The sequence below is a fragment of the Methanosphaerula palustris E1-9c genome, assembly GCF_000021965.1.
In the GTDB taxonomy this organism is placed as follows: Archaea; Halobacteriota; Methanomicrobia; order Methanomicrobiales; family Methanospirillaceae; genus Methanosphaerula; species Methanosphaerula palustris.
Window position 1 is genome coordinate 1,946,644 of record NC_011832.1, and the last position, 115,343, is coordinate 2,061,986.

Genomic DNA, 115,343 nt, shown 5'->3' on the forward strand with positions numbered 1-115,343 from the left:
GTGAGCGTATCATCCCCAAGGAGCGCTATCCCGCCCTTGTTGTTGACCAGGGTATTTCCACTCATCGTGTTTCCTGAGGAGCAGGAGAGCCAGATACCATAATCGGTGTTGCCGGTCGCGGTGTTGCCGGAGATGATACAACCCCGTGCATCATAGAGCACCACACCACTCTGTCCACAACCCGAAATGCTGTTCCTGATCATCGAGGTGCCGCTTGCATAGTCGGCGAAGATTCCATAATCAGAATTATCGCTCATCGAATTGTCAGTGAAAGTGTTCCCATTCGAGAAGACAACATAGACACCCTGATAATTTCCATTCAGGGTGTTTCCATTGATCTGGTTACCAGTGGTATCGTAGACCGTCGACGACGTGGACGCCACATAGACACCGGAGTCGGAATTGTTGCTTGCGGTGTTGCCGCTCACCGTATTGTAACTGCTGGCGAACGAGATCAGAATACCCTGTTCGTTGCCAGTGGAGGTACAACCAGTTACCTGATTGTTGCTCGAGTATGCCAGACATATCCCGGCATTATTATTATTTGATGCAGTGACCCCGCTGATCTGTCCATTGCTGACACCCTTAAAATAGAGGCCATAGTGCCAGTTGGTTAACTTCACATTTTTGACTGTGACACGAGAGAGTCCCGACCCACCGTTCACAAGTATGCCAAACGATCCTGAGGTTCCGGTCCCATCGATTGTGTGACCATTACCATCAAAGATCACATCAGAAGACTGGATCCAGATGGCGGGTGACCCACCACCTGAAATGTCCTTGGTAAGGACATACGTTCCAGGCGATGAAATGACAGTCGGACCATTGACACTGATCGATCCTGCAGCGAGTGCCGACGGCACAAGGGTGACGAGCACCAGCATGATCAACAGTGCCTTGAAAAAATGGCTGTGCTTCATAGCAATTGATACTTTGAAGTCACCCCATAAAACTGTTTCTAAATTCTCAAAGGTAATAATATGGCAGATTATTTGTTGAAAAAATTCTATAACTTCATATACCAGTTCAGGATTTTATCTAATCTCCTCTCTAGAGACCCTATTTTACGTCCAGATATCCATCTTTTGTAAATAAAATTGTGGTGGATAATAGAATGCATAGGGTGAATATTTGTCCAGAAACCAGTTGCGGCGACTCGAAATGAAATTTCTTTGGTACCACAAAAACACTAAAATAGAAGGCAATGAGGTGCGCCCTTATCTGACGGAAAAAATGATGCTTATATTGCGGTGCCCGCGTTCAGGTTCCGATCAATCACTTTATTAAGAAGAAAGGCGTGCGCACATTCACCAAAAAAACCACCAGATTGGAAAAAAACCGTCTCTTCTCAAGGATCGATCAAGAACTTAATCAAATATTGTGCTGACCTTAACACTGGAATTGTATGGAACCAGTTGAACATATGGAGTACCAGGAAGCCTGTGAGAAATTCAGGATCACCGTCCCTGAAAATTTTAATTTCGGTTTTGACGTGATCGATGCCTGGGCAACAAAGGATCGGAATCAGCTTGCGATGATCTGGACGAACGAACACGGTGACGAGAAGAAGTTCACCTACAGAGATCTTAAAAATCTCTCCAACCAGGCCGCAAACATTCTCCTGAAGTATGGAATCAAGAAAGGTGATCGCGTGATCCTCCTCCTCCCACGGGTCCCGGAGTGGTGGATCTTTGCCATCGCCCTGATCAAGCTCGGTGCGGTATTCTGCCCCTGCCCCACGCTTCTCACCCCAAAAGACCTCAAGTACAGGATCAATGCCGGCAAGTTCAAGATGATCATCACGAACCTGGAGAACGCATCTAAGATCGAGGAGATCTCAGATCAGTGTCCGCCGCTCTCGACCCGGTTCCTGGTCGACGGTGAAAAGAAAGGGTGGGCGTCGTTCCAGTATGAACTGCTCTATCCCGCCCCGGTTTCGCACAGAACGGTCTCCCTCCCGATCACAAGGAAGACCCGGGCCAGCGATCCGATGCTGATCTACTTCACCTCAGGCACCACCGGCGAGCCCAAGATGGCCCTTCATAACCAGGCATATGCTCTCGGTCACGAGGTCACCGCAGCCCTCTGGCAGGACATCAGACCCACCGATCTCCACTGCACACTCTCTGATACCGGCTGGGCAAAGAATGCATGGGGAAATATCTTCGGACAGTGGATCCAGGGAGCATGCCTGCTGATCTTCGATATCAGAGGAAAATTCAATGCAACTGAGATTCTGCCGCTTCTGGAAAAGTATGAAGTGACCACCTTCTGTGCACCCCCAACAATCTATAGAATGCTCATCCTCGCAGACCTCGATAAGTTTGATCTCAAGGATCTCAGAAGATGTGTATCCGCAGGTGAACCACTCAACCCCGAGGTGATCAGGGTTTGGAAAGAGGGGACCGGCCTTCCCATCTGCGAAGGATACGGGCAGAGCGAAACCGTCTGCTGTATCGGAAACTTCCCGGGCATTTCACCACGACCCGGTTCAATGGGAAAACCGGCACCAGGATGGAAGATCGAACTCCACGACGACGAAGGACAGCCGGTGCCGATCCATGAAGAGGGACGGATCGCCATTAACCTTGACCCATGGCCAGTCGGTCTGATCATCGAGTACCTTGAAAATCCGGAGGCCAATAAAGACTCGTTCAAAAATGGCTGGTATTATACTGGAGACAAGGCATACATGGATGAGGATGGGTATTACTGGTTCATCGGAAGGGATGACGACGTCATCAAGAGTGCCGGTTACCGGATTGGACCCTTCGAGGTCGAGAGTGCCCTGCTCGAGCACCCATCAGTCCAGGAGTGTGCGGTTGTGGGTTCGCCCGACATGATCAGAGGGTTGATCGTCAAGGCATTCGTCATCTTGAACCAGGGATTCGAACCATCTGAGGCACTGGTCAAGGATCTCCAGAACCACGTGAAACGGACCACTGCACCGTATAAATATCCACGTGCCATCGAGTTTGTCAGTGAACTGCCCAAGACCATATCAGGAAAGATCCGCAGAAATGAACTGCGAAGACTGGAACAGGAACGATCGGATAGCAGTTAATACACTCAAATGACCGGTGATCTTATGAGAACACAGAGAACATACAGCGAGGCAGGGGGGGAGAATTCCGCCTTTGTCCCGAATATGACCGACTACGATGAAGCACGAGCCAACTTCCGGATCGATGTCCCCGAGTATTTCAACTTCGGGTTCGATGTGATCGATGCCTGGGCAAAGGAAGATCGAAACAGACTGGCCATGATCTGGGTGGACCAGAAGGGGAACGAGAAGACCTTCACGTTCCGGCAGTTTATGAACCTCTCCAATCAGGTCGCCAATATGCTCCTCAAGTACGGGATCAACAAGGGCGACCGGGTGCTGATCATGCTCCCCCGTGTACCCGAATGGTGGATCTTTTCGATCGCCCTGATCAAGATTGGAGCCGTCTTCTGCCCGTGCCCGACGATGCTGACACAGAAGGATCTCAAATACCGGATCAATGCGGCAAAGTTCCGGATGGTGATCACAAACCAGGAGAACGCCGAAAAGATCGATGAGATCTGGGATGCCTGCCCGTCGCTCACCTCCCGGTTCCTGACCGACGGAGAACGGCCGGAATGGATCAATTATAAGAGCGAACTCACGTATCCTGCGCCGGCATCGCACCGGCTCGTGAATCTGCCGGGGATGAAGAAGACCCGGTCCACCGATCCGATGGTGATCTACTTCACCTCAGGGACCACCGGCGAACCGAAGATGGCCCTCCACAACCAGGCTTACCCACTCGGTCACCTGGTGACCGGCGGCCTCTGGCTCGACATCCATCCCAACGATCTCCACCTGACCCTGGCGGATACCGGCTGGGCCAAGTCGGCATGGGGGAAGTTCTTTGGACCATGGATGAAAGGGGCGGCCACGCTCATCTATGATTTCAGGTCCAAGTTCAACTCCACCGAGATCCTCCCGATCCTCTCCAAGTATGAGGTGACCACCTTCTGTGCGCCCCCGACGATCTATCGGATGCTGATCCTCGCCGACCTCGAGACCTTCGATCTCTCTCAGCTTCGTCACTGTGTCTCTGCCGGCGAGCCCCTGAATCCAGAAGTGATCAGGGCGTGGAAGGAAGGAACAGGACAGACGATCTATGAAGGCTACGGACAGACCGAACTGGTCCTCTGCATCGGAACCTTCCCCTGCATGAAGGCAAAGCCCGGGTCCATGGGGAAACCCTCTCCTGGATGGGACGTGGCCCTCCTCGATGAAGAGGGAAATCCGGTCCCGACAGGCCTGGAAGGGAAGATCGCCATCAGGGTGAGTGAACGGCACCCGGTCGGGATGTTCATGGGCTACCTGGAAGGAGAACATCTGAACGAGGATGTCTTCGCAGACGGCTGGTATTATACCGGGGACAAGGCATATCAGGACGAGGACGGTTACTTCTGGTTTGTCGGCAGGAATGACGATGTGATCAAGAGTTCCGGCTACCGGATCGGTCCCTTCGAGGTCGAGAGCGCACTGCTCGAACACCCGGCTGTGCAGGAGTCTGCCGTGGTGGGATCCCCGGATGTGATCAGGGGTATGGTCGTGAAGGCATTCGTCGTCCTGAATCCAGGGTTTGCCCCGTCAGAGTCCCTGGTCAAGGAGATCCAGAAGTACGTGAAGCGGACCACCGCACCGTACAAGTATCCACGGATCATCGAGTTCGTCGATTCGCTCCCAAAGACGCTCTCAGGCAAGATCCGACGGAACGAACTCCGGGCTCTTGAACTGAAGAAGAGTGAATAAAAATTCAATCCCGTCTTTTTTCCCATTACCCTCACAAAAGGTGACAGGCATTCTGAGATCTAAAAAAAGGAATCAGGATGAATGCAGTGAACTGCAATCATCCGATCCTGATCGATCCGCGTTATTCTGACGGAGGGATGTCGCAGGCATCCGCTTCGTGAGCATGGGCGTGGGGATCGGGAATCGGTTCAAGCCCCTGCTTGACCCGGTAATCATTGATGGCCTTGTGGATTCCCTCTTCTGCAAGCACAGAGCAGTGCATCTTGATCGGAGGCAGCCCGCCGAGCGCTTCAGCCACCGCCTTGTTGGTGGTCTCCCACGCCTCGTCAAGGGTCTTTCCCTTGATCAGTTCGGTTGCGATGCTGCTCGACGCCACTGCCGCGCCGCATCCGAAGGTCTGGAACTTGACATCCTCGATCCGATTCTCCCTGATCTTCAGGTAGATCTTCATGATGTCACCGCACTTTGGGTTTCCAACCTCACCAATACCATCCGCATCTTCAATCTCACCCACATTCCGCGGGTTCATGAAGTGGTCCATCACCTTTTCACTATACATTGCACGACCTCTTGTAATCTGCATAGAGGGGAGACATGGTCCGGAGTCTCTCCACAATTCCAGGGAGAACGCCGAGCAGATAGTCGACCTCCTCTTCTGTATTCTCCTCGCCGAGGGTCATCCGGAGCGACCCGTGGGCCAGTTCATGGGGAAGCCCGATCGCGAGCATCACGTGTGAGGGCTCGAGCGAGCCGGAGGTGCAGGCACTCCCGGTGGATGCACTGATCCCTGCATGATCGAGGAAGAGCAGGATCGATTCGCCCTCGATGAACTCAAACGAGATATTCATGTTACCGGGCAACCGCTCGGTCGGGTGACCGTTCAGACGGGCATGGGGGATCTTCTCCAGGATCCCATCCCGGAGGCGGTCCCGAAGGACGATCAGACGTTTGGCCTCCTGCTCCATCGATGCAGTCACCCGCTCGATGGCGACACCTATCCCGACGATTGCGGCCAGATTCTCGGTACCTGCCCGCCGCTTTCTCTCCTGTCCCCCGCCATGCATGAAATTATCGATCTTCACACCCTTCCTGATATACAGTGCCCCGATCCCCTTGGGGCCGTTGAATTTATGACCTGACAGGGAGAGGAGATCGATCTGCATCGCTCCGACATCGATCGGAACATGACCGATGGCCTGCACGGCATCGGTATGGAAGTAGATCCCTTTCTTACGGGCCAGTGCGCCGATGGCTGCAATCGGCTCGATCGTTCCGATCTCATTGTTCGCAAACATGATTGAGATCAGGATTGTCTTGTCGGTGATGGCCGCCTCGACGGCTGCCGGGTCGACTCTTCCGTACTCGTCGACCGGGAGATAGGTCACCTCGAATCCCATCTTCTCCAGATACTGGCAGGTATGAAGGACTGCATGGTGTTCGATCGCCGATGTGATGATATGATTACCTTTCTGTTTATTGGCAAAGGCGATCCCTTTAATGGCCCAGTTATCAGCCTCGGTCCCACCAGAGGTGAAGTAGATCTCCTCCGGTTTTGCAGAGAGCGCTCTGGCCATCTTCTCCCGAGCCTCATCGACGGCCGCTTTCGCTTCCCGTGCGATTTTATAGACTGAGGATGGATTGCCAAAGTGGTCAGTGAAGTAAGGTAGCATCGCCTCCACCACTGCTGGTGCAGTGGCGGTTGTCGCCGCGTGATCCATGTAGACCAGTCTTCTCCCTTCCATTGTACTTGTTCTCCGCATCAAGATGGGTGAACCACATATATCAAGTTCGGGGTGACGGCATCTCCTGAACCGATAGAATCGGAAAAAACCTTAAAGAAAGCACCATGCCCTGGCTGGAAAGATTCAAAAAAAGAGATTGATCGGTCCTGTCGGACCGGTTGGTTCACTCAGACGCGGTGGTGTTGTTCTTCACCGCTGTTGCAGAGGTTGTCTTGACCACTGTTGGTGTGGTGGTCAGAGCCATCTCGGCATGCGGACCTGAGGGGAAGTCGATGTAATCGATGTTCTGCTTGCTTCCGGTGAAGGACAGTTTCAGCACATGCGAACCTGCCGGGAGATTCAGGTTCATCGGGACATCTACAAAGATGGTAGAGTCGCCGGTGTTCGGAACCTGCACCGTGCCAACTGGAGTGTTGTCGACACTAACGGTGATCGATCGTCCGTCCGCCCAGCTGGCCACATTGAAGAAGGCCGTGTACCAACCAGCTGACGGAATATCAACGGTATAGGTCAGCCATTCGCCATCGGCGACGTAGCCGACATCATATCCTGAGGCACCAGCCTCGATATCGACGTCCTGATCCAGACGGTAGGCCTTTCCAAGGTTGCCTGCTGTCGTATCATAGTACGCAGCACCTGCACCGCCGTTGTCATAGTCCTCGGCTTCGATGCGGACCGGGAGGCTGTGAGGCTTGTAGGCCCCGACAGTCTGGGACGGGGTGGTGGTCGTTGTGGGCGTCACCGTTATGGTGGTGATCGGAACAACGGTGTTGGTCGGAGCCGCCGCTGTTCCGAAGTCGACGTAGTCGATGTTCTGGTGGTTACCACCAAAGGTGAGCTTCAGCACGTGCGTGCCTGCACCGAGGTTCAGCGTCAGTGGGACCGACTGGTAGGTATGATCATTCCCGGTGTTCGGGACATTGACGGTGCCCACAGCCGTGTCATCGACACTGACCGCAATTGTCCGGCCGGCTTCCCAGGACCCGACATTGAAGTTAGCAGTGTAGGTGCCCGCAGTAGCGACATTGACGGTGTACTTCAGGTACTCGCCGTCGGTGATGTAGCCGACGTTATACCCGGTGGCACCGGCTTCGACGTCCACGCCCTCAGTCAGGCGGTAGGCGTTTCCGAGGTTCTGGGCAGTCGAGTCATGGTAGGCGACACCTTCGCCGCCGTTGTCATAGTCCTCGGCCTCGACACGGGCCGGGAGGTTGTATGCCTTATATGGAGTCTCGTTCCCCGGGGTGACGGTCGTTGTCACGGTTGGGGTCACGGTGACCGTGGTGGTCGGCACTGTGGTGGCGGTGGTGGTCGGTGTTACTGAGGTACTGAAGTCAATGTAGTCGATGTTCTGGTGGTTGCCGTTGAAGGTCAGTTTCAGCACGTGGGTGCCTGCACCGAGGTTCAGCGTCACTGGGACCGACTGGTAGGTGTGATCATTCCCGGTGTTCGGGACGTTGACCGTGCCGACGGCATCTCCGTCATTATCACTGATTGTGATCGTCCGTCCGGCTTCCCAGGACCCGACATTGAAGGTCGCGGTGTAGGTGCCGGCGGTCGCGACATTGACGGTGTACTTCAGGTACTCGCCGTCGGTGATGTAGCCGACGTTATACCCGGTGGCACCGGCCTCGACGTCCACACCCTCAGTCAGGCGGTAGGCGTTTCCGAGGTTCTGGGCGGTCGAGTCATGGTAGGCGACACCCTCGCCGCCGTTGTCGTAGTCCTCAGCCTCGACACGGGCCGGGAGGTTGTGAGGCGTGTAAGGAGTCTCATTACCCGGGGTGACGGTCGTTGTCACGGTTGGGGTCACGGTGACCGTGGTGGTCGGCACTGTGGTGGCGGTGGTGGTCGGTGTTACTGAGGTACTGAAGTCGATGTAGTCGATGTTCTGGTGGTTGCCGTTGAAGGTCAGTTTCAGCACGTGGGTGCCTGCGTTAAGGTTCAGCGTCAGCGGAACAGAGACAAAGGTGCTCGAACTCCCGGTGTTCGGGACGTTGACCGTGCCGGCGATATCTCCATCATCATCACTGACGGTGATCGTCCGTCCGGCTTCCCAGGACCCGACATTGAAGGTCGCGGTGTAGGTGCCCGCAGTCGTAACATTGATGGTGTACTTCAGGTACTCGCCGTCGGTGATGTAGCCGACATCATACCCGCTTCCTCCGGCTTCGACATCCACGCCTTCAGTCAGGCGGTAGGCGTTACCGAGGTTCTGGGGAGTGGAATCGGAGTAACCAACACCCTGACCGCCGTTGTCGTAGTCTTCAGCCTCGACACGGGCCGGGAGGTTATGATCCTTGTAGGGAGACTCAACACCCGGGGTTGTGGTGGCCGTCGGGGTCACCGTCGGTGTGACGGCGGACGGAGTGTGCAACGGGAGGTTGTCGGTGTTTCCGGTCGTGATCACGAGGGGCTGATCGCAGAACCCATCGCCATTGGAGTCGGCGGTGGTCTGTGAGTACCCGGATCCATCTGGATTGCCCCAGAAGTTACCGCCGATCGAAGGACCGCCCACGATGTTGGTGCCGGTGGCCTGGTTGGTGTTCCACGAGTTGGAGCCAATGGTTCCCCCGAAGAGAGCATTGTAGAGGTTGCTGAAGTTGTTGTTATATACTGAGTTTGCCGAGGCGCTGTAGATGAACAGCCCTGCATTGGTGTTATTGGTGATGGTGTTCCCGTTCACCGTGTTGCCGTTCGAATCAAAGATGTAGATACCCTGATTACTGTTGCCGGTGAGGGTGTTGCCGCTGATGGTGTTCGAACCACTGGAGGTGGAGAGGATGATACCACGTCCGTTGCCGGTGAGCGTGCTGCCGGAGATGGTATTCCCTGTGCTTCCAGAGTAGAGCACCATCCCTGCGTTGGCATTCCCGGTCGTGGTGACATCCTGGATTGCACTGTTCTGTGCATTCAGGAGATAGACCCCATAGAACCAGTTGTTCAGACGAACATTCTTGATGGTGACCCCGGTGACCGGGGTGCTGGCATCCTTCGAAACGAAGATACCGGCTGATCCCTCATTGTTCACACCACTGATCTGATGGCCCTGACCGTCGAAGACGACGTTGGAGGCCTTGATCTCTATACATACGATCTGGCTGCTGCTGGTGATATCCTGTGTGAGCACATAGGTGCCGGGCTCGGTGATGACCACCGGACCGTTGACAGGGATACTTGCCGCGGTTGCTGGAAGTACCAGCAGTGCGGATGACAGTACCAGGAGGATGGCAAGCGCCATCACGTTTCTCAATTGCATATTCCAGTTCATGTAGTACACCTTGAAAACCTTCTCCTAAAATGAGAACCAGACGCCACATTCTCTGTCACATCTAGGGCGAGGTTGACATTATCGGCTCTAGCAAATTTCAATGAGGTACAATTCACCGATATTCCATATATTCCTTTAGGTTGTATCAGACCGGTTTGCGGTTACTTAATAGAAAAAACGATTATTAACGGAATTTTCCGGATCAGTCCCTGCATATGGGATTCAGAGGAGTCCAACCTGCTGCCGATCCGATCCGGATTGAAAAGAGCAGCGCAGGTGAGATATCCGGTCGATCACAGATTTCAGCCGAATTCGTTCCTGATTCGGAGATGGTCGTTGAGGAAGACCGGACCTGAAGGATTGTCCCCCCAGCACTCCTCCGGGATCATTACGGTCGACCGGACCGTTTCCTCTTCCGCGATCCTTACGCATCATTGCGGCATCCCGTCATCTACGAACAATATATACAGGAATCCATTCTGCGCTCCAACCGGAGATGGGAATGGATCGAACTGAACGATATCGACTGATCTGGGGTTAAAACAGAAATTGGGTACAATTCTTTCGATAATTCTGTACTCATTCAATTTGTTTTCAACGCGCTTATGGAGGGAGACCATGTCGACATCGTTCCAGGTGCCTTCACCCCCCCCTGCCCCATCGATAGATCCGTCCCGGCCCTCCGTTCCGTGCGAGCCGGGTTCCCTGATCCACATGCCCCGGCGCGTGCTCCGGGAGGAGACACCTGCAGGTGAAATCAGCATTTCCTCTGATATTTGGTGACAGGTGACAGGTGACAGGTGACAGGTGGTGACACCTTTTTCGGACAACTTCTCTAAGGGCACTCCTGTGGAGAACATATACAAAACACGTGTCACCACCTGTCACCTGTCACCTTTTGAAGACGCCCGTCATGAGACCACCCGCTCGTGGATTCGGTCTGATACGGGTAACGGGTGAACCCTCTGTCACCAGGGGCAGCAGCACCTCGATCGACACAGCCGGCACGGTTTCGATCGCCGCCGGCACCGCGACCGGCGTTATCACGTGGAAGAGTGATAACGTCTGGAACAACGACGGCGACACGGCCTGTGTCTCGGATGGCCCGGGCCGGCTCGTCAGTCAGAGGAGGGGATGAGCATGAACGTGACCGTCGACAGATTTGAGGGAGCGGCCGCGGTCCTCCTAGTTCATCTCGACGAAGATCAATAGATTCTCTTTCCCCAGGAACTGCTGCCCGGTGTAGAAGAAGGGGATATCCTTGAGATCACAGCGACCCGTGAGATACGCGAGACCGAAGAGGCTCGACAACGGGTCTCATCATTGATTGAAAAGTTAAGACAGAAATGAGTTTGATTGAGAGAGATCTAAAGGGTTGGTTTTTCTATTTTATAGAAATAGAACCTAATTTAGGCTCTGTTGAAACCCTCTGGTATCATTGCAAATATCTAATAAGAATCGTTGCTCCTTGGGTTAATGGTCAAACAAACAACAAGGAGCGGAGATAATGTCAGCGAACCGGTATATCAAACTTATCAGATACATCTGTTCAGTACTAGGATCTTCTCATTTACCTCTTTATTCCTGCAAATATTCCAAGAAAACGTATACTCAACATCAACTCATGGCTATCCTTCTCTTTCGTGAAGCCCACTGTATTGACTATCGCGATGTGGTTGAACTCATCAATCTGATGGGCAGGATCAAAAGTATCTTCCAGCTGGACCAGGCTCCCCATTATTCAACCATCCATAAATTCATGGCCCGAACTCCTTCGATATTTTTTTCGAGATTCCTGAATAAGACCCTGAAACTGTTTTATTCATGGGGTGAAATTGTTCCAATAACAGCCATTGATTCTTCAGGATTCACCAGTTCGTACGCCAGTCATTACTACTCCTGGCGTACAGGAAAGACCCGAAAAAACTTCGTGAAAACGTCGATTGCAGTAGATACCTGCAAGCAGGTGATCCTCTTCTCCAAGATCTCGCTGAAACCAGTACACGACACTCAACACGCTGAACCACTTCTCAGGCAGTGCCAGAGGACCAGAAAAACCGGGTGTTATGTGATGGATAAAGGATACGATTCCGAGAACCTTCATCGACAGATCAGGGAAGAGATGGGTGCCGATTCAGTGATACCTGTCAGAACTTGGAAAGGGAAGATCTATTCAGGGAAATACAGAGAGGAGATGTATAACAACTTCGATTCTGAACGTTATCGTGAGAGGAACAAAGTTGAAACAACGTTTTCAGTCATCAAAAGAAGATTCGGAGAGGACCTCAAGGCACGAAAATATTGGTACCAGATCAAGGAGATCAAGGTCAAAATGATCCTCCATAACCTCACAAAGGCGGTTCACAACAGAGCCAATAAATTAATGTTTCACAATTAGAAGGAATACATTTTTTTGATTATCTAGACCCTGTTTGAACTCGGCTTCGTCTCGGATGTTACCAAGATCATAGATGAGAAATGCCAGCATTGCATAACTCTGACTATAAGCATGGATATCTGCACTGATTTCGTCGATTAGATCACTACGCCGTGAACTTGTTTTATAGAGTTTTATTTCAAGCGCGAGCCCTAATCTTGGGAAAATGAAGTCGGGAATATATTCTTTCGCAGATGCTTTGAAACGCCCAACCTCTCGATCATAATCATGTCCTTTTGTAAGTCCTCGTCCAATCAGGAGTTGTTCTACAACATCTTGAATATCTTTTTCTTTTTTTGGCTCCTCTAGAATTGCGGAACGTACTTTTGTTTGAAGAAAATCAATAATTTCACGATATTCGGGAGTTTTTTCATCCAGCTCACGGATCTGCAACTTTACTTTTATAGCGGATAATATTTCTTGTTGAGCTATGAAATCATTTATGACGCTATCGAGAATGTTTTGTTTTTTTACGTGTCCAATAAATTCGTTCTCTAATTTTATTGTATGAAGTATCCCATCCTGTGACGGAGATTTTTCACAATATTTTTTAAACTCTTCTTCTCTTTGCGGTGCAAATTCATGAACGAGATCGAACGCTTGATTGTACCATTTTAGGTAACTTTGGATCAAAATTCGATGTTGATCCCTTAAACTCGCAGCTAAAGGTAGCCACTGATTTATTGCCGGTTGAGAACTGAAGGCGTGTTTATTCCGAATCATCCCATCTAGTGTTGGTATTTCGTCAGGACCAAATGATATTTGAATTCTTTTTGGAGGATTATTTTCTACACTTGCGTGGTTAATAAGCGTTTGAATATCAGTTTCGATCTTTTTTGCATCGACTTCAAGGCAATCGATCTGTCTGATTATTTTATCAACAGACATGCAATAATATACTTCAATTCAAGTTAATAACGTGATGCTCCTGTTTTTTTCTGTTTTCCAAAATTTCGCATAAATCTTCTGATGAATTGCCGCAATACGTTGGGCGCCCGTTACGCTCGCTATGGTGGGGACCCGGAACCGGATTCAGTACCAGACCCGCGGTGCTTCTCCGGTACCGAGGGCACTGAGGAACGTTAGCGTTGTGGAGGGGCCGGGCCGCTCATTCGCTGAGGGGGTACCCACCTCGCACTAAGTGGGGGCGGGGCCGGGCTTGGTACTGATTGGGCGGACCTGGACCAGAGGAGATGAAGGCCGTCGTCAAGTGCCGGTACTGAGGCTATGAGGATACTGGTCTTGGACTGGGCGAAACCTAGACAAAAAATCTTCGATAGAGAAAGATATCAGAGGATGTCAACAGAGCCGATTTTAGGAGAATTAGTATTTTTTTAAATAAGACACAGTGAAACCCCCTACAGACACCCGCCGGCAGCCGGCAACCCAGACGGGATGCCGGGAATCCTGATTGCTCGCAGCCAGTTCCATAAATAACCAAGTCAGACTGAGTCAGCAGGGTAATGAGGCCGGCAACCAGAAGACGACGATCACCCCTTACAGACTTTCGCCTTCGTTGGAGAATACGGGAAGGTATTCAGCACTACGGGGTACCAGTGGAGTTTTTTGTACTGCCGTGCCTGTTTTGCGAGAGGCATCATCAGGCATTTTCCATCAAGCATATACACGGCAGGCTTTCCTGCCAGGAGAGTCCTGGTTGGATGAAAATACAGGCGGTTTGAGTTCACAAGGTTAACGAAGAGACCCCCCCCTCTCCTGTGAAACCCGTCCACAGAATGATAGTTTCCAGACCTGGCAGCGAAATACACTGCATCCCGCCGAAGTACTGGGGGAACTCCCGTTCCAATTGAACAAACGATACATGCATTTTTTCCGCTACATATTCTACAATCTCATCTCCATTCATGCTTGAAACCTCGGTTTGATTGATTTCCACCTTCAGAAAAAGGGGAGTCGTGGCTGCTCGCAGTCTGCTCCGTGAATACCTGAGTCAGTCCGGGCCGGCCGGCTGCTTCGCGGATGGTTTCCACCCGCAGATTGATACCCATTGTTGCAGGTCCCGTATATTTCATACGGAGATCGTCAAGGAAGACCTGCACCGCGTCGACACCGGCAGCGGTGAGCGGGATGTACCGCTCGGGGGATCGTGCTTTCAATTTCCCAGACCGGATCCAGACCGACCGGTCCGATTCGTTGAAACATTCCGGGCATGACTTCAGACGCTTGATCTCTTCGTACCGGCAGCCGGTGAGCATGAGCACCCGGACGAGCCGGACCAGGCTGTCCTTCTGCAATCTGATCGACCAGGCGCTCGTACTCGCGAGGTGTCAGGATCCGGACTCCGTGAAGCTGATGCATATCAGTAAGTGAGCGCTGAAGATATTGAAACGATACAGTTTTGGTGTGAAACCATATAGTGAAGAACGAGAAAGGGGAATGAATCAGGCTGATCCTAGATACAGTTGTTGCTACCATGTGGCATTATGATACAGATTCGTTATACCGAGTAGTCCCAGATGAGATCTTCAATACTGGGATCATTTGTATCCTTGTCGGAGGAGAGCATCCCTACTGCTCTTGGCCTTGGCGGAATTTCCTAGATCATAGTAGATTGAGCGGTTGAATGCCCAGAGCGCGTTACTGTAATCCTTATTAGCGACGTAGACGGTCCCAAGATTGTACAAGGTTTCGGAATTTTCTGTGTCTAACTGGTACGCCCGGGAGAAGCATATAGACGCTTGCTGGATGTTTCCCTTCTCGTAGTAGGCTACCCCCTTTTGGTTCCATTGATCTGCTTCGGACATAGCTATGCAGCCAGTTATCAAAATCCCACTCATTAAGAGGCAGACAAGAACCAGGGATGTTTGCATAGATACTACGTTTTCTCATATAATGCCATCAAGGCTTCGTTTTGCCTCAGGGTAGCCATCAGCAAGGATATCGTGGCAGCCACCTAGGTTGTAGTGGATCAACTGTAATGGGCCTCGAAATTCGCATTGTTATAGCGTCTGATCGCTCTATCGTATTCTCCCAGTCCACTGATACTCACAGTGAATCATGAAAAAGCGTTTCGTAAAATTCTTAGTGATATTCACCAATATCTTAATCCAAGATGATATTTCGATGAAACAATGCCCAAATTGTGGTTCACATGCACAAGACGGGTGGATCTTGTGTCCCTCGTGTGGGATGGATATGAAAAAGGCTGCAAAAATCATCGGTCGTGATTATTACATATATCCTGAAGCAGAACCAGTGTTAACCAACCAGGTGCCATCTCCACAGCAGGGGAAAACAACCCAGTCACGAACTGCAGAGGTACCTTCCCGTCCAATTCCTGATGTTACCTACTCCTCAAATGGGTTGTTGATAATTCTCCTGATCGTAACGCTTCCAGCGGTATTTACTTGGTTGCCGCTGGGATGGATCTGTGTGATCGCCAGTGCTATTGTGGTTTATATTGACGTGAAGGGATTCCATGGAGGTAACAATCAGAAAGAGCACACCTTTAATTCGTCGACTTGGAGCCCACTCTCTTGGGCGCTCATGGTCCTTTTATTCTGGGTCATAGGTATGCCATTTTACCTCTACCGGCGACGGCAGATCTGGGAACGGTCTGTAGCGTCCCCTGTCACATAAAACAAGGAGAGGCTAATCAACAAGGCCTTCGTCCAAATCGGCAAGCAGTTAGACCCCTTTAAAAGTTTGGGTAATAAGACCACTCTGAGTCAAAAGAACTATGGGGGGAATGACACCCAGAACACCTGCTCGAACTAGAGGAGGTATCCCCCTACAACCCTGCACACCCGATCGTAGCAACGGTACCGGTTGCACAAAAAGGTTCGTTTATGTTATGTATGGTGAAAAGTTCTGAAAATTTTACTATCCCCGCCCCGTTCCTCAATCCAGTGACATAGGAGAGGTTAACCAAACCGTCGATCATCCGGTACAGAGTAGATATGGCAGCTGCTATGGGCTCAGATTCAGTAAAATCTGACCTCGGGGGATGGTTATTTTGGGTGGGGAATGGTGTGATAGCGTGAAAAATTGTGGTACTAAATAGCCGGCGATGCGATCGACGGGACCGGTACTCACACGCGAGCAAAGGCACGTCCTCGACTTTTTCCAATCTTCACACTGACCAGAAGAGACCTCAAGTGGGGACTAGAAGTCCCGATATGAGGTCTTTCGGGGGTGTTACCTCGATGACCAGGACCAGGAACCGATCGTCTACGATCTCAAGCAGAACACGGAACCCCCCCGCATGAATGGAGGAGACGGGCGCCTCGGGCGCTGAGGTCTTCAACTTCTTGATAGAGCCTCGGGGATCCTCCTTTACTCGTCCGAGCGCTCGGATAATGCGCTGTGCATCCGCTCTCTCGATCTTCTGGAGGTCCTTCTTTGCCCGGTCTGTATATTCGATCCTACAGGGTCATTCGACCCCGAAGGCCGCCTTGATATCGGCTTCGGAGTGGATTCGGCCGGCCTTGATGTCTGCGAGGGCATCCTCGAGGCCGGCGATCTCTTCGCTTGAAAGCGGCTCGGAATCATAAGCCCGGCAGACGACACGGCCGATCACGTCGCTGTACGACTCGCGTGGATGCACCTTGAGGCCGTCGAGCATTGCTTTGATCTCCGGCTTCACCTTGATCGTGGCACCAGCGCTCATACACCCAGGTAGCCATTCGTGGTCATAAGGCTGCCTGTTCCGGCAGCCCCAGGGGGAGGGGCGAGGCGGATCTTGCTTCAGCAGAATTCTGCCAAAGCAATCGAGACCAGGAAGGAGATCGCGAAACTCGCGGACGCGGGAGGCGGCCGGCTTCGTTGCAGTGGATCATCTCCGGTGGTTCGTGGGATCACAGGGAATGGGAAGCATTTCACAAGATTATTAGAACCATCAACCAATATCCCTCATCTATGATGCTCGTATGAAGCAGTGCCCGAATTGTGGGGCCGAGGTCCAGGACGGGTGGGTGGCCTGTCCCAAGTGCACAATTAACCTGAATGACGCCGAGCGTGTTCTCGGTCGCAGTTATTACGTCACTCCCAGTTCATCGATCGCAATCGATCCCCCGTCTCCCCTCTGTATCTATTGTGCAAGCCCAATCGATACCAAAAATGGCTATTGCTCCAACTGCCAAAGAACGTTGGAACCCGACGAAATCGTCGAAATGCAAAGGGTAGCCGATCTAAACACGCAGCCTGTAGGAAAGGCAACCGATCCCGATCGATCGATACTACGCTGCCCTCACTGCGGAGTCGAGTCCAGTGGCCGACATTCACTCTGTCCTGTTTGCGGGCGGAATATGCACCAGCCCGAAGCAGCGCCCATCTTCCAACCAAATGCTCCTCCCTCGGGGTACACCCCGCCCTCGACCGTTGGAGGAGACTCCCCTCCTCCACAAAAAAAGTCTGGATATGCTGCTCTCTTAATTTTTCTATTGGTGGTTGGAGGCATCGTATGGGCTGTTACCTGGGGTCCATTCTCGGCAAATGCTGGGCTTCAGTCTCAGATGGATCATGTGCTCAACGAAGATTCTCGAAACGCGGTCGTGCATATGAACTCGTACTACCGCAGCCCCGACGTGATCGTGGTGGATATGCAAGGCTTGACAGGCGCGGGCAGCCGGGCCGATGTGTTCAGGGTTGTTCTCCAGTTTGCTGAACAGGTGCGCCCGAAAGAATTCCGGCGTGTTGAGTTTGCATTCAAGGGAGAAACAAAGTTCTTCGTCACGGGATCATATTTTGCCCAGCTTGGAGACGAATATTCATACCAAAATCCGGTATACACAATGCGGACGTTCCCATCGAATGTGTACAACATGGACGGATCTCATGCATATTCTACATGGACGGGAGGGATCCTCGGTGTGCTCAAGGAGGAGACTGAAGATTTTGTCGATTTCCACGATAGGTGGTACTGGAATCAGATGCTGATCGAGCAAACCTGATCCTTCAAAAAATCACTTTTTTGCCTCCCATCGGTAGAATATATCCAAAGGAATAACGGCTTGTGAGAATCACAGCCGCATATGGCATGACGTCGAAAGATCCTCAGTCCCAGTGCGGGTAAAGAAAGATATACGAAGGTGCCTGTAAACCGTAGTCGACACGCCCAAGAGAGGTACCAAAAACAACTCTGAAAAGAAGACCAACTGAACTTTTTGAAATTTTGATTGGACATACCACCCAATCCCAATACGCCCCGGCCGGGACTCGAACCCGGGTCAAAAGCTCCGGAAGCTTCTAGGATATCCACTACCCTACCGAGGCAGGCGTCTCCTCTAATATTGGCGGTGATCGTATAAAAAAAGACGCGGCGATCAATGCCGCTGATGATAGGTCTGCCAGATCTTGCAGGCCCCCTCGTGGCTGACCATGCAGGGGCCGACCGGCGTCCGGGGCGTACAGACCTTCCCGAAGAGGGCGCAGTCCGAGGGCTGGGCCACCCCCCGGAGCACACGGTCGCAGATACAGGCCGAGGGCTTGGTCACCTTCTTGTAGACTAGATCGAACTTCCGCTGGGCATCGTAGCCGGCGAACTCCTCCCGCAGTGTAAGCCCGGACTGCGGAATCACCGGGAACCCGCGCCACTCGACATCGCAGGCCTCGAAGACCTCGTACATCAGGTGCTGAGCCTTGACATTCCCCTCCCGGCTCACGGCACGGGGATAGGCATTCTCGACATCGGCCCGCCCCTCCTTCACCTGCCGGACGAGCATCAGCAGACCGAGCAGCACATCCTCGGCCTCGAAGCCGGCGACCACCTGCGGCACCGGGAACTGCTCGTACTCCTGGTAGCCCATCACCACGCAGACATGCCCCGGAAGGAGAAAACCGTCGATCTTCCCCTCACCCTGCGCGAGAAGCCATTTCATCGCCGGCGGCACCAGCCGGTGACAGGAGAGGATACTGAAGTTCTCCGGCGGTTTCGCCAGCAGGGTCGCGGCCACCGTCGGAGCCGTCGTCTCGAACCCCACCGAGATGAAGACCACCTCACGATCGGTCTGTTCGGCGATCTCCACCGCCTTGTGAACCCCCTGAACGATCCTGACATCCCCGCCCGACGACTCCAGGGTCCCCTTCGACCCGGGCACCCGGATCAGGTCCCCGTAGGTGGCCACAATGCAGCCGCGTTCAGCCAGTTCCACCGCAGCATCGATCTCCCCCTGGGGAGTGATACAGACCGGACAGCCGGGTCCCATCACGATCTTCAACCTCTCCGGAAGCACACTCCGGATCCCATGCCGGGCGATAGCAGCCTCATGCGTCCCGCAGATATGCATCAGCGAAATATCCCTGTCCACTGTCTGCCGCAGTGTTTCGACGATCTCCTTTCCAACAGCCATGCGTACTCATAAGTTTATACCTCCATCCCCAAAAGAGTACACGTTATGCAGGACCAGATCATCCTCGCCATCGCCGTCGTTCTGGCCGGACTCTGTGCTGCCGTTATCATCTACGAACTCGGGATTCGACTGCAACGCCGGCTCGCAACACTGCAGCACCCCTTCTTCTCCTTCAGCGACTCGATCCTGATCGCCCTCGGGAGACCGCTGATCGTGGCCGTCATCACCGTGACGATCTACGTGGCGCTCAAATACTTCACGCCCCTCCCCGACACCTACCTCTGGCTCCTCGACAGCCGGTATCTGATCGCCGTCTATGTGCTCATCGGAGCCTGGATCGTCTCGAACTTCTCGCTCACCATCATCAAGAACTATGCGGCCTGGCAGGAAGCCCGTCCAGACCGGCAGGTCGACATGCGGTTTCTGGACCTGCTCAGACTCTCTGCACAGTACCTGATCTGGTTCATCGCCCTCCTCTTCATCCTCTCCTACCTCGACATCAACATCACTCCCCTGCTGGCCGGGGCCGGAATCGCCGGACTGGCCGTCGCCCTGGCCGCCCAGGACCTCCTCTCGAACATGCTCGGGGGGGCCATCATCATGGTCGACCGCCCCTTCACCCTCAACGACAAGGTGAAGATCGAACCATATACCGGCACCGTGATCAGAGTAGGAATCCGGTCGACACGGCTCAAGACCATAGAACATCAGATCGTGACCATCCCCAATGCGAAGATCTCAGGGAATATCGTGGTCAACTACTCGGTCCCTGACGTCATGCAGAAGGTCAGGGTCAGGGTCCCGGTCCGGTATGGATCATCGATCGAGCAGACCAGAGAACACGTCAAAACAGTCGCCACCAGGGTTGCTGAAAAGGTGGCCGGCAACCGCACCGACCTTTCCCCCCCGGAGGTCTATCTGACCAACTTTATGAAGGATTACCTGATCTTTGAACTGGTCGTCTGCGGGCCCGACGAGATCGATCAGGGTGCTATCAAGGACCTGGTCTATTGTGAGATCGCAAAAGAAGGGGAGGGACTCCTGATCCCATTCCCGCCAGAACCAAGAGATCAGCCCTGATCAGAAGTTCGCACGCTGAGGATCAGCGATCGCCTCTCTGCCCTGAACATTCCCCGAGATCTGTTCTGCAGAACGGAATGCATCCTTGATACCATAGATCAGGTACCGTCCGACCTGTTCCAAGAGCGAACCCTGAGACTGGGTCGGAACCATGGTCAGCGATGGCACTGTTGTACCCCGATCACTGACAGTAATTCCAGGAACCGGTACGATCGGCAGTGGAGAGAGAGAGGGAGTAGGCACCGTGGTCACCGTCGTCGGCGGCGCAAATGCCAGATGGTTATTTAAGGTACTATCAGGGTCCACATATCCCACATACCCGTTCGTCGTAAACCAGCACCTGCCTTCTGCGTCCATAAAGATCCGCTGCACATAGGAATCATCTCCGATTCCCTCACTCTTCTGATACCTGACCACGGCACGACCGTCCTGCCAGCCCACAAGCCCCCCGGGGGTTCCAATCCAGAGCATCCCGTCGGGTGAAGCCGCAACATCCGTGATCTCATGAATATCAGAGGCAAGGTCAGCAGGAGTGAGGATAGTCTGGTAGTGGCCGTCGGCAGAATAGTGGGCAATCATGCTCTGGTTGAATGCATACACACCGCCCAGCGGATCATACCTGACATGGTTCAGCCCGGTATACTTCTGCTCTGGATCGGAGACCCGTATGAACTGGACCGGGTCGGAATGATCGGGCACTTCCCAGAGTCCACCGTCAGCGGACGCCAGAATCAGAGCCCCGTTCTTCTCGTCCACCGCCATACTGTCCACCTCGTAACACCCGGGGCCATAATTTTTGAATGGTTGGAACCAGGTCCAGGCCCCATAGGCATAGCGGTACAGACCGGATGTCCCCACAGAAACCCACATCTCCTGATCCCACCGCTGGATATCATGGACACTCAGCGAGACGAAAGCCTGCGGATCATCGAAGACCCTGTAGGTGACACCATCAAATCGCTGCATCCCATCAGGGTACCCCATCCAGAACCCTCCCTTATAATCATAGGCAAGGGCAACGACCATATCGTCGAGGAGACCCTGAGTCCGGTTCACCCGGTTGGCATGATAGATCGTCCAGGTGCTGCCGTCAAAGGTAGAAATCCCATTATCTGTCGCCAGGATCACCTGACCGTTCGGTCCGTCGACCATATCATAAACACGGTCTGAAGAGACCGAACCTGCACCTGGGGCGAAGAGATGCACTGCTCCAGAAACAGGTACGACCAAAAAAATAAAGATGATCAGAAGAAGTATCAGACCTCTTGACACGTCCCATCCGCCTGCTTGATGTTGACCTTTCCATGTCCAGAGGGGTTGTACATCACCGACCGCCCCACATTTCCACCGATCACTTCCCCGGTGATGCGGATCTTCCTCACCTGAAGACCCTCCTTGATCGCCTTGATATTCCGCTCCCCGATATTGAGGTTATTTCCAAAGAAGGCAAACATACTCGCCCCACCAACGAGTTTTGCAGTGATGTTCTGTGGCCGGCTTCCCTTTGCACAGAGCCCATCGAACAGCAGCGGAACTGCCGAATCTGCATATTTACCAGGACGGTCGGACCGACCATTACTCTCAGGGAGCATCACATGCGCCATAGCACCGATTCCACGGGTTTCATCGTGCAGAATGACCGCCACGCAGGAACCGAGCCCGATCGTCGCCTTCGGTTCCGTTCCGATATGGTACTCCCCGATCCCAATGATGATTGCAGACTCTTCAAAGAAATTCGATGCTCTCACCATGGTTCACCTCCCCCCTGTTCACTGGACCGATCCCACAAGTTCCTGCAGGAGACGGAGGATGTCATTCAATGTCCGTGTATCAGGCATGAACAGAATATCAGATTTTATCCGATGCTCTTCACTATGCAGTTCGGTCTTAAATAGGATTACCTCGTTGACATCCGCATCCATCTGGGAGAGGATCGACTCGATCCCGGCATGAGCCATATCGATGGCCAGTGCAGGCGGTGACGGCATCATCACAATCCCAAGCAACTCTGCAGTCCCGTCGAGGAAGGCGGAGATCATGATATTGCCAATCTCCAGCAGTGCACTCCGGTCCATCTCATCGATCTCCCGCTCCATATCAGTCATACCAAGCATCGTATTGGTCAGACGGAGGGCCGACTCCCGTGGAACCAGGAGGACGATATATCCCCCGGGTTCAAGCTCGCCCTGCAGGGAGAAGACCACCATGGCTACATATTCATCCCCGATATGATCACAGATATTTCCAATATCAACAACCTTGATCTCGGGCACACTCATCTCAATCTGAGACATCAGCATCTGAGAGAGTGTCGTGGCTGCATGTGCAGCACCGATGTTGCCAAGCTCTCTGATGGCATCCAGTTGTATATCTGTCAATAGCATCTTATCATCTCCACTTATACCATAGTATTTACATCGAGTACCGGCACGACGTCGCCATCACCGAGTATGGTGATCCCACTGACACCACGTGAACTTCCGATCAATCTGCTGAGTGGTTTGACCACAACCTCCTGCTGACCTTCGACGGTATCGAGCGGAATTCCGCATTTTTTCTCCAGATACTGAATTACAAGGACGATATCACTGTTCCCTGGCTTGCCGAACATCTCATCGAGCCAGTAGATGGGAAGAACCTCGTCCCGAAGGAGGATCGCCTCTCCACTCCCGATCTGATGGACAGACTTCATATCAAGGGTCGCAACCTCGACAATGCTGTTGATCGGAATCGCACATCGTCTGCCATTGATCCTGACAATCATCACCTGCACAATCGCCATCGTGGGCGGAAGAACCAGTTCAAATCGTGTCATCTTTCCAAGGACGGTCTTGACATTGACCGAACCCTTCAATGACTCGATCGCACTCTTCACCACATCGAGACCGACACCTCGCCCACTGATATCGGTGATCTTCTCAGCAGTACTGAACCCTGGCTGGAAGAGGATATTGATCACCTCATCCTCGGTCAGAGCATCAGCGGCATCCCGGGTCATCAGCCCCTTCTGGACGGCCTTGCTGCGCACACGCTCCACATCAATCCCTGCCCCGTCATCGGTCAGTTCAATGATCACATTATCCCGGTCACGCCGGGCAGAGAGCCGGACCGTTCCGACCCGTTCCTTGCCCAGACGTTCCCTGGTCTCCGGGGACTCCAGGCCATGGTTGATCGCATTCCGTATCAGGTGAAGGAGCGGATCGCTCAATCCATCCATCACACTCCGGTCGAGTTCAGTCTCACCGCCCTCCATCAGGAACTCCACCTCTTTGCCGTCATATTTGGCAACATCCCGAACGACCCGGGGAAACCGGTTGAAGATCTGCTGGAGCGGGATCATTCTGATGTTCATCATCAGATTCTGCAGTTCAGAGACCGAACGCTCAACCACGCTGATCGCCTCGTCCATCTCCTTGATCTTGTACTGCTCGGCGATCTGTTTCATCCGCCCGCGGTTGATCACCAGATCTTCGACGAGGTTCATCATGTGATCGAGCTGCTGAATATCCACGCGGAGGTTTTTTATCTCCCGGTTCTTCTCATGGGTCTTGGGTTCCTCCTCTTCACGACCCTTTTTGACGGTGGAATCGGAAGTATCCGAGGAGGCTGGCACCGCCAGAGGGATCTCCTGCTCGACCACCTGAACAGACTGAACATCAGGTCCTTCAGCTGCGACCTTCAGAGAATCAGAGCCGGCGTCACTCTGAACCACCACCATGAGATCCACCCCGCAGTCCCCATCGTCGATAGCCGCCCGGGACGGTGTTGTCTCGATGATCGTCCCGAATGCCTCCAGACTCTGGATGACCAGAAGGGCCCTGATATCCTTCATCAGGCACTCTTCCTTCAGCGTCACCTGCACGGAATACACAGGAACGCCTTCCAAGATTTCCGGGGAATCCTCCGGTTCGCCGGAAGATCCTGCCTCAAGAATAGTGGCAGGAGCAGATGCCGCACCCTGAGAGGACGATGGTTTCAAACTGGCCCATCTCTTAAGAGAAGTGATCAATGGTGCAGCTTCAGCGTTTGCACCATCACCCCCGCCCTCGATATCATCGATCATATTTTCGATGACATCTGCGGCAGAGAGGAGAAGATCTGTCAGATCACTGCTGATCTGCAACGAACCATTCCTGATGTTCTGGAAGATATCCTCCATGGAGTGGCAGAGGTGTTCAGGTTCATCAAATCCCATCGAAGCTGATGCTCCCTTGAGCGTGTGAACTGCCCGGAAGATCTCATCGATCGCATTGTCATCCACACCCTGTTCAAGGACCAGCAGCCCCTTTACCATATTCTCATGGTTTTCGCGAGACTCTGCGACGAAGAGTCCCCGATATGCTTCAAATTCTGACAAGCAATCCTCCCTATCCATCCATCTGTGATACAACCCGGACGATCTCTTTCGCCATTCTCTTGAGCGGTACAACCTGATCGACTGCATTATGCTCGATAGCTGATCTGGCCATACCATAGACCAGGCAGTCTTCCTCTCTACAGATCAGCGATGTCCCGCCGGCTTTCTTGATCGCGGCAGCCCCTTCCCCGGCATCATTGCCCATTCCAGAGAGGATCACAGAGACTGCATTCTTCCCAAAGACCGGAGCACCGGATATAAAGATCTTATCAATAGCCGGACGGACACCATGGAGCGGTGGTGCACTCGAATGGACCAGTCGACCGGTCCGTCTCCCATCACTGCTGATATTTCCCGTGATCACCGAATGATACCCCGACTTGGAGACAAGAACCCGTCCCCGTTCTAGGGGATCGCCGGACTGTGACTCCCTGACCGGGATGGGGCAGATCCGATTGAACCGCTCGGCAAGAGCTGCAGTGAACCCGGGAGGCATATGCTGGGTTACCACCACCGCCGCAGGGAGATCGGCCGGCAGGTCGATCAACAGTTGATCGAGTTGCTGGGGGCCACCTGCCGATGAACCGATCATCACGATCCTGGTCGCCAGCTCATTTCCCGTTCCACCCCTTGCAATCCTTTTGATCGGCGAAAAACGAAAAGTGAACATATGTTTGACCTTTTCGATCAGATCGTCGCCGATCCCTCTGACATGGGTGATATCCTTGGGCTTGAGCATGAAGTCATCAGCCCCGAGTTGTATCGCGAGCCTGGTCATCTCAGCATCCTGTGACGTGAGCGAGGAGAGCATCAATGTTTTGGGCCGTTTCTCCCAGGTTCCGAGTTCCTTGAGCACCTCAAGCCCATTCATCCTCGGCATCTCGATGTCGAGTGTGATCAGATCCGGATCAAGAGCCTTGATCTTTGCAAGAGCATCCACACCATCGACGGCTGTCCCTACAACCTCTATGGTAGAATCCTTTGTCAGAATATCTCTGATGACCGTGCGCATGAACACAGAGTCATCAACAACCAGAACACGCATTCAGATCATGACGCCAGGACGTTCTTCACTTCTTCAAGTACCTTTGGGGCCTGGAACGGTTTGACAATATACCCTTTCGCCCCTGTCTTGATTGCGAGTTTCACCATCTGTTCCTGCCCAACTGCAGTACACATGACCACCCTGGCTGCCGGATCGAACTGTTTGATACCTTTCAGTGACTCGATACCATTCAACTTTGGCATCACCACATCCATGGTGACGAGGTCAGGTTTCAGCTCCTTATACTTCGCAATCCCCTCTTCCCCATCGGCCGCCTCGCCCACGATAGTATGGCCGCCTGAGAAGAGGATATTCTTGAGAAGCGTCCGCATGAACATTGTATCATCGACAATTAATATGCGTCCCATTGAACACCAGGATAATACTTTGTTATAAGCACTATATAGAAGTACTGAAAAAAAAAACCCTCAATAGTAAAAGATTTATTGTTTTGTCGCGTCAGAGATGTAGCGTATCCCCTTTGTGGTCAGTTTAACCTCTCTTCTGACCTCCACAACTTCAGCAATATTCAGATTGATCAGTTTGTCATAGATCAAATCCAGTTTTTTATTGTTGATCGAGAGCATGTTGATGATCGCGGACGAATCCATGCCACTGTATACCAGCATCGCCACCTGTTGATCATACTCGTCCAGTTCATCACCACGCATATCCATCGACTTGGTGGCATCGGTCAGGAAGTTGAAGAGGGTCTGGAGGGTTGAGACCGGACAGAGCACAAAACTGGTCACCACCTCACCGGCATCGACATGATCGATCTTGATCACATCAGTCTGTTTACCCTGGACATCGCGCTTGGTCAACTGAATATCAGCAACATCATTGAGGGGGATACTGACCTGTTTCTGGGCGCTATCGAACCAGATACCAGTCTTTACAACGATGATTGAGCCCTTCTCCCACTGTGCATCCTTGACCATCACCCCGCCCCTGATTGCAGGAGAGAGAAAGTATGCTGCAAGACGGTAGGCACTGCAACTACTCAGAATGAGCCGTTTCATTACCCGGAGAACCTTATCGACAGAGAGGATCGGAAGTGTCACATCAGGCGTATCACTGGTGCTGATGAGGAGCAGATTCTTCCTTTCTTCAAGGTTTATGATATTTTTATAGAGCACTTCCCTATTCACCGGTTTGGGGATCACCAGGCGGTCCTCACCGATACCAATCTTTACGACCAACCACGTTCCATTATACTCAATCTTAACAGGTACTTCCTTCATAAACCCTCATTTTTTTAGATTATTAATCCCCTCTGCGATAAAAAGGACCGCCATTGACCGTGACTATGGCTTCGAAATCCCATGTCTTTTCTTCTCCGGTTTCACTTCAGGCATACCAATCATCTGCATCAACCCTTCGAGATCTGTGACCAGATCTTCAGAGCTGACCTTCACATCACGCAGGTCCCGGAGGATCGACATGTCAGCCTCAACCTTCACAGACTTGACATCCGAAGCGAGCAGACTGAGCATTTCGTTATCCCCACCCATTCCTCCTGCAAAAGCAGCCAGATCTGGTTCATCCTTTGGAGGTTCATCCGGAAGGGCATCCTGCGGAAGCGGAAATTGAGGAATATCCGGGGTCGCTGTAGTTGAACTGGCGGCCGCATCTGGAGATTCATCCGGCACGTCAGGGACACTCAGGTCTGCTTCATCCAATCCGTCAAGCCCTGATAGCTGAATCTCATCCAGATCCACCTCATCAAGACTTGCCAGTTCATTATCGATCTGGTCGATCCCTTCAAGATCAGTGAACTCCTCGAGATCAGAGGCATTTTCACTGAGGATCGCATCGGCACCCTGCAGTTCTGGCTCTGCAGGAGGGGTGACAGCCTCCATATCCAGTGAGAGATCCTCGGCCTTTTCCGGTTTCTCTTCAGGGACATCGAGGCTATCAAGGTCATCGAGGAGATCGGTCTGCAGTTCGTCATCTGATAAAGACAGGAACGGATCCTCTGGCTTCCCACCACCACCACGAGAAGGTGCCGGGGCTGAAATAGATGATTTGTCTACCGATCTTCCCTTCACTACCTCCTCTTTCTTCCCTCGGGAGAAGAGACCCCCCATCTTCTCCTCTTTCTTACGAGGAACCCGTTCTGGGATCAGTTCCTTCAGAGATGAACGCATCCGTGCGAAGAGACCAGAACCACCCTTATCCTTGGTCTTCGAAGGAGCCACCTCAGTCGACCCCTTCTTTCCTTTTTCAGGCTTTACAGACTTCTTCTTTCCACCCTTTTTGAACCGCTCTCCAAACCGAATGAAGTCCTCTGCTGTCAGCGCTCCGGTTACAAAGAGGAGGATCACACCAATCAGGATCAGCACGGGGAGGAGTTGCATCAGGGGCAGGTCGACCCCAATCATCAGTAACCCGATGACAAGGGTTACTACAAAAAGAAGAAGCCTCCGAACGTCCTCTCTCATGTCGTATTCGCCGCCGTCGCAGAGTTAGCGATATTGGTCAGCACATCAACACTGAAGAACATCCCTACCAGGGTCGGTAGGACCAGGAAGATCAATCCCGATAGGGTGAAGAAGATTGCAATATACAGATAATACATATACCGGTCCCCACCCCACACAATCTTTGCAGCTAAAACATTGGATATCGACAGGATCACCATGATGATCACGACATAGTTGGTCATCACGTCCTTTGGAAAGTTGACAAACATATTGAGAGAGCCTGCGAGAAAAGCGTTTCCCCCCATACCAGTATCACCCCCAGAAGCAGCAGCAGCATCAGCAAACTTATTCATCATCGAGGTGATGGCCGTCGTCAGGGTCAGCATGATATCGAAGAGGGCTACCAGAATCCCGACCATCATCACGTGCATCGGGATCAACAGAATGATAAAACTCTTGGCCAGCATATCCCGCTTCTGCCGGAGGAGCACCATGTTCTGCATCGAATTGCCGACCACCTTTCCAATCTCACCAGCCGGCCCCCCGGTCGCGACCGTATCACGAAAGATATTCAGATACTTATAGATCAGGTTCGATCCACTCTCACCGATGAACCGTTCCCAGATCTGCTCCTCATCAAGGCCGAGGTTCATCTTGGAGTGAACTGACCGAACCAGCGGTTCGAGCGCGATCAGCGATTTCTTGTCCACCTGGTCCAGCGCAATCGGCAGAGTGGCCCCCTGCCCCTCCATCACAGACCCGAGCGACCGGATAAAGATTGAAAAATCGTCATCACGCTGGGAGATATTGGTGTCGTCGATATACCCGATGATCCCCAAAGGACCCATCATCAACCCGATGAAGAGACAGACAAAACCGGCATTCACCCCGAATGCCACCATGATCAGAGAGATGACAGCGACCAGCGGAACCATAATCCGCTCAATCTTCCTGATCGAGATCTGCTCCTTGGAACGCCAGGTATCAAGTCCATGTGTCTTCGGATCATCGGGGACGGATTTATACATCAACACAATCCCAAAGATACTGATCCCGAGCGTCAGCGCGTACGACATATTCAGGGTCATATCGATGCCGGTCGGCGCATAGATCGCCACCGAGATCATCATGGTGACAGCGACCACAGCACTTGAGAGAAGCATCGCGATGTAGGCATCCCCCCACTTCTTCAGCAGTTCAAATCCCTGTTCAATGTTGCTGACATAGACCATTCTGGTCGTGACCAGTTCATTGCTGAGAAACTCCTCATCCGGCACCCCAGAATCGATCGAGTTGGAGAAACGGTTGAAGAGACTCTGGATCAGGGGATTTTTCACCCGATCGGCGGTGATCTCCAGGGACTCCTTATAACTGAACCCCCACCCCATCGTGAGGATATTGACCTTTTTGATGTATTTTGAGGAGGCATACTCGCTCCGCTCGCTTGCACTGGCAAAGAGTTCCGGCCGCGACGCGCGGGCGAGGGCAAGGGAGGTCATATAGGTGATCATATACAGAAGGTCTGCGGGCATCTGCTTGTTCTCAATGATCCCCGCATAATAATCCTGAAATGATTTGACGATCCCGGCAAAGGCACTCTCTTTTGGCTTATCCTCCTCGGATATCGCCCCGCTTATCGCCACCTCTGCCATCGTCAGACCCCTATCGCCAGCAACCCCTGCTTCTTGATCTTGGTGATCATATGGAACAGATCCCAGAACTGGGTATACCCTGCCTGATGGAGTCTCTCAAGGATCTTTGCCCGTTTTTCGACCTCCAGATAGATCTCTGCACGTCGATTCTCGGGCAACCCGAGCATCGTTGCGATCTTCTCTTCCAGCAGGTACGAAGAACCCTTTCCTGACCAGGTGAATGTATCAGTGACCGGTTCCCAGCCGAACATCTGCACAAATGAGAAACCCTGCGTCTCCGGATTAAAGCCGACCAGTTCATTGATACTGAGGACCCGCCTGACGGTTTCGCCGGTCGGACGCCTCACCGCACTCTGGATGATCACCAGGTTCAGGTTGTCCACATGCGACTTGGGGATGTTGATCGGGTCACTGCAGAGCCGCTGGATCAACTTCTCGACGCTGGCCGCGTGAAAGGTGGACATCACCGGGTGACCGGTCTGCATCGCACCAAACGCGACTGACCCCTCCGAACCTCTGATCTCACCGACCAGGATCTGGTTCGGACGCTGACGGAGGGCGGCCTTGAGGAGATCGAACATGGTGACCGAACCATCGTCACTCTCCCCTCCCTTGGCTTTAGCAACCTCGCGGGTCCAGTTCCTGTGCGGGACCGTCAGTTCTGGCGTGTCCTCGATCGTCACGATCTTGTTCTCCGGAGGAATAAACGTCGTGATCGCATTCAGGGTCGTGGTCTTCCCACTGGCAGTCTCGCCACTGACGAAGAGGGACATTCCATACTCGATGCAGATCCAGAGATAAGCCGCCATATTATAGTCACAGGCATTCGAAGCTATCACATCCATGATAGAAAGCGGCACTTCATTCACCTTACGAATCGTGAAGTTCGAACCGTGCCGGCTCACTGCAGTTCCATAGACGATGTTGATACGGGAACCATCCAACAGGGTAGCATCTACAATCGGGTTCCGATAGGTGATCGGATGCTTGATCTTCTCTGCCATCTTGATCACAAACTGGTCGAGTTCATCAGAACGGGTGAACTCAATCACTGACTTCAAACCCTTGAAGACCTTGTGCTCGATGAAGATCGGACCGACCCCGTTACAGGTGATATCTTCGATATTCGAGTCTGAAAGGAACGGTTGGAGCACCCCCATATCGATCTTATCCCGTGCCATCAGGTACTCCACCGCCTTGTACTCGATGGGGGTCAGGATCACCCTTCCATCCGGGGTCTGAGGCACCTTGACCTGCGACATCCGATCGATCATCTTCTTCTTCGCAGTGAAATCGGTGTTCAGAAAGTCCTTGACCTTCTCAAGACCCCCCTTCTGAACATCCTCCCCGCTCGACTCTTCGAGTATCTCACCGGGACGCCGGATCGCCGTCACCTTGGTGAGCAGATTCTTGAGGACAATCCGACGCTCCTCCTGAGAGGAGGGGTCGTTCTCAAGGGCATCGATCAGATCGATCAGCCTGAGTTCGATGGGTGGAACAAATTTGTTCACATTGTGCAGGAACGACGGCTCGATGGGGATATAGAAGTTTCGGACATCATTCGGATCCTGTAGAATATGGACAAAGGTGGTTTCATTGACAGGATAGATGATGTTCGGGTTCTTCATCGATCGAAGGTCCTTCTTCAACTCGGAGAAGAAGAGAGGAATCCCATAGGTGTTCACCGGCAGGATATGCAGGTACTCGAGCAGGTGTGGAGCTCCTTGCACGTATTCCCGGGCATTCGCAGGGAGCATCCGATAGAGCGCACTGGACTCGAGATTGGTGGACCAATCAATTCCTTCATCGACAACTTCAGGCTTGAATGGCAGCTTCGCTGCCATTGTCATGGTTGCCATGCCTACACCTTCGCGAAACTCATCGGAATGATCTTCATACCATATCCTGGATGGACCTCGAACGAGACCAGGTTCCCCGTCGTCTTCCGTGCACCCCGAACCTTGTTCACCTCGAGGACCATCACATATTTTGTCCCAAGGAGGGACTTCTTCATGAACAGGTGCGCATCAGAGATGGACCTGATCCGTACCAGCGACTCCTCCTCAAAGGCATAGGTGTGGAGGGTGATCAGGATCGTCTTGCCATGGTCGACCAGGTTCTTGCAATTGGTGAAGAAGGTCAAAATCGTACCGGTATCGGCGTACTCACTGAAGAGGGTCAGGGAGTCGATGATGATCACATCTGCCCTGCTGTTCTTGATGAACAGGATCAGATTGCTCAGGAGCCCCGACATCTCCGTCTCCTTCCATTCAAATCCTACCACATTTAAGGGGAAGACTCGCAGGTATCCCCAGGCATAATATTCAGAGATGTCCAGACTCATCGATTCCATCTGTTTGAGGAAACTCTTGGTGGTATTCTCTGTCGTGAAGAGATCGACACACTTCGACTGTTTCAGAGCGCCCCAGATGATCTGCTGAGTCAGTACGCTCTTGCCGGTATCGTTCTCACCCTCGATCAGAGTCAGGGACTCCAGCGGAAGACCGTCTGCGATCTTCTTATCAAGTTCGTTGTTCCCCGTGGAGAGGATCTTATTATCTTCCCCTCCCAGAATATCTCCGATTCCACCACCCATAGTTTTCCCCCAATTACACTAACACGGTTGAATAGACACCGTTCGGCGTGATCACCTGTGCCCAGACAGGTCTGTACGTGTCGGTGACCGACAGGGTCAGCACCTCTCCCGGGTCGAGTTGTCCGGGATGGACGTAATCCGGGACGATCTGTATATTCTGCCAGGTCTGACTTGAGAGAGCGCCGGTAGTGAAATGATGATACAGCGGTTCCCCAACACCATCCGATGTTATCACATCCATATGAGTAAAATCGCTGATGGGTTCCCCCCCGGTGTTGGTCACGTTCAGATAGACCGTGTTGTCGACCACCTGGTCTATTGAAAGGTTGATCATCGTTCTCATACGCGCCTCCTGCAACTGCCCCATATCACCCTGGGCGGAGGTGACGGTCTCTGCAGTCATAATCACGGATCCCACCAGTACATAAGCGACATACACAAGAAGCATCACACCTACTACCGCACCAATCAGTTCACCTACTGCCACCACATCACCCCGCGGAGAACTGCTCTGTCCTGGAAACCCCGTCAGGCAGAACAAACTGGAAGTACATCATATCCCCTTTGCTGACCGGGCCATAGTTTATGTCGACTCTGAGGGTCTCACCAGGATCCCAGTACTCGTTCGTGTTATCCTCAACCTGATAATTCCAGGGTTTCGGAGCCGTAAGCGTTGCATTATAGGTCATCCGTGAGAAATCTCCGACCTCTCCAAAGAAGAGATCAGACTTTGCAATATCCGAGTCGGGTAGGTTTGAAGACCCGATGTTCTTCATCCAGATCGTCGCTTCTCCATCGGTGTTGCAGTAGGTCGTCACCACCCGAAAGTCAGTCCTCATCCGTTGATCAGAGTCATGGGAAGAAGAAGCGAAGGTACCGGCCATCGTATAGATCACCGGAAAGATTGCGTTGATCAGAACACCGGCCGCAATGATTGAGGTGATCAGGAACATCGCGGTGGTGAAGGTCTCACTTGACATAAATTATATCCTGTCAAGCAGGTTTACCCACTCATCGCCCTTTATCCGGTCCCTGGCTCCCGGTTCATCACTTGCAAGCCCCTGCCGCTGTTCCATCAGCACCTCAATCATATCACGATCAAGGGTTATATCATTCGGCGAAAGAATCCTGTTTAAAACATAGAGCTCGGCCACATATTCGCCGGGATCGATCTCATGCACCTCACCGAGGACAGCCGGCATCAACCGGGCGATCTCGATGACCTCGGCACAGGACTCCTGTGAAATGTACCCCATCGATCGGTACGACTGGAGCATACTCTCAAGCCGGTCATGGCCGTACTTCTTCACCGACCGGTTGGTCCACTTGAAGAGGCGATATGCCTTCTGGAGGCGCAGTTTTTCAGGAAGTGACGAAGAGTCCGGGATTGGAGGCACGGCCGGCATCGCCGGGAGTTGTAGTGGGGGCGCAGCAGCCGACTCCTGTGCCAGTTGCGAACGCAAAGCAGCGAGTAAACGCTCATCAGCCGCAGAGAACTCACCTTTCTTCTCCTTGCGGCGTGATCTGGTCGGACGCTCCTCCTCGAAATCATCTTCCTCGTCCTCCTCGTCTTCATCGTCCCGCTTCCGCCGTCCCTTCCTCTCTTTGGTCTTCTCTGATGATGAATCTAAAGTAGACTCGCGAGCTTTCAGCGCACTCTCGCGAGCGTCCAGAGCAGACTCATGGGCGTCATTGGCCTCTTCCTTGAGATTCTGAGAATTATCCTGACTGTTGGCGGTACCGCCGACCAGTGTGAATGGATTATCGATATCATTCATACGTTCCCGTATATCGATAAGGAGCCGTTTGATCGAGGTCTTGATCAGATCAACCTCTCGCTCCAGGCTCTGCAGTTTTACCTCTGGATCATCCTCGGAAGCTGCTGTGAGTATCTGGTCAACCTGCGCCTGATTAACCACCATGCAAGTTACTATATATGGGTTACAGTTAATAAATACATTCATTCAGGAAAACAGACAATTCCCAATTTATATCCTATTTTGGTTGCAGAATAACGAGAGATCGGCATTCTACCGGGTACCGGATCTTTGAAGTACCGGCCCACCGATCAAAAATTTTATCGAATGCGAATCTTTCCACCCTCCTGTTCGCCTGATCGCGCAGTGACCAGGTGTGATTCTGAACAAAAAAACACTCATTTTATCCATCCAACCACCATCATCGAACATACCACCACAGAAAGAAACAGTGTGCATACCCCGGTGCACTCATCCACCTTCTGGTTCAGGATACACCGGATAATAATCCAGGGCCCATTTTTTGACTGGAGATCTCCGATCTGATTATTCTTGTGATCTCGCAGTACCCCCAATAAAGACATCCCTACCACCATCTCCCAGTAGGAGAGGTGCTGGCATCAGGTGAGAGACCATTATATATACCAGTGCCACCGATCGACAGACTGGATGGTACACCAGTTTTGAAAGTTGAAGAGCGTGAAGAGGCTGACAAAGGAGAGGAGAAGAAAGCCGGTAGGACCAGGCGTCTACCCATGAATAAGACAAAGATCGTCTGTACAATCGGTCCCTCATCCTCATCACCACAGGTGCTTGCTGACATGATCCGAAGCGGAATGAATGTGGCCCGGGTGAACTTCTCCCACGGAACGAGCGATGAGCACAGGAAAATGATACGAAGTATCAGAGCAGTCGCCACTCGCCTCGGGAGGACGGTGGCAATTCTTGTTGACCTCCCAGGCCCAAAGATCAGGATCGGCAGGTTGAGACTGGAACCAACGATCCTGAAGAGGGGGGAGACGATCACATTAACCACGGACCCGGCCTCTTCGAACCTGACCGCGATCCCGGTGGATTACCCCGACCTCCCCTCACTCGTCACCGAAGGGACCACGATCTATCTGAACGACGGGTTTCTGCAGGTGAAGGTAGTCCGAACCAGCGAACAGGAGGTGGATGCAAAGGTCGTGATCGGTGGACCGCTCCTCTCACATAAGGGACTGAATCTGCCAGGGGTCGCCCTGTCGATCGCCGCAGTGACCCCGGAGGATCTCGCCCATGTCGATATTGGACTGGATGAAGGAGTCGACACCTTCACCATCTCATTCCTTGAGCGCCCGGAAGATATCAGGATACTCCGGGAGTATGCACAGAAGCGGGGCATAAAGATCCATATCGTCGCAAAGATCGAACGGGCTGGAGCGGTCAGGGAGATCGACGCCATTCTTGCCGAAGCAGATGCCATCATGATCGCACGTGGCGACCTGGGCGTTCAGATTCCGATCGAGGATGTGCCTGGAGTTCAGAAACAATGTATCCTGAAGGCAAACCGGCTCGGGGTGCCGGTGATCACCGCCACCCAGATGCTCGAATCGATGACAGAAAATATCCTCCCGACAAGAGCCGAAGTGACCGATGTAGCCAACGCAATTCTGGATGGGTCCGATGCCGTGATGCTCTCCGCTGAGACAGCCACCGGCAGGTACCCGGTTGAGACGGTGCGCATGATGGCAAAGATCGCACGATCGATAGAAGCCCAGCGGACAATGTTGAAGGGCCGTTCCCAGCTTGAGGAGGTGCTGCTGCTTACCGGGATCAACAGGCGCGAACTGACGGTCGACGATGTGGTCTCCCTGAACGTGATCCAGGCGATGCACGCCCTCTCACCCCGGTATATCCTGACCCCCACCAGGAGCGGGAGGGCGCCGAGACGGATATCCCGTTTCAAACCGGACTGCTGGATCCTTTCGTTCTGCAGGGATCAGAAGGTTGCCGAGTTCCTCGCCTTCTCCTACGGCGTGGTGCCGTTCTTTGTTAAAACCGATGAGGCATCCTGGCACGACAGAATCTTTGATCTGATCAGTGATGCCGGACTTGCGAAGACCGGAGATCTCGTGATCCTGACAGAAGGGTCGGAACCGGATCTGGCAGGAGCGACCAACTCCCTGCGGATCATCAAATTCCCCTGATTATGAAGGGACCGCAGAGTCCCGGATCACCCGCCATCGTTGCACCTTCTGATGAAAGGATTCGCGAGCGTTGGCAGGACTGGTTGAGGGGAGGGAGATGACGGTCACACCGGCAGGCGGTCCCGCCTTCCCCAGCGACCGTTTCAGAAACCGTTCGGCGGTCCTCCCATTGGCTGCGACCAGGCGGATGGTCGGATGGGTTGTCAAAAATCCACGAATATCGTTCAGAGCCGGCTCATATATCGTACTGTCCATCGAACCCTCCTGATAACAGGAGTCGACCATATCCCAGAGCGCCACCTGCTGATCAGCGAGCAGACGGACTCTCTCGGAATACGAGAGTGACCGGGAGATCCCAAAGAGTTCCTCGATGATCGGCCAGAAATGGTTCAGAGGATTCGCATAATATTCTCCTACAGTCCGTGCCCGGGCACTTGGAAATGAACCGAGGACTAGCACGACCGGGGCCGAGCCGATTATTGGAAGGATACCCTGCTTTGGATCGGAGTCTTTTATACTGCTGGTTCTCTTCATCAGATCAGGCTTTCCTTCTATCATCTGCTTCCCTGTCATCAGGAGAAATCATCTCCGTATATTCCTATAACAACCCAATTCAGCGCTGATCACCCGGGGATCAGATCATCAAGGCCCTGATATTCATGGTGGTCGCCCCTATGAAGAGAGAACGATTGCCCGAATTTCATGAGAGTATCATTCTTAGGATAACCCTTCATTATACTATCTAATTATTGGGCCAGACATGGGAGAGCACGTCGGGATATCATCAAAAACCTGATCGGTTTCCCCCCCACTTAAGGGGGAAGAAGAGGTTCTCGTAGGAGGATCCGGTCGGCTATTTCCATAAATGACTGCAACAATCATTGTATAATAGTATCAGGAACTAATACGCCCCTGCAGAAGATGAACTCCGGAGGGAAAAAGTGAAAATCTGGCGGGCGGTAGGAGCATCAGTTCAGGGAACCTATCACCAGCAAATTGGGCTACCCAACCAGGACGCATTTGGATCTTCTGCTGTGGAAGGCGGAGTTGCCGTGGCGGTGGCCGACGGACACGGATCTGCCCGCTGTTTCAGAAGCGATAGGGGTTCGGCGTTTGCTGTTGAGGCAGCACTTTCAGTTTCCAGACTGTTCGCCGCCAGAACGGACCCGATTGTTCTTCTATCCTGCGATCAGGAGTATCTGAGAGCCGGCATCTGCACAGCGATCGTCGACAGGTGGAGAGAACTGGTGGATCAGGACCTCATCAGCAGAGGTGAAACCGGCATCTCTCCCTCTTCCAGATATGACGAACTCGCGGATCAATTACTCCCCTACGGGTCAACCCTGATGACCGTCATCGCCACACAGGATTATCTGCTGTATCTGCAGCTTGGCGACGGGGATATCCTCACCATCTCACAGGAAAGAACAGTAGAACGTCCACTGGAGCGGGATCCCCGCCTCTTTGGAAACCAGACCACTTCACTCTGTCTACCCGAGGCAGCCAATGATTTTTATACTGCTGTTGCCAGCGTACACGACAGGATACCCGCAGCAGTCCTGCTCGCAACCGACGGGCTGGTCAACTCATACCAGAGTGAAACCGATTTTCATACAGCAGCCCTCAGACTCTTCACTGAAGATCAGCACCTATCAGAACTACTCTCCTGGATATCCTCGACCGGAAGCGGGGACGATATCACCGTCGGGATGCTGCTTCACAATTCTGAATAAAGAAAAAAGATATGTTATTTTGGTTGATACCTGACTGCCAGTCTCACGTTCAATCGGAGATAAAAAATGAACCTGGAACACCTTTTTTTGCTCAAAAGGGTGTGATATTCTGAATTTCATTCAACTGTTTGTGGCGTTCACCCCCAGATGATGTCTGCCTGTTGATCCGTTACCAAGCACGGAGGTCCCATTGACTGCGAAGTCAGGGGCATGATCCGGACCGGCAGTTGTGTTACGGTCAAAGTCCGGAGGAGCAGTCTCGTTTCCGGCAGAGCCATGTGCATGACCGTGGCCAGCAGTTGCGTTAGTTGCGTTGCCAGCAAAGTCCGGAGGGGCGGTCTCGTTACCTGCGAAGTCGGGGGCATGATCTGGACAGGCAGTTGTGTTACCGCCAAAGTCCGGAGGAGGAGTCTCGTTTCCGGCAGAGCCATGTGCATGACCGTGGCCGGCAGTTGCGTTCGTGGCGTTACCAGCAAAGTCTGGAGAAGCGGTCTCGTTTCTGGCAGGACCATGTGCAGGACCCGGACCGGGGCCGAAACTATTTTCATTCAGACCTGCAGCAGAGAGCGACTCGTTGATACTCTGTTTCAGAGCAGTCTTGGTACCATTATACGTCTTTACAGCGACCTGTGTCTGGTTGAAGAACAGACGCTCGACCGTTCCAAGGTTCTTCTCCGCAGTTCGAAGTTCAGTACCGTTCTGTATGGACGATAGTGATGCAGCGGCGGAGACATAGTTATCTCTGGTCGTAGTCATGGCAGTGGCGCCAGAACTGTTGCTGATCTGATCGATGTATTGAATTGAACCCTGCATCATCACTTCAGTGATATGACTGGTGTTCACAATCCGATCCCTGATTTCAGTGATATGCGTCTGGTTTATAGAGTTTGTGACCCCCCCTGCGCTGACAGCAGGGACGAGCATCAGCATCAATCCGAGCATGCATATACTGACTGATACGATTGATTTAGTGGATATTTTTTCACCTCAAGTAGTCCGGCAACCCGCGTCCCCCGCAGGTCGCCATAGTCAACCTCTTGAAGAAGGGACGATATATATTTCAGGGATGGGAGTGGGCAAAGATCTCTGTTCAGGTATCCATTTCCGGGTCCGGCAGGTCAAGGAAATGGACTGTTCTGTCCAGCCGATCCTTCTATTTGACCAATCCTGCAACCAAAATTCCCGATCGATCGCAGGAGAAGATCCTGATAAGAGAGTTATAGCGGACAGATCACATCCCGGGTTCGGATCGGTTTTTTCCCTCTGATTCGGTGAAATTCTTAAATATCTCTGCAAATTAAGAGGGATTTCATCTATCAGGGGAACCTGGATCTGAACCAGATGGCCCTATCTCTGAACCAGACAGACCCGGATGAGGATAAACATTTATCCCCTCACGGTGAACGAAGATAGAGGACTGGTGGCTGTGGACAGGACTGAAGGTACTGAGACTTGTATCGTCTCGATCGATACCGACTTTTATGAGGATCTATCGCAGTATCTTGAGGTGCTCTCCAACAGCACACGATTGCGGATTCTAAAACTGATCGAGAAGACACCAAAGGATCGTCGCCAGATAGCAGCCGAGATCAATACCAGTTATGACAATACCAAGAAGCACCTCGATAAACTGGTGAATGTAGGTCTTGTCAAGAAGGAGGCCGGCGTAGGTCAGCAGACATCTAAAGGGGTACACCCGGTCTGGGAATATTCGGTGGTCTCCGGGGGTCTCGAACAGGTGATCCGAAATCTGGGGGTCTTCAGCACCGCGGGAATTCAGAAGAACCCCGACCTCTCCAGTCGGCTGGCCGATGTGCGGGGTCAGATAGCCGATGAGTTCACCGGCGACCATCTGTATCTGGTTTTGCTGACAGGAGTGGACGAGGGGAGGGTCACTATCATGGAAGATGAACAACTCTGTATCGGCAGGGCAGACGTTGAAGTTGAAACAGTCCCAGGATCCCTTATCCTCCCAGATTGGTATAGAACGGTCACCCGCATCTCCAAACCCCATGTACGGATCCTCATGGAGCCCATCGGATACATGGTAGAGGACTGCGATTCCACCGCAGGAACCATGTTGAACGGTCAGCCACTGACCCCGCACCAGCGGATGGTACTCCATGACGGGGACCTGCTGGACCTTGCAAATGATCCCTATGGTGCACGGTTTGTCGTGATGTTACCAAAGAAGAGAGGGGCGGATCCTGCTGGATGAAGCCGGCTCAATTCCTGCTGGTTCTGCTGCTTTTAGGTGTGCTTCTGGTGTGTGCTCTCCCGGCAGAAGCCGCCCCGATAGCACTGCCATCCCCTCCCCAGTTTCATCTGACGCATAACAATACCACCCCGGGAATCACCGAGATCCCACCTCCAGTAGATAGGGTGATGGATAGAACCATCTCCGGGGTGGCTCTGTTTCTGCTCTATGTCGGGATTTCATTATTACTGTTGATCATCCTGATGATACGAGCCGGGCGGAGGATGGACCCGCATCTCACCATCCCAATCAACGAAGAACAACCGATGTTTGACCTCGCCTATCTGGTCCTGGCCATGGTCTCTGCTGTCGGGGTTCTCTGGTTGTTGACCGTGAACAGTGAATTATTGATTCGAATCGATCTCTACGGGATCATCGGACTGATCTGCTGCTTCCCGAGCGTCTTCTTCTCGCTCTTCTCAATCCGGATTGCAATCGGAACAAAGCGGTTACAGGTGCAGCAGAGCATGCTTCTGATCCACCTGCTCGTGGCCATCATCGCTGCGATCCTGCTCAGTCTCCTCCTGCTCCTGATCCCGGCATCATGGGAACTCCCGTCACTGGCACTCACGTACATCTCCCTGATCGCCGGAGCGGTACTCTCAGCTGGACAATTCCTCCATCATCGAGAACGACACATGTTTGCCACCATCGCACCGATGCAGGCGCTCCAGTCTGGTGCTGATGATCAGAAGACTCTCATTCCATCTGCAAATGAGGAAGGGCTCCTCACAGAGAAGGGTATTCCCGAGGCGATCACCTCCCAGTACACCGACCTGAAGCCGGCAGCAACCGGAGGGGTGGCAAGTGTCTTCTCTGCAACCCGGCGAAGCGACGGAATGAAGGTCGCCCTGAAACTCCCACTCAGGCATGATCTCGCAACTGGTGCGGGATTCTTAAAAGAGATCCGGATCTGGGAGCATCTGAACCATCCCAACATCGTCCGGCTCACCCATGTGTACCTGCTCCCAACCCTCTGCCTGGAGATGGAGTATGTTCCTTATCGACTCACCGAACAGATAGGGTCTATCACCCCAGCACGGGCCATCCTGATTGCAAAAGGAATCCTGAACGGACTTGAATATGCGCACCTGCACGGATACAGCCACTGCGATATCAAGCCGGAAAATATCCTGCTCACCGAAGAGGGGATGGAAGGGATCCCAAAGATCACCGACTGGGGACTCTCCGAACATGCCGGCGAGAAGACCGGGATTGCGTGCACCGCCTTTACCCCATGGTATGCAGCTCCAGAACAGATCGCTCCCGAACTGTACGGTCTTCCTGGGCCGGCCACCGATCTCTATCAGGTCGGAGTGCTGCTGTATCTGATGCTGACCAGTGCCCATCCCTTTGCAGGGAAAGACACCGACAGCACCTGCAGAATGATCCTGAACGATAGTCCACTTCCCCTGTCTGCTCATCAGCCCGACCTGGCCCCCCTTGATGAGGTGCTCTTCAAATGTCTGGCCCGGAATCCAAAGGACCGGTACAGTTCCGCAGCCGAACTCTCCGCAGACCTTGTGAGAATTCATCAGCAGAACGAAGGTAGAGCACAGTAACTCTCCTCCATGATCCAGGAGGACACCGTTAGACTGTTGAACTATCAGGTGACACGAGCCGGTTATGTACAGATGAGGATATAAAGGGCAGGAGCGCCCATCAGGTAAGGAGAAGAGATGCGACTGTTAATCCGCCTGAAGGCCGAACAGGATGGCCCTGTCCAGAACCGTGCACTGCACACGTTTGTTACCCAGGCTATGATGTGGGCGGGATCCCTGGGCCCGGCCCTGGCCCGGGATGTCCCGATATCCTACTCCCGCCTCTTTCCGTTCAAAGAGGTCAAGACCGGAGATCTGCAACAGTTGATCATTGCGTCCCCTGCGCCAGAGGTGGCACAGGGGATCGCTCGCTATCTTTCACAGAAGAGGGGATCCCGAATCAACATCGGAGATGCACAGTTCACGCTGCTCGGGCATCAGACCTTCTCGATCACCTTGCAGAAGAACAGACTGATCCTTCGGAATGCAACCCCTCTGATCGTCCGGCTCTCCCCCAAGTGCATCAATCAGTTTCAGATCCAGGAATCGTCAAAGGGGCCTGTCTTCTGGGGGGAGGGGATGCCCACGGAAGCGCTGACTTTTGCCCTCACAGAATCGTTGCTTTCCCGGTACAACCGTTGGAACGGGACAAAAATTAAAGTGGAGACGCTCTTTGCCGAAGCCACCCTCTTTAGAAGTCTGCCTGCAAAACCATCAGGACAGAAGAAGAGCGGGACGGCACCCAGCAGCCTCTGGGAGTTCCGCTGGATTAAGATGAACCAGGCACAGCGAAAGGTGCTTGCATTCGGGATCGAAGCAGGATTCGGGGAGCGGACCGGGTCAGGGTACGGTTTTATGAATGTGATCAGAAAGGAAGAGACAACAGCTTCCAACACCGAGGGCTCAGAACCAGACCAGCACCCTGGGACTGAACACCGGGAAGAGTGAGAAATAAATATATAATAGAATAACATAAGGGCAATTTGCCTCTAGAGAGGAGCATGCTGAGAAGGCTTTGCACTGATGCAATCAAACAGCAGGCGTTTATAACAGCAGCCTGTACCAATAGATAGACTGCATCAGAGGCCAGATACCATCATGATGGTATCTAAACAAAGGGCAGCGGGATCACAGGCTAATAAATAACAATGCCTGTGATGTGAAAGACGCTGGCTCACATGACCGGCATTGCTTTTAAAGAGGGGAATCCTCTCAGGGGCGTCCTTTCTAAAACCTGTTACTTCCTCTCCTATCTGGAACGCATCTGCCAAAGCCCTTGCCGAAACTCCTCAACATACTCCTCCATCGAGAGGGATCCTTCCGGGAACGGACAGTCGATATCATACATCCTGGTGATCATCGGGTTCGAAGGGAGGAGAAGGTCGAGTTCTACGCCGCTCTCCTCCACCGCCTGGACCATGGCCTCACGGAAGATACCGATACAGTATGCGATCCTCTTCGTATACGTATGCTCGGTCTTCTTCAGATAACCGGCGATCCTTCGTGTCTCTATCCTGAGAAAGTCTTCCTTGACCTTTGGATCGGTGACTTTACCGAGCATATAGTGATAATGGGCATAGGGGTACATCAGTTCAAGTTCGGCCGGCACGGTCCCGCAGGTACCGAAGATCACCACATGGTATTCGCTCTGATCGAGGGTGTTATCGATCACCTTATGAAAGAGCCGATGGCTCGGGCTTGTGCTGTACGGCTTCTTCACGGCACAGGGAATGAAGATCCCGATCGGTTTTGGCTCGACCTGGTACTGATCGATGATGAACCGGTACGCCTCCTCAAAGACCGGGAAGTAGAAGGGCGGGGCGGTCAGATGGTCATCCTCGCTGAAACGGGCAGGGGCCTCTAGTCTCATCCAGTACCTGTAGGATGACGATCCTGATGTCTGCTCTGATCGGGAACTGGGAAGACAGTATCACCTATAAATAGGAACTGTACAAATACTCTCAAACGCCCATGAACAGCGCAGAATTATCTCTCGTGTTCCTCTGGGATCAGGATGACACACATGAGTGAAGAGAACGGACATTTTGATGGGGGACGATGGGTCGTCGGAGCGCCGGAAGAAGAAAAGACAGAAGGGGCACCGGTCGCTCCCGAACCTCCTGTTGATGCAGATACTGATACCACGCAGGAGATTCCGGTCCAGGAAGGACCTGAGTCTGCACAGGGCGAACCCGACCCGGCGGTCATCAGTCAGAAGATCGACGAAGCCTCGGCATCGGTCGCAAAGGCGATCAACGATGTCATCGGGCTTGCCCATGGAGTCATCACCACTGACGATGGGCACCGATATGTTGAGAAGACAGTGAAAGATGCCGGCACAGCACTTCAAAGCGGAATCAACGATGTCCTTGCACGGATGCAGGAGACGCTGAAGAGAAAGCGTCAGAACAGCGATGAGCCAGATACTAATAAACCTGAGAATGATAAGCCGGAATAATTCCAGTTTTCATAATCTTTTTGCCCGGGCCGTCTGAATCAGAGTTCCTGAACGACATCTCTGATCGTGCTGAGCACCAGTTCCGGCCCGACCCGTTCCATCATCGAGCGGAAGCGCTCGCCGGGTTCTCCGTACTGCAAAAAGACAACGAGCACGGCTTCCACCAGAGCGGGACATGCTGAGAGCGGAATCCTCATGCCAAGGGGAAGGCCGGCCATCACCCGCCGGCCGGCGGTCCCCCCGATGAAGAGCGTGACGCCTTCGGCCAGCAGACGAACAGCATTGTGAGGGCAGCGATCTATGCAGGTACCACAGTTCAGGCAGAGGCTCTGTCGGAACAGAAGGGTACCGTCCTCATCGAGCAGGAGCGCCCGGGCCTTACAGGCGACCACACAGGCCCCGCAGCCGGTGCAGTTCGACGCCTCGAACTGAGGTACGCGCTGACCCATGATCCCGATGTCGTTGAACTGCGCCTTTGTACAGTTGTTTGGACAACCCGCGATCCCGATCTTGAACTTGGCCGGCAATGGTTTGCCGTAGTATATCCGGTCCAGCTCCCGACAGGTCTCCTGGGTATCATAGAGGCCATGCGGGCAGACCGTTCCCTTGCAACAGACAATTGCACGGACATTCCGGCCGGTGGACCCGGTGGAGAGGCCGGCCTCATCCAGGGCAGCACAGACCACCGGGACGTCGGCGATCTTCACCCAGGGAATCTCAAGGTTGAGCCGGGTGGTCAGCGAGATGTATCCCCGCCCGTACCGGGTCGCCAGCTCCCCGATCAGGGCGAGCTGCGGGGCGGTGCAGTTCCCTGCAACGGCCTTCACCCGGACTGAATAATACCCCTTCTCCTTCTGCCGGAGAAGGCCGAACCTCTGTGGTGTAGAGTGTGAATCATTCCGATCATCAACAGCAGACATGCGTATACCCTACGGGGTGGCGAGAAAAATAGATTACTGCCCTCTTTAGGTCAGAGGGGAACCGGGATCAGAGATCCCTGTTGTTGCCACCACGCCGGCGGTTGGGCTTGCGTGGGCGGGTGAGGCCGACGATCAGCAGGATGATCGCAATCGCAACGATGGTATAGGTCAGGTATAACGGTCCAGAGGAGGTGTTCTCCTGCTGGGCCGAGGAATTATTGACTGCTACATGCGTAGCGGCCCCGTTCACCATGCTCATGTTCTGTGTTATCGTTCCAGAGAGGTTCCCGGCAGGAGATGTTGTATTGGTGAGATTCACCCCGTTGGTCCCGATGGTCAGGATGACCGGCACCGATACCGCCATACCAAGTGAATAACTGCCATCACTCTGCAGATAACTCTCCTTGATGTTGTTCACGTTCGTCTCTGCCCAGATCTGGTACTGACCGGCTGTATAATTCAGATCCCCGGTGTTCCAGAGGGACCCATAGGAACCTGCCCCCTTCACCGAGAAGGGGTTGGTGGTGACGCTAATATTGTTCAGCCAGTTCACCATGCCGTGGTCGTCGATCAAACCCCGATAGATCTGCCCGGCAGGATTTTGCACACGGATCGTCACCTGCGCAGAAGCTCCTCGCTGCGTGAAGGATTCTAGATTTGTATCCAGGATGAACCCGACCGGGGTCGAAGCGTTGATCGTCTGCCCGGTGATATCGACATTGCGCTGGAGATCGATGACCCTGACCCCCACTGACGGATCCCTGACTGTAAAGGCCGGAACCATCCGGGTCATATCATACCAGATGCCGTTCTTTGTACCAGCCGGCACCGTGAAACTGATCGGGTTGTCGACGACTAGCGAATCGTCTGGAGTGATGTTGGACGGACGGACTCCGGGCTTAAACCACCCGAGGGTGGTTCCTGCGGCAACACCGGTAGCTGATATGTTCAGGCTCTGCTCACCGGCATAAATGGTAGCACCTGCAAAGGGGATCACCGCCGGGTTCCCGGATGAAGTGGTCACAGTAACCTGGGTTTCGATCGTTGTAACGGGCGTAGGAGCCAGGGTAGAGGAGGGTAAGAGGGGAACCAGGGCATTATACCAGCGCTGTGCTATCTTCCGCTCGCCACTCTCATTGGGCAGGATACTGCCCGCCTGATTATCGGTGGTACCATCGTACCCGGTCGTGAGATCCACCAGCGTAACCGGAGAGCTGGATGTATTCTGGGCAGCGGCCACTACAGCAAGACCATCATTGATCGTCTGGACACTCTGACGGTACACGGTCGATGGTGGAACAGTGCCGACCAGAATCTTAACCGACGGGTTCCGGGTCCTGAGCTGGTTGACGATCAGGGCAACATTCTGCAGGGTCTGGTTCAGCGGAACCCCTGCCACCTGATCTTCACTACCGAGTGAGAGCAGGACGATATCAGGTGAGTATGACGAGAGCCAGGTGGTCAGGTTTCCACTCGCCGAGTCAGAACGGTTCCCGTTCAAAATCATATCAGTGGTATACCCGGCATGTCCCTCATGATCCTGGTCAAACTGATAGGTAAAGTTTGAACGGGCACTTCCGACATAATCGATCTGATAACCTGCAGAGACCAGCCCGTTCCAGAGCCAGTACCGATAGGTCGGATGAGATGCCTGGTCTGGGGTCAGATTTGACCCCTGCGTCAACGAATCACCGAGCGGCATGATCTTTACAGGCGTACCTGCACCTGCCGCCCCTACGAGCATCATGCAGAGGATCAACCCTGCAATGAGACATACAAGAGAGTGTCTGTGGTTCATATCATTCTCTTCCCTTGAATTAGGCATACAGATGTTGACCCGAGAGGTAAAGAGGTTGCCCGGAGAGATCCCGATTTGGTGAGGTCGCTCGGAAGGGGCAGAATTAACAAAATAATTGAACTGGGCCCGGATTTCATATTTAACTATAATTATTAGGTATTTACATAAAATCGGGCTATGCGCGGGTGCAGAGAGACTATTCCGGTGCGCAGATAGGAAAAGAAAGAAGTTCACCCTACTCCGTCAGTTCAATGATCAGGGACCTGCGTCGACAACCGGAGTTGAACTCCATCTCTCAGGTGCCTCTACCAGGGATAATACATGGTTCTGTTATCGTGATCTCTCCAGATTTCTGACAGTCAGAGAGCCAAAAAAAAGGGGGTATGAATGAAAAAATCGAGGTATCACTGAAAAACTGCGACTGCGATGACGGTTGTCCAGAGCCCGTTCTTCTCACCCTGAGCGGTCTGGCAGATCTGTTTGGTCTCGATGATCTTGCCGGACGCTTTATAGATCTGTTCCCGCTCCTGCCAGGCCCGGTTTGGATCGAACTCGATCCCAAGGGTGGTGGCCAGCATCGTTGCAGCCAGATCCTCGGCATATTCCCCGGAGATCGCTGCAGACTCTCCGAAGGCATGATGTTCGGAGAGGTACCCGTATTCGTCGGCGTCCTTGGGGAGAGCCAGACCGATCGCGGCAGAGACCAGTCTATTCGGCTCGTTGGTCTCGTTCCTGGCCATCACGCAGTAGACGATTTCACCTGCCTGCAGCATTTCAAGCCCTTCTCCACAGGGGATCTCCGTACAGTACGGTGGGAAGATACTCGAGACATAGACCAGATTACACCGCTCGATCCCGGCCTTCCGGAGGGCCAGTTCAAAGGACGCAAGTCGATCTTTGTGCACCCCCACCCCTTTGGTGAAGAAGATCTTTGTTGGAACAACCATGCAATTTTATCTGCATTCTGGCGGTTTAATTATTGCCTTTAAGGGAACCCATAAACCCCCCACGAAGCCTTCAAGATCATCTCATTTAAGTGGTAAAGGATACACCACCGTATATGGATGTTGAAGAATTTGTCAGACGCAGAGTAGATCAGGGTCTTGATAGAGCAGCAATCACTGCTGCTCTTCAGCGTCATATCATGGAGATCAAAGGGGTGGACCAGCCCTATGCAGAAGCCTTTGCAAAAGCCGTCGTGACCGAAGTGGAGCAGACCTGCGGCCTTCAGGGCGATCTCTTCACCTTCGCCCCTGCCGGCGTCACCATGGGAGAGTTCGGTGTCGGGTCGCGGGGGTCAGGCGACTTCTTTGCACATAGACAGCTGGCGCGGATCATCGGCAGTACCTCGGCATCGGTCGGTGTCGACGAGATGGACGACGCCGGGGCGGTCACGGCCGATGGAAAGTATATCATCTGCACCGTCGATGGCATGCACTCGCGCCTTTCTGACTTTCCGTTCCTGGCCGGGTTTCACGTGACCAGGGCCACACTTCGGGATGTCTACGTGATGGGGGCCCGACCGGTCGCCCTCTTCTCAGACATCCATGTGGCCGATGACGGGGATGTGGCAAAGATCTTCGACTACACCGCAGGCATCACCTCGGTCGGTGAAGCGATGGACGTTCCGCTGGTCACCGGTTCGACGCTCCGGATTGGGGGTGACATGGTCCTCGGATCCAGGATGACCGGTTGCGTCGGCGCTGTCGGGGTCGCTGAACACCTGACCGCACGAAAGGCGACGGCACCAGGGGATCTGCTGTTGATGACCGAAGGAGCGGGTGGAGGTACGATCGCCACCGCCGCCCTCTATTCCGGCTTCCCCGAGGTGGTCGAGGAGACGATCAACCTCAACTTCCTGCAGGCTTCGGAGGCCATGATCAGATCCCCGGTCCTGCAGAGTGTGCACGCGATGACCGATGTCACCAATGGCGGACTCCGTGGGGATGTCTACGAGATTGCAGAGACCGCCGGTTGCCGGATCGTCGTCGACGGAGATAAAACCAAAGATCTGGTCGAACCGCATGTCAGGGGGATGCTCGATGCACTCCAGATCGACTACCTCGGTGTCTCCCTCGATGCACTGCTGATCATCGCCCCGCCCGAGGCCGCCCCTGAGATCAGCCGGGTGATCCGGAACGCCGGCGTCAGAATTGCAGAAATCGGTCATGTCGAGAAAGGACCGGCCTCATCGGTGCTGATGATCGATGGAAAAGAGCATGGTTTTGATCCGATGTTCAGGGAATCTGCATACACACCCTTGAAGAAGGTCGTCGACCGCCCGGGACGGGATGTCGAAGAGATGCAGGAGGCGGTGCGGCAGGCAGCCACCGCAGCAATGGAGAAGAAGGAACGGGTGCTCGGACGGTTGCTCAAACCATCCGCCCCCTAATGGATCACTCTTTTTTCCCTTTTACACAGATATTATAGGCAAAACACGGGAGTCTGCGCTCAACGAACGGCTCGATCTTCTTGGCGATATCGAAGACCGGTTCGACGAGGTTCAGATGTGCAAAGGAGCACCGCTTCACCTGCACACCGGTGAATCCAGCCTCTGAAAAGAGCTTCCGCATCTCCTTCTCGTTATAATAGTGTTCACCGAAATCGCCCATGCCGACCTGCTGGATCTTCATGGCCTCGCCGATATGGTGGATCGCCGGGAGGCCGGCAGTCAGCAGGTTTTTACCGAGGGTGCAGACCGAGATGGTACCCCCGGGCTTGAGGACACGGTATGCCTCCGACAACATTCTGCCGGGCTCTGTGAGATAACTGAAGGCGAGCAGGCTTGCAACCGCATCAAAGGTGCTGTCCTTGAACGGAAGTACGTCCCCGTCGCCAACGGTGAAGTCACTGTCAGGGCAGCGCTCTACCGCTTTCTCGATCATCCCGCTGCTGATGTCGAGCCCGACGGCTGTCCCGCCTTTTTCGGTGTAACGATTGACAAACAGCCCGGTCCCGCAGCCAATGTCGAGAAGGTACCCCCCCTGAACCAGCCCATTCATCACATGTTGAGAGATATGCGCATGGTAGCATCTCCCCCGCCGGTAATCATACCTGCGGTCATATACCTCGGCCATCTCATCATAATGGCGCTGTACCTTGATCTCATCTCCAATCATGCAAAACCTTCCTGTGCAATTCTCATCAGCAACGCATTGAGCTGAACGAACTCGTTGTTGCAGTGACCGAGTCGGTGATCTGTATCAGCGAGTGCACGCACGATCGCCGGTGCATTGTACTCCCGGTGGACGACCTCGCTCAGCGCCGAGATGACCTCCTTTCCTGATAAACCATAATCGATCAGCAGCGATTCCACCATCCGGATCGCCTGGGCCGTCTCCTGGGCCTGCAGGGCATTGAAGACAGCCAGCGCAACGGTCGAGGTCTCCGACCGGGCCGCAGCAATCTCGCTCACCGACTGATCAGTGGTGACGGCGACCTGCAACATCATGATCGCCCGCCGCAGGTCGCCCCGTGCGGCCTGTATGATCAGGTCCAGATCCTCGTCAGTCACTGGAGGCCGATCTCCTGCCACCCCTGCCAGGACTTCACGTAACCGGTCTTCGATCACCTGATTCGCAATCGGGCCGAAGAAAAGGGGCAGACAGCGGGACGCTATCGCCGGGATGATCGCGCTCTGGTTCTGCGCACAGAGGATGAACCGGCAGGTCCCCGAGAACTGCTCCATGATCCTGCGGAGGGCCTGCTGTGCTTCCCGCGTCAGGGCGCCGGCATCCTCAAAGACCATCAGTTTGAACGGGGCATCGAGCGGCCGTATCGACGCATACCACCTGACGATGTACTTGAAGTTCGCAATCAGCGAGAGATCCTTCTGGTAGATGTGCGCATACCGCTCGTCAGCCTCCAGGTATGCCTTCCCCTGTTCGAAGAGGTCGCCGGTCTGAAAGATACTGGTGTTCTCCTCCCAGTGATCGTGATAGAGCACCTTCGCGAACGCTTCGATGGCGGCCGTCTTCCCGGTGCCATGCGGGCCGGAGATGAGCAGATGGGGGACATTCCCCGATGCTGCAAAAGAGGAGAGGGATGCTACCACCGAATCCTGCCCCAGTATCTCCCCAAGCACCGCCGGCCGGTATGTTTCAATCCAGAGCATGTATCAGCCTCGTCGCTATCTCAGATATTGCGGTTTGTAAAAGATAATGGTTATCGAGGTGCCTGATCAGCCCGGCTGCTTCGTCATCGGTCAGATCGGAGAGGGCGGCCGTCACCGCCGGCAATGCCCGGGTCACCTCGTCCACGATCGTCAGGGTCGCAGTCCGAGCTGTACGGGAGAGCGGGTTTAAGTCGACGGTGATCACCTGCTTCCCCATCGCGATCAGCGCCTCGCACCGGTCCCCGTCCTCAAGGGGCACCAGCACGAGATCGGCGCTGCCGATCCCCTCGTTCAGAGACCAGGCCCGGTCATGGGAGAGAGGGATCAACCGTTCCGCGGTGCCGGTCAGCACATCCACATCGTGTTCCAAAAGGAGTGCCGTGATCTTCTTCATCCGCTCCTCGGTCCGGTGGAAGAGGTTCACCTCGACCTGCGCATGGCTCGCCTGCTGAAGGGCGGCAATCTCGTCGGCTGCCAGCGCAGCCGTGTTCCCGTTCACCGAGATCACCGGATGGCGGGCAGCCCGTATCATCGCGGCGGCAGTCCGCTCAGCAGTTCTGGCGCTGGGCATGGTCACCTCCCCGATCAGGTAGTCGAACGCTTCACCTCTGCCGTGGGAGGTGAGCCCCTCGAGGGAGACGACACCGTCCCTGGCGGCCTCAGCCAGCCTCTCGCGAACGACGAGAGAGCGGTACCGTGGATGGTCTTGTGGAATCATGATACATGCTCCTGGATTGAAAATCCACCTGATGCGATCTCCAGGTGAAATGGTTCGCCGACTGCCGATAGAACCTCGACCGCCGAATCCCCGAGGGCAAAGACACCGTTGCCGAGCATCGTCATCGACGCAGGGACCCCGGCGCGATCGCAGAGCGAGAGGGCATGCCTGACCTCAGGGGTGATCAGCCCGGAGTGCTCGGCAAACTGGCGGGAGAGGTGAAAGAAATCGACGAGCGAGTCCGGACACCGGGCGGGAAAGGCGGCCTCCACGGCGGCCATTGCCGGCCCTGACTTAAGGACGGCCGGGGTCGGCAGGGGGCCGAACGTGACTGCACAGAGCGAGCCGGCCATCAGATCCTGGAGGCGGGTTATCGTTCCATCCGGCCCCGGCCCTTCCCTGCAGACCAGGCCTCCACCCTGACAGGCGGCGACATCCCCAAGCCCGGTCTGGTGGACGATCTCGGCTTCATGGGCAAGAGCCGTAACCTGATGGGTTGAGAGGCCGAGGTCATAGAGGACGTTCAGTGCCGCCGTGGCCGAGAGAAGAGCCGCGGCTGAAAGACCAAAACCGGCGCCAATTGGGAAGGTGCAGACCGTTGTGACAGCGGCGGTGACCTCGAGACGGTCCATCACATAGGCAATGGGCGGCGACGCGGTCAGAACCGTGCTGCATGAACCTGCCCGGTCCACCTCCCTGACCTGCACCTGTGGTTGATCAGCGGGTACTACCGTTGCTTCGACCCCGGCACTGATCACAATCCCTGCACCGATAGAGCCGGTGGTCTGAACGCTCGTCCCCTTCACACGCCGGAAGTAGCCCGAGATATGTCCAGGACAGAAGGCTACGGCACGGTCGACCATATGGCCGCTGCCACCTCCTCCTTGCTCCCCGAAACGGTCCTTGTCTGATCCAGGGAGACCAGTCCGAAGGTACCTGACCCGGTTCCCATCTCGTCGGGAGTGTTGGTCACCACCAGCGAAGCCCCTGCCTCAAGCAGGGCCGAGGCGGCGGCCCCGGTCTCCCAGCCTAGTTTGAAGGCGACCACCGACGGCCTGGCCGGATGGGCGAGCACGGCATCGATCACCTTACCGAGCGGGGCGAGCTCGATCCGGCAGGGGGTTCCGCTCGGAATCTTTCCCGACTGCCGGACCGGCTGGAAGTCTGACACCGCCGCGGCACTCAAATAATAGTCCGCACCCTCCTCATCGAGCACCTGCATCACCTGCTCCCGCATCGAAGCGGCAGTATCGCTGTACAGGTTCCGAACACACGGGAACCGGTCCAGGTGCACCACGGTCACCTCAGCCCCACGCCGGAACGCCTCAAGGGCCAGGGCCCTGCCCATCTGCCCGGTCGACCGGGTGGTCAGCACCCGGACATCGTCGACCGGTTCTCTGCAGGGTCCGCTCGTGATCAGTACTCGTCGGCCGGCGAGCGATCCTCCCCAGAGCGCCCGTTCAACATAGAGGACGATCTCCTCGATACCAGCGATCTTCGCCTTCCCTTCCTCAATGCGTGGCGGGACGACATCGATACCCCAGGAACGGAGGGTCTCGAGGTTCGCAAGGACGGCTGCATGGCGGTACATGCTCTGGTGCATCGCGGGAACCACAACGACCGGCATCCCGCTTCCAAGGGCCGTCGTGGCGCAGGTGGTGACCGGAGTGTCGTCGATACCTACCGCGATCTTGCTGATCGTGTTGGCCGTGCAGGGAGCGATCAGCAGCAGGTCGGCGGTCCGGTCGTCCCCGCAGTAGGTCACATGCTCGACGAGCCCGGTCAGCCGCGTCAGCGTCGGCCGGCCAGTCGCATAGGTCAGGGCATCGGGATGAATGATCTGCTGCGCTGCAGCAGACATCACCGCCTGCACCCCGGCTCCTGCCCGACGGAGGGCGTGAACCAATCTGACCGTCTCGACGGCGGCGATCGAACCGGTCACCGCGATTAGAATCTCCTTTCCCAGAAGGGGCTGCCAGGTCATCCGAGCACCACGTCCTGCACCAGATGCACTCGACAGGGCCCGTACTTCTTGACGACCCGCACACTGACCTCGGCAGAAAATCCTGCCTCCGCGGCCAGAGTCAGTACCTGATCCGACTGATCCTCCAGGGCATGGAGGTGGATGACACTCCCTGTTCTGGCATGAGCCAGCGCAGCTCCAAACATGGTTATCCCTTCAAAATGGCCGATCAGCAGCCGGTCATAGACCCCGCTGATCAGAGTCCGGCAATCCCCCAGGAACCCGCGAACGCTCCCTTCAAGCCGGTTTTCACGGATATTTCTGAGCAGGTACCGGTACGAGACCGGGTTCAGTTCAAACGCGTCGACCGTCGCCCCGGCCCGCCCGAGCGGCACACTGAAGTATCCGATCCCAGCACACATATCGGCGACCCGTTCTCCGGGGCTGACGGCAGCGGAGAGCCGGGCCTTCTCAGCACGGTTTCCCTGCGAGAACATCACCTGCTGCGGGTCGAGCCAGTACCGGGATCCGTTCTCCCGGTGAAGCACCTCGCCGGCCTCGCCATAGAGCAGGGTCGTCTCCGGGATTCGCATCACCCCCAGATGGGTGCGGGTCCAGAGCACCCCCCGGGGATGACACCGCCGGATCGCCCCGTCCACTTCAGCCTCTGACGGCCGGTCACCGTGAAAGATCAGCAGGTCGCCGAGGCGCTGGTACCCCCGCGGGTCGCCGGCTCGTTCCGGCAGGTCCTCGTCCCAGGCGCAACCATCCCTGACCGGCACCCAGGCATACCCGTCCTGCACATACGGACGACGGGTCTGATCGACCCATGACTCCACCGCGATGCTACCCAGTTCTGAACTGCTGACCTTCCTCGCTTTCATCGTCTCACCCGAGGAGGACGAGCTGGTCGTGGTCACGGAGAACCCTGACCTGATCCCCGGTCTCGATCCGCTGCCTCCGCCAGTCCACCAGCGGAACCTCGTGAGTCGTGCAGGTGTCCGGGTCCATCAGTCCGATGACACCACCATCAGCATAGACTACCAGCGCTTCGATGGCAGTACTGGTGTTGCCGATCTCGCGGTTGATCTCATCCTCCCGGATCGTCCGGACCTTACCGTTCAGCAGGTCAGTGACCTGCACCCGTTTTCCCTCAGAACTCTGCACCTGGAAGTACTGGCCGGCAACGTCGATCACATCGCCATGTCGATAGCGGGGAAGCCTGACCAGGTACGTGATCCGGTATAGAGCCCGGCCGGCCTTCTCTCCGACCAGCTTTGGGTGGGTCGTATACCGACCGCCGAACTGATTTATCAGCGCCTGTACGATCAGGATCCCGATATGCTGCGATCCGACGATCACATCGACACCGTCACGGGTCTCTTCGAGCTGCGAGATGTAGGAGAGACGGTCGCCGGATTCCAGCTGTTCATCCTCAATAGAGGTGGCCAGCCGGACCGCGGCCTCCTGTTCGTACGGCGTCAGGTGCCGGCCCTGGGCCCGGATCTGAACGATCCCCTCATAGTAACTGCCGCTGATCCGGTTGCACCGGTCGCACTGCTCCTTATGCCAGCTGATCCCCACCCTGCACTCGCCCTGGACCGGGTACCCGTACAGCGTGCCGGTGATCCCGATCACCGCCAGAGAGCGGTTCACCGAGATCTCCCTGACCCGGAGATCGAAACTTCCATCCTGAAAGTCAGGGTGAAGATGAACGGCCTTCATGGCGAGTTCACGATCGACCTCTTCGCGTTCACGTTCGCTGTCACTCCAGACCTTGCCGTTGCTCTTCACGGCTCCGCAGGATGGGCAGAAGGTATGAATGACCCGCTCGTCGCAGGTGAACGGTTCGGTCTCTTTCATCCTGCACCTGCGGCAGAGGCCGTTTTCGGTCGGCTCTCCACAGCGGGGGCAGAACTGTTCTCGTATATCAATTTCCATGTTAGACTCTACAGATCAGGGCATGCGGTACGCTGCCGATTTCTATACAGGCAGACCGTTCCAGCAGTCCCATCTCGATTGCAAGGGCAACCGCTCGCTCACCCATCAGATTGATGTTGCATGCACCATCCAGTGCCGCCCGCACCTCTTCCTCATCGACGAGCCGGTTCCCATAGAACGATTCGTGGATCCACACCTTTCGTCCCTCATCGGTCAACACCTGATTGTGCAGTTCACGATCACAGACCGCCACTACATCTCCACCACCAGGATTCCGATGGATCTTCAAATACATTGTACTCACGTATCTTCAGGGAGAGGTTAAAAAGATGAGCGTGGAGACCCGTGACTGATCCCAGGACAGAGGTCCCGGGTCAGAGGACGATCTCGACGCCGTAGACTCGTGACGGGGTTTCGGTGTGGATCCGAAAGACATCCTCAGGGGTGATCTGACCGTCTGTTAACAGCCGAGTGGTGTACCGGGGGACCGATCGAGGACCGATCACCGCCCCGGGGCGGGTCGGATCGTCCATGTAGTCGCTCTCCATCGTAAAGGCCCTCTTCTCCCTGCAGAGTGCAGGGATGGCCTCGTGTCGGGCGATGAACGAGGGGGCCAGCAGGGTCTCAGGGGTAGCGAAGTGCTTGACGACCCGACCGGGGTCCATGCCGGCCTTCTCCGCCATACCGATCACATCGGTACAGGGACCGGTCTCTGCATGGATCTGGACCGCACACCCACACACCCTTCCAAGCTCCAGGGCATGGAAGAGAACTTCGTTTGAGAGATCCCAGCACCCGGGACTGACCGGGTAATGGGGCCGCCCGCTCTTGAGGGCCACGGCCTGTCCGTCGGCTACATACCGGGCAGCCAGACTGAGCCCCTCCTGCATGATTGCGGCCATCTCCCCCTCGGTCCGGGCCTCGGAGAAGTAGGTGATCTCGGCCGGGTGAATCCCCAGTATCGGGAAGACCACCAGCCCGAGTTCCCGGATCGCAGCGGCGGTCTTCAGCGTCGCTTCGAAGACAGGACGATAATCCTCGCCCTTCCCCGGCACAATCCCGTACGACCAGGAGGGGAGGGAGACCAGAAAGATGTGAGTCCCACCGCTCTTCTGGAAGTCCTTCGCGGCCTCCAGTCCACGCCCGGTGCCGGGATGGATATGGATATGGTCGTCAGTGATCGGATAGGGGCTCTTCTTCATCACAGCTCACGATCCTCATCAACGGATACCCGTTCTCCGGTCTCAAGGCCGCAACACAGGTGGTGGCGCCGACCTTCGTCCTGATCGTCACATCGAACATCAGGCCGGAGAGTTCGGCGTACCCGAACGCATTCGCATTCATCAGCGATCGGTCGAGGGTGACATCGATCTCTTCCACAAAGGGCTGGAGTCCGACGCTCTGCTCGATCACCGCTTCGACGCCTGAAGCGGTCTGCACTGATATCGGGGTACCGACCCACTGGTGATAGAGCGCCCCGAGTTTGATCCCTGCCTCAAAGGCAGCCTGTTCACGATCAGTACTCATACCTGTACTGGGGAGTGATCCGCATTAAAGGGTGATCAGATCCCCCATGGGGACCATCTGACAAAGGTCGGTGCTGAGGGTACAGAGAGATCGGACGCCGTCGACACAGGGGTTGTCCCGGGGGTGCCGGCTGTGGATGTCCCGAACGAGGTCATCCCCGTTTGCCCGAACGGGCTGCTCCTTCTGAATGGATCTGTCGATAAAGCGGATTGGGTGACAGACGGCTCAATGGTCGCCATGGGGGTCGGCGTTACCGATGCAGGAACCTGCCCGACCAGCACGGCCCCCCCTCCGGCTGCGATATACATCTGCACAGCATCGGCAAGGCCATACCCATAGACAGAATCTCTGCCAGACGAACCGAGGTCGACGGCCGAGGAGAGGAGGGCTGTTCTGATCTCACTGGCACTCCGGTTCGGGAGCACGCCCCAGACCTGTGCGATGATGCCCGCAACATGAGGAGCCGAGGCGCTGGTTCCTACAAAGATCGTATCGAACCCCCCAGCCCCAGAGACGGCCACCCGATCGGGGGCACAGATGTCCGGTTTAATGATCGTAAGAGGTGACGGATAGATCAGGTTCACCGGCCCGCGGGAGGAGAACGGTTCGATACTGATACTCCGAACACCATCGGCCCTGACCGCACCGACCGTCACCACATCAGGAATCGCCTGGTGACCATAGACCGAGCCTGCAGGGTTGACATTGTTGGAGTACATCGTGGCATCATCATCCGGGTAGATGAAGAGATCGAGGGTCCTGACCTGAGCCTCCCCCCGATAGTTACGGATCACGAACTCCCCTTCGATCGTCGAATAACCGTCGTTCTGGTACTCGATCGTCTCGATAGGATCGTCATTGCCATCCTGCCGGGAGGTACTCTGATCGAGGATCATGCCGGTCCGGGCGTCGACAAAATAGAGATCGTAATCGTTGCCAGAACTGCCGAATTTGTCATCCCATTGCAGCACCGCCGACACGCTACTCCCCGATGGAAGGTCGACATACATGTTCTTGTGAATAGAGGTGCCGCTGCTGAAGTCATGAAAGTTGTCGCCATCATTGTAATACGTACCCAGATAGTGCTGGTCGGCATAGTTCGACGCGGCTGATACATAGATGATCTGCTTTTCAGCGATCACCGAGGAGATGTGGGTAGCGACGATCCCCTGCTCGAAGAACGGCTCCTTTGGCCAGCAGATGTCATCACAGATCACCGTGCACCCCTCAGCGACCAGTTCATCGACCGCATGGTTGAAGGCGACCACATTGGATCCATGTTCGTGAAAGTACAGGGTCGCCTGGGGTGCCTCGTCATGGATGATCTCCAGCATGGCAGTCCCCTCATTTCCACCATCGGCGTTGGAGATGACATGGAGATCGGCGGGCAGGTCTCCGGTGGCCTGGGCCTCTGCAAGCCCTTTGACTCCGTCAGAGATCACGCCGATCTTCACTCCGGCCCCAGAAGCACCGTACTGCGTCCGAAGCTGGTCCGCCTTGAGAAGCGTATCGCCTGCAGTGACCGTTCTGCCGGCATTCACCAGGGGTGCACTGACCCTGCTGATCCCCTTCACCCGGGGATCTGCAGCCAGCGACGTCAACTCAGGTCCAGTGACCCGGGCCACTACCAGATGATCCTCCTCATCCCGATCAGTCACTTCGTCAACCATGGAATCGATGGATGAGGTGGGTGTTCCAGACAGAAGGGTGATATAAACCTGGATCGACCAGGAAGTATTCTTCTCCTCTCCGGACTCTCCCTGACGCTGCATCTGTGCAGAGTCCAGCAGATCGGTGGCGATCTTCTGGACTCCCCCGCTCTGACCGACTGAAGAAGACTGGTTTTCCACCGTTTCGATCGCTCGCTCCACCTCTGCCGAAGAGACCAGATCGTCACTGGTCTGCAGGACCGGTCCGGATCTTTCAGATGATACTGAGAGAGCCACCGCTGTGGCGGGGGGCACCGTTACTGCGACCAGCATCAGGATGCAGAGCAGGGAGGCAACCCTGGAGAACCGGTCCAATCGGGAGGGAGGGGAAAAGGGATACATGGAGAACCTCGGCAGATCGTATATGTACTACTGCCTGCACCTGTACCCTGATTATAGTTACGCTCCCGGATCATCCCGCCGGTAGAACAGACCGACGATCAGGAGACCGATCACCAGCAGGGGGACCTCTGCTGGTCCTGATTTCTGAGTGGTGGTCGGGATCTGAGATGACGAGGCAGAACCGGTGCCGGTCGCCGCAGGCTGAGCAGTGCCTACCTTGGTTAGAGTCGCTTCGACCACCGCAGCCTGTCCGTCCGTCACCGTCACCGACCTCGACTGATCCTGGTATCCAGTCTTGGAGAGGACGACCTGATGGGTTCCCACCGGTATATCCCGGACTGTCTGGGGGGCGACACCGCGGAAGACGCCGTCGACCGTGATATTCGCATCCATCGGCGTGGTCGAGACCCGAATCATACCGGTTGCGGCCTGGGTGGAAGCGGTCTGCTGACCCGTGGTTCGGGTGCTGGCTGTCACACCGGTCGTGACCATCTGCTGGACGAGCCTGGCCATATAGGGAAGCTCCTCCCCGGCCCGGATCTGCACCGGTACGACCACGTCACTGTACCCGTCCGCACTGACGGTCAGCTGGTGAGTACCGGCGCTGAGGCCGGGGTACACCATCGGAGTGAGACCCAGGTAGACCCCGTCCACCTTCACCGATGCCCTGGATGGGACCGATGTCACATTCAGCGAACCCCGCTGCTGGAGAGGGTCCAGGGTCGCATTGATGGAAAGGGTCCGGCCGGCCGTGATCGTGATATCGGTCTGGTACTGCTGGTATCCGTCAGCCTTCAATAAAACCTGGTGGCTCCCGGGACGGAGGGCCTCGATCAGATGATCAGCCCCGCCGTAGTCGACACCATCGATCACCACATCTGCATTCGGGGGAACCGCCCCGATCAACAGCGAGCCGGTGGTCGGAGTCTGGTTCAACTGCAGATCGATACTGAAGGATCCCCCTTCCGGAACCAGGGCAGTGGCGATGGCCGGGTCGTACCCGGTAGCAGTCACAGTCAATTGGTGGGTGCCTGACCCGGCATCGGAGAGGGTCAGGGGCGTGATCCCCCGGTACGTGCCGTCCACATAGACCGAGGCGGGCTCGGGATGGGAGGTGACGATCAGCACACCGTTCTTCTGCACGGGGACCAGCGTCGCCGTGATCACAGAGTTCTGTCCTGCCGACACGTACTGGCTGACAGACCAGTCATGATACTCCGACAGGGTCAGGTTCACCAGGTGCTGCCCAGAGGGTACGTTAGAGACATTGACCGGCGTCGACCCCTGGGGCGCCCCGTCGACCAGCACCTGGGCACCAGGGGGCTGTGAAGTGATCGTCAGCGAACCGGTCTGATCTGCCGATGCCAGGGGGACAAACAGCAGAGAGAGCAATGCAGCGTAAAAAATGATCGACCAGCATCCAGCTCTCGGGTATATCATCAGAAGAGGATAGGCAGGAGGAAAGGAAATAGGTTGGCCTGGAGGTCCGACCATTAACAGATATAAATACTAGAGGACTGGATCGTTTGACAGAGGCGATGCGATGATACTTAAAAAGTTCAGGGCCGAGGGGCTCTCCCATAACTCCTATCTGATCGGGTCCGGGCAGCAGGCAGCCGTGATCGACCCGCGACGGGACTGCGAGGCCTACATTACTGCTGCAGAGGCGCATGACCTGAAGATCACCGATATCTTCGAGACGCACAGGAACGAGGATTATCTGGTCGGGTCAGTCGAACTGGCCAATCAGATCGGGGCGACGATCCACCATGGGGAGGATCTGGACTTCCAGTATGGCATGCCGGTGAAGGATGGAGAGGTCTTCTCAATCGGCTCCCTCTCCCTGACCGTCCAGAAAACCCCCGGCCACACCCCGGAGAGCATCTCGATCGTCGTCACTGATCGGGCGGTCAGTGACCAGGCGTACCTGGTCTTCACCGGCGACCTGCTCTTCGCCGGATCGGTCGGCAGGATCGACCTGACGGGAGACCCGGCCGGTGCCGCGGCACTCATGTACCAGAGCCTGCATGAACGGCTGCTCCCCCTCGGTGATGGGTTAATAGTATGTCCGGCGCATGGGGCGGGATCGGTCTGCGGAGGGCATATCAGTGACCATCCGTTTACCACCATCGGGTATGAAAAGAATACCAACCCGTTCCTTGGGCTGGAGAGAGAACAGTTCATCGCCAGGAGAGTGCAGGAGAAGACCTATGTGCCCCCATACTTCTCGATGATGGAGCGACTGAACCGTTACGGCCCCCCGCTCCTCCCTGCCGGCCAATCGCCTGCCCCGCTGACGCCGGCCGAGGTGAAGACCTGTCAGGACCTGGGTGCCCAGATCCTGGACATCAGGTCACCGACCGGGTTTGCAGCCGGGCACATCCATGGCTCCCTGAACATCTGGCGGGAGGGGATCGCCGCGTACGCCGGCTGGATGCTGAACTATATCAACCCGATCATTCTGGTCGACGACTTCAATCTGGACCGGAACTCTGTCGTGCGCACACTTCAGAGGCTCGGGTATGACCGGGTAACATGGTACCTGGCCGGCGGTTTCACCACATGGTCGACCAGCGGAAACCCGATAGCACAGATAAAGACCTGGGGGCCAGAGGATCTGGCCGACCATCTCGACGATCCCGATCTCCTGATCCTCGATGTCAGGGATATCAACAACCGTATCGAGGTCGGGTGGATTGAAGGGTCACGGCACCGGTATATCGGCGAGCTCCCCATGCACCTGGACGATCTTCCACTGGACCGGTTGATCGTGATCCACTGCGATGTCGGGTACAAGGGAAGCCTGGGTGCCAGTATTCTGGCAGCTCACGGGTACCCCCGGGTGGTGAACCTGCTGGGGGGTATAGGAGGCTGGATCAATGCCGGTTATCCGGTGAAACGGTGATAGACCCAAAAACCTGATCCGCACCCGCGATCTCCACCTCTTCGAAGGGCGCTGCCCGTTCGTTACTCCCGTAGGTTTCGGCAGCCTTATCTTTCGTTCCGACCCATTACCCTGCCATGAAGAGAACGATCATTCTCCTGGCTCTGCTGGTTACCGGTATGCTATTGACTGCAGGGTGTACCGGGACTGGTACCGCGAACAACAGCACATCGACCTCGTCTTCAGCGACGCTGAAAAATACGACGGTGGTGCCAGGGAACAGTTCCATGCCGGTGATAACCGGGAATACCACGGCGATCACCCTGCCGGCAGGGAAGACCACCACGATCGAACTGCCAGAGAACCCGACGACCGGCTATGCCTGGAACGTCACCCTGTCATCAGGACTGCTGATCGAGAACAACACCTACATCCAGGATAACGGGACCGCAAACAAGGTCGGTGCAGGTGGAACCCACCAGTGGGTGGTCAGAGGGGTATCAACTGGCAAACAGACCTTCTCGGCAATATACAAACGCCCCTGGGAGGCGCTTACCGGGAATGAGACACAGTTCACCGAATCCATCACCGTGACCTGAACAGATCGGTGACAGAACTCTTTTTTTTGATCCATCCCATTTTCCGCACGATCATTCCCGATTGACCTGCACCCGAAAGATGAACCGATTCAAAGCGCTGCTGGTCCTCACCCTGCTCCGCCGGACCTCTTCGAGGAGCTCGATCTGACAGGTCTCCTCAAGCCGATGTCCCCTGATGACACCACAGACGATGGCCATGTTCTCGGTAAGGCCCAGTTTCGTATGCACCTCTCCACAGGTGACCGCAAAGATGGTGTACCCGGCCGCCCGTGCCGGCGCAACGTACTTGGTGCAGAGGAACTGCCGGATCGCAGTCGCGACCGGCCCCTGCAACTCGTCCGGAAGGACCTGGTCAGAACACCCGCCGGCCATCGGAAAAGTGGGGATAGGGACTTCGCAGACCGGCTCGCGCTCATTCAGCCGGGCCAGGGCCACAGGAATCGCCTCCATCCGTTCCAGGAGGGCATCCATCGCTACAGAAACTGGTCTTCATAGAGTCCGGCGGGTATGGGCCGACGAAGGAGGGGTTGGTTGGAAGTGGAACACACCCCCCTCTTGCGGTGGCCGGAGTGCCTCGGCGATCGCCACCAGATCCCCGAACCGAAGCGTATATCCGGAATTGACCAGACGGATCTGATCGACCAGCGTCTCCCTGATCACGACACGAAACCACGTCACCACGGCCCGGTCGATCTGTCCATCCGGATAGGTGCTCCCCCTCAGGAAGTAACTCCAGGCATCAATCTTCCGGAGATCCTCCTCCTCGCCCCTGACCTCCCCCAGATAGGCCTTCAGGTCCAGTACGATCATGCCGTGGCTGTAGAGGAGCAGGCAGTCGATCTCACTGTTTAAGAGGAGAACGTTATGAAGGAGAAAGACCTGACCCTCGAGATCAGAGCCCTGCACCGGGCCGATCATCTCATTCAATTGGTCGTACTCGTGCCTGCCGGTACCGGGGATGCTCGCCGTAGTAAACCTGTATCTTCATCAGACCATCATCTTGGGTGATTTAGGGGCACAGCGATATCAACATTGTTATTTTTTGCAAGAGGTCGGTATATATAACTCGAAAAGCAAATTATTAACCTGGACGGGGTCTGATGGGGAGCAGAGATAAGGGAAGAGTGCTGATCATCCTCTCCGGGGCGGATCACCTCAGGATGAAGAACGGGACGATGCTGAAGACTGGATATTATCTGAATGAACTCTCCGATCCGCTCGCGTACCTCCATCGGGCCGGGTTCAGCGTTGACTTTGCATCCCCCGGGAGAAGAACTCCTGCCATCGATCCCCTGAGCCTGAACTTTCTGAAAGGGGAACGAAGGACACAGGCGCTCGCACGGGTCGAGACCCGTGAAGGGTTGATGAGGCCGCTGGCGATCGAGCGGATCACCGACGATGAACTGACCGATTACTCGGGTGTCTTCGTCCCGGGCGGACATGCACCGATGGCAGACCTCGCCGGCATGGAACGGATGAAGATACTCTTCGAACATTTTCACCGGGGATACAAACCCACCTGTCTGATCGGCCATGGGGCGGCCGCAGTGATCCCCTCGATCACGCAGAACAGGCCCTGGATCTATCGGGGCTACCGGATGACCTGTTATCCAGACTGGATGGACTGGATCGCACAGGCCGTACTGAGGCGCCTCCCAGGGAAACTCCCCTTCTCCATCTCCCGAAACCTGAAGCGCGCAGGTGGGATCGTCAGGCATAACCACTTTCCAGGACGATCATTCGTCATCGAGGACCATGAACTGCTGACAGGACAGGATCCAAGGTCTGCAGACCGGCTCGGGAGAGCGTTTGTGACGAAACTCGAAGAATACCGGAAGAAGGAGCCGCTCTTCTGAGAGGAAGATTTATCATACCATGATACATCAGGATGCATGATCATCTATGAGCACCTGTCCACAATGCGGGATGACCGTGCAGGCCGGGGTGGTTCTCTGCCCTTACTGTAAGGTGAATATGCATGTCCTCAGAAGGTCAGAACTGAACAGGTCTGAACCCGAGGATCAGAGCCAACAAAAACAGGTTCATCGTCAGGGGCCGACCCGGGAGAGAAACGCCAGGTTCACAGGTGAAAGACGGCCTGGACCGGACGGACTCTCGATCGGGAAACTGACCGGGGTGCTCTTCACCTCCGGGCATTACCGATGACCCGGTCAGATCCTTTTTTTCCTCAGCCAGCCCATCTTTGATTCAACAGAGTGTTAAACATTGTATTCCAGTCCAAGCAGAGACTGAAAAAGAGTCCTGAATATTTACTAACCTGGGGTTTTCGACGACACAGGAGGGGGTGACGAGGTCTGATCAGATCAGAGGAAGAGTACCGGTTCTATCTTGAAGCAGACAGGATCGCTCTCGGAAAGAGGGCACACCGGCCGAAATTCTTCGGTGATGAGGTCTGGAAGTTTGAACGGTTGATGCGTACGGTTGATTATAACCATCACTGCCGGTCGGCCTGGTGGTGGGCCCCCTACCGGGCACAGGTCACCGCACGGTTTCACCTGATGGGGCTGCTGTTGAAGTTCACCATTCCTCCCGGAGCCTTTGGGCCGGGGCTCGCCCTCGCCAACCGCGGGACGATCGTCGTCCACCCCGATACGAGGGGCGGGGAGAACTGCAGGATCCATATCGGTGTCACCATCGGGGCAGCTCTCGACCTGAAGGAAGAAGGCCCCCGGCTTGGCAACAATATCTATATCGGCCCGGGAGCTGCGATCGTCGGAGGGGTGACGATCGCCGATGATGTCGCCATAGGCGCGAAATCAGTGGTGATCAGGTCGATCACAGACCCGGGGGTCACGGTCGTCGGGGCGCCAGCCAGGACGATCAGCCGGAAGGGATCAGATCAGATGATCAGAGCGACAGCCATTCTCCGCAACCAGGGAAGACCACATCAGTAAATTGTGTGGTTTCATGGGAGAACTCTTCCCTGGCGGCGTCTGGCAGATCAGAACCTGAAGAGAAGATGCGGGAATGACTGCTGGGGACTTATAGTATGGTCCAGGTCCTGACCGCGGCACAATCGGATAAACGGCCGGCCACCACCGAAGCGCAACGTTCTGCACACGCCTCTGCAAGTTGAGTGATGAATCCGTCCTCGATCATGATCAGTCTCGGGTTCACCATCGGCCGAACCTTCCAGTCACACAGCCCGTGGTTATCGATATACCGGAACTCAAGTGAGAAGATCTCTACCCAGCCCCCAGACACCAACCCGGCCGAGTGTGTTATCTGCTGGGCGACCGGCTCTATCCGTCCTGCCACGATCCCGGAACAGATCTGCGTCATCTCGTCGACAGCCCGCTTCACCTCATCCGGGGGGGCTCTCACCGGGAACCCGGCATCAAAGAAGACCGGATCGTTCCCCGGCATGCGGGCACTGGACGCATCAAGGGAGGCTGTCAGCACCATCGCCTCCATTCCCCCTTCATCGCAGCCACACACCTTCGACCCGGTCACGCCGACCACTCCGTTCCCGGTGCATACCGCCGCACCGCGTTCCACTGTCTGCAATACATCATGCCAGCTGACGCTGACTGCCGGGTTAATCCTTTCGATTTTCCCAGGACCCTGAGCAGGTATGGGTACTGGTCTCTTCCGAAACACTCATTGAACCGGAGGCACGAAGTGTACTGTCTATCGATCAATAGAAACGTGAACCGCCATGCAACGCTGTACCCACTGTGGAAAAGAGATTCAGGATAATGTCACCCTCTGCCCGTACTGTCTGAACGGGACGGGCGGAAGTCATCAAAACGACCTCACCAAGGACTGGACCCCTCGACGCGAGGACGGAAGTACCCCCGTTCGGAGAGGTGATGACGAGACCGGGGCGGCAGGACGGTCAAATCTGCCGCTCAGAACGGTCGGCATCGCTGTTGCACTGATCGTCTGTGTGATCGTGGCAACCCTGATTGGAACCACGCCTCAGCACCCGGTACAGGAGTCGACCGACCGGGCGATCTTCAGCGATGTTCTTCAGCAGTATCATACAACCCACCCCTCCAACGACACCTCACTTGCAGAGACCGGCCAGGAGACGATCGACCTGGTGGGACTGCTCAAGGCGAAAGGGATCACGGCAAGGATGCAGGCCGGGGCGATCGATCGGCAGATCTCAGGTAGAGAGGAGGTTAACCGAGCCTGGGTGCTTGCAGGGGTGAACAACAGTACCAAGAGCGCGAACGGCACGATCGCCAACACCACAACATGGCTCGCCGGCGACCCGGCCAGCGGTGCGGTGGTCACCTACGACCAGAACCGGTACTATTACACGGGCCTCACCTTCAACAACACCACCGCGTTTCAGGATTTTCTGAACGCAAAAGAAGAGTACCTGACCGCACAGGATGAGTATTCCCAGGCCTCTTCAGCCTTCCAGGATCTCCAGCAGCAGTCGAAGAGCACGCAGGACTACCAGCAGAAGGTGAAGCTCGACTACCAGATCTATACACAGGCCGCCGTGGTCAGCCAGAAGGAGGAACAGATCAATCAGACCCTCACCCGGTTCTGGTCGGTACCAGTCCAGTAGACAGGAATCAGATTGGCGTCATATGGATGAAACGTCCCGGGTATCCCCTGACCAGAGCCCACTTCATTCACACAGGCTTGCCGGGATGCCCCAGTCACCGGTTGCAACCACCAGGCAGAAGATAGATCCACGGAGATTGGCCGATGTACGATCTCAATCGTGTGTCGCGATTGAAAATATCGCAAACCCCTTTATTTCCGGATTGACAGGAGATCTTCAACCGCGTCTACCATGTAGGTGTGAGAATCATACACGCCCTGATTGTAAAATTCCGGTGCTAATTTTTCCAGTATGAAATCCAGAATCAGATCCGCCGCCAAATTTCCGATCTCTTCATCTCTCTCTTTAGAAAAAGTCCTGATCTCAGAGATCATGTCGTCCCTTCTCTCTTTTGTTACTTTGATAGAATGTTCATCTCTCATTCACTACCCCTCGTATATAAATCGCATCAGATTCAACCAAATTTCCCTTAAACACGGCCAGAATACCGGTAAGATTCAGGTGTCCCGATTTATAATACCATTTCGTATGATTTTTCTCTGGTCCATAGAGTAATAAAAATCTCCTCACCTCAACTGCACCCGTTCTCCAGACCGTCCTCATTTCTGACCAGGAGTAACCCGAGCATGCACGGACCCACGGATCGGGAACTGTTTATGGGGAATGACCTTTGAGTTCCTCTTCAAATGGTCCGATAATTCCATTCAATGGTCCAGTCCATTTTTAACCGTAATCTTCATTACCTCCTGCTCTCGGGGAGGAGAGGCAGAATATTCGTTGCTGCAAATAGATGGAAAACGGCATTGTGGTTTTCTGGAAAGAGAGATGAGAAGGAGAACGAATCGTTCCAATATGCTGAACTCATCACTATGAGGATCAATGCGGTCGACCTGCTCGAACACCTGAAGTGCTACAAAGACGGCAGGGCGACCCACACGATCGTCGAAAATGAATTTCATCCAGATTATACCTGGAAGACTTCAGGAACTGTTTGCGCAGGTTCTGTCGATACCTTCATCCTTGCCGGAAGATACTCTTAAGAACTCAGGGAAACGCCCTAAAACGTTCCTGTCCACTCTCACGGAGGAGTCCATGAAGACCATCATCTATTATTTTACCGGCACCGGCAACTCTCTTGCCGCTGCAAAAGAGATCGGCGCAGCACTTGGTGACTGCGAACTGGTCCCAATTGCATCGTACAGGGACACAACAGGGGATATTATCCCAGGTGTTGACCGGGTCGGAATAGTAAGCCCGGTTTACTTTACCGGCCTTCCGGTGATGGTAGCCGAATTTGCTGAACGCCTCGATCGCTCGCAGGCACAGTACGTCTTCTCTGTGGTCACGTTCGGAGGTTCCGGCGGACCGTCGACATTGCACCAGCTCGATAGCATCCTGAAAAAAAGGCAGGACAGGGGTCTGGATGCTGGGTTCATGGTAAAAATGCCCGGCAATTATATCCTGATGTACGGTTCCCCTATCGGAAAAAAGCGGGAGAAACTTCTCGCTATGGCTGATGAACAGATCGCGGCAATTACAGCGATGATCAATCGCTGTGAACCGAGGAGATTACCCTCTTCCCTCCTCTTCAGCATCCTTCACACCCTCATGTACCCGCGTTTCACAGCACATGTCCACGATGATGACCGAAAATTCTCTGTCAATGAGCACTGCACATCATGCGGAACCTGTGCAGCCATCTGCCCGGCTGAAAACATCGAGATGGTGGACAAAAAACCCGTCTGGAAACACCACTGCGAACTCTGCTGCGGGTGTATCCACCTCTGCCCGGCAGGAGCGATCCAGGCTGGCTCCCGTACCGCTACCCGGCAGCGGTACCGTAACCCTTCGATCAGCATAGAGGAACTCAAGGGACAAAAGGAAACATGAAGACCAGCAGGTAGGACCGGCACCGGCACCTCGTTCGCCGCTTTAAACTGTGATAGTCGCTGCAGGCACTTCGTGACCGCGAACTGATCCCGATTGCGAAAAAGGTCGGGACCGTCTGCCCCGCTTACAGGTTCCCTCTCTTCATTTGCTCAAGCCCTGTATTGTCTCAGAGAATAAGGCGTCCAGACATCTCTTCGATGATGGGGTGTGACATTAAAAAAGGGAGGTCTAATACCCGGTTTTCACCTGGGGAGTAGTATTGATATCCAGATACTGACCGGTCTGATTGTTGTACTGTGGCCAGGTCACATTCATGCCGCCGTTCGGGTTGCCGGTCTTTGCAAACCGGGTCCAGAGGTCGACAATATTGTCACTGACCGCCGGATCTGCTTTGAGCTGGGACTCGAGCCCGAATAACAACAGCGTCTCGCTGCCATGGAATGCCCCATCCGGCTGGCCGGGCAGTGCATAGGAGTACCGGTACAGGTACGTGTTCTTGTTCAGGTCTGCCATCGATCCGGCCGCGAACTTTGCAGAGTCGGCAAAGTCGTAGCGAGTCATAATCTGGGCCAGGCGGGCCTGGACCTCCTGGGTTGAATTGGCAGAATACTGCGCGAGCACAGCATCTGCGTCCTTCCCGAAATAACCCCTGATGAGTGATGTGTACTCCGGAACAGTCATGTTCGCATTCGCGGAGAGGGTGACCCCGTCATTGGCGTTCGTCCCGATGACGAAGGGAACCGGGTTCTCGCGGTGGAGGCGGAACAGATTGTCCACTGAGTCAGGAAGGATCCATCCGTCGATCGTTGGCTCAAACTTAAGGGTGTGCGTGTTCTCCCATGAGGACGCCGGCCAGGGTGTAGCATTGATCAGGGCTGCGACACTCAGATTCCGCATCTTCAAAATTGTATCCGGGCCGGATAATCCAAGGCTGTTGGCGTATTCAACTCCAAACTGTTCGGCGTCGGCCTTTGAATGGACGTTGTCGATAGTAGGCCCGTTCGCCCAGAAGGGGCCGCTTTCGACGAGTGCCTGCTGGTAGAGCCCTTTACTCTGCGGGCTGACCAGATGGATGAGGACACTCTCTCCTCCTGCAGATTGCCCGAATATGGTCACCCGGGACGGGTCGCCGCCGAACGCTCCGATATTGCGCTGCACCCACTGCAGGGCTGCAATCTGGTCGAGGATCCCGTAGTTGCCCGAGCTGTTGTTTGGGGACTCTGCATCCAGCTGGGGATGAGCAAGGAACCCGAGAGCGCCAAGCCGGTAATTGACGGTGACGACGGTAACCCCTTTCTGTGCAAGGGTTGTCCCATTAAAGAGCGATACCATACCCGTTCCTTCCACCTCTCCGAATGCCCCACCATAGAAGAAGACCATCACCGGCAGTTTTTCATCAGCACTCTTTGCAGGAGTCCAGACATTGAGGTACAGGCAATCCTCGCTCATCACGGGTTCACCAGTTGTGGAGTTCGGCGTGATCGGCTGGGGAGGGTTCGCTGCAAACGTCTTCGTCTCCTTCACGCCGGTCCAGGGCTGCACTGCCGCAGGAGGTCGCCACCTGAGGTCTCCCACCGGGGGAGCCGCGTAGGGTATACCAAAATATGTCGAGATCCCGCTCTGATTCACCCCCGAAATAGGGCCGGCGTCAATCTTCACAATACTGGAGTTGATCACTTCACCACTGGAGTTGTTCTGCACAATACCGGGTTCCGGGCTTTTCTGCGTACATCCAGCACCAAGAACGAGGCCGGATAGGATCACAGCAATTACCAGTATATATGCAGGTGATCTCCAATGTTTCCCTATTTCAGTCATAATATCATTCCACCGATAAAGGCTAGTATGACTGAGGGTTCTAGATTAATGGATCGATCGGCATCCCGCAGAATACACATTATTGAAGAACATACCAGGCAAACAGTCAAAGGCACCGCAATCCCTCTGATCGTTGACAGAAGGCCCGGACTGAAATTCTCCTGTTCCTGCACGATCGCCCAGTCTCCTCTCCGAGCAACCAGGTTGAACTGGTAAACAGCGAGATGAATCTGCAGCAGGGAGTTTCTAGGACAAAATGATGATCGGTCTGGTTCTGCTGGTTCAGGAGAGAGATTTCAACCGTAACGATCAGCCGATCCCGGCCTCTCCTGTGGAGGATCGAGGAAGATCTCTCTCCCTCCGTTGACTAAAGGCCGGGCAGAACAGTAGTGATTTTAAAAAAAAGGAACGTCCGATTCAACCCCGCGCCCATGGCGGATACCACCGGATGAAGTTGATCTTCGGCCCGGTCTGATGCGTCCGCTTGTAATCCGCGTCTGCCGGTTTCTTGAAGATGTCCATGGCCGTGAAGCCACCGCTCCGCGGATCTGGTGTCGGGGTGACCGACGGTCCCGGCGTCGGCGTGACTACGGTGAAGTCCCCGATGACGATCTTCAGTGGGTCGAGATGCACCATCAGCACCGGGTAATAGGTCTCGACATAGAGCCGGTCGTCCCAGAGAATATCGGACGTGACCAGATGCCCCCAGGTCCCGTCCCGGTTGGGGAGGATGACCGAACGGCCGTACTTGTCGGTGGCGTTGTCATAGGCCAGGATCACCCAGTATTTGTCCTGCCGGGTATAATCGGTCCAGATCACGTCCCCGGCATGGTACCGGGGCGTTCCATGCGCAGATGTCGGGATGGTGGTCACCACAGTCGTTGGGACCGGGGTCGGGGTGGCTCCTCCCGACGTGGCAGAGCAGACGCTGATGACCGTCCCGAGGTCGTCGAAGAGGGTGGCGGTGTCCCCATTCTGGTTCCAGACCGTGCCGTTCAGTCCCCAGTAGAGGCTGGTGGCGGAGTTGACGCCGGTGCCGGTGTAGACGATCACTGTCGCACTCGGCTGGAGGGTGAAGTTCGGGAATGTATAGATCTGTGAGATCCCGCTGTTCACGATGAACCAGTTATCCAGCGGAACCGGCAGGGTGCCGTTGTTGACGAGGGTCACGGCCTGGGCCAGCACATCCAGGTTGGTGACATGGATGTCGTAGTGGGACCCGTCAGAGACGAACGGCACCGGGGTGGAGGTGACGGACTCAGTGGTGTTAACTGGAATGACAGTATTCACCGGTATCGAGGTAGTGACAGCGACCGTGGTGATATTCACCGTGGGTGTCTGGGTGGTATCAGCTGCCACTGCAGGGGAGAGGCAGATGAGCAGCAGGATCAGGATCCCGGACAGGACGAGGGTTCGCATAGTATCAGAATGAAGGAGAATATCACAGCGCAAGACAAAAAAGGTTGTGATGAGGTTGTGATAATGATGTTCCAAAACTCACTCTGCAGATGCTGTCGACTCCGACTCCACCTGGAACTGAGGAATGCCCGTCTGCAGTTGGTTCATTATCCCGATTGCCAGTACCTAACCCTTGCCAATTTTTTGCTCCCGATAGTTGCCCGCATGGTCGAATGATACCAGTGACCCGGACAAACAATGTCACGGGAGCCAGATATCTCCGAACTCACCGGCGTTCTCGTCGACCGGGAACGAGTCGGCCACAGGCCGGGTCCGGATCTGCACCGGGCGCACCGGCTCCGGGTTCTGCGTGGACTCTCCAACAAACTCCCCGCACCAGCAGTCCTCACGCACACGGGGAAAAGCACAGGTGCGGCGCAGGGAGAAGACCGGCGCCCGGCGCCGGCACTCTCCAGCGGTCGACGGGTATATCCCTGCATGATAATATTGACAGTCTTTACAGCAGATCTTCGCCATCAGGTCCACTCATACCCACGATCACGCGAGCGTTATGGAACAATTCGCTTTGAAGAATAAGTGTATTCCGATCGAGGCGGGCTGGAGAGATGATCGATCCAGGAGAAAGGCGAAAAAGACTCTTTAACGCTGCCGACCATACCATCTCCATATTACAGGAGAGACCATGTCGATACCCTTCATAACTACGATCAAAGGAATGACCATCGCACCTGTCCAGACCCTGCTGGAGCAGAAAGAGACGACGATTCAGGACATGTTGCTCTACTACCTTGAGATCAGCCTGGCCTTCTCTCTCCTCTGTACCATCGTGGCCGGACTGCTCTCCTCTGTAGGAGTTACGACGGCAGTGGACCTGCAGGTGCCCGTCTCTCTGCTCATCTACCCGGTCACCCTATTCGCAGGAATGATCATCTCCCTCGTCATCATGGTGCTGGTCTTCCATGGCTGCGCACGGATCGTTGGCGGGGATGGGGAGTGGACAGACACCCTGCGTGCCGTCGCCCTCTCGTCGACACCGGCGGGAGTGATCGGTTGGGTTCCGATCGTCGGATCGATCATCGCTGACATCTGGTCACTGGTGCTGATGATCGCAGGAGTCAGGGACTATCACCATCTCACCACCAGGAGGGCTGCGATCGCCGTCCTGCTCCCGGTTGGAGTTATCTTCGTCCTTGGAATCCTGGCCGCCGCCTACCTGATGGTTGGATCCTCCACCCTGCAGATGCCCAGTTGAGAGGCTGAGATCACGACAACACCATTCATCACAGTGATCAAGGAGATACTCGTCTCACCAGTCGGCGCATACCACGACCACAGCCGGATGCCGACATCGGAAGCGCTCGTCTACTACCTGCAGGTGGTGATGGCCTACGCATTCCTGACGACCGTCGTGGGATTGCTGACAGGCACGGCCCTCTTCTCGTCAGGGGCAGCACAGACCCCGCCCTATGCCGTGGTGCTGTACTTCTTCGGACTGCTCCTCGGGTCGTGCGCCTGGGCGCTCTTCCTTGGGATCACTGTTCACCTCACCTCACGGGCCCTCGGTGGGTCAGGCTCGATGAAGGAGACCCTGAGCGCCTGTCTCCTCTCGTTCACCCCGCTGATGGTAACCGGCTGGATCCCGCTGATCGGATCTTATATCGCCGACATATGGTCGCTCTCCCTCTTCGTCATAGGGATCCGGGAGGTGCACGCCCTCTCAACCAGGAGGGCGGTGCTGGCCGTGGTTTTACCGCTCGCGCTCCTCTTCACCCTGCTGGTCCTGACCTTCATCTACCTGATTCCAACCCTGTAAAGGGGAGCCGGCCCCAGTCACCGGTCTCCATACTGGTTGATCGTACAGATCAACTCCCGGAACCCGTCGAGCTCGATCTGGAGCACCCCGGTCCGAGTCATCCCCATTGAGGTCTCGCCATCCGCCGTCAGCATCTCTGGACCCCGGACGACCGTCCGCTGCACCCCATCAGCCGAGAGGATACGGACTGCCTCAGCATCATGCACAAACGCACGTCCCGGGATCACCACGGTCTCCTCGAGATCAGATAGATCGAGCGCTTCGAGATCCCGGATCGTGATCAGGCATGCGATCTCCTGCGCGACAGGAACCACGGTGGCCCGGTCTCCGCGCTGCTCAAGCACAGATTTCAGGAACGGGGCCGCCACGGCACCGGTGATCACCGAGGCCGTCCCGGAGATCCGCGGCAGCTTGTCGATCAGGTCGGGCTCACTCAGGATAGCGAATGGAGAACCGAACTCAGGGTCATAGAGGGGTGTACCGGTGATCTTCATGGCAAACGCATCGCTGATGTCATTGACCAGTTGACGGAACGAGTCGACACTCTGCGTCCTCGCACCCTCCATCACCGGTGCGTTCCCGAGGATCAGTCCCTGGTCGGCGGTGTTCGCAAACCGCATCAGGATCAGCCCCTTGGCCCCGCGGTCTTCGAGCCATTCGCAGGTCTTGTACAGGGTATATCCGTCGTTGATCCCTGGCAGGATCACAGCCGCCGCGTAGAGATCGATCTCCCCGGCGAGTTTTTCGACCACGTCCAGCGAGACCTCCGGGGTCGGGTCGTGCATGTACTGCTTCCGGAGATCGGCGTTGGCAGCGAAGAGCGTGAACGAGACCTCGGAGAGGCCGGCGTCGATCATCTTTCCGGCGATGGCCGGGTCATCGAACCCTTTCCCGCTGGTATACCCGATATGGAGTGGGGCCTCCATCGCACCGAGCACATCAACGAGGTCCCCGAAGTGCGGATAACAGCTTGGGTCGCCACCGCCGCTGATCGTGATCCTGGTCAGGTCCCCGTCAGTCAGCTGAAGATCTGCCAGTGCCGCATCGGTCACATCGCGGAACGACCGGAACCCATCGTACTGCTCCCGAACCATGCTGGTGCAGTACTGGCATCCGACCTGAAACGGAAGGCAGTGCCGGCATCCGAGTGGGGCCGGGTCCCGAACATGCTTGAAGTAACAGTACTCACAGAACCCGCGGCAGTCAGCGCCCGGGCGTCCGCCGATATCCACAGTCAACTGACCCATTCCTAGAGAATCAGTCAACAGAGGATTAATGGGTTGTGTATACCCTACCGCGAGGCGAGGATTGCCCCGACCACCCGGAAGGCCACCTCGAGGTCGGTGAAGTTCTCGACCCGGTGATCGCGAAGGATCTGTACCCCGGCGGCGACGCTGTCGCCGCCGAGCAGACACCCGACGACCATCCGGTCGGTGCCTTTTGAAAATTTCACCACCTCACGGGCCAGGTCGGCCAGGTCGACGACCGCCGTGGGGACGGCGATCACCACGGCGATATCCCAGAAGTCCCGCCGTTCGATCAGCAGGTCAAAGACCCGGGCAAACCGGTCGGTGCCGGCGTCCCCGACGATATCCATCGGGTTCTGGTGATTCCATTTATCCGGAAGGAACTGGTTCAGCGCCGTCAGCACCTCATCGGGGAGAGGGACCAGGTCGATCCCGTTGAGGGCCGCGTAGTCGGAGGCGAGGACGGCAAATCCCCCGGCGCTGGTGATGACGATCGTCCTCCGACCGGCAGGGTATCCCTCGGAGACGAGGAGCCTGCCGGCCAGAAATGCCTCGGTGAGCGATCGGGCCATCACGACGCCGGCCTGGGTGAGCGCGGCCCGGTAGACCGGGTCGTCACCTGCCAGGGATCCTGTATGGGATGAGGCCGAGGTCCGTCCGATCGCCGATGAGCCCGCTTTGACGGCGATCACCGGTTTGGTCACGGTGATCCGACGAGCCACCTTCAGAAACCCGCACCCGTCCCGCAGTTCCTCGATATAAAGGATCACCGCCTTTGTGGCAGGATCCTGTTCTGCCAGTTTCAGATAGTCCTGGAACCCGAGGTCAGCCTGGTTACCGACGCTGGCCACCAGGGAGAAGCCGATCCCGACCGGGAGCGACCAGTCGACGATCATCGTGATCACTGCCCCGCTCTGGGAGATGAACGCCAGATACCCGCCCTTCGGGGTCACCGGATCGAAGGTGGTGTTGATCCTGGCACCCGGAAGCATGATCCCGAGGGAGTTCGGGCCGACGACCCGGATCGAATTCGCTGTGGCCAGCGCGATCACCTCTTCCTCGAGAACCCGGCCGGCCTCCCCGGTCTCCCGGAACCCGGCCGAGATGATCACGGCAATCCGAACCTGCTTTTTGGCGGCCTCCCGGATCACCCCCGGCACCGCGGTGGCAGGGACGGTCACGACCACCATTCCCACCGGCCCGGGGATGGCCAGCAGGGATGGATAGGCCTTCCTGCCCAGGATCTCCGGATAGTGCGGGTTCACCGGGTACAGTTGTCCCGGGAACGAGAGCAGGTTTCGAAGGACCGCGTACCCGATCTTGGCCGGGTCGGCTGTCGCCCCGACGACCGCGATCGCAGAGGGGAGGAAGAAGGAAGGATCCACCAGCGCGTGCTCGCTGCACGCGGGATAGATCCCCTCAGGATCTTCGTAAAACCGTGCGTCCACAGCGACCGCCTGATCCCGATAGAGGCGGAGCGGGTTGATGTCGAACTCGGTGATGGTCGGTTCCGAACCGAACCAGGTGGTGATCGCAAGGATCAGGTCGACCAGCAGTGCTTCATCGAGGGGAGGACTGGACCGGAAGCCCCTGATCAGCGGGTACCCCTTGATACCCCGAATCATGCTGGAGACATCGTCCCGATCGACCGGGAGCACCCGGATCGTGACGTCATGGATCAACTCGACCAGGACGCCGCCGAGGCCGAAGGTGATCACCTTCCCAAAGGAAGGGTCGGTCCGGCCGCCGATGAACAGTTCGAGCCCTGGCCGTACCTGCTCTTCGACGAGAAAACCCTCGATGACAGCCCCGGGGATCGCAGCAGCCACCTGTGTCGATATTTGTTGGTAGGCTATCCTCACCGCAGCCCGGTCGGAGAGGTTCATCACCACCCCGCCGGCATCGGTCTTGTGAACCACCTCCGCCGAGACGACCTTGAGCACCACCGGAAACCCGATTGCCTCTGCCGCGTCCTCCGCTTCTGGAGTACTCGTAACCCGCCGGTGTTGCGGGACCGGTACCCCGACCCTGCTGAGCAGGGCATATCCCTCATCTTCACCAAGCAGTCGCTTCATAAGGGCTATCAGGTACGCAGAGACGGTTATACCTTTCCTGCAGGGTGTATCGCGACCCTGACCGACAACCAGGATAGGTCTCGATCGTCATCAGGTAGAGCCAGTAAACTCCCCATTTTCCGGTCAGGTACCGGTGGGGGATAAATAAGGATATGTACCGGCATCCCCCATCTGTATCCAAAGGAAGACCTCTTTATCTCCCCGGAATTTCAGATGAACCTCCTTCCTGTTCGTAGCCCTCGGAGAGTATCTTCTCGGATCACGCATCAACCAGTTCGCGGTGATCGGGTTGATCCTCGTCGGGATCCTGGTGGGCCCAGTGCACTGACTGGATCACCCTATACTGACTTTATACAGAGCCTCGCCCATCCTGGAGTGGTCGTACTCCTCTTCGTCATCGGGTTTGAGTTCAACCTTCGCGAGATCGTGCATCCGAAAATTTTGCCATCGCCCTCGTGGGAGTGATCGTGCCCTGGTTCTGCGGTTGGGGGCTTGCCGTTCTCTTCGGCAACAGTTCAGCCAGTGCGATCTTCATCGGCATCCCCCTGACGGCTACCGGTATCGCCATCACCACGAACGTGCTCGGAAAACTGGATAAACTCCACACCGAGGCGGCCAAGGTGATCATCGGGGCGGCTGTCATCGACGATGTCACCCCGTGGAGAGGTAGCGATGATCGTCGCTCTGATCGGGCTGAATGCCGGTATCATCGACCAGGGCATCTATGTTGTCCTCGTGATCATGAGTCTGCTGACGACGGTGATCACGCCCATCATCTATCGGAACTGGTTCTACCGGGGAGAATACGGCACCTATGACGCCAGTGGAGCCTGCATCGATGCAGGGGAGTGAACCGTGGGGCGATCGGGGCGCCGCCAGGTGAACTGGAATCAAAGAGAAGGTATCGTATCCGGCGGCCCCTGGAGCACGCGATCCATGAGCCCCTGCCCGGTCCGCGAGGCCGAAGGTGATGGAGATACCTTCATATTTCATTGGATTCAGTATCTGGCCTATGTGGGGGAGGCAGGCAGTACTGGAGACGATCGCGTGGCATGTGTTCGACCGGACCACGCTCCTCGAACGGCTCAGGTCGAACGCCGCAGGCCTGAGCGACGAGGAAGCGGCCCGCCGACGGCAACGGTTCGGGCCGAACCGGCTCCCTGAGCGAGCTCCGCCGTCACTCCTCCTTCTCATCTTCAACCAGTTCAAGAGCCCCCTGATCTACATCCTCCTGATCGCGGCCGGCATCTCCCTGGCGGTTGGGGACGCCACGGACACTGTCTTCATCCTGATCGTGGTGCTGGTGAACACGGCCGTTGGGACCATCCAGGAATGGAAGGCCGAACAGAGCGCCCATGCGCTCCGCAGCCTGCTGACAACCAGTTCGACGATCCTTCGTTCGGGAAGAACCGAAGAGGTACCGGCCGAGGATCTGGTCCCCGGCGATGTCGTCCTCCTCGAATCAGGCCGGCGTCTCCCCGCGGATCTCAGGCTCCTCGAGGCCCAGAACCTCTGGATCGACGAGTCCCTACTGACGGGCGAGTCGGTCGCGGTCGAGAAGGGGACCGGGGAGGGACTCCCCCCCGAGACCCCGGTCGCCGACCGGTGGACCATGGCCTTCGCCGGCAGCACGGTCACGTCCGGGCGGACCGCCGGGATCGTTGTGGCCACAGCCGGATATACACAGATGGGCCAGATCGCGACCTCCATCGCCCAGGTCGAAGGTGCGAAACCGCCCCTCGTGCTCAGGATGGAACAGTTCTCTCAGAAGATCATCATCGCCGTCGTCGGCGCCGGCGCCCTCCTCGGCGCGATCGCGTACGTTCGGGGCATGCCCCTCGTCGAGGTCGTCTTCTTCGTTGTGGCCCTCGCGGTCTCTGCCATCCCCGAGGGGCTGCCGGTCGCGCTCACAGTCGTGCTCTCGATCGCTGCCTCACGCATGGCACGGCGGAATGTGATCGTCCGGCGGATGACCGCGGTCGAGAGCCTCGGGAGCTGCACCTGCATCGCGAGCGACAAGACCGGGACTCTCACCGTCAATGAGCAGACCCTCGCGAGAATCTGGCTCCCGACCGGCTCGCTCCACCCTGTGACCGGCACCGGGTACACGGGCGAGGGAATGGTCGAGGGCGCCCCGGGGGAGGAGGACCTCCTCGTCCGGTTCGGGATCGCCGCGATCCTCGCGAACGAGGCCGATCTCGAACAGGCCAACGGTCGTTGGCGGAACCATGGCGACTCGATCGACATCGCGTTTCTCGCCATCGGATACAAACTCGGGCTCGATCCTGCGGTCGTCCGGGCGTCGACACCCATCATCCACCGGATCCCCTACGAGTCCGAGCGACGGTACGCCGCGGCCATGGTAGAGACGAACGGCGAACGGCGGATGGTCGTGAAAGGTGCCCTTGAGAACCTCCTGCCCCACTGCACCGCGATGGCGACGCCACATGGTCCGGTCCCCCTCGACCGTCGCCTGGTCGAGCAGGCCGCCGGATCGCTCTCGACCGGGGGGTTCCGGGTACTCGCCGTCGCCGAGGGCGAGGTCACAGGGGACTGGGAAGCTGGCCTCCCCCCGCTCGTCTTCCTCGGGCTCGCCGGGTTCATCGACCCCATAAGACCGGACGCGGCCGACGCGATAGCAGAGTGCCAGGAGGCCGGGATCCGAGTCGTGATGGTGACCGGCGATCACCCGGCCACGGCGCTCGCGATCGCCCGGGCCCTTGGTATCGCCGAGAAGGACGAGGAGGTGGCGACCGGCACCGACCTCGAAGCGCTCGGCTCGATCGAGGTGCCGGCCTATCTCGACCGGGTCGGGTCGGCAACGGTCTTCGCCCGGGTCGCCCCGCTTCAGAAGCTTGCGATCGTCGAGGCGCTGCTCAAACTCGGCCATTTCGTGGCCGTGACCGGCGACGGGGTCAACGACGCCCCGGCCCTTCGACGGGCGAACATCGGGGTCGCGATGGGCTCGGGGACGGACATAGCAAAGGACACAGCCTCGATGATCGTGGTCGACGACCGGTTCAGTTCGATCGTCGCCGGGATCGAGGAAGGGCGGTTCGCCTACGATAACGTCCGGAAGGTCACCTATCTCCTGGTCTCGACCGGGGCGGCCGAGGTGTTTCTCTTCCTCCTCTCCACCATCGCCGTCCTTCCCCTCCCCCTCACCGCGATCCAGATCCTCTGGCTCAACCTCGTCACCAACGGGATCCAGCACGTCGGCCTTGCCTTCGAGCCGGGCGAAACCGGGGCGATGCAGCGACCGCCACGACCGCCTGAGCAGGGGCTCTTCGATCGGTTAATGCTCGAAGAGACCCTGATCGCCGCCGCGACCATGAGTATGGCCGGGTTCGCGGTCTGGGCCTGGCTGCTTGGAACGGGAATGGACGAGGGCCCGGCCCGAACCCTGCTCCTCGTCCTCTTCGTGCTCTTCGAGAACTTCCAGGTCTTCAACGCCCGGTCCGAGACGATGTCCGCGTTCCGTATCCCGCCCTCCCGCAACCCCTTCCTGGTCCTCACGGTGATCGGGGCCGCGCTGGTCAATGCCGCGGCGATGTATACACCCGTGCTGGCCGGGGTTCTCCGGATCGATCCGATCAGCCCGGCGGCCTGGGGGGTGCTGATCGCGATCGCAGCCTTGATCCTGGTCGTGATGGAGGTGTACAAGCGGCTCCGCCACCCGACCGGCGGGCTGCCGGCATCATGACCGGCATGCGAACCTGCGAGCCGGGCGTCAGCGGTCAGCACCCCGATTCTCGATCTGCCGATCATCGGTAGACGCAACAGAACCGGTTCCCGAAGAATTCCTTTATACCAATCGTCGCCGAGAGATCTTCACCTGAGAGGCAGTGCGTGGTATGACCATCCATCGATTTCCGTTCCTGAATAAGACCAGAAGAGATACCCCAGCGGCCGGGATGATCCGGGAGGAGTGCGATCTTCTCGCCGGCCCGGCCACGAGAGGCGAACTCGGCACCGCCCTGGCCGCGATCGTGCTGCTGTACACCCCCGCCGACATCAGGCAGATGCAGAGGAACTTCAAGACGAAGATCAGGGATATCGACGAGGATTACCGGGAACCGCTCTATCTGAAGGTGACCGAGCACCTCCTCGGCACCTACCAGCAGATCCGGCTCCTCTCCCAGCAGGGGGCGTTCTCGCGGATGGACATCCCCGTCAGCCCGGAGAACAGCCGGTACTGGGCGATGGTCGCCGCCGCATGCAGCGCCCGGGCAGAAGAGAAGGGCCCGCGACTGGCGTTCCTCAACTACCTGCTCGCCGGCTTCTGCATCTTCGTCCTCGATGAACCCGCCCACCCGGTCGGCACGCCCTTCCCGGGCGGCGACACCGTCGAATGCGAAGACGGGATCTACTACTGCCCGGTCAGGGAGAAGTCCAGCGAGATCGATGCAGGGTTCTGCGGGTTCTGCCCTGCCCTGCAGACGCCCGAGGCCGGCTACATCTCGCGGGGGGCGAGCGAGCACCGGAAGCAGGCCTACATCGACCATTACTTCCACAACTACAACGGGTGAACGCGGGGCCGGACCGGGCAGACCGGAACGGTTCTACCAGAACGGTTATTCATCCGCGAACACAATTTTGAAATATGCACACCGGGCCAGGGACTGATGAGAACAGAGAGCAGCGTGACGAGGAAGGGTTCATCCAGACCCCGGATGGAAAGGTCTGGTACCGGATCGTCGGTGGGGGATCCGCTGGAATACCACTGCTGGTCCTGCACGGCGGCCCGGGGTTTCCGCATGACTATCTGGAACCGCTCGAGGCCCTGGCAGACGAGCGGCCGGTGATCTTCTACGACCAGCTCGGCTGCGGCCGGTCCGACCGGCCGGACGACCCGTCCCTCTGGACGATCGAGCGGTATGTCGACGAGGTGGCGGCGGTCAGGGAGGCGCTCGGGCTGAAGGCGGTCCACCTGCTCGGGCAGTCGTGGGGGACGATGCTGGCGGTGGCCTACCTGGTCCGGGAAGGGCCGACCGGGATCGTCAGTGCAGTCCTCTCTGCCCCCTATATCAGCACACCACGCTGGATCGCCGACCAGCGGGCATACCTCGCAGCGATGACCGAGTCAGTGCAGGAGGCGGTCAGGGTCCACGAGGCTTCAGGAGACTTTGCTGCGCCAGCCTATCAAGAGGCGATGACGGCCTACTACCAGGAGCATCTCTGCCGCCTCGAAACACGGCCAGATTGTCTGCAACGGAGTATGGACGGTAGCAGTGCAGCGATCTACGCACAGATGTGGGGGCCGAGCGAGTTCACCGTGACCGGGACACTCCGGACAGCAGACCTGACCGACCGCCTGCCCTCGCTGACGATCCCGGTCCTCTATACCTGCGGGGAGTTCGATGAGGCGACGCCGGCTACCACCCGGTTCTATCAGGAGCTGACCCCCGATGCCGGGATGATCGTCTTGGCCGGCGCCTCGCATCAGCACCATCTGGAAGAGCCGGAGCAGTTCCTCGCCGCGGTCCGCCGGTTCCTGGCTGCCGCTGAAGAGCGGCGATGACCACCTGGCAGCAGATCCTCCCGACCCTGCTCGAAAACCTGGACCTGAAGGGGGCGGCGATCGACCGGCGACGGGTGACCTGGGGGACCACCGCTTACCTGGTGCCGGCCTTCGACCGCTCGGCCCTCCAGTTCTCGCTCCCGGTGCTCATTCCCCGCATACTCACCGATGAACTCCCGCTCGACCCCCGGGGGGTGGACGGGGCGGTCGCCTGTCTGATCGAGCAGTGCAAAACGAAGGCACGGAACCAGCCAGATCCTGGACTCGACCCGTTGACCGGGAAAGGAACACAGTTCCCGCAAAGGTATCAGGCGATCACCGAGCCGTACTCGCTGATACACTCCCCTGCCCTGATCGGGGAGGGGCTCTGGAAGGCGGGGAGCCAGAACTATGCCGACGCCGACGGCATTCACCTGACCCTGACCGGGGCTCTCCGATACGGCCTGCCGGATGAACCCGGCGAACAACGGCGGGTCGTCGAGGAGCTCGCGGCCCTGATCCAGGGAGTCGCCGGGGCCGTCGACCGGGTGCCGCTCCGCCTCCTCGAACGGGAATGGATCAACGCCCTCGATCAGCGGCTCCTCCGGGACCAGCTGCCGGCGCTGGGGCTCGTCTCGTTCATCGGCGACGGGACCCGGCCGGCCCGGCAGTGTACCGACGCCCGCTGCTTCTTCCGGGTCGCCGGGATCAAGGCCGGGGTCCATGTCCCGTTCACCTGCCCGCCGAAACTGGGCCCAGTCGAAGTGGAACTGCCGGCCAGCCACCAGGTGATCGCCGGCCTCGGGGTCAGGGAGCGGGAGGTACTGGCGATCATCGGGTCCAACGGACAGGGGAAGTCGACCATGCTCCAGGCCGTGATCGCCGGTGTCGACGATCACCAGCTCGGTGACGGCCGGGAGCATGTGATCACAAGAACCGAGCCCGCCATCGCCGAGGCCGGGTCGACCGAGTTGCGAGGGACCGACCTGAGCCTCTTCTTTCGAGCCCTCCCTCCCGGGATGAGTGGGACACCGGAGGCCGCGTTCGGCCAGGGAAGCGGCTCGATGGGGATGGCCTCGCAGATCCAGCAGGCGATCGCCGGGGAGGCACCCCTGCTCGTCTTCGATGAGGATCGATCGGCTGCCAACCTGCTGGTGCCAGGCTGCCTCTCGGGTTCAAAGGTCCGGGTGCTCTCGACCCTGCTCGCCGAGGAGCGGGAACTCCTGGGGGTGACGGCACTTGTCTTCACGGCCGGAACCCTCGACATCCTGGTCGCCCAGGCGGACCGGATCCTGGTGCTGGACGGTCACCAGGCGACGGCGATCGAGCGAGCCGCCTATCGCAAACGGTTGAAAGATTATCTCTCGATGGTGCTGGAAACGCTCTGAAACAATTCAGCTCCTTTTAGAAACCCCAACACCATTCCATTAACGAACAATGATGAAGCGTGGATGGTATATGGTTGCAGGCGCCCTGCTCGTCGTTCTGATGATCGGAGCCGGGTGCACGACAGTAAAGAACGAAACCGGAGATAAACTGGTCTTCTACACCGATCAGTATCCTCCCTTCAGTAGCCAGGAGAACGGCACGCCAACCGGGATCATGGTCGACATGCTGAACTCGACGATGACAGAGATGGGCAGGGGGCCGGCCGACATCAAGGTCACCTGCTGGACCAGTGCCTATCAGACTGTCCTCTCCACCCAAAATACGGTGCTCTTTTCGACCACACGCACCTCTGATCGTGAGCAGCTCTTCAAGTGGGCCGGCCCGGTCCTGACCGATAAGGTGGTGGCCTTCTCCTACCGCGAACGACCGGTCGTGGTGAACAGCACCGCCGATCTGAAACGCTACCGGATCGGAGCGGAGGAGAACGACGCAGTCATCGGGAACCTCCTTTCCCTCGGGGTTCCGAAGGAGCAGATCGTGACCGCTCCAGACCCCCAGACCATGATCAGGCAGGTCCAGAACGGCTCGACCGACCTCTTCGCCTATGGAGAGGAAGCCGGTAACTACTGGATCGCACAGTCCGGGACCAGTTCAGGCCTCTTCTCAACAGTCGTCACCATCAGGGAGGACCCGGTCTATTACGCGTTCAACCGGAACACCTCGGACCAGACCGTCCAGGCCTTCCAGCAGGCCCTCAACCGGTCTATCCAGTCCGATCTCGACCGGGTTCTCGATGCAAATCTGCCCGAGCGTAGCCTCGCCCGGCTCAATTATCTGACTGAAGAGTCCCGGCCGTACAACTTCGTGGCGAACGGGACCGTGCAGGGGATCTCGGTCGATCTCCTCAACGCGACGCTCTCCCGGCTCGGTGTCCCGGCGAATGCCACATCAGTCAGGATCGTCCCCTGGAATGAGGGGTATACAGATACACTGACGAAGAACGATACGGTCCTCTTCGCGACCGCCCGAAACCCTGAACGTGAGAACCTCTTCCTGTGGGCAGGACCGATCGGGCGGCACGATTATGTTCTCTTTGCGGACAGGACCAGAAATATCTCGATCTCGACCGATGCCGACCTCGCCCGGTACCGGATCGGAGCCGTCACTGGTGACGTCGGAGTCAAGTACCTGGCCGACCATGGTGTCCCAAAAGATCGGCTGGTGCTCGATGCCAATGCAACAACAGGGGTTCAGCGACTCGCCTCCGGAGAGATCGACCTCTTCGCCGATTCCATGGAGCCCAACCAGACGGAACTGAACAGCACGGTCGCGAATTCGGAACGGTTCCAGAATGTATACACCATCGGGGGGAGCGAACTCTACTATGCATTCAACCGGAATGTCTCGCCAGAGCTGGTCAGGGCCTTCCAGCGGGGGCTCGATAGCGTGAAGAACGAGAAGGATACGAGCGGGGTCTCGGACTACGAACGGATCATGGAAAAGTACGCAGGGGTCAGGTGACCGCACCCGTCGACCAGGCCGGAACCGACCCTGCCGGTAACCCGACCGACTTCAACTTCTTCACCAGGATGACCATCTCCTGGTTTGCAGATGGGTGCCACAAACGGGACAACGTGGTCTGGCGCCGGCACCTTCAGATGATGCCCGGCCAGAATCCACTGGGAGGATTGTCAGGGACCAAACGATCCACCTGTCTCTCGAAGGTGCTCGAAGCGCTCTGAAACAATTTCGCTACTTTTAGAAGCCCCCGCATCATTTCATTAACGAACATGATGAAGCGTGGATGGTATATCATCGCAGGCGCCCTGCTCGTCGTTCTGATGATCGGTGCGGGCTGCACAACAGTAAAGACAGAGACACAAGATAACCTGACCTTTTACACCGAGCAGTATCCCCCGTACAACTACCTGGAGAACGACACACCGACCGGGATCATGGTCGACATGCTGAACTCGACGATGAAGGAGATGGGCAAGGGACCGGCCGATATCCGGGTCGCCTGCTGGACCAGCGCCTACCAGACCGTGCTCACCACACCGAACACGGTGCTCTTTGCGACCTCGCGCACCTCTGACCGTGAATCGCTCTTCAAGTGGGCCGGCCCGGTCCTGACTGAGAAGGCGGTGGTCTTCTCCTACCGCGAACGACCGGTCGTCGTGAACGGGACCGATGATCTGAAACACTACCGGATCGGAGTGGAGGCCGACGATGCAGCAATCGGAAAGCTCCTCGACCAAGGGGTCCCGAAGGACCAGATTGTGATCGCCCCCGACCCCCTGACGATGATCCAGCAGACCCAGAACGGCACGACCGACCTCTTCGCTTACGGCGAGGGAGCCGGCCACTTCTGGATCGCACAGTCAGGGACCCGGCCCGGCCTCTTCTCGACGGTCGCCACCATCGGGGAGGATCCGGTCTATTATGCGTTCAACCGGAACACCTCGGACCAGACGGTCCAGGCCTTCCAGCAGGCCCTCAACCAGACCACCCAGAAGGATCTCGATCAGATTCTCGCCAAATACCTGCCAGAGTACGGCCTCGCCCGGCTCAATTATCTGACCGAAGAGGCCAGGCCGTACAACTTTGAGGCGAATGGGACCGCGCAGGGGATCTCGGTCGACCTTCTCAGGGCTGCCCTCTCCAGGCTCGATGTTCCGGAAAATGCCACCTCCGTCAGGGTCGTCCCCTGGACGGAAGGGTATGCGAGTGCACAAAACAACAGCAGTACAGTCCTCTTCTCAACCTCACGGACCCCTGACCGGGAGAACCTCTTCCAGTGGGCCGGGCCGATCGGGCGAAATGACTACGTCCTCTTTGCAGATCAGACCAGAAAGATCACGATCACGAACACCACCGACCTCACCCGGTATCGGATCGGTGCCGTCACCGATGACATCACGGTCCAGTACCTGGCCGACCATGGTGTGACAAAGGATCGGTTGATCCTCGATTCCGATGCTGCATCAGCGGCCAGGCGGCTCGCCTCAGGGGAGACCGATCTCTTTGCCTATGCAGCGCTCCCGGGCCGGCTGGTGCTGAACAGCACGGTATCTGATCCGGAACGGTTCCAGGAGGTATACACCATCGGGGGAGGCGACTTCTATTATGCATTCAACCGGAATGTTTCACCCCTGCTGGTCAGCGCTTTCCAGCACGGCCTCGACGACGTGAAGAACCAGAAGGACCAGAACGGAGTCTCGGACTATGAACGGATCATGTACAGGTATACCGCGGTCAGGTCTTCGACCTCGGGGGTGAACGAAAGCCAGGTGACCGCTCTCATCAACCGGACTAGCACCGATCTGGCTGGTGACGCAACTGGAACGCTTCGGCGGATCAATGCCGGCGAGGCCCCGTACCGCGACCAGACTCAGAAAGACCTCTACGTCTTCGTCTACGACACGAATGTGACGATGGTCGCCCATGCTGACAACCCGACACTGGTCGGGACGAACTACCACAACAAGACTGATGTCACTGGCTATCCATTCCGCGACCGGATCGTGCAGGGGGCGTTGAAGAACACCACCGGCTGGGTCGACTATGTCTACACGAACCCGACCGACTTCAACCTCTTCAACAAGACGACTTATTACCGACTGGTTCGCGGGAGCGACAATCGGGACTACGTGGTCTGTGCCGGCACCTTCAAGGAGAACTCAACCTGAGGGTTCACCCCCCTCTTCCCAGCCGGGGGTGGTCTGGTCGAATATGCCTGAGGGAGAGGAAAAACATTATATCTATTATCTTTGCCGTTCAATGCAGGTTCAGGTCAGATGATCGCACAATACCATATCCTCTATGTCGATGACGAACCCTCTCTGCTCGAAGTAGGCAGGATCTTCCTGGAGAGATACAAGGATTTCACCATAACGACCGCACTGAACGCACCTGAAGCGATCCAGATGCTCGAACAGGAGAACTTCGATGCTATCATCTCCGATTATCAGATGCCAGGGATGAATGGTATCGAGTTCCTCATCGAAGTGCGGACACGGTTCGGATCGATCCCGTTCATTCTCTTCACTGGCAGGGGACGCGAGGAGGTGGTCATCCAGGCCATCAATAATGGTGCGGACCATTATCTCCAGAAGGGCGGGGAACCGGTCTCACAGTTCGCAGAACTTGGACACAAGGTCAGACTGGCAGTCCAGCAGCGACGTGCAGAGGCAAGCATCCGGGATCATGAACGCCGGGAAGCCGACATTCTCAACTTTCTGCCTGATCCCACGTTTGCCATCGATACCCGGGGAGTGGTGATCGCCTGGAATCGGGCCATGGAAAAGATGACCGGTGTCAGCGCCGCAGAAATGCTGGGAAAAGGGAAGTATGAGTATGCGATCCCATTCTATCATGAACGCCGGCCTGGTTTAATCGACCTCATCCTTCACGACGATCCAACCGTCGCAGCCCGATACCCTACCATGAAGAGGAACGGAGAGACGATCGTTGGAGAATCGATAAGTTCGGCCCTCTTCAACGGCAAGAGAGCGAAGATATGGTTCACCGCAGCCCCCCTCTACAATAATTTAGGTGTCATCACAGGGGCCATCGAATCGATCCGGGATGTCACCGAGATCAAACGGACTGAAGAGGAACTCCTCAAGAAGAACGACGAACTCTGCGCCTCATATGAACAGATAACCGCGACTGAGGAGGAACTCCGGGCCAACCTGGATGAACTGTCCCGACAGGAGCAGGCGCTGCGGGAGAGCGACAGACGGGTCAGACAGAAACTGGAGAGTCTCCTCGCCCCCGAGGATACCACGGATTCGCTGGACCTTGGGGACCTCATCGATACCGAGACCCTTCTACTGCTCATGACTGATATCACCAGGCTGACCGGTGTGATCACGGCGATCCTCGACACGAAAGGAAATGTGCTCGTGGCCTCTGGCTGGCAGGAGATCTGTACCAGATTCCACCGGGCCAACCCGGTGACTGCCGGTTTCTGTACCGAGAGCGACCTCCATCTTGCCAACAATTTGAAACAGGGGGAATATGTAGCCTACAAGTGCAGAAATAACCTCTGGGATGTGGTGACGCCCCTCTATATCGGCGATAAACACATGGGCAACATCTTCATGGGCCAGTTCATCTATGACGATGAGGTCGTCGACGAATCCATCTTCATCGAGCAGGCGCTGAAGTACGGGTTCGATCGGGACGAATATTTAGCGGCGTATCACCGTGTTCCCCGGATCAGCAGGGAGAGAGTCGATGAACTGATGGGGTATCTGGTGAAACTTACGAGTTTCATATCCCGACTCAGTTATAGTAACCTCAAACTCGCCAGGACGGTGAAGGAACGGGACGACCTGCTTGGATATCTGCATAAGAGCGAAGATAAGTTCAGAACCCTCGTGGAGAACATTCCACAGAAGATCTTCATAAAGGACAGGGATTACCGATATGTCTCGAGCAATGAAAAGTTCGCCCAGGACTTTGGGATTCATGCCGACGAGATCGTGGGGAGATCGGACACCGACCTCTTTTCGCCAGAGTTCGCTGCCAAGTACCATGCCGATGACATCAGGGTGATGGAGACAGGACAGACAGAGGAGTTTGAAGAGATTTATCGTCTGGAAGGAAGAGATATCTGGATCCATACGATTAAGACCGTCGTGCGAGATAAGAATGGCGAGATCACCGGGGTGCTCGGTGCTTTCTGGGACATCACCGAACGTAAGCGGGCCGAAGAGGCGCTGCATCTGGCAAACAGGAAACTTACCCTTCTCTCAAGCCTCACCAGGCATGATATCACCAATCAGCTCACCGTGCTGATGGGGTACCTGGCCATCCTCAGAATGGAACTATTCGATCCTGGACTCGATGATGCTTTTCTAAAAATTTCGACCACATTACAGCGAATTTCCACCATGATTCTGTTCACCAGAGAATACGAGGCAATCGGTGTCATGGCTCCGGTCTGGCAGAACATCCATTCACTCGTCGACACTGCAGCCGTACAGACACCGTTCGGACAGGTCGAACTGAAGAATGATCTCCCGGCCGACCTGGAGGTGTTCGCCGACCCGCTGGTTGTCAAGGTATTTTATAATCTGGTGGACAATTCGGTGCGGTACGGCGGGAAGATCACGATCATCCGGTTCTCTGTTCAGGAACTTGGTGATGATCTGGTTGTCGTCTGTGAAGACGACGGCGAAGGTATCGTTCCAGAGGAGAAGGAGATGATCTTCGAGCATGGTTTTGGGAAGAACACCGGACTTGGTCTCTCCCTCTCAAAGGAGATTCTCGATATCACCGGCATCACCATTCGCGAGACCGGTGAACCGGGAGAAGGGGCACGGTTCGAGATGATAGTGCCCAGAGGGGGGTACCGTTTTGAGTCAGGTACTCGTTAGATATAACCTATTGCTGGAATGAGAAACGGAGAGGACGCCTTTTTATCCTTTGTCCGTGCAGATGAGGTCAGATGCCGATCCATCCAGACCCGGGTCTCGTCACCTACAACCGTGACATCTCAACAATCTCCCAGCCACTCAGACGAGCGTGATCTCTTTTTCTCCCCATCCCTCAATCAGGGTGGAACCAACTGATGATCATCGAGCGTCATCGGGGGGTTGAATGCCGGGACAAGTGCATCTCTGATAAATTGTGTCAGAAATTGGAAAAAATAGGTTCGGTTCAGCCTCTCTGGGCAAAGGTGATCCAGTTGATGTTGACAAAGTCGGTCGGGAACGAAAGCTTCAGCCGGTGGGTGCCGGCCGGCAGGATGACCGGCACCGAGACGGTTCGGAAGATCGGCCAGTCGCCGGTGTTCGGGACGGTCACGGTCGCGACCGGCGTCGTCTCATCGTCGACATACACCAGGACAGATGAACCGGCGTGGGATGAAGCCACCCGGAAGCCGGCGTCGTAGGTGCCGGCGGTGCTGACGTGCACCGTGTACGCGAGCCACTCGCCGGAACGGATCCAGCCGACATTCGGACTGTGATCGGTATCGAGCTGCTCGATGTCGACGTCGTCATGACGGTAGATCCCGCCTTCGTTTCCGGCGGTGGTGTCATGGTAGGCGACACCCTCACCGCCGAGGTCATAGTCCTCGGCCTGCAGCGTCCCGGGGATCGTGTGCGGACCGTAGTATGCCGAGCCAGTCGCGGTCGGAGCGACTGTCGTACCTGTCGGAGCACCAGTGGTGTTCGTTGGTACCGGGGTGACGGTTGCAGTCGGAACCATCGTCGTCGGTACAGTCGTGGTGTTCAACGGCGCCGGTGTTGTCGGAGTCGGCATGACCGGGGAGGTGACATTGATGTACTGATCGACTGTCTTCACCTGGGACCCGTTCGAACCGATCGCATAGAAAGAGACGGTGTACAGGCCAGCCTTGTTATAAACATGGATCGGCTCCTTGTCGAACGAAGTCCCCCCGTCCCCGAACTGCCAGTAATAATACTGGACCGAGCCGTTCACCGACTCGTTGAACTGCACGGCGAGCGGGGCGAGGCCGGCCGTCACGTTCGCCGAGAACCCGACCGTCGGCGGGTCGGTGACCGTAATGTACCCCGGCTTCTGCGAGTAGACGCTGCCATAATTCACACCAGAGGCGACCAGCGTCACGGTGTAGGAGCCCGGGGTTGTGTAGGTGTGGACCGGGTTCTGCTCGGTCGAGGTCGTGCCGTCGCCGAACTGCCACTGGTACCCGCTCGCTCCGGTGGATTGATCAGTGAACTGCACGGTGAACGGCGTCCGGCCGGCGGTCGCATTGGCCGTGAAGTTGGCAGCCGGCACCGTGTTGACGATGATACACCGGTACTGGATCGCCATATCGCTCCCCCACCCGTTCGATGCGGTCAGGGCCACGTTGTAGGCACCGGTCTGGTTGTAGATGTGGGTCGGGTTCTGCTCGGTTGAAGTACTTCCGTCCCCGAAGTCCCACGTCCAGGCGGTCGGCGAGCCGGCGGACTGATCCAGGAACCGGACCGAATACGGGGCCTGGCCGACATGGCCGAAGGCGTAGAAGCCGGCGGTGACTGTCGGGGGCCAGAAACGAAGCGGGTAACGATCGATATTGCCTGTTCCGATGGTATACGGATCGTCGCAGAAGCCGTCGTTGTTGATATCCGGATCAGTCTGGGAGAAACCGGTCCCATCCGGCGTACCCCAGAAGTTACCACCGATCGTTGGACCGCCCATGATGTCGGGACCTGCTGTCCGGTCGATGTTCCAGATGTTGGTGCTGTCGTGACCTGCTACGAAAACATTCTGAAGGTTGTTGAAGTAGTTGTTATAGATGGTATTTCCAGATCCACCACCTACGACCAGCCCACAGGTCATACTGTTGATGATGGAATTCCCTTTCACGATATTATTGTTCGAATCTGAGATCAGGATACCATACACGTTGCCGGTGAAGGTGTTCTCACAGATCGTATTCTGGTCACAGTCTCCGCTCATGTAGATACCAGGCAGGCAGCCGGTGAAGGTGTTCTTACTGATAGTGTTTGAACGACATGAATCGAGAAGGTAGATACCTATTCCATCGCTGAAGGTGTTGCCCGAGATGGTGTTCTCCGTACAATTATTGGAGAGAAAAATATCCATTCCGTTGCCGGTCATGGCGACACCCTGTACCGTACAACCCCGGGAATTAAAGAAGACGATCCCATAGGTCAAGTTGTCCAGGTTCACATTCTTGATGGTGACGTTGGAGAGCTGGACGGTCGGGGATTCACCCTCCGGGTTGACAACGATACCGGTACCCTCCTGGTCATACATCGCATGGATCGTATGGCCCTGGCCGTCAAGGACGACATCGGATGCATTGATCACAATCAGCGGTTCCCCGGAACCGTAGGTGAGATCATTCATGAGTTCGTAGGTGCCGGACTCGTTGATGAACACCCGATCCGGACCATACACAGGCGTACTCGCCCCAGTTGGAACGATCAACAGCAGAAGACAGACCGCTGCCAGCAGGATCAGCAGCGCCCGATTCATCTCTCGAACTTTTAACATCATACCTCAACCTCTCTGACCTGAAACCCAATCGTACAGGATACGTTAAAAATCGACCAGTCAGCATATAACACGTTCGAATTGGACGAGGATTCCATCCGCCTGACAAATAAGAAATTCTCATCTGCCCACGCATAATTGAGGTACAAAAGATGATCAAAAACTTTACAGATCCGTTCAGCAGAGGGAGATACGTTGACGATCGTATCGATCAGGGGAAGAGAACGTCGATGATGCGGCTGGATCATTGCAGATTATTCTGCCCTATTAACCGATCGGAGGGACCGGGTGGGTCGCGGTGGCAGGCAGGGTCACCAGAGCGGCATTGAGGTACTGCTCGATCGTCTTCGTCCGAGCCCTGTTCGAACCGATTGCTGAAAGAGAGATGGCGTACCTGCCTGCCACATCATAGACATGGACCAGGTTCCTATTCAAACGAGGTCGCCCCATCGCCAGCAGAGATCTGACCTGTCTACATCCCTTCGATCTGCTCGGCCGGGCAGAAGTTGCAGATCGAGAACGGCAGGTCCTTCTCCTTATCCCGGATCGGACAGAGGAATCGTCGCCCCTCCTCTTTGACGAAGAACCCGCCCGGGAACGGCATCCCGACCGGGTGGCCGGGCCGACCGAGGACGAAGATCATGAACCCGGTCATCAGGTAGTAGAAGAGCCGGTGCCGGGGGGTCCGGAGATGCCCGGAGACCCCCGGCCGTTCGTCATCTGAACGGAGGCAGCTGGCCGGGATCATCGCGAGGAAATCGGCGAAGAGGGTTGGGTCGGCGATCGGGGTCTGCATCCGCAAGAAAGCACCCGACCGGTGCATCAGGAGCAGATGATGATGAGCCCCGAAGATCTGGGCCGTGAAGTACGGATCGATCGCCTCCCGGTACGGCGACGGAAGGGCGGCCACCTCCCGGCGCAGGTGACCGCCGATCACCTGCAGTTCAAAGACCGAGTACGAAAGGGCAACCTCGGCGATCAGAGCCCCGAGCTCCCCGCGGGTGGAGGCACCCGAGAGGCGTGCACAGGTCTCTGCGATCGCGTCGAAGGCCTGCTGGTCTGATGGTGTTAGCCGGCCATGGGGGACCGGGACGGCGACAGTCTCCATGCGTGAAGAGATCTCTCTCCCTCGGAGAAAAAAAGGGTTCCCTATCCGGACTGGGGATCGTGAAGCCGGATGTACTCGAGCAGTTCCTTCGAGAAGTCGGACTCGAGTCGAAGGGCCTGGTAATCGATGACGATCCCGTTCAGGTACTGCATCAGCAGCTGAGCGCCGCCGGCGCCGGTCGGGATGATGCCGGTGAAGATGAATCCAAGATCCTCGAGCAGACCGGCAGCCGATGCTGCTGCAGGGTCACTGAGGTCCAAACTCGCCTCGATCACCTGCACCCCCTCCCGCTTCAACCGGATCACCTCATGCCTGACCGCCATGGAGAGATCAGCACCAAACCGGGAGAAGTGGATGGAGGCTACGAGCATCCCGGTCTTGATCACGCTCTGCAGTTCCGTTCTGACGGCATCATCGAGGAATTGACCCGGTGCGATCGTTGCCGGAAGGCCGATATCAGCACAGATCGCCCCGACCATCCTGGCATGGACTGAGGGTGGATAGAGGGTGACCGCCTCCGGTGAAACCAGATACTTGCAGGCGATGGCAACCGATTCACGCTGCGCCAGATCCTCTGCGATCCGGTGGAAGGAGAGGGTGGCCGGCGCATGGGCCAGCAGGAACCCGGAGGTGTGGTAGCCGAGCTTGTGGAAGACATGCTGCGAGATCGTGTGAGCGGTGACCGGCTGGCTGAAGAGGCAGGTCAGTCCCTGTTCCCGACCCACCTGTTCAAGGAACGTGACCAGACGGGGGACGACCGCATGACCCCGGTACCGGCACTTCGTGGCCGCGATCGCCACCTCGGCAGACCCCGGGTCGAGCGGGTCGAAGACCAGCGCCACATGCCCGGCCACGTCACCGGTTCCCGTAACCGCTACCGCAGAGATGAGCGAACCTTCATGGTTCATCGCCCGGAGACGGTCCGGGTAATAGATATGCTCGTACACGTACGAGTAGCCGTAGGCATCGTAGACACACCGGGCCACCTCGACCGCCTCCACAGGATCCATCAGCCGTATCGCGATCTCCCCGGGGTCGGTGACGACGACATCGTCGGTCTGCACCGGGTGCCCCGCTCCTTCAAAGATAGAGGCATGCGGCAGGTACCGGACAAAACGGGTCTCCTTCCCCCCGTTCCCAAGGTTACAGAACTCCATCTCATCCATCAGGTGCCGGATCAGGTGACTGCCCAGCCCGGACGAGGCGGTCTTACCGTCCGGGTCCGGTCGAAAGTCGGGGATCTGTTCAGGATCGAACGGAAGACCGGTGTCATGGATCCGGATCTCCAGCCCGGTCGGGGTGATGACCCCCGTCAGACCGCAGACTCCTCCCCCCTCCGGATAGGCGTGGGTGATCACATTGGAGACCGCCTCCTCGACGGCCACCTCGATCCGCTGCCGGTCACGCTGATCGAACCCGGCAAGTTCTGCGATATCGCTGACCAGATGAAGGGCCATCGGCAGGTACTGCGGCTCTGCCGGAACCTGTAACTGGCAGCGATCACGATCGTCGGTCTTCATCACTGACCCTCCTTCAGCCGATGGTCAACGATCCGCCGCAACTTTCCGGTCCTCGGATTGACGATCAGATCGCCATGCTCGATCCACTCGATCGCCAGGGGATGGACCAGGCCGTCCCTGAGGAGATCGTTGAACATCGGTCGACCCTGATAGACTGCAGCCCGGACCCTCTCCGTCAGGGATGCCGGCACTGCAGCACCCTGCCGGCTGGCGATCCGGAGGGTCAGCAGGTCGCGCCGGTCCTGGTGAGTCACGACCAGTTGAAACCCGGTCACCTCGATCGTCTGGTTGAAGCCGGCCAGGATAGCATGGATATCGTCGTAGTTCAGCGTCATCGGCCCGACGCGGGCACCCTCCTCAGACCGGCCGAGCAGCCGGAACCGCCGATCGGGCGTACCGGGTGCGTCCACCCAGACACCACGGTCGCCGGCCGGGTACCGGATCACCGGCATCAGCAGCCGGGTCAGGTTGGTGACCACCACCCGCCCCTCCCGTCCGACCTCGTCGATCGGGAGGCCGGTGGTGTCATCGACGATCTCGATGATACTGGAGTCGCCGAAGGTCCGGTGTTCATTGAATCCGCAGGAGGGGTCGCCATAGCCGATATGCCCGGCGTCGACGCTCGCGTAGCCGACGGTCAGCACCGAGATCCCCGGAAAGACCTGGGCGAGGAGATCCCGCTGGTCGGGATACATCGCCTCGCCGCCATAGTAACACCGGTCGATCGAGAGGCTGATCCCCTGGTCGCGGACATACTCGGCCAGGTGGAGGAGGGTGGTCGGCACCCCGAGCAGCACGTTGACTTTGTAGTCCTGCAGGGTGTGAACGATGAACTCGAATGGTGCAGCCCCGCCTATGGGAAAAGTCAGCACATTCGCCGCTGAGTTCTGCAGCGAGTCGTTCAGGAAGATGAAACTGGTATACAGTTCCCCGGCATAGAAGAGGTTCGCGATCCGGTCCCTATCGGCGATGGAGTTTTTGGCCAGACCGGCACCGAAGACCCGGGTGAACTCTGTCCACTCCTCCTTGGTGTAGACCGTGAACTTCGGCTGGCCGGTCGTCCCGCCGCTCTTGTAGAGGTAGCCCCCATCGACCCCAAGTGGCGAAGTCATGACGCTGCTCTCTGACTGGCCATGACCCTCCCAGTATGCCGTCTGGTCGATGACCGGCAGGTCGGCAATCTTCCAACCATCAGTGGGGACGTCGCTGTACAGGTCACGATAGAACGGGGAATGTTCGCGGGCATACCCGACCACATGGTCGAGAGAGTAGATCGTCATGCCTGCACCTCCCGCCGATCGATGATCGTTTTGAGTTTCCCGCTGTTGGCGATCCGCTCGAACACCGATGCAGCGACCGGTTCGATGAAGAGGTCGGTGGTCTTGAATTCGACGACCGATAGGGACAGTTCGGGGTACTGATCGAGCAACATCTGGCGTACGACCCCGGCGTCGAGGCCGCTGCCCACATCGATCCTGACCGTGATCTGCTCCTGTCCTCCCTTCAGGTCGAGGAGGAGCTGGACCTCGCCGGCATAGGCGAGGTGCTCGGTCAGCAGGTTCACGAACTTCCGGTAGTTCAGGAACGGACCGCCCGACCGGAAGACATCCCCGTGCCGGCCCATCAGTTCGAACCGCGGACTCTTCCGGCCGCACGGACACGGACCGGGCACCCACCGTCCGGTGTCGCCGATCTCGTACCTCACGATCTGCTGACCGTGCCGCTGCCGGGAGGTCAGAATCAGCCGTCCGACCTCGTCGCCGACGACCGGTTCGTCGGCGTCAAGCTTTTGGATCTCCAGCCACTGGTTCGCGGTCATCAGGTGGTGGACCCCGCCCTCGCAGTGCGGGCAGGCGAAGGCCAGCGGACCGGCGTCGTTGGAACCGTAGACCGCCGACCTGATTATTTCGATCCCGAATTCTTCGCGGAGATGCGTCACCTGGGCGGCGGTGAAGTGCTCGCCGCCGTAGAAGATCTTCTTCACCCCGCCGTACTCTTTGAGGAGGGCCCCGTGCTCCTCGAAGAGGGCGTTCAGGTAGACCGGGATCCCGAGGAGGGTGTTCACCCGGTACTTGACGATCGCCTCGGCGACCTCCCTGGTCTCGGGGACGGCCGTCATCGGGAACTGGATCGCCCCGAGGTCCTCAAGGATGGTGAAGAAACTGATGAACCCGCCGTACAGGTGGCCGGCGTTGAAGAGGTTGATGCACCGGTCGGTGGCCGGATCGAGCCCGGCCGCAAAGAGGCCGTCGGCCGCCGCCGCCATCTGGTCCCGGTAGTCCTGGTACGAGAAGATCGAGAGCTTCGGCGCCCCGGAACTCCCCCCGCTCTTGAACGAGAGATGCTCGGTCCTGGGGTCCACCATGATATGATGGAAATCATCCTTGGTCATCACCGGCGTCCCCTCAGGCAGGAACGGAGCGGTCGGGGCGACGAACTCGGCGAGCGAGGCCACTCCGTCACCGAGCGAGCCCGGATCGACCGAGACCCGCCGGGAGTACCGCTGCAGGGCGTAGACCCCGTCATGCGGTTCACCAGGGTACGATGAGAAGGTCCTACCCGGCTGCCGGATCCGGTCAGCCCCAGCTGCGATCAGCAGGGATGAGAGCGGGGCCACCTCCTCCCGGGTACACCCGAGGGTCACGGTCTGCAGGTATGCACGCATCGGACGGAGGGTACTGACGATCCGGTCCCTGGTCAATGGTTTGATCCAGAGGGTCCGGAAGAGCGGCGATGGGCGGAGTCCGGGCTCCGGGTCGATCAGCAGTCGCCAGCTCCGGTCGGCCGGTTCGACCACGGCCCCGTGGTCCAGGCAGCCCTCCAGCCTGACCAGTTCGGTGACCGTCGTCACCTCGGCGGCCTCGGCCCGGTCGGGGAGGGTCCGGGGGAAGGTCGGGGCGACCGTGGTCAGCACCTTCCCGAGCCGGTCGGCAAACACCTGCAGATCGGCAGGGTCGCTCGTCTCCAGGTACAGGCACTGGGGACTCGAACAGGCCTGCTGCTCGAGGATACAGACCTCCTCTGCAACGCCTTTGAGAAGGGCCGGATCGGTTCCGGCCGCTGCGGTCAGGTACGAGAAGGAGATCCGGTGTCCCCAGACGATCATCTCGGTGCCGCGAGGAGCCTCCTTCTTCACCGCGTCGACGGTCTCCTCCCCCCCCCAGACCGCAATACCGTCGGCCAGGGCGAAGAGATCGTGAAGGGCTCCCTGATCCTGCGAGGAGAGCGGAAGGACGTAGATGAACGGGGCCAGCGAGCCGGTCTGGTCGGCGTCGACGAGCGCCTGCAGCAGCACCTGCGGGAACCTGCCGCTCTTTCTGCTCGTCTTGAGCAGGTTGATGTTGCCGGCGAGCAGCCCTTCGATGACGCTGAGCGGACCGACCGTCGGGACGTTGGCCGGGGCCAGGTGCACCAGCACCCCGAGTGGAGCCCAGCCCTCGAAGACCGGTTCGGTGAAGGTCACCCGCCGGATGGCGAACGGGTCGACGCCGCCCAGTTCGCGGCGCAATTTCTGCTCGAGGTTCTCCTTCGCAAGGAACCGGCCGATCGTCGCCAGGGTCTGGTCTGCTTCAGCAGGTGGGAGACCGGTCTCGATCAGGGCCTGCTGCAGGTCTGGAACGGTGCCGGCCAGGATCGCCGTACCGAGTCGGTCGGCCGCAGCCAGGAGAACCATGGGATTCAAACGGAGGGCGAGGTCGTCTGCCAGCAGAGCCAGCAGGGTTTTGAGCAGTTCCGGGAGTTCGGCAGCGTCGCGGATCGCTCCACGCCAGAGCATCGGTGCAGCGGTCATAGCGCCTCCCGCTGCAACAGTTCAGCAGCAGCCACGGCACAACTCCGGTTCTTGGAGACGCCGGCCCTGCCGAGCACTTCGAAGTACGGGGTCTCGAGCCCGCAGGGACAATCGTGATGCATCACTGCAAGGTCGCCCATCAGCACGCTGACGGCCGGCACCGAGGTGGTGTGCGGAGTGATGAAGTGGAGGAAGCCTGGTTCTCCGTCATCCAGGGGCTCAAGGGTGGTGACATCCCGGATCAGCACCCGCGACCAGACCGGCTGATGGAGATGGTGATGGGAGCACTCCACGTATGGGACCGAGTGCTCGACCGAACCGTAACCCTCGCGACAGCGATCGTCGGGGATGCCGAGGCGATCGGTGATCAGTGCGTACAGATCCAATTTTGGAATCTGTTCGCCGGCCGCCCCCTTCCAGCCGCCGCCTAAGAATACCAGCGAGTCCGGCGGGAGGGTGACGGAGAGGCCGAGGTCGCGCATCCGCACCAGCGTGAAGTACAGGAACGAAGGGAACCCGAAGATCCGCACCGGCAGTCCCTCGTCTGCATACTCCTGCAGGGTCCGGATCGCCCCGAAGAGGTCGAACTCGTGCGAACCGGTGCCGGTGGCCCTGAGCGCAAAGGTGACCCTGGCTTCCTGGGCGAACTTGCAGAGGAAGGTGTTGGTATGCGAGGTCCCGAGGCGGGAGGCAGCGGCCGGTTCATAGGCATAGAGCAGGTAGTTGGTCGGCTGGTTGGGTTTTATCCATTCATAATACGAGAAGATGGCGGCCACCATCCCCTGCCCCGAGAGGAGGGTAAAGGGATCATAGAACATCTGACTCTTCTGCCCGGTGGTCCCTGATGAGGTGAGCGAGGAGCAGAGGGTCGACCGGTCGACAGAGAGCAGTTCATGCGTCTTGAAGAAGTTGGCATGAACCATCGGGATCCTGGCCAGGTCTCGAATCCTGGTGATCTTAAGCGGGTCGATCTGTTTGGATTCGAGCAGCGCCGCAAAGAACGGCGAGCGTTGTTGATGCCAGAGCAATATCTCCTGCATCGCCCGGATGAAGAGGGTGTCCTGTTCAGGGCCGGTTCTATAGGGGTCTCTGCTGTTGCAGAGTAACTGTACAGATGCCAGCGCAGCCGGGTCCGGCACCATCAGAGGTTTTGTTCGTTGAGTGTTCATGCTTGATTCTCCTGTGAAGTTGGTTTGGGTTGAGAGACTTTCGGTATGACGAGAACCGCCAGCGAAACGACGATCGCGGCACCGCTGTTCAGAAGGATGACGGCGTTGATCGGGCTGGTCCCGGTCAGAAATCCGTTGAGCAGATAGGTCAGCGGGACGACAGCCACGCAGACCATCGACAGCACCGCAAAGAACCGCCCCTTCATCGCCGGGGGGACCACGGCCTGGAAGAGGGAGAGAGCCATCGTATTCACGATGGCGATCGCCACGCCGGCACCGATCATCTCCACGGCATAGATGTACCGATCCGCCGAAAGACCGATCGCAGCCTCCATCAGTCCGAGCAGCAGCATCCCGGCAAAGATCAGCGGATAGGTGTGCATGGGGGTTCGGCGGCTGAAACTGAAGTACAGGGCGGTCAACCCGGACCCCGCAGCCAGGCAGGCCTCGAAGATAGCCACCCAGGTGACCGACGCCTGCATCAGGTCATTGACGATCATCGGGATGAAGAGGAGGAGCGGGGCCGAGAAGAAGTTGAAGACCCCGAAGAGCCCCATCAGGTAGAGCAGAGGCCGGTGGGAGGTGAGGAAGGCGAACCCCTCCCGAAGCTGCTCGATATAGGGGGCCGCTGTGGCTACAGGCGGGATGTTCACCCGAATCGAGAGGATGAGAAGGAACGAAGCGCAGAACGAGAGCGCGTTGAAGAGAAATGCTCCGGCGACCCCATAGATCGCCATCAGCACACCCCCGAGCAGGGCTCCGAAGATACTGGAGAGGTAGACGACACTGGAGTCGACGGCCACGGCTGCTGCGAGGTGATCCCCATCGACCAGTTGCTGCAACGAAGAACTGACCGATGCCTCGAAGAGCGGAACAAAGACCGCGATGAAGAAGGTGATCAGGTACAGCACCGGCAGGGTCAACGTCCCGGTCGCAATCAACAGAAAGAGCAGGGCGGCCAGGCACCCCCTGCAGAGGTCGGCCAGGAGCATACACTTCCTCCGGTCGAACCGATCGACAAGGGTGCCCATGAACGGTCCGAAGAGGACGATCGGGATGAGGTTCAGGGCCATCAGGATCCCGAGGTTGATCCGGCTCTCTGCATCACCCTGAGAGATCACCCACCAGGCCAGGGCGATCGTGAAGAACTTGTCCCCGATCGAGGAGATCAGCCGTCCTGCAAAGAGGTGACGGAAGTCCCGGAAGAGAACGAGTGGATGATTGCTGGAGAGGAACGCCATATCAGACCCTGTTGAGCGCGATCGCCAGCGTCAGGATGTTCTGATCGTGATCCCGCCGGTAATGAACCTCGTCCATCATCCGCCGAACCAGCAGGATCCCGAGACCCCCGACCGGCCGATGGTCCAGGTCAGCGGTACAATCCGGTTCGGGGACAGCGCAGGGATCGAACGGAACACCCAGGTCCGTGATCTCGACGATAAAACGGCCGGCTGTCACCGAGGTGCTGACCGTCACCGTCGCCGGAGGAACCTGGTAGGCATAGGTGCAGATGTTCACCACCGCCTCCTCCACAGCCAGTTGCAGGTGCATCAGGCGGGCAGGATGAAGACCTGCCTCCTCTGCCGCCCTGGTGACAAAATCGATGACTGCCGGGACGATCGACGGATCGCCGACGAAGGTCTCTGCATCAGATACCCCCATTCAGGGCACCCCCCTGCAGGCCTCTTCCACGGTCGAATAGATATCAAAGAGGGTATCAAATCCTGCCACGGACAGCACCTCCTCCACCAGTCCGCCGGGGGCCGCCAGCACCAGGGTTCCCCCCAGTGACTGTTGCCGTCGTTGGGCAAGCAACAGACTGCGCAGCCCGGCACTGCTGATATAGACAAGACCCGATAGGTCGAGAACCTGTCGACCGCCACTGATCCATCGGTCACCTGCTGCATCAAACTCGGGAGCAGTCAGCGTATCCAGCCGTCCATCGACCCGGATCAGACTGCACCCATTCTGGTTTACTTCAGTTATCTTCATCATCGTCACCTTACATATCCAGCCTCTGGCCGGCTGATGGCACACAGCGTGATATCATCGCTCTGGGGAAGAGCGCCCTCATAAGTCAGCACTGCATCAAATATCGCCGACACCACGTCCTCTGCAGTCCGGCCCTTCTGTTCTGAGAGGACCTTGCAGAGGTGCTGCATGGAGAAGAATTCCCCATCGATCCCCTCTGCCTCAGTGACCCCATCGGTGTACAGCAGCAGAGCGCTCCCCTCCGGCAGCATCGCCTCCTGATCGAGATAGGCTGTCGTCTCCCGGATACCAATTGGCGGGGCCTTTACGCAGGTGAGAGGGGTGACCGTCCCGGCCCGGTCCAGCAGGTACGGTGGGAGGTGCCCCGCCGAGGCGTAGGTGATCCGGCCGGTGCTGATCGTCACCACCCCGCAGAAGATGGTCACAAACATCATCGCTTCATTGTTTCTGCAGAGATGCCGGTTCACCTCGGCGAGCACCTGCGAAGGCGTTGCTTCCGGCACAGCCTCGGACCTGATCAGCGAGGCGGTCATCGCCATGAACAGGGCTGCCGGCACCCCCTTCCCGGAGACATCCCCAACGGTAACAAAGACCTGATCGTCCCCGACCAAGAAGTAGTCATAGAAGTCACCGCCGACCTCCAGCGCCGGCTCCAGTCTCCCGGCCACCTGCATCGCGGTCCAGGAGAGGGGACCTGCCGGAAGACCGGCCCGCTGAATCCGCCGGGCCACCGAGAGTTCACCCTCCAGGCGTCCCTGGGATGCGAGTACGGACCGCTCATGCGTAACATTCCCCAGCATCAGCACGAAGATCGCCATCCCGATCGCATTCACCAGCATGATCGGGATCACCGAGACCGCAAGGACATGCACCGTCTGGTCAAGTGGGTCGGCGAAGAGGAGATCGAAGCAGGTCCTGACCACCTCGACCAGCACGGCCAGCAGCATAGCCTCGATCAGACTCACCGGTCTACCCTGTCGGCGGAACCAGACCATTCCCCAGATCAGCCCTGCTGCCATCGGCCCGAGGGTCCCCCCGAGCGCCATGAATCCTCCCTCCCCGTAACGGAACAATCCGCCGATGATCCCGGCTCCGAGCCCGACCCAGGGCCCTGCCAGCAACCCTGCAAACGCTGGTCCGATGTCTCTGACACTGAGGATCGCACCCTCATAGGGGACGCCCGCCAGGGTGCCATAGATCGAGAAGACCCCGCAGATCAGCATGATCAGCAGCCGATTCTTCAGGGTGAACTGCCGGTCAACGATCGCAGCATACAGTTGGGACCGGGTCAGCAGGTACGTGACCACGATCAGGACCGACATCCCTTCGACGAGATTCACAATGAGATCGATTTCAGTCATGTCGATCCCCTCGAAGAGTCATCGGCCACTCCGTTCAGACAATCGGCATGATGTAGACTCTGTGGAGTACTATGCCAGAACAGAAGAACACAACCCAGTTCTTAATTGAGCCCTGAAGATATTGAAAGGTGTTGCTTTGGATTTAGGGGGTCACACCTCCCCTACAGTGGAGACGGGGATCACCTTCACTTCACATCCGCGGTCACCCAGACACCGGGCCCGCACAAACCGGAGGGTGAAGGCGGGGTTGAGTCTCTGGACTGCAGGGATCATGAAGGCCAGGCAGCGGGCCGAACACTGGGCAGGGCTGGCACAGACCTCTTCGGCACATTCGAGAAGAGAACAATCACGGATCAGGATCACCGCAAGATCCTTGCGGCTGGTCAGATGTTCATACCGGATCCGGGGGCCGAAGAAGATCGTAACGATCGTCATCAGGGTTTCGGCGATCTCGGCAGCCGTGGCTCTCTTCAGGTTGAACATCGAGGCCACCTCCACTGCCCGCTCTGCCACGACAAGCCAGACCGACATCTCCAAACGGTCAAAGGAGTTGCCGACAGCCGAACGGAAGAGACGATCATAGATCGCCGGAAGTGTAGCGGAGAGTTCGGCTGCGATCTGCCACTTCTGTGCATCTGATAGAAGATCCTGGTTCATAATATACCCTCAGAGAACCCCCGATCATCAGGTGGCCAGCCTGACCAGGTCGTCGATCGTGTCCACATACTCCACCCGGATGCCAATCGTCGACTCGATATACTGCTTTGTATCGACCTGGTACGGGACTTGCTGCAGAACATGGAACCCATAGTACTGCTGTTCTTCTCCTCTGAACAGAGTGAGTTCGCTATTTTCGCGCGAAAGTAGAAGGAGTGTCTTGCCACTAGCCTTTGCAGCGGTCGCCTTCTCAACGACCCCGCCGATCGCACCGATCTGTCCGTTCTCATCGATGGTTCCGGTCGCGGTCACATCCTGACGGACCGGCCTCTGATCGAGGACAGAGATGAGCAGGAGGGTCATCAGGGCGCCGGCGCTTGGACCGTTCACCTCCGGCACCCGATCATCAGCCACGATCGAGATGATCGCATCACTTTCAGATAGGTTGGTCCCGGTACGATTCTCTGCCACAGCGACAGCAGTGTTCGCAGCGTCCTGGAAGACCTCCCCCATCAGGGGCGAGGTCTGGACCAACACCCTCCCCCGACCGGGGGTCACCTCGACAGAGATGTTGATCATCGATCCTTCAGAGATGGTCTGACGGGTGATGAACCGGCCGCTCTGATTCAGGACTGTCCGCTGCATCACCGCCGGGGCCATCAACGACGCCGTCCCCGATATACCAGCAGAACTAACCCCACTATCGTTCACCTGATAAGCCGTGGAGGTCTGCAGATGCGAGCGGTAGAAGGCAAGTTGTGACGCAGCCTGCTCTGCGCTCAGATTACTCTGGTCAAGCTGGGTCTGAAGTTCTGCATTCGACGCTTCAAGCGAGGTCAGCCGCTCTTCAACCTGATGACTTCCACCCTGCTCTGAGGTGAAGAGCATGGTGACCAGGGATATGTTGACAATCAGAGAGACGACCAGGACCAGTGATATGAGTCTGGAAGCTTGCATAGTGACACCTGTTGTGATGAGTTTCTTTCTTCTGGATGTGATTCAGGCATACCCTGATATCTCATAATCGATCTCTGTAGAGTTCGTGGCACATTCATTTCCATAGAGTAGAAATTCCTCGATCTGCCGTTTGATGATCGCAGGGTAGACGGCCCCGACCAGTTCCTTCACCGGTTTTCCCTTGCAGAAGAACTTGAAGGTCGGGGTCGACCGGATCCCGAACCGTTCCACAACACGGGGATTCTGCCCGACCTCGATGGTCGCAAAGAGGACCCGATCGGAGAACTCCCCAGCATACTCCCGGATATAGGGAGTGATCGTCCTGCAGTGCTGACAGGTGGCACTCTGGAAGATGACGAACGTCGGCCCGTCATGCATCTCGATCAGTTGTGTAAAGGTCTGATCGTTCACACTGACCAGCAGATCTTTCTGCTCCCCGGATCTCACCAGATCGCCGTCGTCCATTCTGGTACCTCATCTGCTCCATATAGATGACCTGGGATATATGTGTTCTCCGAACAGTGCTGTGTTGCACAACTCGAACATGTCCTCATCTCAAAAAAATTAGAATTACGGCGTCTCCATCAGTTATTCATGATAAAAAAAGAATGATCGGAACAGGCGCACATTGATTCCTCAATCCATTCTGCCGTATTGAATCTGATCTTTAATCGAATAAGGCTGTTTTTACCAATTTCTCCAGTGATAAATACCATTCTGTTCGATAACGTTGTTGAGGATTTGGATACATTCCCAAAATCTCCCAGGATCAATCCATCCAATCAGGACGGATGATACCCGGAAAAGGTTCTTCGGGAGTACATCAAAACCGTCTGTCGTGAATCAATCGTTGACACAGCATTTAGCAGTACAACAAATGGAGTTGATTTGAATGGCAAACGCATATTTGAAAATTGATATCGAAACGGGAAAAGAGAAGGAAGTAAAAACTGCATTGAAAAAGATTACCGGAGTAAAAAGTGCAGACTTTGTAACAGGATCGCAGGATCTCGTGGCGTTGGTCGAAGGTAAAAATTATGAAGAGATCGTGACCCAAACGCTGGAAGAGATCAGGAAGGTGAAGGGGATTAAAAAGACGGTTACAGACTTTGTGTTTGAATGGGCTTGATCTTCTAATTTTTAAGTACGGTAGGTTAAAAAGAAAACGCCCTGATCTCCGATGAACCTATGAAAGAGGACAGGGCGATTTCAATAACCAATTATGTGTGTTATCTTAACGATAGAGAGGAGTGTTTTAAAGTACTCTTGGTTTTTTAATAACACATTGTTGACTGTTACATGGTTAAAAAAACACATTCTTGTTATCTCCGTATCCCCATGAAGTGCCTTTTTTATGATAACACGTTTCGCAGGCATATGTGTGAAGATCCTCAATATCCTGGCCCGATATATTTCGGTGAGACAGTACCATATGGTTTTTATGAGAACCTGACCAGTGCAGATACAGCACAAAGATTTGCGATGCCCGCCGTCGGACTGGAACTAGGGCCATGGTGAGTGATGTTCTCATAATCTTCGGGATGGATAATGCACTCAGGCCATTCAGACAAACAACTGCGACATTCCTTGGAGATACCCTTGAAGAATATCACAATTTCCTGAGGTTCTATCAGAATATGCAGAAATTATAAGTATTTATAAAAATGACATACTAGAGTAATTCACAATTGTGAACTCAACTCGGGGACCTCATGAATACCTGACGCAAGTCCACAACAAGGAAAAGATGAGTGGAAACGTCATCCATTCCACTCCGATGAGTTTACCATTAAATACACGATTTCCTGCGGTTAGAATATCCCTCTGCCAGCAGGAGTGAGAATCATTATGAAGCTTATATCTCTGATCTCGGGAGGAATCGACTCACCAGTGGCGACGTATCTCATGATCTGTCGCGGCGTTGAGATCGTGGCGGTCCACATGGACAACCGCCCCTTTACCGATGAAAAAAACCTGGACAAGACCCTGAACCTGGTCCGACACCTCAGGACACTGACCGGCACACCGATCAGGACCTACGTGGTTCCTCACGGACCAAATCACACCACCATTGCACGGAACTGCAATCGTCACCTGCACTGCCTCTTCTGCCGGAGGATGATGTACCGGATCGCAGAACAGATTGCAGAAAAAGAAGGTGCTGACGGGATCCTGACCGGTGAGTCGGTAGGGCAGGTGGCCTCGCAGACTCTCCAGAACCTTTCGGTAGTGAACCGGGCCATAAAATATCCAGTCATCCGCCCTCTCATTGGTTTTGACAAGGTCGAGATCATTGAGATCGCCCGCACGATCGGTACGTACGAGATCTCCACGCTCCCCGGCCTCTGCTGCACCATCGTTCCCAAACACCCCTCGACTGCCGCAAAGCTGGAAGATGTCCTCAATGAGGAGAGCAAAATTGATATCGATTCTCTGGTAGAAAAATCTCTGGAAGGGATGTATGTATTCGGTCCTGAAACCCTGTAAAACATCGGCCGCATTCGAAGCAATTCCACGGGATCGTTTCAGTCTTGACCTTGACCTCTGTGAGGAGATCCTGAAAGAGGTCTGCACGATTGTTGTCCATGCAGGAATTATGTTGATCGTAAGCGATCAGTGCGAGATCTCAATTCATAAGGACGGACGGCTCATCCTCAAGACAGACTCGGGAGAAGTTGCCCGCGAACAGACCGGGCGCATTGCCGGATGGCTGGAAGGAACACCTGCGATACGGAAGCACAGGGATTCAGGATCTCAAAAAAGGAACCTCCAGAAATAGGAAAAGAGAAGGTCCGACAAATAAAGAACGGATCTTCTGGATCCGGCACTGCAATTGATCTAGAGCCCTATGTACCGTGCATAAACGGAACGGGCCATAGCCTCGTCTTTGGTTCCTTTGATGATCGCCCTTCCGTCACGGAATATTGAGATCTCTTCGGTTCCGGTCCGGAATGTGAGCATGTATGGGTGGAGACGTACCTCGCCAAGACGGGAGAGACGGATCTCAAGGTCTTCAAGAGTGATCTCCATCTGGGATGAGGGGATGATCTGGATCGCGTCTCTCCCACAGAGTGATGTTACCATCTCCCGGGAGACCGCATCCAGGAAATCCCTCTGACCCTGTACGCAACACGGACAGTCTGGTTGTCTCCCAACCGCCACTCGATCGAACGTGTTCCGCCATCCATCAATATATACCATGTACGAGATCTCATCCTTCGGGTCGAACTGCCCCGTCAGGATCTGGTAAGCGAGGGTACACTCAATAGAGGCGATGAGAGGAGGCATCGTATTTAAGACACCTGCAATGTCGCACGTCTGCAACAGGCCGGGTCCGGGAAGCGAAGGAACGAGACACCGGAAACAGGGAGTTTTGCCCGGCAGGATGGGCATCACCATGCCCCCGGTCCCGACAACGCCGGCATAGATCCAGGGGATGCTATGCTTTACGCAGATATCGTTGATGAGGAAACGGGTCTGGAGGTTGTCGGTTCCATCCAGAACCACGTTCGCTCCTGATAGGAGTTTTTCGGCATTTGATATGTTGAAATCTGTTACATGTGCCTCAATCTCAATGGAAGAATTGATCTTTCGCAGGATCTCAGCAGCGGCAACAGCCTTTGGGCGGTTCAGATCTTCCTCGCTGTACAGGATCTGCCGCTGCAGGTTGTGCAGCTCCACCAGATCACGATCGATCAAAACTACCTGTCCGATACCCGCCCGCACCAGTGAGTTGGCCACGGAACTTCCTGTTGCTCCAAGACCCACAATGACTGCCCGGCTCTCTTTGAATCGGCGTTGCCCCTCTGTCCCAATCTCAGGAAGGATGATCTGGCGGCAGTAACGGTTCTTCGTCGAATTCTGGGAATCCAGAACGGATCCGGTTTCATCTTTTTCTGTGAGTGTCACCCAGTCATCTCCTCTTCACCCGATTGTCAGATGTTAAAAATCCCCAGCAATTTTCCTGACGGTGTCCACGAGCAGCTCCGCGTCTTCGATCGTGTTATAGCAGTGCAGACTTGCCCGAACCGTGCCGTCGGTCAGGTTCAGGAGTTGCATAAGGGGCATGCAACAGTGATGACCAGATCGTACCATCACATTTGCCTCCCCGTCAAGCATAACAGCAACGTCATGGGGATTGAGCCCCTTGACGGCAAACGAGATGACCCCGATCCGGTTCCCTGCCGGCCCGGGTCCAAAAACCTCCACGTTCTCTATCCCGGTAAGATTTTTGATGATATACCGGGTGATCTGCTGCTCGTGGTTCTGGATATTCTCCATACCAAGCGCGTTCAGGTAATCGACTGCACGGGCGAGACCGATAGCCCCCGCTATATTCGGGGTTCCCGCCTCGTAACGTTCATATCCGTCGGTGAGGGTGTAATCCTCGGCAGTGACCCGCTCCACGCTCCCGCCACCCACAAGCAGGGGTTCAAGGCAGGGAGTCTTCATGTAAAGTACTCCAGTACCGGTGGGGCCGAGCATCTTGTGCCCTGAGAAACAGAGGAAATCACAGCCTAAGCGTTCCACATCCACCGGAATGTGAGGGACCGATTGTGACCCGTCAACGAGAAGAAGCGCCCCGTAATTCTGGCAGATTTTTGCAAACTCGCTGATGGGCACGACATTTCCCAGTACATTCGAAGCCTGACTGATAGCAACGAGCCGGGTCTGCTTTGTGATGATTGCCTCAAGGGCGGCCGGATCCAGGGTGCCGTCCCGTGCAGGAGTCAGGAGCTGGAGATCAATCCCATAACGGTTGCGAAGACGCATCCAGGGAAGGAGATTACTATGATGTTCAAGGAGTGTGGTAATTACCTGATCTCCCTTCTGCCACGCGAGTCCTGACGCAACCGTATTGATTGCCTCGGTGGAGTTACGGGTAAAGACCAGTTCACCTTCCTGAGCATGAATGAATTTCCGAACCTTCTGGTGGGCATCCCTGTACTTCTGAGAGGCCTGCTGGGCGATCCGATGGACCCCCCGGCCGGCATTTGCCCGGTATTTGTGCTCGTACTCAAGCATCGCCTCAAGTACCGGCTCCGGCGAGAGGCTCGTGGCTGCACTGTCCAGGTAGCATACCTCAGAAAGAAGGGGGAAATCGTTGCGGATATTATCAAAAGTCATAGAACCTCGATCAGGGATCCCTGAAAAAAAACCATGAACCGTAGTCTATCAATGATGACCATTGAAGAACTCCGATCTGTTTCCGGCATTGTCGTTCAGGTAATCCTTTTGATACATTACTGGGTGTTCTCCCGGGCAGTCAGGGAGCATAGTCCCCTGAGATGGTGGTTGTACACTATATGAATTCACAATTGTTAATATTTTGCACCTCGGCTGTTAAATGACTGATTTTATCATTATGGGAAAGTAATGCAATTCAACCCCTGAACACATTCTGCTGGATCATAAGGAGTGCAATAACGACAGAATTCCAGAGAAGATAATAATTGACCTTAACTTCCCTTTATTTATCGATCGATCTCGTGATATGAACACGTTCTGGAACTTCATTCTCAACCAGAATTCAGTCGGGTATCAAAACCCGCATCAATGTATCACAACGATCCAGTGGATCTCAAAATCGAGCAGAATGTGTTCGAGAACGGGATGATCTGGGGGTATGGACCAGAGGTAATAAAAAAATTATTTTTTGAGGGGGTTATCGAGACTGAGCGCAGAGCTCTGTGACGGCCACTCCGCCCGCCTGAAACTGAGGTCTGGACCGCTCGCACTGGTGGTCTCCTGGGTACCGTTATACACCCGCTTCACCAGGGCGGTCCCATTATTCAAGACGGCCATGGTCAGGACCCGCGACTCGTTGCTGGTCGGACCCAGGTATGAAAGGTTCACCAGACCATTGGACCCCGTCTGTTCCCAGTGTCCGATACGGTCGACGAAGGTATCGTTGGTCGAACCTGCCGTGGAACGGAACCGCATCTGTGCAGTTCCATTTTCCTGGAACTGGATCAGAATGTTCTGAGAGTCTCCGGACTCTACCCATGAACCGATGATCGCCGTCTCTGACTGATTAACGGTCTGGTTTTCGGTCTGATTTCCAGTATGATTGGCATCGGTCCCCTGACTGGTGCACCCTGCTGAGAGAAAGAGCAGGACCAGCAGTATTGCAAGTGAATAGATCGTCTTCATGATCCTCCAGATCACTCTGTTCCCCACGTACTAGGAGTTAACCCGGGTTGAACGAAAAATGCAGGACCTCCCAGCTGTCAACCCTTGTCAGGCCCGTTCGATGAGTCGCCGAAGCAGCGGCTTCTTCACCTCGATAGCCCCGGCAGGGCAGAGTTCCTGACAGCAGAAGCAGGCGATGCATCGACTCTGATCGATCATCGGATAGTCCCCGACCTTCATCGTGATCGCCTCAGGCGGACAGTTGTCGCGGCAGGTGCCGCACCGGGTGCACCGAGCCCGGTCGACCACCGGCCTGGTTCCGAGGACTCTGCGTGCACAGGAGAGGACGAACGGTGGAACCCTCGCCAGGCTCATTGAGGAGGGCATTTTGAAGTCTGCAATGGTAAAGAGCGCCGGGTCAGGGCCGGCGATGGCGATCTGATCGAACGAAGAGGGCCCAACACCCCGATCTGCCGCCTCCTTGACGGTTGGAAGGCAGAGCGGATCGAACCCGATCACCGACGCGGCCACAAAGTCGATCGCCGGCGAGCTCGTCCCTGCGAACAACAACCCGATCGCACGGGGGGTGCCATGCGAGGGGCCGTTCCCCTCCATCCCGACCACTGCATCCATGATCACCAGCGTCGGGGGGACGACCTGGTGGAGGTCGAGGAGGAGCTCAGCGAACTGCGCGATATTGTTGCCGGTATGGAGATGATAGGCCGCCTTCTTCACCCCAGGGATGAACCCGTACAGCACCTTCACGGCCCCGGTCATCCCCGTCAGCTGGTGAGTCTTCAGTTTCGGAAGGGTGATCACCACATCCACCTGATCCACCACCGCAGCCACCGTGAACCGACGGAACGTCTTCGCCTGGTCGGAGGAGCGGTCGACGGTCTGATCATCGAAGAAGATGGACTCGCAGCCGGTCTCCTCGATCACCTGCGCAATCCCGGTCCGTTTGAGCAGGGCCCGATACGATGCCGGGGTGTTTCGTCCGCCAGGTGAGTCCCCGACCAGCGGTATAGCCCCGATCTGATACACCTGCTCGACCACGGCCCGCACCAGGGCCGGGTTCGTGGTGACTGCAGCGGAGGGATCGTACGAGGAGAGGAGGTTCAGTTTGATCAGCACCCGATCTCCGGGGTGAACAAATGCAGCGAGTCCACCGAGGGGTTCGAGGACCGTGGTGAGAGCAGCCCTGACCTCATCGAGGTCATAGGACTGACAGGGAGTCAGAGAGACAGTATACGAAGCCATGTGAACAACCGTCGGATCATGGCGGTATCGAGACATCAGACCGGAGCGAGAGCTGGCAGATCCCGTCCCGATAGAGCCGTACAATACCCCCGCTCTCGGAGATGATAATACCTGCGACCGGGAGCAGTTTGGTGATCGCAGCTACTGCCCGGTGCCGGCCGCCGAGGCCCCCTGGGAGCGTGACCGAACGTGAGTCCACGTCCATATACCGCCCTGCCGCGAGCACAGATCCGTCCCGGTCGAGTACGAAGATCCCGTCGAGCTGGGCGAACTCTTTCACCGATTCCCAGTTTTCATGCTTCATAACCGAGGTGATCTCCCGTGGATGCCCCCAGTAGGGGTTCAGGATCAACTGGTGCGAGTTGGCCAGGATCAGATCGCCGTCGCCAATGATGAAGGCCGTTCCGACGGCCCTTCCTTCCCGCCCTTCAGCCCCAATCTCCATTGCAAGCGTGAGCGCAGCCTTCATCACCGGCATCGGCACGATCGAACCGAATGACTCCAGATCGATCACCCCAGCCGCTTCCTCGATCGAATAAACCAGGATCGCGTGGGAAAAGACGCCAACAAGAGTCCCTTCGGTGAGATCTTTCTCCAGCGAGACCTGAACCGCAGCGTCACGGATATGCTGCCGGACCGACTCCAGAGCCTGATGCATCGTCAGATCCTTCCAGATATCCAGATATCCCTCATCCGCCCAGAAGACCTCGACCGATGAAGAATACGGGGTTCGCGGCAGAAAAGCGATCACCCCAACGGCATGGATCGCTTCAGCGAGTTCGATACCCTTTCGGAGCATCAACTCCGTGCTCATAGCAGGTTCCGGATGAGACATGGGATCTCTGATGGCCTCTGGGCAACCGTCACCCCCTGGTTCTGCAGATGCCGGATCTTGGACCCGGCATCCCCCTCACCGCCTTCGACGATAGCGCCGGCATGCCCCATCCGCTTGTCTGGCGGGGCCGATACCCCGGCGATGTAGGCGACGATCGGCAGGTCGGTGGATGCCGCCCCCTCCTGCTCGAGCGCACCGCCGACCTCTCCGACCAGGACGACGGCCCTGGTCTCGGGATCCTCTTCGAACCGATCGAGCAGGTCGACGAAGGTCTGCCCGATCACCGGGTCGCCCCCGATCCCGACGACCGTGCTCTGGCCGATCCCGGCCCGGGTCAGTTCATCGACGATCTCATAGGTGAGGGTCCCGCTGCGTGAGATCACGCCGACATGCCCCCGTGTGAAGAGATGGGCCGGCATGATCCCGAGTTTCACCTCGCCGGGCGAGAGGAGGCCCGGACAGTTCGGACCGATGACGGCACAGTCATGCAGTTTGGCATAGGCGACCGCCTTCATCGTATCGTGGACCGGGATATGCTCGGTGATCGCGACAACGAGTTCGAGGCCGGCCGAGGCCGCCTCCATGATCGAATCGCCCGCCGCCTTCCCCGGGACGAAGAGGACACTGGCCGTCGCATCGTGCTCGGCGAGCGCCTCATGGACGCTGTTGTACACCGGCACTCCATGCACCTCCTGGCCGCCCCTGCCAGG

General features: G+C 56.4%; 108 protein-coding genes, 1 tRNA gene and 4 pseudogenes (2 of these 113 only partly in view). 41 read left to right on the forward strand and 72 right to left on the reverse strand.

Features of this window, described 5'->3' with window-relative positions; genetic code table 11:
• Positions 1-920: the 5' portion of a right-handed parallel beta-helix repeat-containing protein gene (locus MPAL_RS09135; RefSeq protein ID WP_012618458.1), read on the reverse strand. Its footprint begins 868 nt before the window's first position; only the first 920 of its 1,788 coding nucleotides appear in the window; the start codon lies at positions 918-920; its stop codon lies off the left edge, out of view.
• A 485-nt stretch (positions 921-1,405) separates the two neighbouring features.
• Between MPAL_RS09135 and MPAL_RS09140 the strand changes: the two genes are divergently transcribed.
• Both MPAL_RS09140 and MPAL_RS09145 read left to right on the forward strand, forming a co-directional pair.
• Positions 1,406-3,064, forward strand: a complete 1,659-nt coding sequence (locus MPAL_RS09140; RefSeq protein ID WP_012618459.1) for an acyl-CoA synthetase — start codon at positions 1,406-1,408, stop codon at positions 3,062-3,064.
• Between the two features lie 24 nt (positions 3,065-3,088).
• A complete protein-coding gene (locus MPAL_RS09145; protein WP_048145907.1) occupies positions 3,089-4,789 on the forward strand; it encodes an AMP-binding protein in 1,701 nt (566 codons plus the stop codon).
• 121 nt (positions 4,790-4,910) lie between these two features.
• Here MPAL_RS09145 and nifU read toward each other — a convergent pair whose 3' ends face one another.
• The 3 genes from nifU to MPAL_RS09160 all read right to left on the reverse strand — a co-directional run bounded on the left by nifU (position 4,911) and on the right by MPAL_RS09160 (position 9,790).
• Positions 4,911-5,348: a Fe-S cluster assembly scaffold protein NifU gene (gene nifU, locus MPAL_RS09150; RefSeq protein ID WP_012618461.1), complete on the reverse strand. Its 438-nt coding sequence runs from the start codon at positions 5,346-5,348 to the stop codon at positions 4,911-4,913.
• On the reverse strand, positions 5,341-6,531 hold the full coding sequence (gene nifS / locus MPAL_RS09155; protein ID WP_012618462.1) for a cysteine desulfurase NifS: 1,191 nt from the start codon (positions 6,529-6,531) through the stop codon (positions 5,341-5,343). The genes nifU and nifS overlap by 8 nt, the downstream gene beginning before the upstream one ends.
• A gap of 163 nt (positions 6,532-6,694) precedes the next feature.
• Entirely contained in the window at positions 6,695-9,790 is a 3,096-nt protein-coding gene (locus MPAL_RS09160) for a carbohydrate-binding protein (protein WP_158303663.1), read from the reverse strand.
• 925 nt (positions 9,791-10,715) lie between these two features.
• Here MPAL_RS09160 and MPAL_RS09170 point away from each other — a divergent pair.
• The 3 genes from MPAL_RS09170 (at position 10,716) to MPAL_RS09175 (ending at position 12,200) form a co-directional block, all read left to right on the forward strand.
• Positions 10,716-10,940 (forward strand): hypothetical protein, encoded by a 225-nt coding sequence (locus MPAL_RS09170; protein WP_012618465.1) that lies wholly within the window; start codon positions 10,716-10,718, stop codon positions 10,938-10,940.
• Between the two features lie 128 nt (positions 10,941-11,068).
• Positions 11,069-11,152: a hypothetical protein gene (locus MPAL_RS17580; protein ID WP_394295847.1), complete on the forward strand. Its 84-nt coding sequence runs from the start codon at positions 11,069-11,071 to the stop codon at positions 11,150-11,152.
• Positions 11,153-11,309: 157 nt separating this feature from the next.
• Positions 11,310-12,200, forward strand: coding sequence for an IS5 family transposase (locus tag MPAL_RS09175; protein WP_012618466.1), 891 nt, complete (start codon positions 11,310-11,312; stop codon positions 12,198-12,200).
• On the opposite strand, the gene MPAL_RS14605 is transcribed toward MPAL_RS09175, so the two are convergent.
• The 3 genes from MPAL_RS14605 to MPAL_RS09200 form a co-directional block, all read right to left on the reverse strand.
• Positions 12,183-13,127: a PD-(D/E)XK nuclease domain-containing protein gene (locus MPAL_RS14605; protein WP_012618467.1), complete on the reverse strand. Its 945-nt coding sequence runs from the start codon at positions 13,125-13,127 to the stop codon at positions 12,183-12,185. The genes MPAL_RS09175 and MPAL_RS14605 overlap by 18 nt on opposite strands.
• A gap of 965 nt (positions 13,128-14,092) precedes the next feature.
• A complete protein-coding gene (locus MPAL_RS09195) occupies positions 14,093-14,494 on the reverse strand; it encodes a hypothetical protein (RefSeq protein WP_012618470.1) in 402 nt (133 codons plus the stop codon).
• Positions 14,495-14,737: 243 nt separating this feature from the next.
• Positions 14,738-15,070, reverse strand: coding sequence for a tetratricopeptide repeat protein (locus tag MPAL_RS09200; protein ID WP_012618471.1), 333 nt, complete (start codon positions 15,068-15,070; stop codon positions 14,738-14,740).
• Between the two features lie 253 nt (positions 15,071-15,323).
• On the opposite strand from MPAL_RS09200, the pseudogene MPAL_RS17585 reads away from it, so the two are divergent.
• Positions 15,324-15,386: pseudogene (locus MPAL_RS17585) on the forward strand (zinc ribbon domain-containing protein); the annotation flags it as partial.
• 9 nt (positions 15,387-15,395) lie between these two features.
• Positions 15,396-15,839 (forward strand): hypothetical protein, encoded by a 444-nt coding sequence (locus tag MPAL_RS09205; RefSeq protein WP_236610363.1) that lies wholly within the window; start codon positions 15,396-15,398, stop codon positions 15,837-15,839.
• A gap of 514 nt (positions 15,840-16,353) precedes the next feature.
• Here the strand turns inward: MPAL_RS09205 and MPAL_RS17590 are convergent.
• Both MPAL_RS17590 and MPAL_RS09210 read right to left on the reverse strand, forming a co-directional pair.
• Positions 16,354-16,623, reverse strand: a complete 270-nt coding sequence (locus MPAL_RS17590) for a type II toxin-antitoxin system RelE family toxin (RefSeq protein ID WP_083767034.1) — start codon at positions 16,621-16,623, stop codon at positions 16,354-16,356.
• Between the two features lie 9 nt (positions 16,624-16,632).
• Complete coding sequence (locus MPAL_RS09210) at positions 16,633-16,869, reverse strand: hypothetical protein (protein ID WP_012618473.1); 237 nt, start codon at positions 16,867-16,869, stop codon at positions 16,633-16,635.
• A gap of 259 nt (positions 16,870-17,128) precedes the next feature.
• Between MPAL_RS09210 and MPAL_RS17595 the strand changes: the two are divergent.
• Both MPAL_RS17595 and MPAL_RS16970 read left to right on the forward strand, forming a co-directional pair.
• Positions 17,129-17,488: pseudogene (locus MPAL_RS17595) on the forward strand (zinc ribbon domain-containing protein); the annotation flags it as partial.
• A gap of 18 nt (positions 17,489-17,506) precedes the next feature.
• Positions 17,507-18,151: a hypothetical protein gene (locus MPAL_RS16970; RefSeq protein WP_167998856.1), complete on the forward strand. Its 645-nt coding sequence runs from the start codon at positions 17,507-17,509 to the stop codon at positions 18,149-18,151.
• A gap of 250 nt (positions 18,152-18,401) precedes the next feature.
• Here the strand turns inward: MPAL_RS16970 and MPAL_RS09220 are convergent.
• Positions 18,402-18,473 (reverse strand) — tRNA-Arg (locus MPAL_RS09220).
• Positions 18,474-18,523: 50 nt separating this feature from the next.
• Complete coding sequence (gene hypD, locus MPAL_RS09225; RefSeq protein WP_012618475.1) at positions 18,524-19,549, reverse strand: hydrogenase formation protein HypD; 1,026 nt, start codon at positions 19,547-19,549, stop codon at positions 18,524-18,526.
• Positions 19,550-19,594: 45 nt separating this feature from the next.
• On the opposite strand from hypD, the gene MPAL_RS09230 reads away from it, so the two are divergent.
• Positions 19,595-20,629, forward strand: coding sequence for a mechanosensitive ion channel family protein (locus MPAL_RS09230; RefSeq protein WP_012618476.1), 1,035 nt, complete (start codon positions 19,595-19,597; stop codon positions 20,627-20,629).
• On the opposite strand, the gene MPAL_RS09235 is transcribed toward MPAL_RS09230, so the two are convergent.
• From MPAL_RS09235 to MPAL_RS09300, 14 genes are all read right to left on the reverse strand, one after another.
• Entirely contained in the window at positions 20,630-21,859 is a 1,230-nt protein-coding gene (locus MPAL_RS09235; RefSeq protein WP_148208207.1) for a ligand-binding sensor domain-containing protein, read from the reverse strand. It abuts the gene before it with no gap.
• A 26-nt stretch (positions 21,860-21,885) separates the two neighbouring features.
• Entirely contained in the window at positions 21,886-22,380 is a 495-nt protein-coding gene (locus tag MPAL_RS09240) for a chemotaxis protein CheD (RefSeq protein ID WP_012618478.1), read from the reverse strand.
• An 18-nt stretch (positions 22,381-22,398) separates the two neighbouring features.
• The gene (locus tag MPAL_RS09245) at positions 22,399-23,013 is read right to left on the reverse strand and encodes a chemotaxis protein CheC (RefSeq protein WP_012618479.1); all 615 of its coding nucleotides are present in this window, start codon (positions 23,011-23,013) and stop codon (positions 22,399-22,401) included.
• 14 nt (positions 23,014-23,027) lie between these two features.
• Entirely contained in the window at positions 23,028-25,004 is a 1,977-nt protein-coding gene (locus MPAL_RS09250) for a chemotaxis protein CheA (protein ID WP_012618480.1), read from the reverse strand.
• Positions 24,997-26,031: a chemotaxis-specific protein-glutamate methyltransferase CheB gene (cheB, locus tag MPAL_RS09255; RefSeq protein WP_012618481.1), complete on the reverse strand. Its 1,035-nt coding sequence runs from the start codon at positions 26,029-26,031 to the stop codon at positions 24,997-24,999. The genes MPAL_RS09250 and cheB overlap by 8 nt, the downstream gene beginning before the upstream one ends.
• A 5-nt stretch (positions 26,032-26,036) precedes the next feature.
• Positions 26,037-26,399, reverse strand: coding sequence for a response regulator (locus tag MPAL_RS09260; protein WP_012618482.1), 363 nt, complete (start codon positions 26,397-26,399; stop codon positions 26,037-26,039).
• Between the two features lie 75 nt (positions 26,400-26,474).
• Complete coding sequence (locus tag MPAL_RS09265) at positions 26,475-27,275, reverse strand: CheF family chemotaxis protein (RefSeq protein ID WP_012618483.1); 801 nt, start codon at positions 27,273-27,275, stop codon at positions 26,475-26,477.
• Between the two features lie 63 nt (positions 27,276-27,338).
• Positions 27,339-28,475 (reverse strand): hypothetical protein, encoded by a 1,137-nt coding sequence (locus MPAL_RS09270; protein WP_012618484.1) that lies wholly within the window; start codon positions 28,473-28,475, stop codon positions 27,339-27,341.
• Positions 28,472-30,109 carry an archaellar assembly protein FlaJ gene (flaJ, locus tag MPAL_RS09275; RefSeq protein WP_012618485.1) on the reverse strand — a complete coding sequence of 546 codons (1,638 nt, stop codon included), beginning with the start codon at positions 30,107-30,109 and terminating at the stop codon, positions 28,472-28,474. The genes MPAL_RS09270 and flaJ overlap by 4 nt, the downstream gene beginning before the upstream one ends.
• Before the next feature lie 2 nt (positions 30,110-30,111).
• Positions 30,112-31,968, reverse strand: coding sequence for a type II/IV secretion system ATPase subunit (locus tag MPAL_RS09280; RefSeq protein WP_012618486.1), 1,857 nt, complete (start codon positions 31,966-31,968; stop codon positions 30,112-30,114).
• A 2-nt stretch (positions 31,969-31,970) separates the two neighbouring features.
• Positions 31,971-32,705 carry an ATPase domain-containing protein gene (locus MPAL_RS09285; RefSeq protein WP_012618487.1) on the reverse strand — a complete coding sequence of 245 codons (735 nt, stop codon included), beginning with the start codon at positions 32,703-32,705 and terminating at the stop codon, positions 31,971-31,973.
• Positions 32,706-32,718: 13 nt separating this feature from the next.
• Positions 32,719-33,192, reverse strand: a complete 474-nt coding sequence (locus MPAL_RS09290) for a hypothetical protein (RefSeq protein WP_048145913.1) — start codon at positions 33,190-33,192, stop codon at positions 32,719-32,721.
• A 4-nt stretch (positions 33,193-33,196) separates the two neighbouring features.
• The gene (locus MPAL_RS09295; RefSeq protein WP_012618489.1) at positions 33,197-33,685 is read right to left on the reverse strand and encodes a hypothetical protein; all 489 of its coding nucleotides are present in this window, start codon (positions 33,683-33,685) and stop codon (positions 33,197-33,199) included.
• Between the two features lie 3 nt (positions 33,686-33,688).
• Positions 33,689-34,627 carry a hypothetical protein gene (locus MPAL_RS09300; RefSeq protein WP_012618490.1) on the reverse strand — a complete coding sequence of 313 codons (939 nt, stop codon included), beginning with the start codon at positions 34,625-34,627 and terminating at the stop codon, positions 33,689-33,691.
• Positions 34,628-35,109: 482 nt separating this feature from the next.
• On the opposite strand from MPAL_RS09300, the gene pyk reads away from it, so the two are divergent.
• Positions 35,110-36,651 (forward strand): pyruvate kinase, encoded by a 1,542-nt coding sequence (pyk, locus tag MPAL_RS09305; RefSeq protein ID WP_236610364.1) that lies wholly within the window; start codon positions 35,110-35,112, stop codon positions 36,649-36,651.
• Here pyk and MPAL_RS09310 read toward each other — a convergent pair whose 3' ends face one another.
• Complete coding sequence (locus tag MPAL_RS09310) at positions 36,652-37,224, reverse strand: DNA-deoxyinosine glycosylase (RefSeq protein ID WP_052292240.1); 573 nt, start codon at positions 37,222-37,224, stop codon at positions 36,652-36,654. It abuts the gene before it with no gap.
• A gap of 368 nt (positions 37,225-37,592) precedes the next feature.
• Here MPAL_RS09310 and MPAL_RS09315 point away from each other — a divergent pair, with 368 nt between their 5' ends.
• Positions 37,593-38,384, forward strand: coding sequence for a PP2C family serine/threonine-protein phosphatase (locus tag MPAL_RS09315; protein ID WP_012618493.1), 792 nt, complete (start codon positions 37,593-37,595; stop codon positions 38,382-38,384).
• Positions 38,385-38,504: 120 nt separating this feature from the next.
• On the opposite strand, the gene MPAL_RS09320 is transcribed toward MPAL_RS09315, so the two are convergent.
• Positions 38,505-39,326: a hypothetical protein gene (locus tag MPAL_RS09320; RefSeq protein ID WP_012618494.1), complete on the reverse strand. Its 822-nt coding sequence runs from the start codon at positions 39,324-39,326 to the stop codon at positions 38,505-38,507.
• Positions 39,327-39,783: 457 nt separating this feature from the next.
• Between MPAL_RS09320 and MPAL_RS09325 the strand changes: the two genes are divergently transcribed.
• From MPAL_RS09325 to MPAL_RS09335, 3 genes are all read left to right on the forward strand, one after another.
• Entirely contained in the window at positions 39,784-40,602 is an 819-nt protein-coding gene (locus MPAL_RS09325; RefSeq protein ID WP_158303664.1) for an FHA domain-containing protein, read from the forward strand.
• The gene (locus MPAL_RS14610) at positions 40,599-42,203 is read left to right on the forward strand and encodes a serine/threonine-protein kinase (protein WP_012618496.1); all 1,605 of its coding nucleotides are present in this window, start codon (positions 40,599-40,601) and stop codon (positions 42,201-42,203) included. The genes MPAL_RS09325 and MPAL_RS14610 overlap by 4 nt, the downstream gene beginning before the upstream one ends.
• Before the next feature lie 117 nt (positions 42,204-42,320).
• Positions 42,321-43,130 carry a hypothetical protein gene (locus tag MPAL_RS09335; RefSeq protein WP_012618497.1) on the forward strand — a complete coding sequence of 270 codons (810 nt, stop codon included), beginning with the start codon at positions 42,321-42,323 and terminating at the stop codon, positions 43,128-43,130.
• 301 nt (positions 43,131-43,431) lie between these two features.
• Here the strand turns inward: MPAL_RS09335 and MPAL_RS09340 are convergent, their stop codons facing one another.
• Entirely contained in the window at positions 43,432-44,052 is a 621-nt protein-coding gene (locus MPAL_RS09340) for a DUF5591 domain-containing protein (RefSeq protein WP_012618498.1), read from the reverse strand.
• 144 nt (positions 44,053-44,196) lie between these two features.
• Between MPAL_RS09340 and MPAL_RS09345 the strand changes: the two genes are divergently transcribed.
• The gene (locus MPAL_RS09345) at positions 44,197-44,640 is read left to right on the forward strand and encodes a hypothetical protein (RefSeq protein ID WP_148208208.1); all 444 of its coding nucleotides are present in this window, start codon (positions 44,197-44,199) and stop codon (positions 44,638-44,640) included.
• A gap of 38 nt (positions 44,641-44,678) precedes the next feature.
• Here MPAL_RS09345 and MPAL_RS09350 read toward each other — a convergent pair whose 3' ends face one another.
• The 3 genes from MPAL_RS09350 to MPAL_RS09360 all read right to left on the reverse strand — a co-directional run bounded on the left by MPAL_RS09350 (position 44,679) and on the right by MPAL_RS09360 (position 48,305).
• On the reverse strand, positions 44,679-45,560 hold the full coding sequence (locus MPAL_RS09350) for a 4Fe-4S dicluster domain-containing protein (RefSeq protein WP_012618500.1): 882 nt from the start codon (positions 45,558-45,560) through the stop codon (positions 44,679-44,681).
• 67 nt (positions 45,561-45,627) lie between these two features.
• Complete coding sequence (locus tag MPAL_RS14615; RefSeq protein WP_012618501.1) at positions 45,628-47,358, reverse strand: DUF3821 domain-containing protein; 1,731 nt, start codon at positions 47,356-47,358, stop codon at positions 45,628-45,630.
• Positions 47,359-47,762: 404 nt separating this feature from the next.
• Positions 47,763-48,305, reverse strand: a complete 543-nt coding sequence (locus MPAL_RS09360; RefSeq protein ID WP_012618502.1) for a pyruvoyl-dependent arginine decarboxylase — start codon at positions 48,303-48,305, stop codon at positions 47,763-47,765.
• A gap of 113 nt (positions 48,306-48,418) precedes the next feature.
• On the opposite strand from MPAL_RS09360, the gene MPAL_RS09365 reads away from it, so the two are divergent.
• Positions 48,419-49,750, forward strand: coding sequence for an AIR synthase-related protein (locus MPAL_RS09365; protein WP_012618503.1), 1,332 nt, complete (start codon positions 48,419-48,421; stop codon positions 49,748-49,750).
• Between the two features lie 4 nt (positions 49,751-49,754).
• Here MPAL_RS09365 and MPAL_RS09370 read toward each other — a convergent pair whose 3' ends face one another.
• The 12 genes from MPAL_RS09370 to MPAL_RS09425 all read right to left on the reverse strand — a co-directional run bounded on the left by MPAL_RS09370 (position 49,755) and on the right by MPAL_RS09425 (position 61,112).
• Complete coding sequence (locus MPAL_RS09370) at positions 49,755-50,477, reverse strand: class I SAM-dependent methyltransferase (RefSeq protein ID WP_012618504.1); 723 nt, start codon at positions 50,475-50,477, stop codon at positions 49,755-49,757.
• Positions 50,474-51,472: an AAA family ATPase gene (locus MPAL_RS09375; protein ID WP_012618505.1), complete on the reverse strand. Its 999-nt coding sequence runs from the start codon at positions 51,470-51,472 to the stop codon at positions 50,474-50,476. Before MPAL_RS09375 ends, MPAL_RS09370 begins: the two co-directional genes overlap by 4 nt.
• On the reverse strand, positions 51,459-52,190 hold the full coding sequence (locus tag MPAL_RS09380; protein ID WP_012618506.1) for a 4-phosphopantoate--beta-alanine ligase: 732 nt from the start codon (positions 52,188-52,190) through the stop codon (positions 51,459-51,461). Before MPAL_RS09380 ends, MPAL_RS09375 begins: the two co-directional genes overlap by 14 nt.
• On the reverse strand, positions 52,187-53,053 hold the full coding sequence (locus MPAL_RS09385) for a pantoate kinase (RefSeq protein WP_012618507.1): 867 nt from the start codon (positions 53,051-53,053) through the stop codon (positions 52,187-52,189). The genes MPAL_RS09380 and MPAL_RS09385 overlap by 4 nt, the downstream gene beginning before the upstream one ends.
• Positions 53,035-54,174 carry a bifunctional phosphopantothenoylcysteine decarboxylase/phosphopantothenate--cysteine ligase CoaBC gene (coaBC, locus tag MPAL_RS09390; protein WP_012618508.1) on the reverse strand — a complete coding sequence of 380 codons (1,140 nt, stop codon included), beginning with the start codon at positions 54,172-54,174 and terminating at the stop codon, positions 53,035-53,037. Before coaBC ends, MPAL_RS09385 begins: the two co-directional genes overlap by 19 nt.
• Entirely contained in the window at positions 54,171-55,073 is a 903-nt protein-coding gene (locus tag MPAL_RS09395; protein WP_236610365.1) for a class I SAM-dependent methyltransferase, read from the reverse strand. The genes coaBC and MPAL_RS09395 overlap by 4 nt, the downstream gene beginning before the upstream one ends.
• Complete coding sequence (locus MPAL_RS09400) at positions 55,042-56,094, reverse strand: 60S ribosomal export protein NMD3 (RefSeq protein WP_052292241.1); 1,053 nt, start codon at positions 56,092-56,094, stop codon at positions 55,042-55,044. The genes MPAL_RS09395 and MPAL_RS09400 overlap by 32 nt, the downstream gene beginning before the upstream one ends.
• A gap of 1 nt (position 56,095) precedes the next feature.
• Positions 56,096-56,389, reverse strand: coding sequence for a DUF424 domain-containing protein (locus MPAL_RS09405; protein ID WP_012618511.1), 294 nt, complete (start codon positions 56,387-56,389; stop codon positions 56,096-56,098).
• 79 nt (positions 56,390-56,468) lie between these two features.
• A complete protein-coding gene (locus tag MPAL_RS09410; protein ID WP_012618512.1) occupies positions 56,469-57,296 on the reverse strand; it encodes a TatD family hydrolase in 828 nt (275 codons plus the stop codon).
• Entirely contained in the window at positions 57,268-57,621 is a 354-nt protein-coding gene (locus MPAL_RS09415) for a dihydroneopterin aldolase family protein (RefSeq protein ID WP_012618513.1), read from the reverse strand. The genes MPAL_RS09410 and MPAL_RS09415 overlap by 29 nt, the downstream gene beginning before the upstream one ends.
• Positions 57,622-57,656: 35 nt before the next feature.
• On the reverse strand, positions 57,657-59,672 hold the full coding sequence (locus MPAL_RS09420; RefSeq protein WP_012618514.1) for a S8 family peptidase: 2,016 nt from the start codon (positions 59,670-59,672) through the stop codon (positions 57,657-57,659).
• 57 nt (positions 59,673-59,729) lie between these two features.
• Positions 59,730-61,112 carry a PEGA domain-containing protein gene (locus tag MPAL_RS09425; RefSeq protein ID WP_012618515.1) on the reverse strand — a complete coding sequence of 461 codons (1,383 nt, stop codon included), beginning with the start codon at positions 61,110-61,112 and terminating at the stop codon, positions 59,730-59,732.
• Between the two features lie 103 nt (positions 61,113-61,215).
• On the opposite strand from MPAL_RS09425, the gene MPAL_RS09430 reads away from it, so the two are divergent.
• A complete protein-coding gene (locus tag MPAL_RS09430; RefSeq protein WP_012618516.1) occupies positions 61,216-62,577 on the forward strand; it encodes an MBL fold metallo-hydrolase in 1,362 nt (453 codons plus the stop codon).
• Between the two features lie 116 nt (positions 62,578-62,693).
• On the forward strand, positions 62,694-63,155 hold the full coding sequence (locus MPAL_RS09435) for a protease inhibitor I42 family protein (RefSeq protein WP_012618517.1): 462 nt from the start codon (positions 62,694-62,696) through the stop codon (positions 63,153-63,155).
• A gap of 51 nt (positions 63,156-63,206) precedes the next feature.
• Here MPAL_RS09435 and MPAL_RS09440 read toward each other — a convergent pair whose 3' ends face one another.
• Together MPAL_RS09440 and MPAL_RS09445 are read right to left on the reverse strand one after the other, a co-directional pair.
• Positions 63,207-63,626 (reverse strand): hypothetical protein, encoded by a 420-nt coding sequence (locus MPAL_RS09440; RefSeq protein ID WP_012618518.1) that lies wholly within the window; start codon positions 63,624-63,626, stop codon positions 63,207-63,209.
• An 18-nt stretch (positions 63,627-63,644) separates the two neighbouring features.
• The gene (locus tag MPAL_RS09445) at positions 63,645-64,073 is read right to left on the reverse strand and encodes a nuclease-related domain-containing protein (protein WP_012618519.1); all 429 of its coding nucleotides are present in this window, start codon (positions 64,071-64,073) and stop codon (positions 63,645-63,647) included.
• Positions 64,074-64,255: 182 nt separating this feature from the next.
• On the opposite strand from MPAL_RS09445, the gene MPAL_RS09450 reads away from it, so the two are divergent.
• From MPAL_RS09450 to MPAL_RS09460, 3 genes are all read left to right on the forward strand, one after another.
• The gene (locus MPAL_RS09450; protein ID WP_012618520.1) at positions 64,256-65,011 is read left to right on the forward strand and encodes a type 1 glutamine amidotransferase domain-containing protein; all 756 of its coding nucleotides are present in this window, start codon (positions 64,256-64,258) and stop codon (positions 65,009-65,011) included.
• A gap of 46 nt (positions 65,012-65,057) precedes the next feature.
• Positions 65,058-65,321 (forward strand): hypothetical protein, encoded by a 264-nt coding sequence (locus MPAL_RS09455; protein ID WP_012618521.1) that lies wholly within the window; start codon positions 65,058-65,060, stop codon positions 65,319-65,321.
• Between the two features lie 266 nt (positions 65,322-65,587).
• A complete protein-coding gene (locus MPAL_RS09460) occupies positions 65,588-66,070 on the forward strand; it encodes a serine O-acetyltransferase (protein WP_236610366.1) in 483 nt (160 codons plus the stop codon).
• 88 nt (positions 66,071-66,158) lie between these two features.
• Here MPAL_RS09460 and MPAL_RS09465 read toward each other — a convergent pair whose 3' ends face one another.
• Positions 66,159-66,683: a hypothetical protein gene (locus tag MPAL_RS09465; RefSeq protein ID WP_148208210.1), complete on the reverse strand. Its 525-nt coding sequence runs from the start codon at positions 66,681-66,683 to the stop codon at positions 66,159-66,161.
• Positions 66,684-66,834: 151 nt separating this feature from the next.
• Between MPAL_RS09465 and MPAL_RS09470 the strand changes: the two genes are divergently transcribed.
• Positions 66,835-67,701, forward strand: a complete 867-nt coding sequence (locus MPAL_RS09470; RefSeq protein WP_012618524.1) for a zinc ribbon domain-containing protein — start codon at positions 66,835-66,837, stop codon at positions 67,699-67,701.
• 191 nt (positions 67,702-67,892) lie between these two features.
• Here the strand turns inward: MPAL_RS09470 and MPAL_RS09475 are convergent, their stop codons facing one another.
• Complete coding sequence (locus tag MPAL_RS09475) at positions 67,893-68,123, reverse strand: DUF2164 domain-containing protein (protein WP_012618525.1); 231 nt, start codon at positions 68,121-68,123, stop codon at positions 67,893-67,895.
• 285 nt (positions 68,124-68,408) lie between these two features.
• Here MPAL_RS09475 and MPAL_RS09480 point away from each other — a divergent pair, with 285 nt between their 5' ends.
• The gene (locus MPAL_RS09480) at positions 68,409-68,741 is read left to right on the forward strand and encodes a hypothetical protein (RefSeq protein WP_012618526.1); all 333 of its coding nucleotides are present in this window, start codon (positions 68,409-68,411) and stop codon (positions 68,739-68,741) included.
• Between the two features lie 52 nt (positions 68,742-68,793).
• Positions 68,794-69,591 carry an EFR1 family ferrodoxin gene (locus tag MPAL_RS09485; RefSeq protein ID WP_012618527.1) on the forward strand — a complete coding sequence of 266 codons (798 nt, stop codon included), beginning with the start codon at positions 68,794-68,796 and terminating at the stop codon, positions 69,589-69,591.
• Positions 69,592-69,819: 228 nt separating this feature from the next.
• Here the strand turns inward: MPAL_RS09485 and MPAL_RS09490 are convergent, their stop codons facing one another.
• The 3 genes from MPAL_RS09490 to MPAL_RS09505 form a co-directional block, all read right to left on the reverse strand.
• Positions 69,820-71,355 (reverse strand): carboxylesterase/lipase family protein, encoded by a 1,536-nt coding sequence (locus MPAL_RS09490; RefSeq protein ID WP_236610367.1) that lies wholly within the window; start codon positions 71,353-71,355, stop codon positions 69,820-69,822.
• Between the two features lie 471 nt (positions 71,356-71,826).
• Positions 71,827-72,828 carry a lamin tail domain-containing protein gene (locus tag MPAL_RS14620; protein WP_012618529.1) on the reverse strand — a complete coding sequence of 334 codons (1,002 nt, stop codon included), beginning with the start codon at positions 72,826-72,828 and terminating at the stop codon, positions 71,827-71,829.
• A 240-nt stretch (positions 72,829-73,068) separates the two neighbouring features.
• Positions 73,069-73,344 carry a hypothetical protein gene (locus MPAL_RS09505; RefSeq protein WP_012618530.1) on the reverse strand — a complete coding sequence of 92 codons (276 nt, stop codon included), beginning with the start codon at positions 73,342-73,344 and terminating at the stop codon, positions 73,069-73,071.
• Positions 73,345-73,510: 166 nt separating this feature from the next.
• Here MPAL_RS09505 and MPAL_RS09510 point away from each other — a divergent pair, with 166 nt between their 5' ends.
• Positions 73,511-74,080, forward strand: a complete 570-nt coding sequence (locus MPAL_RS09510; protein WP_012618531.1) for a YIP1 family protein — start codon at positions 73,511-73,513, stop codon at positions 74,078-74,080.
• A 33-nt stretch (positions 74,081-74,113) separates the two neighbouring features.
• Positions 74,114-74,641: a YIP1 family protein gene (locus MPAL_RS09515; protein WP_048145317.1), complete on the forward strand. Its 528-nt coding sequence runs from the start codon at positions 74,114-74,116 to the stop codon at positions 74,639-74,641.
• Between the two features lie 17 nt (positions 74,642-74,658).
• On the opposite strand, the gene mmp10 is transcribed toward MPAL_RS09515, so the two are convergent.
• The gene (gene mmp10, locus MPAL_RS09520) at positions 74,659-75,888 is read right to left on the reverse strand and encodes a methyl coenzyme M reductase-arginine methyltransferase Mmp10 (RefSeq protein ID WP_012618533.1); all 1,230 of its coding nucleotides are present in this window, start codon (positions 75,886-75,888) and stop codon (positions 74,659-74,661) included.
• A gap of 44 nt (positions 75,889-75,932) precedes the next feature.
• Entirely contained in the window at positions 75,933-77,963 is a 2,031-nt protein-coding gene (locus MPAL_RS09525; protein ID WP_012618534.1) for an acetate--CoA ligase family protein, read from the reverse strand.
• A 467-nt stretch (positions 77,964-78,430) separates the two neighbouring features.
• On the opposite strand from MPAL_RS09525, the pseudogene MPAL_RS17330 reads away from it, so the two are divergent.
• The 10 genes and pseudogenes from MPAL_RS17330 to MPAL_RS14625 all read left to right on the forward strand — a co-directional run.
• Positions 78,431-78,539: pseudogene (locus MPAL_RS17330) on the forward strand (hypothetical protein); the annotation flags it as partial.
• Positions 78,540-78,635: 96 nt separating this feature from the next.
• Positions 78,636-78,815: a hypothetical protein gene (locus MPAL_RS17335; RefSeq protein ID WP_048145319.1), complete on the forward strand. Its 180-nt coding sequence runs from the start codon at positions 78,636-78,638 to the stop codon at positions 78,813-78,815.
• A 160-nt stretch (positions 78,816-78,975) separates the two neighbouring features.
• Positions 78,976-81,666: a cation-translocating P-type ATPase gene (locus tag MPAL_RS09540; RefSeq protein WP_048145320.1), complete on the forward strand. Its 2,691-nt coding sequence runs from the start codon at positions 78,976-78,978 to the stop codon at positions 81,664-81,666.
• Positions 81,667-81,817: 151 nt separating this feature from the next.
• Positions 81,818-82,492 (forward strand): DUF2115 domain-containing protein, encoded by a 675-nt coding sequence (locus MPAL_RS09545; protein ID WP_012618536.1) that lies wholly within the window; start codon positions 81,818-81,820, stop codon positions 82,490-82,492.
• 74 nt (positions 82,493-82,566) lie between these two features.
• Entirely contained in the window at positions 82,567-83,484 is a 918-nt protein-coding gene (locus MPAL_RS09550; RefSeq protein ID WP_012618537.1) for a proline iminopeptidase-family hydrolase, read from the forward strand.
• Positions 83,481-84,851 (forward strand): P-loop domain-containing protein, encoded by a 1,371-nt coding sequence (locus MPAL_RS09555; protein ID WP_012618538.1) that lies wholly within the window; start codon positions 83,481-83,483, stop codon positions 84,849-84,851. Before MPAL_RS09550 ends, MPAL_RS09555 begins: the two co-directional genes overlap by 4 nt.
• 70 nt (positions 84,852-84,921) lie before the next feature.
• Positions 84,922-86,373, forward strand: a complete 1,452-nt coding sequence (locus tag MPAL_RS09560) for a substrate-binding periplasmic protein (protein ID WP_012618539.1) — start codon at positions 84,922-84,924, stop codon at positions 86,371-86,373.
• Positions 86,370-86,594 (forward strand): hypothetical protein, encoded by a 225-nt coding sequence (locus tag MPAL_RS09565; protein ID WP_012618540.1) that lies wholly within the window; start codon positions 86,370-86,372, stop codon positions 86,592-86,594. The genes MPAL_RS09560 and MPAL_RS09565 overlap by 4 nt, the downstream gene beginning before the upstream one ends.
• 48 nt (positions 86,595-86,642) lie before the next feature.
• Complete coding sequence (locus MPAL_RS09570; RefSeq protein ID WP_012618541.1) at positions 86,643-88,541, forward strand: transporter substrate-binding domain-containing protein; 1,899 nt, start codon at positions 86,643-86,645, stop codon at positions 88,539-88,541.
• Positions 88,542-88,649: 108 nt separating this feature from the next.
• Positions 88,650-91,238, forward strand: coding sequence for a PocR ligand-binding domain-containing protein (locus MPAL_RS14625; protein ID WP_012618542.1), 2,589 nt, complete (start codon positions 88,650-88,652; stop codon positions 91,236-91,238).
• Between the two features lie 283 nt (positions 91,239-91,521).
• On the opposite strand, the gene MPAL_RS14630 is transcribed toward MPAL_RS14625, so the two are convergent.
• From MPAL_RS14630 to MPAL_RS09645, 14 genes are all read right to left on the reverse strand, one after another.
• Entirely contained in the window at positions 91,522-93,855 is a 2,334-nt protein-coding gene (locus tag MPAL_RS14630; protein ID WP_012618543.1) for a PKD domain-containing protein, read from the reverse strand.
• A gap of 264 nt (positions 93,856-94,119) precedes the next feature.
• Positions 94,120-94,287 carry a hypothetical protein gene (locus tag MPAL_RS16310; protein ID WP_158303665.1) on the reverse strand — a complete coding sequence of 56 codons (168 nt, stop codon included), beginning with the start codon at positions 94,285-94,287 and terminating at the stop codon, positions 94,120-94,122.
• A gap of 37 nt (positions 94,288-94,324) precedes the next feature.
• A complete protein-coding gene (locus MPAL_RS09590; RefSeq protein ID WP_012618546.1) occupies positions 94,325-94,960 on the reverse strand; it encodes a DUF2115 domain-containing protein in 636 nt (211 codons plus the stop codon).
• A gap of 41 nt (positions 94,961-95,001) precedes the next feature.
• The gene (locus MPAL_RS09595) at positions 95,002-96,480 is read right to left on the reverse strand and encodes a GNAT family N-acetyltransferase (protein WP_012618547.1); all 1,479 of its coding nucleotides are present in this window, start codon (positions 96,478-96,480) and stop codon (positions 95,002-95,004) included.
• Complete coding sequence (locus MPAL_RS09600) at positions 96,480-97,760, reverse strand: phenylacetate--CoA ligase family protein (protein ID WP_012618548.1); 1,281 nt, start codon at positions 97,758-97,760, stop codon at positions 96,480-96,482. The genes MPAL_RS09595 and MPAL_RS09600 overlap by 1 nt, the downstream gene beginning before the upstream one ends.
• Positions 97,757-100,270 carry an acyl-CoA reductase gene (locus MPAL_RS09605; RefSeq protein WP_012618549.1) on the reverse strand — a complete coding sequence of 838 codons (2,514 nt, stop codon included), beginning with the start codon at positions 100,268-100,270 and terminating at the stop codon, positions 97,757-97,759. Before MPAL_RS09605 ends, MPAL_RS09600 begins: the two co-directional genes overlap by 4 nt.
• On the reverse strand, positions 100,267-101,439 hold the full coding sequence (locus MPAL_RS09610) for a LuxE/PaaK family acyltransferase (protein WP_012618550.1): 1,173 nt from the start codon (positions 101,437-101,439) through the stop codon (positions 100,267-100,269). The genes MPAL_RS09605 and MPAL_RS09610 overlap by 4 nt, the downstream gene beginning before the upstream one ends.
• Positions 101,436-102,680 (reverse strand): MFS transporter, encoded by a 1,245-nt coding sequence (locus tag MPAL_RS09615; protein WP_012618551.1) that lies wholly within the window; start codon positions 102,678-102,680, stop codon positions 101,436-101,438. The genes MPAL_RS09610 and MPAL_RS09615 overlap by 4 nt, the downstream gene beginning before the upstream one ends.
• 1 nt (position 102,681) lies before the next feature.
• Positions 102,682-103,101: an ATP-binding protein gene (locus tag MPAL_RS09620; RefSeq protein ID WP_012618552.1), complete on the reverse strand. Its 420-nt coding sequence runs from the start codon at positions 103,099-103,101 to the stop codon at positions 102,682-102,684.
• Positions 103,102-103,434, reverse strand: a complete 333-nt coding sequence (locus MPAL_RS09625; RefSeq protein WP_012618553.1) for an STAS domain-containing protein — start codon at positions 103,432-103,434, stop codon at positions 103,102-103,104. It lies immediately after the preceding gene.
• Between the two features lie 2 nt (positions 103,435-103,436).
• Entirely contained in the window at positions 103,437-104,792 is a 1,356-nt protein-coding gene (locus tag MPAL_RS09630; RefSeq protein ID WP_012618554.1) for a PP2C family protein-serine/threonine phosphatase, read from the reverse strand.
• 150 nt (positions 104,793-104,942) lie between these two features.
• Positions 104,943-105,449, reverse strand: coding sequence for a hypothetical protein (locus MPAL_RS09635; RefSeq protein ID WP_012618555.1), 507 nt, complete (start codon positions 105,447-105,449; stop codon positions 104,943-104,945).
• Between the two features lie 27 nt (positions 105,450-105,476).
• Complete coding sequence (locus MPAL_RS09640) at positions 105,477-106,406, reverse strand: S16 family serine protease (protein ID WP_012618556.1); 930 nt, start codon at positions 106,404-106,406, stop codon at positions 105,477-105,479.
• A gap of 42 nt (positions 106,407-106,448) precedes the next feature.
• Entirely contained in the window at positions 106,449-106,871 is a 423-nt protein-coding gene (locus MPAL_RS09645; RefSeq protein ID WP_012618557.1) for a thioredoxin family protein, read from the reverse strand.
• Positions 106,872-107,298: 427 nt separating this feature from the next.
• On the opposite strand from MPAL_RS09645, the gene MPAL_RS09650 reads away from it, so the two are divergent.
• The 3 genes from MPAL_RS09650 to MPAL_RS09660 all read left to right on the forward strand — a co-directional run bounded on the left by MPAL_RS09650 (position 107,299) and on the right by MPAL_RS09660 (position 109,185).
• Entirely contained in the window at positions 107,299-107,535 is a 237-nt protein-coding gene (locus tag MPAL_RS09650; RefSeq protein ID WP_012618558.1) for an Lrp/AsnC ligand binding domain-containing protein, read from the forward strand.
• Between the two features lie 719 nt (positions 107,536-108,254).
• On the forward strand, positions 108,255-108,893 hold the full coding sequence (locus MPAL_RS09655) for an adenine nucleotide alpha hydrolase family protein (protein ID WP_012618561.1): 639 nt from the start codon (positions 108,255-108,257) through the stop codon (positions 108,891-108,893).
• A complete protein-coding gene (locus tag MPAL_RS09660) occupies positions 108,868-109,185 on the forward strand; it encodes a hypothetical protein (RefSeq protein WP_012618562.1) in 318 nt (105 codons plus the stop codon). The genes MPAL_RS09655 and MPAL_RS09660 overlap by 26 nt, the downstream gene beginning before the upstream one ends.
• Positions 109,186-109,244: 59 nt before the next feature.
• Here MPAL_RS09660 and MPAL_RS09665 read toward each other — a convergent pair whose 3' ends face one another.
• Together MPAL_RS09665 and MPAL_RS09670 are read right to left on the reverse strand one after the other, a co-directional pair.
• A complete protein-coding gene (locus MPAL_RS09665; RefSeq protein WP_012618563.1) occupies positions 109,245-110,315 on the reverse strand; it encodes an NAD(P)H-binding protein in 1,071 nt (356 codons plus the stop codon).
• A gap of 33 nt (positions 110,316-110,348) precedes the next feature.
• Complete coding sequence (locus MPAL_RS09670; RefSeq protein ID WP_012618564.1) at positions 110,349-111,533, reverse strand: aminotransferase class V-fold PLP-dependent enzyme; 1,185 nt, start codon at positions 111,531-111,533, stop codon at positions 110,349-110,351.
• A 398-nt stretch (positions 111,534-111,931) separates the two neighbouring features.
• On the opposite strand from MPAL_RS09670, the pseudogene MPAL_RS16975 reads away from it, so the two are divergent.
• Positions 111,932-112,030 (forward strand): annotated as a pseudogene (locus tag MPAL_RS16975) (IS5/IS1182 family transposase); the annotation flags it as partial.
• A 25-nt stretch (positions 112,031-112,055) separates the two neighbouring features.
• Here MPAL_RS16975 and MPAL_RS09675 read toward each other — a convergent pair.
• From MPAL_RS09675 to sucD, 4 genes are all read right to left on the reverse strand, one after another.
• Positions 112,056-112,559, reverse strand: a complete 504-nt coding sequence (locus MPAL_RS09675) for a hypothetical protein (RefSeq protein WP_012618565.1) — start codon at positions 112,557-112,559, stop codon at positions 112,056-112,058.
• Positions 112,560-112,646: 87 nt separating this feature from the next.
• Entirely contained in the window at positions 112,647-113,798 is a 1,152-nt protein-coding gene (locus MPAL_RS09680) for a DUF362 domain-containing protein (protein ID WP_012618566.1), read from the reverse strand.
• Between the two features lie 16 nt (positions 113,799-113,814).
• Positions 113,815-114,612 carry a DNA integrity scanning protein DisA nucleotide-binding domain protein gene (locus tag MPAL_RS09685; RefSeq protein WP_012618567.1) on the reverse strand — a complete coding sequence of 266 codons (798 nt, stop codon included), beginning with the start codon at positions 114,610-114,612 and terminating at the stop codon, positions 113,815-113,817.
• Positions 114,609-115,343, reverse strand: partial view of a succinate--CoA ligase subunit alpha gene (sucD, locus tag MPAL_RS09690; protein ID WP_012618568.1) — the 3' portion only. 132 nt of this gene lie beyond the right edge of the window; 735 of the gene's 867 nt are visible here — the last part of the coding sequence; its start codon lies beyond the right edge, outside the window; the stop codon is at positions 114,609-114,611. The genes MPAL_RS09685 and sucD overlap by 4 nt, the downstream gene beginning before the upstream one ends.

Excerpts from the sequence above, each read along its gene's own strand:
- hypD (WP_012618475.1), bottom strand. The coding sequence starts at position 19,549 with ATGGCTGTTGGAAAGGAGATCGTCGAAACACTGCGGCAGACAGTGGAC.
- MPAL_RS09540 (WP_048145320.1), top strand. The coding sequence starts at position 78,976 with ATGTGGGGGAGGCAGGCAGTACTGGAGACGATCGCGTGGCATGTGTTC.
- MPAL_RS09470 (WP_012618524.1), top strand. The coding sequence starts at position 66,835 with ATGCAACGCTGTACCCACTGTGGAAAAGAGATTCAGGATAATGTCACC.
- MPAL_RS09630 (WP_012618554.1), bottom strand. The coding sequence starts at position 104,792 with ATGACTGAAATCGATCTCATTGTGAATCTCGTCGAAGGGATGTCGGTC.
- MPAL_RS09440 (WP_012618518.1), bottom strand. The coding sequence starts at position 63,626 with ATGGATGCCCTCCTGGAACGGATGGAGGCGATTCCTGTGGCCCTGGCC.
- mmp10 (WP_012618533.1), bottom strand. The coding sequence starts at position 75,888 with ATGGGTCAGTTGACTGTGGATATCGGCGGACGCCCGGGCGCTGACTGC.
- MPAL_RS09340 (WP_012618498.1), bottom strand. The coding sequence starts at position 44,052 with ATGAGACTAGAGGCCCCTGCCCGTTTCAGCGAGGATGACCATCTGACC.
- MPAL_RS09510 (WP_012618531.1), top strand. The coding sequence starts at position 73,511 with ATGTCGATACCCTTCATAACTACGATCAAAGGAATGACCATCGCACCT.
- MPAL_RS09645 (WP_012618557.1), bottom strand. The coding sequence starts at position 106,871 with ATGGACGACGGCGATCTGGTGAGATCCGGGGAGCAGAAAGATCTGCTG.
- MPAL_RS09660 (WP_012618562.1), top strand. The coding sequence starts at position 108,868 with ATGTATTCGGTCCTGAAACCCTGTAAAACATCGGCCGCATTCGAAGCA.
- MPAL_RS14630 (WP_012618543.1), bottom strand. The coding sequence starts at position 93,855 with ATGATGTTAAAAGTTCGAGAGATGAATCGGGCGCTGCTGATCCTGCTG.
- MPAL_RS09200 (WP_012618471.1), bottom strand. The coding sequence starts at position 15,070 with ATGCAAACATCCCTGGTTCTTGTCTGCCTCTTAATGAGTGGGATTTTG.
- MPAL_RS16970 (WP_167998856.1), top strand. The coding sequence starts at position 17,507 with ATGCACCAGCCCGAAGCAGCGCCCATCTTCCAACCAAATGCTCCTCCC.
- MPAL_RS09455 (WP_012618521.1), top strand. The coding sequence starts at position 65,058 with ATGAGCACCTGTCCACAATGCGGGATGACCGTGCAGGCCGGGGTGGTT.
- MPAL_RS09400 (WP_052292241.1), bottom strand. The coding sequence starts at position 56,094 with ATGGAAATTGATATACGAGAACAGTTCTGCCCCCGCTGTGGAGAGCCG.
- MPAL_RS09415 (WP_012618513.1), bottom strand. The coding sequence starts at position 57,621 with ATGAGTACTGATCGTGAACAGGCTGCCTTTGAGGCAGGGATCAAACTC.
- MPAL_RS09445 (WP_012618519.1), bottom strand. The coding sequence starts at position 64,073 with ATGATCGGCCCGGTGCAGGGCTCTGATCTCGAGGGTCAGGTCTTTCTC.
- MPAL_RS09620 (WP_012618552.1), bottom strand. The coding sequence starts at position 103,101 with ATGGGGGTATCTGATGCAGAGACCTTCGTCGGCGATCCGTCGATCGTC.
- MPAL_RS09310 (WP_052292240.1), bottom strand. The coding sequence starts at position 37,224 with ATGACAGGGAAGCAGATGATAGAAGGAAAGCCTGATCTGATGAAGAGA.
- MPAL_RS09635 (WP_012618555.1), bottom strand. The coding sequence starts at position 105,449 with ATGAACCAGGATCTTCTATCAGATGCACAGAAGTGGCAGATCGCAGCC.
- MPAL_RS09625 (WP_012618553.1), bottom strand. The coding sequence starts at position 103,434 with ATGATGAAGATAACTGAAGTAAACCAGAATGGGTGCAGTCTGATCCGG.
- MPAL_RS09570 (WP_012618541.1), top strand. The coding sequence starts at position 86,643 with ATGATGAAGCGTGGATGGTATATCATCGCAGGCGCCCTGCTCGTCGTT.
- MPAL_RS09350 (WP_012618500.1), bottom strand. The coding sequence starts at position 45,560 with ATGTCTGCTGTTGATGATCGGAATGATTCACACTCTACACCACAGAGG.
- MPAL_RS09205 (WP_236610363.1), top strand. The coding sequence starts at position 15,396 with ATGAAAAAGGCTGCAAAAATCATCGGTCGTGATTATTACATATATCCT.
- MPAL_RS09175 (WP_012618466.1), top strand. The coding sequence starts at position 11,310 with ATGTCAGCGAACCGGTATATCAAACTTATCAGATACATCTGTTCAGTA.
- MPAL_RS09675 (WP_012618565.1), bottom strand. The coding sequence starts at position 112,559 with ATGAAGACGATCTATTCACTTGCAATACTGCTGGTCCTGCTCTTTCTC.
- MPAL_RS09210 (WP_012618473.1), bottom strand. The coding sequence starts at position 16,869 with ATGAGCGCTGGTGCCACGATCAAGGTGAAGCCGGAGATCAAAGCAATG.
- MPAL_RS09250 (WP_012618480.1), bottom strand. The coding sequence starts at position 25,004 with ATGGATAGGGAGGATTGCTTGTCAGAATTTGAAGCATATCGGGGACTC.
- MPAL_RS09385 (WP_012618507.1), bottom strand. The coding sequence starts at position 53,053 with ATGGTCGACCGTGCCGTAGCCTTCTGTCCTGGACATATCTCGGGCTAC.
- MPAL_RS09655 (WP_012618561.1), top strand. The coding sequence starts at position 108,255 with ATGAAGCTTATATCTCTGATCTCGGGAGGAATCGACTCACCAGTGGCG.
- MPAL_RS09610 (WP_012618550.1), bottom strand. The coding sequence starts at position 101,439 with ATGAACACTCAACGAACAAAACCTCTGATGGTGCCGGACCCGGCTGCG.
- MPAL_RS09285 (WP_012618487.1), bottom strand. The coding sequence starts at position 32,705 with ATGGGTGGTGGAATCGGAGATATTCTGGGAGGGGAAGATAATAAGATC.
- MPAL_RS09360 (WP_012618502.1), bottom strand. The coding sequence starts at position 48,305 with ATGGTTGTTCCAACAAAGATCTTCTTCACCAAAGGGGTGGGGGTGCAC.
- MPAL_RS14605 (WP_012618467.1), bottom strand. The coding sequence starts at position 13,127 with ATGTCTGTTGATAAAATAATCAGACAGATCGATTGCCTTGAAGTCGAT.
- nifS (WP_012618462.1), bottom strand. The coding sequence starts at position 6,531 with ATGGAAGGGAGAAGACTGGTCTACATGGATCACGCGGCGACAACCGCC.
- MPAL_RS09450 (WP_012618520.1), top strand. The coding sequence starts at position 64,256 with ATGGGGAGCAGAGATAAGGGAAGAGTGCTGATCATCCTCTCCGGGGCG.
- MPAL_RS09345 (WP_148208208.1), top strand. The coding sequence starts at position 44,197 with ATGACACACATGAGTGAAGAGAACGGACATTTTGATGGGGGACGATGG.
- MPAL_RS09295 (WP_012618489.1), bottom strand. The coding sequence starts at position 33,685 with ATGTCAAGTGAGACCTTCACCACCGCGATGTTCCTGATCACCTCAATC.
- coaBC (WP_012618508.1), bottom strand. The coding sequence starts at position 54,174 with ATGACCTGGCAGCCCCTTCTGGGAAAGGAGATTCTAATCGCGGTGACC.
- MPAL_RS09260 (WP_012618482.1), bottom strand. The coding sequence starts at position 26,399 with ATGGGACGCATATTAATTGTCGATGATACAATGTTCATGCGGACGCTT.
- MPAL_RS09640 (WP_012618556.1), bottom strand. The coding sequence starts at position 106,406 with ATGCAAGCTTCCAGACTCATATCACTGGTCCTGGTCGTCTCTCTGATT.
- MPAL_RS09650 (WP_012618558.1), top strand. The coding sequence starts at position 107,299 with ATGGCAAACGCATATTTGAAAATTGATATCGAAACGGGAAAAGAGAAG.
- MPAL_RS09375 (WP_012618505.1), bottom strand. The coding sequence starts at position 51,472 with ATGCTCTGGATTGAAACATACCGGCCGGCGGTGCTTGGGGAGATACTG.
- nifU (WP_012618461.1), bottom strand. The coding sequence starts at position 5,348 with ATGTATAGTGAAAAGGTGATGGACCACTTCATGAACCCGCGGAATGTG.
- MPAL_RS09680 (WP_012618566.1), bottom strand. The coding sequence starts at position 113,798 with ATGGCTTCGTATACTGTCTCTCTGACTCCCTGTCAGTCCTATGACCTC.
- MPAL_RS09460 (WP_236610366.1), top strand. The coding sequence starts at position 65,588 with ATGCGTACGGTTGATTATAACCATCACTGCCGGTCGGCCTGGTGGTGG.
- MPAL_RS09555 (WP_012618538.1), top strand. The coding sequence starts at position 83,481 with ATGACCACCTGGCAGCAGATCCTCCCGACCCTGCTCGAAAACCTGGAC.
- MPAL_RS09685 (WP_012618567.1), bottom strand. The coding sequence starts at position 114,612 with ATGAGCACGGAGTTGATGCTCCGAAAGGGTATCGAACTCGCTGAAGCG.
- MPAL_RS09600 (WP_012618548.1), bottom strand. The coding sequence starts at position 97,760 with ATGACGATCTACTCTCTCGACCATGTGGTCGGGTATGCCCGCGAACAT.
- MPAL_RS09265 (WP_012618483.1), bottom strand. The coding sequence starts at position 27,275 with ATGAAGGAAGTACCTGTTAAGATTGAGTATAATGGAACGTGGTTGGTC.
- MPAL_RS17335 (WP_048145319.1), top strand. The coding sequence starts at position 78,636 with ATGATCGTCGCTCTGATCGGGCTGAATGCCGGTATCATCGACCAGGGC.
- MPAL_RS09505 (WP_012618530.1), bottom strand. The coding sequence starts at position 73,344 with ATGGCGAAGATCTGCTGTAAAGACTGTCAATATTATCATGCAGGGATA.
- MPAL_RS09615 (WP_012618551.1), bottom strand. The coding sequence starts at position 102,680 with ATGGCGTTCCTCTCCAGCAATCATCCACTCGTTCTCTTCCGGGACTTC.
- MPAL_RS09550 (WP_012618537.1), top strand. The coding sequence starts at position 82,567 with ATGCACACCGGGCCAGGGACTGATGAGAACAGAGAGCAGCGTGACGAG.
- MPAL_RS09370 (WP_012618504.1), bottom strand. The coding sequence starts at position 50,477 with ATGATTGGAGATGAGATCAAGGTACAGCGCCATTATGATGAGATGGCC.
- MPAL_RS09410 (WP_012618512.1), bottom strand. The coding sequence starts at position 57,296 with ATGAAGAAGAGCCCCTATCCGATCACTGACGACCATATCCATATCCAT.
- MPAL_RS09160 (WP_158303663.1), bottom strand. The coding sequence starts at position 9,790 with ATGCAATTGAGAAACGTGATGGCGCTTGCCATCCTCCTGGTACTGTCA.
- MPAL_RS14615 (WP_012618501.1), bottom strand. The coding sequence starts at position 47,358 with ATGAACCACAGACACTCTCTTGTATGTCTCATTGCAGGGTTGATCCTC.
- MPAL_RS09140 (WP_012618459.1), top strand. The coding sequence starts at position 1,406 with ATGGAACCAGTTGAACATATGGAGTACCAGGAAGCCTGTGAGAAATTC.
- MPAL_RS09240 (WP_012618478.1), bottom strand. The coding sequence starts at position 22,380 with ATGGTGAGAGCATCGAATTTCTTTGAAGAGTCTGCAATCATCATTGGG.
- MPAL_RS09320 (WP_012618494.1), bottom strand. The coding sequence starts at position 39,326 with ATGCTCGGATTGATGCTGATGCTCGTCCCTGCTGTCAGCGCAGGGGGG.
- MPAL_RS09475 (WP_012618525.1), bottom strand. The coding sequence starts at position 68,123 with ATGAGAGATGAACATTCTATCAAAGTAACAAAAGAGAGAAGGGACGAC.
- MPAL_RS09670 (WP_012618564.1), bottom strand. The coding sequence starts at position 111,533 with ATGACTTTTGATAATATCCGCAACGATTTCCCCCTTCTTTCTGAGGTA.
- MPAL_RS09605 (WP_012618549.1), bottom strand. The coding sequence starts at position 100,270 with ATGACCGCTGCACCGATGCTCTGGCGTGGAGCGATCCGCGACGCTGCC.
- MPAL_RS09420 (WP_012618514.1), bottom strand. The coding sequence starts at position 59,672 with ATGTATCCCTTTTCCCCTCCCTCCCGATTGGACCGGTTCTCCAGGGTT.
- MPAL_RS09230 (WP_012618476.1), top strand. The coding sequence starts at position 19,595 with ATGCAGGACCAGATCATCCTCGCCATCGCCGTCGTTCTGGCCGGACTC.
- cheB (WP_012618481.1), bottom strand. The coding sequence starts at position 26,031 with ATGCGTGTTCTGGTTGTTGATGACTCTGTGTTCATGCGCACGGTCATC.
- MPAL_RS14610 (WP_012618496.1), top strand. The coding sequence starts at position 40,599 with ATGAAGCCGGCTCAATTCCTGCTGGTTCTGCTGCTTTTAGGTGTGCTT.
- MPAL_RS09280 (WP_012618486.1), bottom strand. The coding sequence starts at position 31,968 with ATGGCAACCATGACAATGGCAGCGAAGCTGCCATTCAAGCCTGAAGTT.
- MPAL_RS09425 (WP_012618515.1), bottom strand. The coding sequence starts at position 61,112 with ATGATATACCCGAGAGCTGGATGCTGGTCGATCATTTTTTACGCTGCA.
- MPAL_RS09525 (WP_012618534.1), bottom strand. The coding sequence starts at position 77,963 with ATGAAGCGACTGCTTGGTGAAGATGAGGGATATGCCCTGCTCAGCAGG.
- MPAL_RS09595 (WP_012618547.1), bottom strand. The coding sequence starts at position 96,480 with ATGAAGACCGACGATCGTGATCGCTGCCAGTTACAGGTTCCGGCAGAG.
- MPAL_RS09335 (WP_012618497.1), top strand. The coding sequence starts at position 42,321 with ATGCGACTGTTAATCCGCCTGAAGGCCGAACAGGATGGCCCTGTCCAG.
- MPAL_RS09145 (WP_048145907.1), top strand. The coding sequence starts at position 3,089 with ATGAGAACACAGAGAACATACAGCGAGGCAGGGGGGGAGAATTCCGCC.
- MPAL_RS09435 (WP_012618517.1), top strand. The coding sequence starts at position 62,694 with ATGAAGAGAACGATCATTCTCCTGGCTCTGCTGGTTACCGGTATGCTA.
- MPAL_RS09380 (WP_012618506.1), bottom strand. The coding sequence starts at position 52,190 with ATGATTCCACAAGACCATCCACGGTACCGCTCTCTCGTCGTTCGCGAG.
- MPAL_RS14620 (WP_012618529.1), bottom strand. The coding sequence starts at position 72,828 with ATGCGAACCCTCGTCCTGTCCGGGATCCTGATCCTGCTGCTCATCTGC.
- MPAL_RS09405 (WP_012618511.1), bottom strand. The coding sequence starts at position 56,389 with ATGTATTTGAAGATCCATCGGAATCCTGGTGGTGGAGATGTAGTGGCG.
- MPAL_RS09480 (WP_012618526.1), top strand. The coding sequence starts at position 68,409 with ATGGTCCAGTCCATTTTTAACCGTAATCTTCATTACCTCCTGCTCTCG.
- MPAL_RS09560 (WP_012618539.1), top strand. The coding sequence starts at position 84,922 with ATGGTTGCAGGCGCCCTGCTCGTCGTTCTGATGATCGGAGCCGGGTGC.
- MPAL_RS09545 (WP_012618536.1), top strand. The coding sequence starts at position 81,818 with ATGACCATCCATCGATTTCCGTTCCTGAATAAGACCAGAAGAGATACC.
- flaJ (WP_012618485.1), bottom strand. The coding sequence starts at position 30,109 with ATGGCAGAGGTGGCGATAAGCGGGGCGATATCCGAGGAGGATAAGCCA.
- MPAL_RS09485 (WP_012618527.1), top strand. The coding sequence starts at position 68,794 with ATGAAGACCATCATCTATTATTTTACCGGCACCGGCAACTCTCTTGCC.
- MPAL_RS09245 (WP_012618479.1), bottom strand. The coding sequence starts at position 23,013 with ATGCTATTGACAGATATACAACTGGATGCCATCAGAGAGCTTGGCAAC.
- MPAL_RS09300 (WP_012618490.1), bottom strand. The coding sequence starts at position 34,627 with ATGGTGGTTAATCAGGCGCAGGTTGACCAGATACTCACAGCAGCTTCC.
- MPAL_RS09590 (WP_012618546.1), bottom strand. The coding sequence starts at position 94,960 with ATGGAGACTGTCGCCGTCCCGGTCCCCCATGGCCGGCTAACACCATCA.
- MPAL_RS09430 (WP_012618516.1), top strand. The coding sequence starts at position 61,216 with ATGATACTTAAAAAGTTCAGGGCCGAGGGGCTCTCCCATAACTCCTAT.
- MPAL_RS14625 (WP_012618542.1), top strand. The coding sequence starts at position 88,650 with ATGATCGCACAATACCATATCCTCTATGTCGATGACGAACCCTCTCTG.
- MPAL_RS09170 (WP_012618465.1), top strand. The coding sequence starts at position 10,716 with ATGAGACCACCCGCTCGTGGATTCGGTCTGATACGGGTAACGGGTGAA.
- MPAL_RS09365 (WP_012618503.1), top strand. The coding sequence starts at position 48,419 with ATGGATGTTGAAGAATTTGTCAGACGCAGAGTAGATCAGGGTCTTGAT.
- MPAL_RS09270 (WP_012618484.1), bottom strand. The coding sequence starts at position 28,475 with ATGAGAGAGGACGTTCGGAGGCTTCTTCTTTTTGTAGTAACCCTTGTC.